112 protein-coding genes, 3 tRNA genes, 1 other RNA gene, 2 pseudogenes and 1 riboswitch (2 of these 119 running past the window's edge) are annotated in these 112815 nt (G+C 69.9%); of the genes and pseudogenes, 21 read left to right on the forward strand and 97 right to left on the reverse strand.

What is annotated here, in order from left to right:
* Positions 1 to 61 (reverse strand) — tRNA-His (locus tag ACOQPP_RS04385); it reaches 13 nt to the left of the window's first position.
* Positions 62 to 777: 716 nt separating this feature from the next.
* Between ACOQPP_RS04385 and ACOQPP_RS04390 the strand changes: the two are divergent.
* From ACOQPP_RS04390 to hutI, 8 genes and pseudogenes are all read left to right on the forward strand, one after another.
* Positions 778 to 1202 (forward strand): annotated as a pseudogene (locus ACOQPP_RS04390) (IS110 family transposase); the annotation flags it as partial.
* Between the two features lie 350 nt (positions 1203 to 1552).
* A complete protein-coding gene (locus ACOQPP_RS04395) occupies positions 1553 to 2041 on the forward strand; it encodes an IS110 family transposase (RefSeq protein WP_419166621.1) in 489 nt (162 codons plus the stop codon).
* A 237-nt stretch (positions 2042 to 2278) separates the two neighbouring features.
* Positions 2279 to 2881: a TM2 domain-containing protein gene (locus tag ACOQPP_RS04400; RefSeq protein ID WP_419166465.1), complete on the forward strand. Its 603-nt coding sequence runs from the start codon at positions 2279 to 2281 to the stop codon at positions 2879 to 2881.
* Between the two features lie 67 nt (positions 2882 to 2948).
* On the forward strand, positions 2949 to 3800 hold the full coding sequence (locus ACOQPP_RS04405; protein ID WP_419166464.1) for a chlorite dismutase family protein: 852 nt from the start codon (positions 2949 to 2951) through the stop codon (positions 3798 to 3800).
* Positions 3797 to 5431: a histidine ammonia-lyase gene (gene hutH / locus ACOQPP_RS04410; protein WP_419166463.1), complete on the forward strand. Its 1635-nt coding sequence runs from the start codon at positions 3797 to 3799 to the stop codon at positions 5429 to 5431. Before ACOQPP_RS04405 ends, hutH begins: the two co-directional genes overlap by 4 nt.
* Entirely contained in the window at positions 5428 to 6354 is a 927-nt protein-coding gene (gene ftcD, locus ACOQPP_RS04415; RefSeq protein WP_420635973.1) for a glutamate formimidoyltransferase, read from the forward strand. The genes hutH and ftcD overlap by 4 nt, the downstream gene beginning before the upstream one ends.
* Positions 6351 to 8009, forward strand: a complete 1659-nt coding sequence (gene hutU, locus ACOQPP_RS04420; protein ID WP_419166462.1) for a urocanate hydratase — start codon at positions 6351 to 6353, stop codon at positions 8007 to 8009. Before ftcD ends, hutU begins: the two co-directional genes overlap by 4 nt.
* A 16-nt stretch (positions 8010 to 8025) precedes the next feature.
* Positions 8026 to 9267: an imidazolonepropionase gene (gene hutI / locus ACOQPP_RS04425; RefSeq protein ID WP_419166461.1), complete on the forward strand. Its 1242-nt coding sequence runs from the start codon at positions 8026 to 8028 to the stop codon at positions 9265 to 9267.
* Positions 9268 to 9309: 42 nt separating this feature from the next.
* Here the strand turns inward: hutI and ACOQPP_RS04430 are convergent, their stop codons facing one another.
* Genes ACOQPP_RS04430 through ACOQPP_RS04455 form a run of 6 tightly spaced genes read right to left on the reverse strand, consistent with a single transcriptional unit; the run spans position 9310 to position 17217 of the window.
* Positions 9310 to 10446: a 6-bladed beta-propeller gene (locus tag ACOQPP_RS04430; RefSeq protein ID WP_420635913.1), complete on the reverse strand. Its 1137-nt coding sequence runs from the start codon at positions 10444 to 10446 to the stop codon at positions 9310 to 9312.
* Positions 10447 to 10501: 55 nt separating this feature from the next.
* The gene (locus tag ACOQPP_RS04435; protein ID WP_420635914.1) at positions 10502 to 11824 is read right to left on the reverse strand and encodes a metallophosphoesterase; all 1323 of its coding nucleotides are present in this window, start codon (positions 11822 to 11824) and stop codon (positions 10502 to 10504) included.
* Positions 11825 to 11847: 23 nt separating this feature from the next.
* Positions 11848 to 12828: a hypothetical protein gene (locus tag ACOQPP_RS04440; RefSeq protein WP_419166459.1), complete on the reverse strand. Its 981-nt coding sequence runs from the start codon at positions 12826 to 12828 to the stop codon at positions 11848 to 11850.
* The gene (locus tag ACOQPP_RS04445; protein ID WP_419166458.1) at positions 12815 to 13621 is read right to left on the reverse strand and encodes a sensor histidine kinase; all 807 of its coding nucleotides are present in this window, start codon (positions 13619 to 13621) and stop codon (positions 12815 to 12817) included. Before ACOQPP_RS04445 ends, ACOQPP_RS04440 begins: the two co-directional genes overlap by 14 nt.
* Positions 13618 to 14109 carry a response regulator gene (locus tag ACOQPP_RS04450; protein WP_419166457.1) on the reverse strand — a complete coding sequence of 164 codons (492 nt, stop codon included), beginning with the start codon at positions 14107 to 14109 and terminating at the stop codon, positions 13618 to 13620. The genes ACOQPP_RS04445 and ACOQPP_RS04450 overlap by 4 nt, the downstream gene beginning before the upstream one ends.
* A gap of 6 nt (positions 14110 to 14115) precedes the next feature.
* Positions 14116 to 17217 (reverse strand): HEAT repeat domain-containing protein, encoded by a 3102-nt coding sequence (locus ACOQPP_RS04455; RefSeq protein WP_420635915.1) that lies wholly within the window; start codon positions 17215 to 17217, stop codon positions 14116 to 14118.
* 86 nt (positions 17218 to 17303) lie between these two features.
* Here ACOQPP_RS04455 and ACOQPP_RS04460 point away from each other — a divergent pair.
* Positions 17304 to 17377: transfer RNA gene (locus ACOQPP_RS04460), tRNA-Pro, on the forward strand.
* On the opposite strand, the gene ACOQPP_RS04465 is transcribed toward ACOQPP_RS04460, so the two are convergent.
* The 21 genes from ACOQPP_RS04465 to ACOQPP_RS04565 form a co-directional block, all read right to left on the reverse strand.
* The gene (locus tag ACOQPP_RS04465) at positions 17359 to 18015 is read right to left on the reverse strand and encodes a non-canonical purine NTP pyrophosphatase (protein ID WP_419166455.1); all 657 of its coding nucleotides are present in this window, start codon (positions 18013 to 18015) and stop codon (positions 17359 to 17361) included. The genes ACOQPP_RS04460 and ACOQPP_RS04465 overlap by 19 nt on opposite strands.
* The gene (locus ACOQPP_RS04470) at positions 18003 to 18959 is read right to left on the reverse strand and encodes a hypothetical protein (RefSeq protein ID WP_419166454.1); all 957 of its coding nucleotides are present in this window, start codon (positions 18957 to 18959) and stop codon (positions 18003 to 18005) included. The genes ACOQPP_RS04465 and ACOQPP_RS04470 overlap by 13 nt, the downstream gene beginning before the upstream one ends.
* Before the next feature lie 13 nt (positions 18960 to 18972).
* Complete coding sequence (locus ACOQPP_RS04475; RefSeq protein ID WP_419166453.1) at positions 18973 to 19227, reverse strand: hypothetical protein; 255 nt, start codon at positions 19225 to 19227, stop codon at positions 18973 to 18975.
* A 26-nt stretch (positions 19228 to 19253) separates the two neighbouring features.
* The gene (cyoE, locus tag ACOQPP_RS04480) at positions 19254 to 20174 is read right to left on the reverse strand and encodes a heme o synthase (RefSeq protein ID WP_419166452.1); all 921 of its coding nucleotides are present in this window, start codon (positions 20172 to 20174) and stop codon (positions 19254 to 19256) included.
* A gap of 19 nt (positions 20175 to 20193) precedes the next feature.
* Positions 20194 to 20499, reverse strand: a complete 306-nt coding sequence (locus ACOQPP_RS04485; RefSeq protein ID WP_419166451.1) for a cytochrome C oxidase subunit IV family protein — start codon at positions 20497 to 20499, stop codon at positions 20194 to 20196.
* A gap of 37 nt (positions 20500 to 20536) precedes the next feature.
* Entirely contained in the window at positions 20537 to 21151 is a 615-nt protein-coding gene (locus tag ACOQPP_RS04490; RefSeq protein WP_420635916.1) for a cytochrome c oxidase subunit 3, read from the reverse strand.
* Positions 21152 to 21193: 42 nt separating this feature from the next.
* Positions 21194 to 22960 (reverse strand): cytochrome c oxidase subunit I, encoded by a 1767-nt coding sequence (locus ACOQPP_RS04495; RefSeq protein WP_419166449.1) that lies wholly within the window; start codon positions 22958 to 22960, stop codon positions 21194 to 21196.
* A gap of 15 nt (positions 22961 to 22975) precedes the next feature.
* Positions 22976 to 23644: a cytochrome c oxidase subunit II gene (gene coxB / locus ACOQPP_RS04500; RefSeq protein ID WP_419166448.1), complete on the reverse strand. Its 669-nt coding sequence runs from the start codon at positions 23642 to 23644 to the stop codon at positions 22976 to 22978.
* A gap of 91 nt (positions 23645 to 23735) precedes the next feature.
* Positions 23736 to 24593, reverse strand: coding sequence for a carboxypeptidase regulatory-like domain-containing protein (locus ACOQPP_RS04505; RefSeq protein WP_420635917.1), 858 nt, complete (start codon positions 24591 to 24593; stop codon positions 23736 to 23738).
* Positions 24594 to 24683: 90 nt separating this feature from the next.
* Positions 24684 to 25148 carry a hypothetical protein gene (locus ACOQPP_RS04510; protein ID WP_420635918.1) on the reverse strand — a complete coding sequence of 155 codons (465 nt, stop codon included), beginning with the start codon at positions 25146 to 25148 and terminating at the stop codon, positions 24684 to 24686.
* Positions 25148 to 26242 carry a c-type cytochrome gene (locus ACOQPP_RS04515; RefSeq protein ID WP_420635919.1) on the reverse strand — a complete coding sequence of 365 codons (1095 nt, stop codon included), beginning with the start codon at positions 26240 to 26242 and terminating at the stop codon, positions 25148 to 25150. Before ACOQPP_RS04515 ends, ACOQPP_RS04510 begins: the two co-directional genes overlap by 1 nt.
* A complete protein-coding gene (locus ACOQPP_RS04520) occupies positions 26239 to 27036 on the reverse strand; it encodes a c-type cytochrome (RefSeq protein ID WP_419166445.1) in 798 nt (265 codons plus the stop codon). Before ACOQPP_RS04520 ends, ACOQPP_RS04515 begins: the two co-directional genes overlap by 4 nt.
* Positions 27033 to 27893, reverse strand: coding sequence for a c-type cytochrome (locus tag ACOQPP_RS04525; protein WP_419166444.1), 861 nt, complete (start codon positions 27891 to 27893; stop codon positions 27033 to 27035). The genes ACOQPP_RS04520 and ACOQPP_RS04525 overlap by 4 nt, the downstream gene beginning before the upstream one ends.
* A complete protein-coding gene (locus ACOQPP_RS04530; protein WP_419166443.1) occupies positions 27894 to 29666 on the reverse strand; it encodes a cytochrome ubiquinol oxidase subunit I in 1773 nt (590 codons plus the stop codon).
* Positions 29663 to 31075 carry a radical SAM protein gene (locus tag ACOQPP_RS04535; RefSeq protein ID WP_420635920.1) on the reverse strand — a complete coding sequence of 471 codons (1413 nt, stop codon included), beginning with the start codon at positions 31073 to 31075 and terminating at the stop codon, positions 29663 to 29665. Before ACOQPP_RS04535 ends, ACOQPP_RS04530 begins: the two co-directional genes overlap by 4 nt.
* Complete coding sequence (locus ACOQPP_RS04540) at positions 31072 to 33297, reverse strand: universal stress protein (protein WP_419166441.1); 2226 nt, start codon at positions 33295 to 33297, stop codon at positions 31072 to 31074. Before ACOQPP_RS04540 ends, ACOQPP_RS04535 begins: the two co-directional genes overlap by 4 nt.
* Positions 33298 to 33523: 226 nt before the next feature.
* Positions 33524 to 34231, reverse strand: a complete 708-nt coding sequence (locus tag ACOQPP_RS04545) for an ABC transporter permease (protein ID WP_419166440.1) — start codon at positions 34229 to 34231, stop codon at positions 33524 to 33526.
* Positions 34228 to 35226 (reverse strand): ATP-binding cassette domain-containing protein, encoded by a 999-nt coding sequence (locus ACOQPP_RS04550; RefSeq protein ID WP_419166439.1) that lies wholly within the window; start codon positions 35224 to 35226, stop codon positions 34228 to 34230. Before ACOQPP_RS04550 ends, ACOQPP_RS04545 begins: the two co-directional genes overlap by 4 nt.
* Positions 35223 to 35495, reverse strand: coding sequence for a ferredoxin (locus ACOQPP_RS04555; RefSeq protein WP_419166438.1), 273 nt, complete (start codon positions 35493 to 35495; stop codon positions 35223 to 35225). Before ACOQPP_RS04555 ends, ACOQPP_RS04550 begins: the two co-directional genes overlap by 4 nt.
* Positions 35496 to 35501: 6 nt before the next feature.
* Positions 35502 to 35945 (reverse strand): PCP reductase family protein, encoded by a 444-nt coding sequence (locus ACOQPP_RS04560; protein ID WP_419166437.1) that lies wholly within the window; start codon positions 35943 to 35945, stop codon positions 35502 to 35504.
* On the reverse strand, positions 35942 to 36838 hold the full coding sequence (locus tag ACOQPP_RS04565) for a P-loop NTPase (RefSeq protein ID WP_419166436.1): 897 nt from the start codon (positions 36836 to 36838) through the stop codon (positions 35942 to 35944). The genes ACOQPP_RS04560 and ACOQPP_RS04565 overlap by 4 nt, the downstream gene beginning before the upstream one ends.
* A 122-nt stretch (positions 36839 to 36960) precedes the next feature.
* Between ACOQPP_RS04565 and ACOQPP_RS04570 the strand changes: the two genes are divergently transcribed.
* Positions 36961 to 37167, forward strand: a complete 207-nt coding sequence (locus ACOQPP_RS04570; RefSeq protein WP_419166435.1) for a hypothetical protein — start codon at positions 36961 to 36963, stop codon at positions 37165 to 37167.
* A gap of 5 nt (positions 37168 to 37172) precedes the next feature.
* The gene (locus tag ACOQPP_RS04575; RefSeq protein ID WP_419166434.1) at positions 37173 to 37808 is read left to right on the forward strand and encodes an HmuY family protein; all 636 of its coding nucleotides are present in this window, start codon (positions 37173 to 37175) and stop codon (positions 37806 to 37808) included.
* Here ACOQPP_RS04575 and hemC read toward each other — a convergent pair.
* The 15 genes from hemC to ACOQPP_RS04650 all read right to left on the reverse strand — a co-directional run bounded on the left by hemC (position 37798) and on the right by ACOQPP_RS04650 (position 48414).
* Complete coding sequence (gene hemC, locus ACOQPP_RS04580) at positions 37798 to 38757, reverse strand: hydroxymethylbilane synthase (RefSeq protein WP_419166433.1); 960 nt, start codon at positions 38755 to 38757, stop codon at positions 37798 to 37800. The genes ACOQPP_RS04575 and hemC overlap by 11 nt on opposite strands.
* Positions 38754 to 39251, reverse strand: coding sequence for a hotdog fold thioesterase (locus ACOQPP_RS04585; RefSeq protein WP_419166432.1), 498 nt, complete (start codon positions 39249 to 39251; stop codon positions 38754 to 38756). Before ACOQPP_RS04585 ends, hemC begins: the two co-directional genes overlap by 4 nt.
* Positions 39241 to 40950: a Na(+)/H(+) antiporter subunit D gene (locus ACOQPP_RS04590; RefSeq protein ID WP_419166431.1), complete on the reverse strand. Its 1710-nt coding sequence runs from the start codon at positions 40948 to 40950 to the stop codon at positions 39241 to 39243. Before ACOQPP_RS04590 ends, ACOQPP_RS04585 begins: the two co-directional genes overlap by 11 nt.
* Positions 40940 to 41242 carry a hypothetical protein gene (locus ACOQPP_RS04595; protein ID WP_420635921.1) on the reverse strand — a complete coding sequence of 101 codons (303 nt, stop codon included), beginning with the start codon at positions 41240 to 41242 and terminating at the stop codon, positions 40940 to 40942. Before ACOQPP_RS04595 ends, ACOQPP_RS04590 begins: the two co-directional genes overlap by 11 nt.
* 2 nt (positions 41243 to 41244) lie before the next feature.
* Entirely contained in the window at positions 41245 to 42711 is a 1467-nt protein-coding gene (locus tag ACOQPP_RS04600) for a monovalent cation/H+ antiporter subunit D family protein (RefSeq protein WP_419166429.1), read from the reverse strand.
* Positions 42708 to 44189, reverse strand: a complete 1482-nt coding sequence (locus tag ACOQPP_RS04605; protein ID WP_419166428.1) for a monovalent cation/H+ antiporter subunit D family protein — start codon at positions 44187 to 44189, stop codon at positions 42708 to 42710. Before ACOQPP_RS04605 ends, ACOQPP_RS04600 begins: the two co-directional genes overlap by 4 nt.
* Positions 44186 to 44557 carry a cation:proton antiporter subunit C gene (locus ACOQPP_RS04610; protein ID WP_419166427.1) on the reverse strand — a complete coding sequence of 124 codons (372 nt, stop codon included), beginning with the start codon at positions 44555 to 44557 and terminating at the stop codon, positions 44186 to 44188. The genes ACOQPP_RS04605 and ACOQPP_RS04610 overlap by 4 nt, the downstream gene beginning before the upstream one ends.
* Positions 44554 to 44976 (reverse strand): Na(+)/H(+) antiporter subunit B, encoded by a 423-nt coding sequence (locus ACOQPP_RS04615; protein WP_419166426.1) that lies wholly within the window; start codon positions 44974 to 44976, stop codon positions 44554 to 44556. Before ACOQPP_RS04615 ends, ACOQPP_RS04610 begins: the two co-directional genes overlap by 4 nt.
* Positions 44973 to 45551 (reverse strand): DUF4040 domain-containing protein, encoded by a 579-nt coding sequence (locus ACOQPP_RS04620; RefSeq protein ID WP_419166618.1) that lies wholly within the window; start codon positions 45549 to 45551, stop codon positions 44973 to 44975. The genes ACOQPP_RS04615 and ACOQPP_RS04620 overlap by 4 nt, the downstream gene beginning before the upstream one ends.
* Positions 45551 to 45862, reverse strand: a complete 312-nt coding sequence (gene mnhG / locus ACOQPP_RS04625; protein WP_419166425.1) for a monovalent cation/H(+) antiporter subunit G — start codon at positions 45860 to 45862, stop codon at positions 45551 to 45553. Before mnhG ends, ACOQPP_RS04620 begins: the two co-directional genes overlap by 1 nt.
* Complete coding sequence (locus ACOQPP_RS04630; RefSeq protein WP_419166424.1) at positions 45859 to 46140, reverse strand: monovalent cation/H+ antiporter complex subunit F; 282 nt, start codon at positions 46138 to 46140, stop codon at positions 45859 to 45861. Before ACOQPP_RS04630 ends, mnhG begins: the two co-directional genes overlap by 4 nt.
* Positions 46137 to 46613: a Na+/H+ antiporter subunit E gene (locus tag ACOQPP_RS04635; protein ID WP_419166423.1), complete on the reverse strand. Its 477-nt coding sequence runs from the start codon at positions 46611 to 46613 to the stop codon at positions 46137 to 46139. Before ACOQPP_RS04635 ends, ACOQPP_RS04630 begins: the two co-directional genes overlap by 4 nt.
* A 187-nt stretch (positions 46614 to 46800) precedes the next feature.
* Positions 46801 to 47211, reverse strand: a complete 411-nt coding sequence (gene lptE, locus ACOQPP_RS04640) for an LPS assembly lipoprotein LptE (protein WP_419166422.1) — start codon at positions 47209 to 47211, stop codon at positions 46801 to 46803.
* Positions 47141 to 47971 carry a hypothetical protein gene (locus ACOQPP_RS04645; RefSeq protein ID WP_419166421.1) on the reverse strand — a complete coding sequence of 277 codons (831 nt, stop codon included), beginning with the start codon at positions 47969 to 47971 and terminating at the stop codon, positions 47141 to 47143. The genes lptE and ACOQPP_RS04645 overlap by 71 nt, the downstream gene beginning before the upstream one ends.
* On the reverse strand, positions 47968 to 48414 hold the full coding sequence (locus ACOQPP_RS04650; RefSeq protein ID WP_419166420.1) for an acyl-CoA thioesterase: 447 nt from the start codon (positions 48412 to 48414) through the stop codon (positions 47968 to 47970). The genes ACOQPP_RS04645 and ACOQPP_RS04650 overlap by 4 nt, the downstream gene beginning before the upstream one ends.
* A 101-nt stretch (positions 48415 to 48515) precedes the next feature.
* Here ACOQPP_RS04650 and ACOQPP_RS04655 point away from each other — a divergent pair, with 101 nt between their 5' ends.
* Positions 48516 to 49277, forward strand: a complete 762-nt coding sequence (locus ACOQPP_RS04655) for a UDP-2,3-diacylglucosamine diphosphatase (RefSeq protein ID WP_419166419.1) — start codon at positions 48516 to 48518, stop codon at positions 49275 to 49277.
* On the opposite strand, the gene ACOQPP_RS04660 is transcribed toward ACOQPP_RS04655, so the two are convergent.
* From ACOQPP_RS04660 to ACOQPP_RS04670, 3 genes are all read right to left on the reverse strand, one after another.
* Positions 49258 to 49722, reverse strand: coding sequence for a hypothetical protein (locus tag ACOQPP_RS04660; RefSeq protein ID WP_420635922.1), 465 nt, complete (start codon positions 49720 to 49722; stop codon positions 49258 to 49260). The genes ACOQPP_RS04655 and ACOQPP_RS04660 overlap by 20 nt on opposite strands.
* Before the next feature lie 41 nt (positions 49723 to 49763).
* Positions 49764 to 49859: transfer RNA gene (locus ACOQPP_RS04665), tRNA-Sec, on the reverse strand.
* Between the two features lie 12 nt (positions 49860 to 49871).
* Positions 49872 to 50261 (reverse strand): RidA family protein, encoded by a 390-nt coding sequence (locus ACOQPP_RS04670; protein WP_419166403.1) that lies wholly within the window; start codon positions 50259 to 50261, stop codon positions 49872 to 49874.
* Between the two features lie 209 nt (positions 50262 to 50470).
* On the opposite strand from ACOQPP_RS04670, the gene ACOQPP_RS04675 reads away from it, so the two are divergent.
* From ACOQPP_RS04675 to ACOQPP_RS04685, 3 genes are all read left to right on the forward strand, one after another.
* Positions 50471 to 51262, forward strand: coding sequence for an MlaE family ABC transporter permease (locus tag ACOQPP_RS04675; RefSeq protein WP_419166402.1), 792 nt, complete (start codon positions 50471 to 50473; stop codon positions 51260 to 51262).
* A complete protein-coding gene (locus tag ACOQPP_RS04680; protein ID WP_419166401.1) occupies positions 51259 to 52113 on the forward strand; it encodes an ABC transporter ATP-binding protein in 855 nt (284 codons plus the stop codon). The genes ACOQPP_RS04675 and ACOQPP_RS04680 overlap by 4 nt, the downstream gene beginning before the upstream one ends.
* Before the next feature lie 75 nt (positions 52114 to 52188).
* Entirely contained in the window at positions 52189 to 53169 is a 981-nt protein-coding gene (locus tag ACOQPP_RS04685; protein ID WP_420635923.1) for an MlaD family protein, read from the forward strand.
* On the opposite strand, the gene ACOQPP_RS04690 is transcribed toward ACOQPP_RS04685, so the two are convergent.
* Positions 53166 to 53654: a GreA/GreB family elongation factor gene (locus tag ACOQPP_RS04690; RefSeq protein ID WP_419166399.1), complete on the reverse strand. Its 489-nt coding sequence runs from the start codon at positions 53652 to 53654 to the stop codon at positions 53166 to 53168. The genes ACOQPP_RS04685 and ACOQPP_RS04690 overlap by 4 nt on opposite strands.
* A gap of 75 nt (positions 53655 to 53729) precedes the next feature.
* Positions 53730 to 54098, reverse strand: a transfer-messenger RNA (tmRNA) gene (gene ssrA / locus ACOQPP_RS04695).
* Between the two features lie 173 nt (positions 54099 to 54271).
* Between ssrA and ACOQPP_RS04700 the strand changes: the two genes are divergently transcribed.
* Entirely contained in the window at positions 54272 to 54724 is a 453-nt protein-coding gene (locus ACOQPP_RS04700) for a PTS sugar transporter subunit IIA (RefSeq protein ID WP_419166398.1), read from the forward strand.
* A 50-nt stretch (positions 54725 to 54774) separates the two neighbouring features.
* Positions 54775 to 55131: a hypothetical protein gene (locus ACOQPP_RS04705; RefSeq protein WP_419166397.1), complete on the forward strand. Its 357-nt coding sequence runs from the start codon at positions 54775 to 54777 to the stop codon at positions 55129 to 55131.
* A gap of 3 nt (positions 55132 to 55134) precedes the next feature.
* Here ACOQPP_RS04705 and selB read toward each other — a convergent pair whose 3' ends face one another.
* From selB to ACOQPP_RS04885, 36 genes and pseudogenes are all read right to left on the reverse strand, one after another.
* The gene (gene selB / locus ACOQPP_RS04710) at positions 55135 to 57030 is read right to left on the reverse strand and encodes a selenocysteine-specific translation elongation factor (RefSeq protein WP_419166396.1); all 1896 of its coding nucleotides are present in this window, start codon (positions 57028 to 57030) and stop codon (positions 55135 to 55137) included.
* Between the two features lie 7 nt (positions 57031 to 57037).
* Entirely contained in the window at positions 57038 to 57769 is a 732-nt protein-coding gene (gene recO / locus ACOQPP_RS04715) for a DNA repair protein RecO (protein WP_420635924.1), read from the reverse strand.
* Between the two features lie 24 nt (positions 57770 to 57793).
* Positions 57794 to 58921, reverse strand: coding sequence for a hypothetical protein (locus ACOQPP_RS04720; protein ID WP_419166394.1), 1128 nt, complete (start codon positions 58919 to 58921; stop codon positions 57794 to 57796).
* Positions 58922 to 59049: 128 nt separating this feature from the next.
* Entirely contained in the window at positions 59050 to 59913 is an 864-nt protein-coding gene (locus tag ACOQPP_RS04725) for an ABC transporter ATP-binding protein (protein WP_420635925.1), read from the reverse strand.
* Positions 59906 to 60895 carry a FecCD family ABC transporter permease gene (locus ACOQPP_RS04730; protein WP_420635926.1) on the reverse strand — a complete coding sequence of 330 codons (990 nt, stop codon included), beginning with the start codon at positions 60893 to 60895 and terminating at the stop codon, positions 59906 to 59908. The genes ACOQPP_RS04725 and ACOQPP_RS04730 overlap by 8 nt, the downstream gene beginning before the upstream one ends.
* Entirely contained in the window at positions 60892 to 61812 is a 921-nt protein-coding gene (locus ACOQPP_RS04735; protein WP_419166391.1) for an ABC transporter substrate-binding protein, read from the reverse strand. The genes ACOQPP_RS04730 and ACOQPP_RS04735 overlap by 4 nt, the downstream gene beginning before the upstream one ends.
* A 99-nt stretch (positions 61813 to 61911) precedes the next feature.
* A riboswitch (cobalamin riboswitch) is annotated at positions 61912 to 61999 on the reverse strand.
* Positions 62000 to 62076: 77 nt separating this feature from the next.
* Positions 62077 to 62637 carry a bifunctional nuclease family protein gene (locus ACOQPP_RS04740; RefSeq protein WP_419166390.1) on the reverse strand — a complete coding sequence of 187 codons (561 nt, stop codon included), beginning with the start codon at positions 62635 to 62637 and terminating at the stop codon, positions 62077 to 62079.
* A 21-nt stretch (positions 62638 to 62658) separates the two neighbouring features.
* Positions 62659 to 63804, reverse strand: coding sequence for a methionine adenosyltransferase (metK, locus tag ACOQPP_RS04745; protein ID WP_419166389.1), 1146 nt, complete (start codon positions 63802 to 63804; stop codon positions 62659 to 62661).
* A 119-nt stretch (positions 63805 to 63923) separates the two neighbouring features.
* Positions 63924 to 65672 carry a phosphoenolpyruvate--protein phosphotransferase gene (gene ptsP, locus ACOQPP_RS04750; protein WP_419166388.1) on the reverse strand — a complete coding sequence of 583 codons (1749 nt, stop codon included), beginning with the start codon at positions 65670 to 65672 and terminating at the stop codon, positions 63924 to 63926.
* Positions 65660 to 65977 (reverse strand): HPr family phosphocarrier protein, encoded by a 318-nt coding sequence (locus tag ACOQPP_RS04755; protein ID WP_419166387.1) that lies wholly within the window; start codon positions 65975 to 65977, stop codon positions 65660 to 65662. Before ACOQPP_RS04755 ends, ptsP begins: the two co-directional genes overlap by 13 nt.
* A gap of 79 nt (positions 65978 to 66056) precedes the next feature.
* The gene (locus ACOQPP_RS04760; protein WP_419166386.1) at positions 66057 to 66785 is read right to left on the reverse strand and encodes a PTS system mannose/fructose/sorbose family transporter subunit IID; all 729 of its coding nucleotides are present in this window, start codon (positions 66783 to 66785) and stop codon (positions 66057 to 66059) included.
* Complete coding sequence (locus ACOQPP_RS04765) at positions 66782 to 67480, reverse strand: hypothetical protein (protein ID WP_419166385.1); 699 nt, start codon at positions 67478 to 67480, stop codon at positions 66782 to 66784. The genes ACOQPP_RS04760 and ACOQPP_RS04765 overlap by 4 nt, the downstream gene beginning before the upstream one ends.
* The gene (locus ACOQPP_RS04770) at positions 67477 to 67956 is read right to left on the reverse strand and encodes a PTS sugar transporter subunit IIB (RefSeq protein WP_419166384.1); all 480 of its coding nucleotides are present in this window, start codon (positions 67954 to 67956) and stop codon (positions 67477 to 67479) included. Before ACOQPP_RS04770 ends, ACOQPP_RS04765 begins: the two co-directional genes overlap by 4 nt.
* A 15-nt stretch (positions 67957 to 67971) precedes the next feature.
* On the reverse strand, positions 67972 to 68367 hold the full coding sequence (locus ACOQPP_RS04775) for a PTS sugar transporter subunit IIA (protein ID WP_419166383.1): 396 nt from the start codon (positions 68365 to 68367) through the stop codon (positions 67972 to 67974).
* Positions 68360 to 69316: an HPr(Ser) kinase/phosphatase gene (gene hprK, locus ACOQPP_RS04780; protein WP_419166382.1), complete on the reverse strand. Its 957-nt coding sequence runs from the start codon at positions 69314 to 69316 to the stop codon at positions 68360 to 68362. The genes ACOQPP_RS04775 and hprK overlap by 8 nt, the downstream gene beginning before the upstream one ends.
* Positions 69313 to 69660 (reverse strand): ribosome hibernation-promoting factor, HPF/YfiA family, encoded by a 348-nt coding sequence (gene hpf, locus ACOQPP_RS04785; protein ID WP_419166381.1) that lies wholly within the window; start codon positions 69658 to 69660, stop codon positions 69313 to 69315. The genes hprK and hpf overlap by 4 nt, the downstream gene beginning before the upstream one ends.
* Positions 69657 to 70814 (reverse strand): glycosyltransferase family 4 protein, encoded by a 1158-nt coding sequence (locus tag ACOQPP_RS04790; RefSeq protein ID WP_420635974.1) that lies wholly within the window; start codon positions 70812 to 70814, stop codon positions 69657 to 69659. The genes hpf and ACOQPP_RS04790 overlap by 4 nt, the downstream gene beginning before the upstream one ends.
* Positions 70811 to 71245: a transcription antitermination factor NusB gene (gene nusB, locus ACOQPP_RS04795; RefSeq protein ID WP_419166380.1), complete on the reverse strand. Its 435-nt coding sequence runs from the start codon at positions 71243 to 71245 to the stop codon at positions 70811 to 70813. Before nusB ends, ACOQPP_RS04790 begins: the two co-directional genes overlap by 4 nt.
* On the reverse strand, positions 71242 to 71724 hold the full coding sequence (gene ribH, locus ACOQPP_RS04800; RefSeq protein ID WP_419166379.1) for a 6,7-dimethyl-8-ribityllumazine synthase: 483 nt from the start codon (positions 71722 to 71724) through the stop codon (positions 71242 to 71244). Before ribH ends, nusB begins: the two co-directional genes overlap by 4 nt.
* Positions 71721 to 72935: a bifunctional 3,4-dihydroxy-2-butanone-4-phosphate synthase/GTP cyclohydrolase II gene (locus ACOQPP_RS04805; protein ID WP_419166378.1), complete on the reverse strand. Its 1215-nt coding sequence runs from the start codon at positions 72933 to 72935 to the stop codon at positions 71721 to 71723. Before ACOQPP_RS04805 ends, ribH begins: the two co-directional genes overlap by 4 nt.
* Before the next feature lie 51 nt (positions 72936 to 72986).
* Complete coding sequence (locus ACOQPP_RS04810) at positions 72987 to 73601, reverse strand: riboflavin synthase (protein WP_419166377.1); 615 nt, start codon at positions 73599 to 73601, stop codon at positions 72987 to 72989.
* A gap of 13 nt (positions 73602 to 73614) precedes the next feature.
* The gene (gene ribD, locus ACOQPP_RS04815) at positions 73615 to 74775 is read right to left on the reverse strand and encodes a bifunctional diaminohydroxyphosphoribosylaminopyrimidine deaminase/5-amino-6-(5-phosphoribosylamino)uracil reductase RibD (RefSeq protein ID WP_419166376.1); all 1161 of its coding nucleotides are present in this window, start codon (positions 74773 to 74775) and stop codon (positions 73615 to 73617) included.
* A complete protein-coding gene (gene purM / locus ACOQPP_RS04820) occupies positions 74772 to 75797 on the reverse strand; it encodes a phosphoribosylformylglycinamidine cyclo-ligase (protein ID WP_419166375.1) in 1026 nt (341 codons plus the stop codon). Before purM ends, ribD begins: the two co-directional genes overlap by 4 nt.
* Positions 75794 to 76765: a PfkB family carbohydrate kinase gene (locus ACOQPP_RS04825; RefSeq protein WP_419166374.1), complete on the reverse strand. Its 972-nt coding sequence runs from the start codon at positions 76763 to 76765 to the stop codon at positions 75794 to 75796. Before ACOQPP_RS04825 ends, purM begins: the two co-directional genes overlap by 4 nt.
* On the reverse strand, positions 76762 to 77106 hold the full coding sequence (locus ACOQPP_RS04830; protein ID WP_420635927.1) for a DALR anticodon-binding domain-containing protein: 345 nt from the start codon (positions 77104 to 77106) through the stop codon (positions 76762 to 76764). Before ACOQPP_RS04830 ends, ACOQPP_RS04825 begins: the two co-directional genes overlap by 4 nt.
* A gap of 47 nt (positions 77107 to 77153) precedes the next feature.
* A pseudogene (gene argS / locus ACOQPP_RS04835) lies at positions 77154 to 78449 on the reverse strand (arginine--tRNA ligase); the annotation flags it as partial.
* A gap of 399 nt (positions 78450 to 78848) precedes the next feature.
* Positions 78849 to 80465 (reverse strand): acyl-CoA mutase large subunit family protein, encoded by a 1617-nt coding sequence (locus ACOQPP_RS04840; protein WP_420635928.1) that lies wholly within the window; start codon positions 80463 to 80465, stop codon positions 78849 to 78851.
* Positions 80462 to 80965 (reverse strand): acetyl-CoA carboxylase biotin carboxyl carrier protein subunit, encoded by a 504-nt coding sequence (locus tag ACOQPP_RS04845; RefSeq protein ID WP_419166370.1) that lies wholly within the window; start codon positions 80963 to 80965, stop codon positions 80462 to 80464. Before ACOQPP_RS04845 ends, ACOQPP_RS04840 begins: the two co-directional genes overlap by 4 nt.
* Before the next feature lie 10 nt (positions 80966 to 80975).
* Positions 80976 to 82466, reverse strand: a complete 1491-nt coding sequence (locus ACOQPP_RS04850; RefSeq protein ID WP_420635929.1) for an acetyl-CoA carboxylase biotin carboxylase subunit — start codon at positions 82464 to 82466, stop codon at positions 80976 to 80978.
* Between the two features lie 16 nt (positions 82467 to 82482).
* Complete coding sequence (locus ACOQPP_RS04855) at positions 82483 to 84024, reverse strand: acyl-CoA carboxylase subunit beta (RefSeq protein ID WP_419166616.1); 1542 nt, start codon at positions 84022 to 84024, stop codon at positions 82483 to 82485.
* Positions 84025 to 84026: 2 nt separating this feature from the next.
* Positions 84027 to 85937 carry an ABC transporter substrate-binding protein gene (locus tag ACOQPP_RS04860; protein ID WP_419166615.1) on the reverse strand — a complete coding sequence of 637 codons (1911 nt, stop codon included), beginning with the start codon at positions 85935 to 85937 and terminating at the stop codon, positions 84027 to 84029.
* Positions 85918 to 87777, reverse strand: coding sequence for a 30S ribosomal protein S1 (locus ACOQPP_RS04865; RefSeq protein WP_419166368.1), 1860 nt, complete (start codon positions 87775 to 87777; stop codon positions 85918 to 85920). The genes ACOQPP_RS04860 and ACOQPP_RS04865 overlap by 20 nt, the downstream gene beginning before the upstream one ends.
* Before the next feature lie 243 nt (positions 87778 to 88020).
* Complete coding sequence (gene aroA / locus ACOQPP_RS04870; protein ID WP_419166367.1) at positions 88021 to 90012, reverse strand: 3-phosphoshikimate 1-carboxyvinyltransferase; 1992 nt, start codon at positions 90010 to 90012, stop codon at positions 88021 to 88023.
* Positions 90009 to 90947 (reverse strand): ribonuclease Z, encoded by a 939-nt coding sequence (rnz, locus tag ACOQPP_RS04875; RefSeq protein ID WP_419166614.1) that lies wholly within the window; start codon positions 90945 to 90947, stop codon positions 90009 to 90011. The genes aroA and rnz overlap by 4 nt, the downstream gene beginning before the upstream one ends.
* Positions 90935 to 91393 (reverse strand): hypothetical protein, encoded by a 459-nt coding sequence (locus ACOQPP_RS04880; protein ID WP_419166366.1) that lies wholly within the window; start codon positions 91391 to 91393, stop codon positions 90935 to 90937. Before ACOQPP_RS04880 ends, rnz begins: the two co-directional genes overlap by 13 nt.
* Positions 91390 to 92529 carry a thiamine pyrophosphate-dependent enzyme gene (locus ACOQPP_RS04885; RefSeq protein ID WP_419166365.1) on the reverse strand — a complete coding sequence of 380 codons (1140 nt, stop codon included), beginning with the start codon at positions 92527 to 92529 and terminating at the stop codon, positions 91390 to 91392. The genes ACOQPP_RS04880 and ACOQPP_RS04885 overlap by 4 nt, the downstream gene beginning before the upstream one ends.
* Positions 92530 to 92755: 226 nt before the next feature.
* Between ACOQPP_RS04885 and ACOQPP_RS04890 the strand changes: the two genes are divergently transcribed.
* The 3 genes from ACOQPP_RS04890 to ACOQPP_RS04900 all read left to right on the forward strand — a co-directional run bounded on the left by ACOQPP_RS04890 (position 92756) and on the right by ACOQPP_RS04900 (position 96879).
* Positions 92756 to 93616: a DUF4159 domain-containing protein gene (locus ACOQPP_RS04890; protein ID WP_419166364.1), complete on the forward strand. Its 861-nt coding sequence runs from the start codon at positions 92756 to 92758 to the stop codon at positions 93614 to 93616.
* A gap of 600 nt (positions 93617 to 94216) precedes the next feature.
* Positions 94217 to 95968, forward strand: a complete 1752-nt coding sequence (locus ACOQPP_RS04895; RefSeq protein ID WP_420635930.1) for a hypothetical protein — start codon at positions 94217 to 94219, stop codon at positions 95966 to 95968.
* A gap of 26 nt (positions 95969 to 95994) precedes the next feature.
* Positions 95995 to 96879 carry a hypothetical protein gene (locus tag ACOQPP_RS04900; protein ID WP_420635931.1) on the forward strand — a complete coding sequence of 295 codons (885 nt, stop codon included), beginning with the start codon at positions 95995 to 95997 and terminating at the stop codon, positions 96877 to 96879.
* A gap of 48 nt (positions 96880 to 96927) precedes the next feature.
* Here ACOQPP_RS04900 and ACOQPP_RS04905 read toward each other — a convergent pair whose 3' ends face one another.
* Complete coding sequence (locus ACOQPP_RS04905; RefSeq protein ID WP_419166360.1) at positions 96928 to 97092, reverse strand: hypothetical protein; 165 nt, start codon at positions 97090 to 97092, stop codon at positions 96928 to 96930.
* A 110-nt stretch (positions 97093 to 97202) separates the two neighbouring features.
* On the opposite strand from ACOQPP_RS04905, the gene ACOQPP_RS04910 reads away from it, so the two are divergent.
* Positions 97203 to 98090: a hypothetical protein gene (locus ACOQPP_RS04910; protein ID WP_419166359.1), complete on the forward strand. Its 888-nt coding sequence runs from the start codon at positions 97203 to 97205 to the stop codon at positions 98088 to 98090.
* 56 nt (positions 98091 to 98146) lie between these two features.
* Here the strand turns inward: ACOQPP_RS04910 and ACOQPP_RS04915 are convergent, their stop codons facing one another.
* The 12 genes from ACOQPP_RS04915 to ACOQPP_RS04970 all read right to left on the reverse strand — a co-directional run.
* Positions 98147 to 98443: a cytochrome C oxidase subunit IV family protein gene (locus tag ACOQPP_RS04915; RefSeq protein WP_419166358.1), complete on the reverse strand. Its 297-nt coding sequence runs from the start codon at positions 98441 to 98443 to the stop codon at positions 98147 to 98149.
* Between the two features lie 7 nt (positions 98444 to 98450).
* The gene (locus tag ACOQPP_RS04920; protein ID WP_419166357.1) at positions 98451 to 99020 is read right to left on the reverse strand and encodes a cytochrome c oxidase subunit 3; all 570 of its coding nucleotides are present in this window, start codon (positions 99018 to 99020) and stop codon (positions 98451 to 98453) included.
* Positions 99020 to 100864 carry a cytochrome c oxidase subunit I gene (gene ctaD / locus ACOQPP_RS04925; protein WP_419166356.1) on the reverse strand — a complete coding sequence of 615 codons (1845 nt, stop codon included), beginning with the start codon at positions 100862 to 100864 and terminating at the stop codon, positions 99020 to 99022. Before ctaD ends, ACOQPP_RS04920 begins: the two co-directional genes overlap by 1 nt.
* 4 nt (positions 100865 to 100868) lie before the next feature.
* On the reverse strand, positions 100869 to 101822 hold the full coding sequence (coxB, locus tag ACOQPP_RS04930) for a cytochrome c oxidase subunit II (protein ID WP_420635932.1): 954 nt from the start codon (positions 101820 to 101822) through the stop codon (positions 100869 to 100871).
* Between the two features lie 229 nt (positions 101823 to 102051).
* Positions 102052 to 103083, reverse strand: a complete 1032-nt coding sequence (gene msrP, locus ACOQPP_RS04935; RefSeq protein ID WP_419166354.1) for a protein-methionine-sulfoxide reductase catalytic subunit MsrP — start codon at positions 103081 to 103083, stop codon at positions 102052 to 102054.
* 170 nt (positions 103084 to 103253) lie between these two features.
* Complete coding sequence (gene purH / locus ACOQPP_RS04940) at positions 103254 to 104849, reverse strand: bifunctional phosphoribosylaminoimidazolecarboxamide formyltransferase/IMP cyclohydrolase (RefSeq protein ID WP_419166353.1); 1596 nt, start codon at positions 104847 to 104849, stop codon at positions 103254 to 103256.
* Positions 104850 to 105518, reverse strand: coding sequence for a phosphoribosylglycinamide formyltransferase (gene purN / locus ACOQPP_RS04945; protein ID WP_419166352.1), 669 nt, complete (start codon positions 105516 to 105518; stop codon positions 104850 to 104852).
* Positions 105511 to 106896: an L-seryl-tRNA(Sec) selenium transferase gene (gene selA, locus ACOQPP_RS04950; protein WP_419166351.1), complete on the reverse strand. Its 1386-nt coding sequence runs from the start codon at positions 106894 to 106896 to the stop codon at positions 105511 to 105513. Before selA ends, purN begins: the two co-directional genes overlap by 8 nt.
* Complete coding sequence (locus tag ACOQPP_RS04955) at positions 106893 to 108383, reverse strand: Ig-like domain-containing protein (RefSeq protein ID WP_419166350.1); 1491 nt, start codon at positions 108381 to 108383, stop codon at positions 106893 to 106895. Before ACOQPP_RS04955 ends, selA begins: the two co-directional genes overlap by 4 nt.
* A 98-nt stretch (positions 108384 to 108481) precedes the next feature.
* Entirely contained in the window at positions 108482 to 111181 is a 2700-nt protein-coding gene (locus ACOQPP_RS04960) for a valine--tRNA ligase (RefSeq protein WP_420635933.1), read from the reverse strand.
* A gap of 130 nt (positions 111182 to 111311) precedes the next feature.
* Entirely contained in the window at positions 111312 to 112187 is an 876-nt protein-coding gene (locus ACOQPP_RS04965; RefSeq protein WP_419166348.1) for a hypothetical protein, read from the reverse strand.
* Positions 112184 to 112815: the end of an asparagine synthetase B gene (locus ACOQPP_RS04970; protein WP_419166347.1), read on the reverse strand. It continues 682 nt past the right edge of the window; only the last 632 of its 1314 coding nucleotides appear in the window; the start codon falls outside the window, past its right edge — the gene reads right to left on this strand; the stop codon is at positions 112184 to 112186. Before ACOQPP_RS04970 ends, ACOQPP_RS04965 begins: the two co-directional genes overlap by 4 nt.

Consider the following 112815-nt stretch of genomic DNA (forward strand, 5'->3'; position numbering starts at 1 on the left):
ACTCGAACCCGCGACCTCCAGGGCCACAACCTGGCGCTCTGACCACCTGAGCTACGCCCACCGCAAGGTCCGCCCCCCGGGATCCCCGGGCGCGGGCGCGACAATCTAGAGGAAACCCGCGCTCGCTGCGAATCGCAGTCTTCCCCAACGACACATGGGGATCTGTCCGCAAGGCCGGGCTCGGAAGGTGCCCGTTCCGGCGCGGAGCCGAACGGTGCCGCAAGTTCCGAGCGGATCCCGCGCCCGACGCCGTTCGATGGCTCGGAGAAGCGGGGGTGTCGGAGATCGTATCGGTCGACCACATTCGCACCGAACTCTGCCCCGGATCGAATGACAGCTGAGGCGACCGAGCATGTTGTTCGGATTCGCCGACGATATTGAGAGATCGCCGTTGCCCCCGGCCCTTTCGCTCCGGGCTACCGCACGGCCTCCGCGCCACGACGATCGACGGGTGCGCAATGTGACCGACTTGGCCGCTGGCCTCTGCCGCTCCCCGGTCACTCGCCGTCGCAGGAGTTCGGGACGAGCGTCACCGGCGAAGCCACTCCTGCGTCGGTTTTCTTGCAAAGTTCACACTCGATTGGAGCAGTTTAGGCACAACACGGGCGGACCGGCCGCGGAGTAACCAAGCGCCCCCCTGCCGCAGAGCACCTGAGGGGGACTCGTACCCGCGTCCGGAGCCGCGATGGATGCCCAGGGGGGAGTTGCGCCATCGAGCGCCAGTACAGGGACCGGCAGGCATCGGGGCGACCGCCGAACCGTCAACCGGGCGGGAGCATGGTAAGAAGACCGGTCCTCTTCGCCGGCGTTGACTGGGCCTCGGAGACGCACCACGTCTGCGTCGTGGGCCCGGACGGGGCGACGAGGCGCGAACGGACGTTCCGCCACGGCGGGGCGGGGCTGGCGGAGATGGCCGAGTGGATCGTGGCCGGGACGGGCGCCGCCGCCGGGGAGGTGCCGGTGGCGATCGAGGTTCCGCACGGCCCGGTGGTGGAGAGCCTCATGGACCGCGGCTATCCGGTGTACGCCGTCAACCGAAGCAGCTGGACCGCTTCTCCCCGGCCGGGGCGAAGGACGACAGCCGCGACGCCCGCGTGCTCGCCGACGCCTTGAGGACCGATCTCCACCGCTTGCGCAGGATCGATCCGGTGGATCCCGTCGTTGTGGAGCTGAGGGAGTGGTCCCGCATCGCCGAGGAACTCACCAGGGACCGCGCGCGGCTGGCCAACCGCGTGCGCGAGCAGCTGTGGCGCTACTATCCGCAACTGCTCGACGTCGGCGACGAACGTCGCGCAGCCGTTCCTCCTCGATCTGTGGGCCCGGGCGCCGGGTCTTGGAAATCCTGCGCGCGACGCCGGTTCCGGTCGCTCCGGGAACGACCGAGGCCGCCGTGGCCCACATCCGCGGCGCCGCGGAACGTCTCCGCCTCGCGCAGCGGCAACTCCGCGACGCCCGGCGCGAAATCGCACGCCTGCTCAAGAGGTTGGCCGATGGCGAGGACGCCGGGGCCGAACCGCCCGGCGGGCAGCGCGACGTCACGATCCTCTCCTCCATGCCCGGAGTCGGCCGGACCGTGCTCGCCACGCTCCTCGCCGAGGCCTCCCAGCCCTTGCGCAGACGCGATTGCCAGGCGCTCCGGTGCCTGTGCGGAGTGGCTCCCGTCACGCGGCGGTCCGGCAAATCGGCCATCGTCGTCCGCCGCCTCGCCGCCCACCCCCGCCTGCGCGACGCACTGTACCACGGGGCCCGAGCCGCCGTCCACCACGACCCGGCGAGCAAGGCCAAGTACGCGGCCCTTCGCGCGCGCGGCCACGGTCACGCCCGCGCGCTTCGCTTCGGTGGCCGACCGGCTCCTGGCCGTGGCCTGCGCCATGCTCAGGACGCTGACCGTCTACGATCCCGGTCCCGCGCAGCAGCCGCAGCACCACCTCCAACTTCCGCCGCGCGCTCCAGCGCTTCGGCAGGCCCTCGGCCTCCGCCGGCTTCTCCGACATCTTCGCACCCCCTCTCTCCGGACCCCGTAACGTTGGACCGTGCTTAACGGGTGTCCAGAAAAACCGGGCGCGCTATAGAAACGGGAAGGCGAACAGGAGATCTTTGAGAATGGGAAAGAAGAAGCTCCGGCGCGCAACGGCCCGTGCGGATACGCGCACATACCGGTAACGTGTTCCTCGGGCCTTTGGGCGACTCTGCCAGGATCCGTCGCTGTCGACGCCCCCCCCCGTCGGCGATCGGGCCGAGGAAACAAATCAGGTCGCTGGTGCGTAGAAAACGAGCCATGAGCGAACAGCCGAACGATCCCGGGCGCGCCGTGCCGGAGGGGGCCGTACCTCCGTTCGCCGTGGTGCCCCTCGTTACCTCGCCCGCCCAACCGTCCGCCGACGCGGACGAGAAGTACAGCACAGGCATCGGCTTCGGGCTCTGGTGCTTTACCCTGATCTTCGTTTGCGGAATCCATCGCTTCTACCTCGGCATGTACGGCACCGGGTTCCTGTGGCTGCTGACGTTCGGGCTATTCGGGGTCGGCCAGTTCGTCGACCTGTTTCGGATGAAACACCTCGTGCAAAAGGCGAACGTGCGCGATGGCTATCTGCTCCATCCCCGGCAGGCGCACCGGCTCGCCACGGGCACCCGACCTCCAACCCCGGAGCGGAAGCTCACCCCGGCCGAGAACATGCAGCAGACGCTGCTCAAGGCCGCGCAGGCAAACGGAGGCGTATTGACCGTGACCCAGGGCGTACTGGCTTCCGGGCTCGGTTTCGAGGAGGTGGAGGAGGCCCTGCGCGAGATGGTGGTCAAGGGGCATGTGGATGTGGACAACGCGGCCGACAGCGGCGTGATCGTGTACCGCTTTCCGGGACTCGCCGGACCCTTCGACTGACAGCCCGGGGGACGTTGCGGTCCGCGCGGGTGCGCCGCAGCTTCGTGCGGCGATGAGTACACCGACCATGCCCGGGAACACCCGCGCGGACCTTTCGGCCGCCGAGATCCCGCCCGCCTCGCTGGAGGGCTGGTACGTCCTCCATCAGTCGCTGAACGTGGACTGGCCGGCGCTCAAGGCCGCGGATCCCGCCGACGCGCGCGGAGCCGTGGCAAGCTTCGTCACACTCGCGGAGAGATGGGCGGCCGATGCCGAACCGGGCTGGTCGGGCGTGTACCGGGTGGCGGGCGGGGGCGTCGATTTCCTCGTGCTTCACTTTCGCGACTCGCTGGACCGGCTGATCGAGGCCGGACACGAACTGCAGCTCTCCCCGTGGGGCGACTTCGTCCTCGTGCGGGAGGAGTACCTTTCCGTCGTGGAGTTGGGTCTCTACGCCCTCACGCGGGACCTCGTCGGCCGCGTCGACCCGACGGACCGCGCCGCCTGGGACGACGCCCTGCGTGAAGCGCTGGCGGAGGAGCGCGAAAAGGGGTTCGTCCGCCGTCGCCTGCAGCCACGGCAACCCGAACACATGCCCTACGTCTGCTACTACCCGATGGACAAACGGCGAAACCCGGGACAGAACTGGTACGCGCTCACGCTGGAGGACCGAGCCGCGCTGATGGCCGCGCACGGAACGGTGGGGCGGTGCTACGCGGGCCGTATCGCCCAGGTCATCAGCGGATCGATGGGACTGGACGACTGGGAGTGGGCGGTGACGCTGTGGGCCGCGGATCCGCTCGAGTTCAAGGCCATCATCAGCGAAATGCGCTACGACGCGGCGAGCGCGGAGTATGCCGAATTCGGTCCCTTCCTCGTCGGCAAGCGGATCTCGGGTGGAGACTTCGACGAACTTCTTCCCGCCCCGACCGCACCGTGAGCGGCGATCGGGGCCGCTCGGCCGCGGGCGGGGCCGCGGCGGCGGGGTCCGTCGCGCTCTCTCCCCATCTCACCATACCGGAGGTCGTCGCCGTGGCGCGCGAGGGCGCCCCGGTGGACGCCTTGCGGGGCACGGCCCGGGAACGGGTGGAGGCGAGCCGCGCCACCGTGTTGGAGGCGCTCGCCCGGCCGGGCGCGAGGATCTACGGCATCACGACCGGCTACGGGGCGCTGGCCGGGACCCGGATCGAGACGCGGGACGCCGCGCAACTCTCGCGCAACGTCGTCCTCAAGTGCGCGGCGGGTCTGGGGCCGCCTCTGCCCGAGGACTGGGTTCGCGGCATGCTCCTCGCGCGGGCGAACTCGCTGGCCCGGGGCGCGTCGGGCGTGCGGCCGGTCATCATCGACACGTTGATCGCCATGCTGAACCGCGGCGTTACGCCCGTCGTGCCCGGGAAGGGATCGCTGGGGGCCAGCGGCGACCTCGCCCCGCTCGCGCACATCGCGGCGGTCGCGACCTCGGGGGTCGACGAAGAGAGGGACACCTTCAGCGGCGAGGCCTGGTTCGAGGAGTGCCGTACGGACGGGGCGACGGCGATGGCGGCGGCCGGGATCGCCCGCCCGGTCATCGAAGCCAAGGAGGGACTGGCCCTGACGAACGGCACCGCGATGATGGTCGCGGGGGCGGCGCTGCAGCTTCACGACGCGAGGCGGCTGCTGCTCCACGCGGAACTCGCGGCGGCGCTCGGCTTCGAGGGACTGCTCGCCTGTTCGGCGGCGCTGGATCCGGCGCTGCACGAGGCGAACAACCAGCCCGGCCAGGTGGCGACGGCGGCCCGGCTGCGGGCGCTGCTGGCGGGGAGCGGGCTCGTCGATTCCGATCCCGACAGGGTGCAGGACGCGTACAGCCTCCGCTGCACCCCGCAGATCGCGGGTCCCGTCCACGACATGCTGGGCTTCCTGTGGGCGCGGGTGGAGGGGGCGCTGAACGCCGTGTCGGACAACCCGCTCGTCTTCCCGGCGGCGAGGTCGGCCCCGGGGGCCGTCGTCTCGGGCGGCAACTTCCACGGAGCCGGGCCTGCGCTGTGGCTCGACACGCTGGGCATCGCGATGGCGGATGTCGCCAGCCTCTCCGACCGGCGCGTGTTTCGCATGCTCACACCGGAACTCTCCGGGGGACTCCCCGCCATGCTCGTGGCCGAGCCGGGGCTTCACGGCGGGCTGATGTCGCTCCAGTACACCGGGGCGGCGCTCGTCTCGGACAACAAGACGCTCGCGCACCCCGACTCCGTCGACTCGATTCCCACGAGCGCGAACCAGGAGGACCACGTGAGCATGGGGGCGAACGCGGCTCGACACGGGCGCGAGATCCTCGACAACACGCGGGCGGTCATCGCGATCGAACTGCTGAGCGCGGCGCAGGCCGTGTACCTTCGGCCGGGCGGAGTCGAGCGCCTGGGGACGGGAACGCGCGCCGTCTACGACGCGCTGCGGGCGTGCGTCTCTCCCGTGGTCGAGGACCGTTCGCTGTCCGCCGACGTGGAACGGGTGGAAGCCACGATCGAGGACGGGAGACTGGAGCGGGCAGCGGCGGCCGCGCTGGGCGATCTCTGGCCTCCGGCACCCCTCTGAGGCCCGAGAGCCGGCACAGCCGGGGGTGGCTCCTCTGCGAGCCGAACGTGAGCGAGGGCCGTGACGAGACGCGCATGGCCCGTTTCGCCGAGGCGGTGGCGGCGACGGCGGGCGTCCAACTCATCCACCGCTCGGCCGACGCGGACCACCACCGGATGGTCCTCGCCTATGTGGGAGACCCGGAGGCCGTCGTCGAGTCCACGGCGGCGCTCGCGGCCGAGGTGTACGAGGCGGTCGACCTGAGACGCCACCGGGGTGTGCACCCTCGGCTCGGCGCGCTGGACGTGGTCCCGTTCGTGCGGGGGCCGGGTTGTCCCGAGGCGGAGGCGCTCGCCGCGGCGCGGAGCTTCGGGGAGCGGGCCGCGGCGCGCGGGATTCCGGTCTTCTTCTACGAACGCTCGGCGACTGCAAGGGAACGGGCCTCCCTGCCCCGCATCCGGGCCGGGCAGTTCGAGGGCCTGGCCGATAAGCTGGCCCGACCGGAATGGAGGCCGGATCTGGGGCCGCCAGCGCCCCATCCCACCGCGGGAGCCGTCGTCGTGGGGGTGCGAGCGCCGCTGGTCCGCTTCAACGTCAACCTGGCGACGCGGGATCCGGGGCCGGCCCGTCGAATCGCGGCGGCCATCCGGGCATCGGGGGGCGGGCTCCCCCATGTCCGGGCGCTCGGAATCTCGCTCGAACGCCGGGGCCTGACCCAGGTCTCCGTCAATCTGACGCGGTATGCGGTCACGCCGATCCCGACGGTGTATGATCGGATCGTCGAGGGCGCGCGGGCCGAGGGCGTGGCGCCGGCCGGGTCGGAGTTCATCGGACCGGTGCCGGCCGAAGCGCTGCGCGGCCTCGATCCGCGGCGTCTGGACGCGGACCTCGCGCGGGCTCAGATATTGGAGTTCTCGTCGACCGAAACCGGAGCATCCGAATGAAGCCAGCCGGACCCATCCACGCGCCGCGCGGGACGGCCCTCTCCTGCAAGGGCTGGCACCAGGAAGCGGCCCTCCGGATGCTGATGAACAACCTCGACCCGGCCGTGGCCGAGCGGCCGGACGACCTCGTCGTGTACGGAGGCGCGGGCAAGGCCGCGCGTGACTGGGCCTGCTACGCGAAGATCGTCGAGACACTGCGGCGTCTGGAGAACGACGAGACGCTCCTCGTCCAGAGCGGGAAACCGGTCGGGGTGTTCCGGACCCACGACGAAGCCCCGCGGGTCCTGATCGCGAACGCCCACCTCGTGCCTCGCTGGGGGAGCGTGGACGAGTTCCGCCGCCTCGACGCGCTGGGCCTCACGATGTACGGGCAGATGACGGCCGGCTCCTGGATCTACATCGGCACGCAGGGGATCCTGCAGGGGACATACGAGACATTCGCGGAGCTGGCGCGGCGGCACTTCGGCGGCTCGCTCGCCGGACGGGTCGTCGTGAGCGCCGGGCTGGGCGGGATGGGCGGCGCGCAGCCGCTCGCCGCGACGATGAACGGGGGCGTCTTCCTCGGCGTGGAAGTTCGGGAGGACCGCATCCGGCGGCGACTCGAGACGGGTTACTGCGACCGCATGGCGACGGACCTCGACGAGGCGCTCGATCTGGTTTGGGGGGCCGCGGGTCGGGGGGAGGCGCTCTCCGTGGCCCTGCTCGGGAACATCGCCGAGGTGCTGCCGGCACTCGTGGATCGCGGGGTGGTGCCGGATGTCCTCACCGACCAGACGTCGGCGCACGACCTCCGGCTCGGATACATCCCGGCGGGCCTCTCCGTGGAGGAGGCCGAGGCGATGAGCGCGGCGGACCCCGACGGGTACGTGGAGCGGGTGCTCGATTCGATGGTGGCGCACGTGTCGGCCATGCTGGCGCTTCGGGCGGCCGGCGCGATCGCGTTCGACTACGGGAACAACCTCCGCGGCCAGGTGGCGGACCTGCGCGGGATGGCGGAGGCGTTCGAGATCCCGGGGTTCGTCCCCGCCTTCATCCGGCCGCTGTTCTGCCGCGGCGCCGGCCCCTTCCGCTGGGCCGCCCTCTCCGGCGACCCGGCCGACATCGCGGCGACGGACGAGACGGTCCTCGGGACATTCCCCGAGAAGGAGGCGCTCGGGCGCTGGATTCGGCAAGCCCGTGAACGGGTGCACTTCCAGGGTCTTCCGTCGCGTATCTGCTGGCTCGAGTACGGCGAGCGGGCGGAGATGGGGGAACGCTTCAACTGGCTGGTGAAGACGGGCCGGGTCCAAGCGCCGATCGTGATCGGGCGGGATCACCTGGACACGGGTTCGGTCGCCTCGCCCAACCGCGAGACGGAGGGGATGCGAGACGGTTCGGACGCGATCGCCGACTGGCCGCTCCTCAACGCGATGCTGAACACCGCGTGCGGCGCGAGTTGGGTCTCGATCCACAACGGGGGCGGCGTGGGCGTCGGCTACTCGACCCATGCGGGCATGGTCTGCGTCGCGGACGGCACGGCGTCGGCCGGTCGCCGGCTGGAGCGCGTCCTCACGGCCGACCCCGGTACCGGCGTGATGCGGCACGCGGACGCGGGCTACCCCGAAGCGATCGCGACGGCGCGGGAGCGCGGGGTCGACCTCCCCATGCTCGAGTAGCCCCGGACGCCCGCCCATGCCCCGGCTCGAGAACATCGGGTGCCTCGCCACCTGCGCGAATCCATCCGGGCAGGACGACATCGGGCTCATCCGGGATGCGGCGCTCGTGTGGAAGGACGGGATCGTGCGCTGGGCGGGATCGGCGGCCGCGCTCCCGCCGGAGTACGCAGAGGAGCCCGCGTGGGACGCCGGGGGGCGCCTCGTGATCCCCGGGCTCGTCGACGCCCATACGCACCTCGCCTTCGGCGGCTGGCGGGCGGACGAGTTCTCCGACCGCATCCGGGGCCGAAGCTACCTTGAGATCGCGGGCGCGGGCGGCGGGATCGCCTCCACCGTGCGCGCCACGCGCGCCCTCGACGAAGAGGCGCTCCTGGTACGCTCGCGACGCTTCCTGTCCGGGATGGTGGCACTCGGCGTCACGACGGTCGAGGCCAAGAGCGGGTACGGGCTGGACCTCGAGACGGAACTGCGCCTCCTGCGCGTTTACCGACGACTCGACGAGATGGGCCCGGCGCGCGTCGTCGCGACCTGTCTGGCCGCGCATGTGGTCCCCCGGGAGTGGGCGGCGGACCGGACCGGCTACGTGCGACTCATCATCGACGAGATTCTTCCCGCCGTGGCGGAGCGCGGGCTGGCCGATTTCGTGGATGTCTTCGTCGAGGAGGCTGCCTTCTCGGCCGACCAAGCGCGACGCATCTGCAAGCGCGGGCGCGCGCTGGGGCTACGGCCGAAGCTGCACGTCGACCAGCTGAGCGGAGGTGGCGGGGCGGAACTCGCGGCCGAAGTGGACGCCGTGTCGGCCGACCACCTGGAATCCGTCTCGGAGGCCGGGATCGCCGCGCTCGCCGAGGCTGGTGCGGTCGCCGTCACGCTGCCCCTCGCGACCCTCTACCTGGACCAGGCGCCACCCCCGGCCCGCGCGCTCATCGACGCCGGCGTGGCGGTGGCCGTCGCCACCGACTTCAACCCCGGCACCGCTCCCTCGTATCACCTCCCCTTCGCCATGACGCTCGCCTGCGTGCGACAGCGCATGACGCCGGCCGAAGTGCTGAAGGGCACGACCCGGTATGCGGCCCGGGCCGTCGGCCTCGAAGGCACAGTGGGGTCGCTGGAACCGGGAGCCGCCGCAGACTTCGCGCTCATCGACGCGCCGAGCGCGGAACACTGGCTCTACCACCTTCGACCCAACGCGTGCGTGGCCACGGTGGTCGGCGGCACGATCCGGCACGGACACCCCGCGGCGGCCTGGCTGCCATAGCTGGCGTCCGTCCCGAGTCCCCGGCGCCGTCCCGCGATGCCGTCACGAGCCGTCGCCTCGTGCGGGACAGCCTGAGGCGGGAGCGGCCAAGTCGTCAGGGACGCGGTATCGCGCAACGTGGGGGATGCCGAGGGCGGTCCGAGCCGCCGCGTACAGGGCCTGGCCTGCCACGGCGTGGACCCACGCTTCCCGCGGCAACGACACCGAGCCCAGATACGCCAGATCACAATCGTGAACATCCCACATCTGCAGACGGGGATCGCCCTGCCGGAACGTGCGCAACCACACGCGGGCTCCGTCCCCGGAGACGATCATTCGGGCGAAGGCCGGCTTGAGGCGGGGGACCGGAATGGGCATTCTCGGGTCCAGGTCGACCCGCTCATCGAGGTCGGCGATGGTCTTGCGGATGCTTTCACGTTCGGCGGCATGCAAAGGAGGCCTCGGGAAGTCGTGCGAGACGTCGCCGGCGGGATGTGCCCTTCCGTCTCTCACCACGAAGCGGTGGATGCGGTACTCGCCGCCGAACCCGCGCAGGATCTCGGGACCGCGGCTGTCCCACACGCCGCTCGGTCCGTACGGCGCCCGAACCTGGGTGAGCCCCGGTCCGCCGAAGCGGGCCGCCAGCGCGCGGTACCTCACTTGAACGACGCTCGAATCCACCCAGGTGGCCACGGTGTCCACGATCTCTCCCGGCGGGCGGACGAGGTTCAGGTAGACCTCGTCATAGCGTCGGGTTTCGAACGGGTCCCTCAGGGCCCGGCGCTCCACAGCCAGCACGTCGTCCCCGACCGACGACAACTCGAAGACCGATGTCCAGAGGGGGTCCGTCCAGGTGTCCCGTAACGCTCCGCTCCGGTCGAACACCGAGATCCGGAGGGCCTGACGATCGAGAACGGCGAGATCCTCGCCGTTCCACGCGAGCCGGTGCGGCGACACGAACTCGCCGGGGCCCTCCCCTTCCCGCCCGATGGCGAGCCTGAACCGGCCCTCCCGATCGAAGATGGCGACGCGACGCGCGCCTCGATCGAGGATGTACATGTTCCCCTCGGCATCAGCCTCGATGTCCCCAACCTCCTCGAATTCATGGGGATCCCCCTCTGCCAGGCCGATTGTGAGGTCCCGGGCGAGCACAGGGGGCGGTGGCCCAGAGCGGGCTCTCCCCCGTCCCCGCCAGCGCACGCACCCACCAGGAGGACCAGGCCGACAACGGCATGCGCCCGCGGCCGAGTGATTCTCACCTGTTCGCCAGCCCCGCCTCCGGCGCGGGCCCGAGGGGTCGCGGGTCGCCCGCGAAGCCGACCGCGAACCGGTTCCAGCCGCCTCCGGGCCGGCGCGCGAGGAGGAGCATCTCCGCGGCCGCGTCGAGGAGGTCGACCGCGATCAGCCTGCCTCCGTAGCTCTGCCGGATCGTGCGAACCGGCGTGTGGCCGACCACATGAACGTCTGCCCCGAAATGGTCGAGGACGGCGTCGAGGTGCGCGCCCAGCGTGTCGGTCAGCACGAGGTCCCGGTACCAGAGCACGCTCTCGGGCGCGAAGAAAAATTCGTAGCGGCGATAGACCTGGGCAGAGTCGAGCGACGTCGCGCGGGGGAACTCCTCCAGGAACGCCGGGGCATGCCACCCCGTGAACAGCGGTTCCGAGATGAAGGTTCCGAGCGTGTCCTGATAACTCTGGACAGAGTATTCCAGATAAGGGGGACTCACGCCCCCGTGCGCGAGCAGCAGGTCGCCGAGCCGGGCGAGGCCGGGTTTCCCGGCGAGCCAGCGGCCGAGGATGGATGTCGCCGGGTCGAAGAGCTTCTGGTAGGACATGTCGTGCCGCTCGGCGATCCCCGCCTCCTTGGGCGACACGTAACGGAGGTCCCCGGACATGACCATCGCCTCGTGGTTGCCGAGCAGCGTGAGGACGCGCCCTCCGGCGGCCTCGGCCTCCCGCTCCAGCCGGTACACGAACCAGAGGAGGCGGGTCACGTCGTTCCCCCGGTCGAACAGGTCTCCGAGCAGCGCGAGCGTGGCGTGCCCGCCCGTCCAGCGCAGTTCGGCGTCGATGAGGCCGGCGCGGGCGAGAAGTTGCAGGACGCGGTCGAACTCGCCGTGCACGTCTCCGAACACGAATACCGAATCCGACCCCGGCAGGTCGACCGCGGGACGTGGCGGAGGACCCAGCCGGATCTCGGTGCGGTGGAGGCGGTCCGCCCCGTCCGCGCCGTACTCGATCGTGACGACCGGGGCATCCACACTCAGCCGTGCCTCATGTGTGTCACTCCGCGCCGTCCTCTGCTCGTCCACGACCCTGCCGTCCACGATCGCGCGCCCGAGCCCGGGAGCCGGTTCCTCCGTGAGCCAGCGGACCTCCAGCCCGGCGGAGTCGAGCCCGATGTAGAGCCCGTACTCGCCCTCGAAGCGCCACGCGGTCTGCCCCGGCCCGGCGGGCGGCGCGATCGGCGGGGACGTGTGCCCGACCGGCGTCCCGGGGCCGCCCAGCCATCCGAGCCCCGCCGCCGCCACGGCGCATCCCGCCAGCCCCGGGCGGCCGGGTCCCGAATCGTCCCGCATCACGGACATTGGAGGCCGCGCGTTCAGGGGATCAGCCCGTAACGGCCGTCGTCGACCCACTCGAGCAGTCGAACGATGCGCCGATGGATGGCCCGGACCTCCGATTCGGTGAGCCCGAGCTGGACCCGCTCCTCGCCGTGGCGGACGCCGCGGCCGGGGTCGAGGTTCTCGGTCGGCTCCACCTCCGTGAAGTTCCCGTCCCGTATCTCGAACTGGACGAGGACCCCGAGACGCGCCTGCAACTGCTCGAGCGAAACGCGGCGCAGCCGGTCGATGGCCGAGGCCGGGTATCGGTCGAGCCGCAGGTCGCGCCACCGCGTGCCGCGGTCGCTCTCCTCGCTCGCAAACGCCACCCCGTTGTCCACGCTGAACACGCGCGGCCAGGCGGGATCCAGCGACTGCACGAAGTTCCCCGGGTTCGAATCGCTGTGGCGGATGATGTAGGTGAACAGGTTGAAGGTCCCCAGCAGGCGCTCGTAGACCTCGTCTTCCTCGATCCGGTCTCGATCCTCCAGTTCGTCCGGGACCTCGACGTTGAACAGCCAGTACTGGAGCGCGACGAGCGTCATCCGCCACTCGTCGAATGTCTGCTCGGGAGGGTTGGCCGCGTCCCCCGCCCGCGCGACCGTGGCCCGGACCTCGTCGAGGGGGAACGCCCGGATCGCGGTCGGGGGGACCACCCATTCCCGCTCGTCCAGGAAGAGATCCTGGAGGGCGTAGGCCGCCAACTCGTACCGCGGCCGGTTGTTGAACTCATCCGCGCCCTCAGCGGCGGGGGCGTACTTGATCTGGAGGACCCGGTCCCCGGACTGCAGCGTCACCCGGTAGGTGCGTTCTCCAGGGAGGCCGCGGGACGGCTGCACGTCGATGACCTCGATCTCACCCTCGCGCAGGATGCGGTCGATCTCCGCGACGGGGAGGAGGAAGTTCGCGTCCTGGGCCGCGACGGCGGCCGGCGCGCCCGCGACCACGACCGCGGTGCGCAGGACATCACGGAGTCGCATCCGAGTCCTCCTTTCGCGTGGTATCTCCGGGCGGCCGAAGCGGCAGGTACACGTCGAACGTCGTCCCCCGCCCCGGCTCGCTCTCGACCGAGATTTGGCCCCCGTGCTGGTGGACGATCTGGAGCACGATCGCGAGTCCGAGCCCCATCCCGATGCGTTCGCCCTTGGTGGTGAAGCCGGGCTCGAAGATCTCCCCGATGACCTCGGGCGCGATGCCGCGGCCCGTGTCCGCCACGCGGACATGCACGCGGTCTCCCTCCGCCCGCGTCCGGACCGTCAGCAAACCGCCGTCGGGCATCGCCTGGGCGGCGTTGTGTACGAGGTTCATGAATATCTGGTTGACCCGATTCGGGTGGCAGACCACCGGCGGGAGATCCCCGAAGTCCCGCACGACCTCGATCTCCTTCAGGGCGTGCCCCAACAGGACCAGCGTGCCTTCCAGCCCCTCGTGCAGATCCACCGGCCGGGCCTCCGATGCCGTGGGCCGCCCGAAGTTCCGCAGGCTCTGCACGAGCCGCACCATGCGGTCGACCGCGATCCGGTTCGTCCGCAGCACGGACTCGGTGGCCCGCACGACCCGGCGTACCTCGTCGAGTTCATCGGGGGTCACGACCTCGTCTTCGAGGATCACCCCCAGCTTGAGCAGGGCGCGCTCGATCACATGGTGGTTGCTGTGGAGCGCCCCCAGCGGCGTATTGAGTTCGTGCGCGATCCCGGCGACGAGGGTGCCGAGCGTGGCGAGCCTCGCCTGCGTGATCTCCCTGGCCTTGGCCTCGGCTGCGGACCCCGTCACAGGAACGCGTGGATCCAGCGTTCGCGGAGTCCCGCCAGCTCTTCGTGCGCGGCCTCCAACTCTGCCATTCGGTCGCTCAGCGCCCGAAACAGAAGACTGCGTTCCACCCCGTTCCGGATGGCGAACCCGAGCGCGTCGTTGTCCCACGGCTTCTCGATGTACTGGAAGAGGCCTGCCTCGTTGATCGCGCGGATCGCGTTTTCCTTGTCCGCGTAGCCGGTGAGGAGGATGCGCGTCGCCTCCGGCCGCACCTTCCGGGCCCGGGTCAGGAACTCGACCCCGTCCAGTTCCGGCATCATCAAGTCGGCGACGATCGTGTGCACGGTCTCCTCGCGGAGCCGCTCGAGCGCCGCCCGCGGCGACGTGAAGGGGAGCACGCGGTGATCCGTCTCCAGCTCCAGGAACCCCCGGATGGCCTCGACGACCATGGCTTCGTCGTCGACGACCATGACCGTGCCGGCGCCGCGGTTCAGTTCATCTCTCTTCATACGGCATCATGCCACGGCCAGGCCGCGGACGCGACTCGCAAGCCCGCGGAGGAGGTCGAGGCCGAGTTCGGGGTGGTCGATGAGGAGGTCGCGGAAGTCCTCCCGGGTGATGCGGAGGACGCGCGTCGGGCGGGTAGCCCGCGCCTCGACGAGGCTCGGGTGTTCGTCGATCAGCGCCCAGGTGCCGAACGCCTGCCCATCCGCGATCGTCACCGAACCCTGCCCGACCCCCTCGAGCGAGACTTCGCCGTGGATGACGAGGTAGAGGGCGTCCGTCGGTTCTCCCTTGCGGATGAACACCGCCCCGTCTCGCGCCTCGACTTCCCGCGCGATGGATCCGAGGAGGGCCAGTTGCCGGCTCTTCACGCCGGAGAGCAGGTCCACGTTCTGCAGGCGGAACACCTTCTCGATCAGTTCCATCTCTTCTCCCTCGACATCCGGCCGGATGTCTGTTTCGATCTGCGCGGATACCCGGAGGGCGCATGTCCCGATCCAGTCGTCCTCGTCATCCCGGAGGTCTCGCAGTGCCTCCTGCGGCGACGTGCGGGCGTCCGCCGGGGCGTCGTCCGCCAGGAAGGGCTCGAGCCGCGAGAAGACCCCGTGACCCACCGTGCTCTCGATCCATTCCAGAGCGTTGGCCCGCCGCCGCGGGTCGTCGCTGTCGAGCGCAAGATAGCTGCGACGCATGGACCGTTCGGGATACACGAGCCCCAGCCAGCGGAACACGCCGGCCCGCCGGTCGCGACGAGCTTCCTCGAGTGCCCGCAGGAGGAGGGTGCGCGGCGTCGAGGCGTCCACTTCGCGCAGCGCCTCACAGGCGCGTGCGTAGCGCGCGGAAGTCCGCAGCTCGCGATCCACCGCCTCGAGCACACGGTCCTCGGGAAACGACAGGTGATCGTGCGTCGTGCGGAGGCGGTGCAGCGCGACGAGGGCCTGGTCATCGAGCGCCTGTTCCGTCTCCGGCAGGAGGTACGACGTGATGAGCGCGTCCACGGTCGCGGGCGTCGCGATCTCGCCCAGCACGCTCGCCACCCCGCGCCGCACCCACGGGTCGGCCGTCGGGTCGGCCAGGGCCCGCAGGAGCGGCGCCACGATCTCCTCGCCTCGCAGCGCGAGCCCGTCTCGCGCGGCGGCGCGGGTCCGGGGGTGGGCCAGAGCGGCGATGGCGACCTGAACGAGGCTCGGCTGCGGGAGCCGGGCGGCGCTGCGGACGGCGGCTGCCGCGACCTCGTCGTCCGCGTGGGTCGCAAACTCCCGCACGACCTCCTCCACTGCCGGGTGGCGCGGCACGAGGCCCGCCGCCGAGGCCAGCTCGAACGCACCCTCGCGGTCGAGCGCGCCCCCGGCCCGCCGTTGGAGGAGCTTCTCGAACTTGGGCGTGGCGATGCGCTCGGCCCGGGCGGAGCTGAAATCGTGCGAGAGACACGCGAGCGCGGCGGTCCGGATCGCACCCGACTCCGCGTCGAGGAGGGGGAGCAGGATGTCCCGGGGCGCGGGCCCCGCCCTGAAGGCGAGCACGCGGACCGCGGCCTCCCGGACGCGTGCGCTCTCGTCCGCGAGGCGCGCGCGGATCGCGGCTTCGTCCTCGATCGAGGGGACTCGCAGCAGCGCCCCGAGCGCTCGGGCCCGCAGGTCGGGGCTCTCGTGTTCGAGGAGCCGGTACAGTTCGGGGGAGAGCGCCGCGACGTCCTCGGGCGTGGAAGCGCTCAGCAGGTCGAAGGCGAAGGCCACCTTGAGCGGCCGCCCATCCCGCAGCGCCTCGCGGGCGAGATCCAGCGCCCCCGCGTCGGCCATGGAGACGAACGTTCCCCGCAGGCTCGCGAACCGGCCCTCGAACGATCGGGCGAGGCTGGTCACGTATTCCCGCCGAACCTTCAGGAACGCGATGAGGAGCGCGACGGCGAAACCCAGTCCGAGGACTCCGATGAGGAGGAGACGGCCGGTGAGCGAGACGGAGGCGAGCGCGAGCGAGGGGATGGCGATGAGGGCGCCGGAGAGGGCCTTCCCCAGCCCCTTCTCGATCGCCACATCGATGTAGGACTTGGCCTTGAGCTTGATGTCCTCCGGGACGGGGACATAGAGGATCTCGCGCCCGGTCCGTTCCGCGGAATACCGGAACACCTTCTCGGTCGTGCGCGCGCCCGTCGCCACGGCGAGGGCCCCGACCGAGAGCCACACGGCCGCCGCGAGCGCGCCGGTCGCGAGCATCACGGCGACCGGGAAGATGATGACCGCCACCGCCGCCCCCCAGCGCCGCAGGATCGGCCGCAAAGCGAGGAGGACGAGGATCGGCATCCACTGCGTGAGGGCGTCGACGAGACCCAGGAAGCCGGCGATGGCGCCTACGTCGGTGAAGACCTCCCGGGTGAGCGTGTTGTACTGGTAGTCGATGAACTGCTTGACCACGATCGTCAGGAGAACGGTCGCCGCGATGAGCCGCACCTGGGGATTCGCGGCCATGCGGCGGAGTTCACCGCTCTCCAACTCGGGGTCGTCCCGCCGCGCCGGCGCCGGCGGTGCCTCCGGCGCTTCGCGAGCCCATACGGCCGCGATTCCGAACGCGAGGATGAGGAGCGCGACGCCGGCGACCAGGAGCAGGTTCTCCGAGCCGCCACCTCCGGGCCACACGACGTGCGTGAAGGCGCCCAGCGTCGCCCCGCCCGAGCCCGCCGCGATGACCACGGGATAGGCGCGCTTGGCGTCGCGCGCGTTGTAGAAGATCTGCGTGGCAATGTAGAACTGCGTGACGAGCGAAGCCGCCAGCAGGTCGTACCAGCCGTAGAAGACGAGCCCGAACCACGCGGTGCCGGGCTGGTAGAGCAACCGGAAGACCACCATGCTCGCGGCGAAGAAGGCCGCGGTGGCCGGGATGAGCCGGCGCCACGACATCCGGTCCGACAGGTAGTTGTAAATCGGGGCGACGACGATGACGGCCGCGCTCACGAAGTAGACCTGGTAGAAATCGCCCACCGCGAGCCCGGAGAGGGCGAAGGCGCTCCGCAGGGGCCGCAGGATCCCGATGACGAACAGGACGAGGGCCGCCAGGCCCATCATCGCCAGCAGCTTCCCCGTCCCCGGCCGCCGCTCGAAGGCCCCTCGGAACCTCATGTCTTCTCCTTCACGGCCGCGGGGTGGCTTCCACCTCCGCGAGTGCTTTTGCCACGGGGTCCCGCATGGTCCATCTTCCCACCCTTCGGGGCGTGGCGCAGTCCGGTAGCGCACCTGCTTTGGGAGCAGGGGGTCGCCGGTTCAAATCCGGCCGCCCCGACTTCGCAGGACATGCGTTTCGATCCACCCCCCGGCCCGCCGCACCGCGGCCGACCGGTGGCTCGTCTCCGCCTTGACCCCCTCCGGCAACTCCGCATAGGTGCGATCGTAACCCGCGGGCACGAAGAGCGGGTCGTAGCCGAAACCGCCCTCACCGCGAGGCTCGCGTACGATGCGCCCGCGCGCGACGCCTTCCACGACTTCGTGCCGCAGCTCGTCCGTCAGGGCGACCGCGCACCGATAGTGCGCCTCCCTGTCCCCATCCGCCACGCCGGCCAGACGTTCCAGCAGCCACCGGTTGTTGGCCTCGGCCCGTCCCCAGCGGTCCGCCCATTCGGCGGGGGCGAAGCGCCGGGTCCGGACACCGGGGCCGCCGTCGAGCGCGTCCACGCACAGACCGGAGTCATCGGCCAGGACCGGAAGCCCCGACCGCGCGTGAAAGTACTTCGCCTTGGAGAGCGCGTTGCGCGCGAAAGTGTCGAAGGGCTCGAGGTCCCCTTCCTCCTCCCGCTCGGGAAGGCCCAACTCCGCCGGCCCGAGCAGCCGGACCGGCACATCGGCGAGAAGATCCCGGATTTCCCGGAGCTTGTGAGCGCTGCGCGTGGCGACCAGAACCGGAGGCGGGTTCAGTCCGCCCAAATGCGCTCCGCCGTGACACGCTTCGCGAGTTCGGGGTGCGCTCTCCACAGATAGGCGACCATGACGAGCGCCGCGAAGACGTTCCCGACGAGGATGGACCACCACGCGAGTGCCTGGAGGATCCAGCCGCCCAACATCGCCACCATCGCGATGAAGAAGACCTCGAACACAACGAACAGGACCAGGATTCCCAGCACGAGCGGCGGAAACCTGGCCGCCTGTTTCGCGAGACCCGAAACGATGACCCCGAACAGTACGAAGAAGGCGAAGTGGGCCAAGCTGTAGCCGAGGACCGGGCCTGCGGCGATCTCCACTCCGGTGGCGGCCGGGGCTCCTCGGAAAAGTACCGTCGCCAGCGCCGCGGGCGTGTAGAAGGGCTCGCGCAGGATCGTGTCGATGATCAGGAACCAGACCGCGACGACGAGGGCGCCCAGCAACCCGGCGTAGATCCCGTGCCGGGTGACTTCGTGCGTCCGGAGGAAGTTCACCACGCCCACCACCCCCGGTTCGGAACTCACCCAGTGCATATGGGTGAACATCACGACCCCGGCGAGCGCGTTCCCGAAGAAGACGGCGGGCCAGCCCGGCGCGGAGAGGACGAGCGACGACGGCGCCCGAAGCAGGCCGGCGTAGAACGCGAGCGAGCAGACGAAGAGGCCGTACAGGGCGCCGATCAGCACGTTCCGCGGCAGGCCGGCCCAGCGAACCAGCGCCGCGGCCAGCATCCCGAGCCCGCCCCACACCGCGAAGTGGATGACCGTGAATCCTGCGATGATTCCCGCGCTGGGCTCGACCTCGGCACGGCTCACGATCGCCCCCCACAGGAACGCGGGGGTGCGCAGCGGCGTCCCCTGGCCGAGGTCGTAGAAGTAGAAGAGGACGGCGAGGACGAAGCCGCCCAGCAGCCCGCCAACGAGCCCGTGCCGGACGCGGCGCGTCAGCATCGCCGCGTCCCGCTCAGCATGTGGAATCCGCGTCGGCGGCCTGGGCCGTCTCCCACTCCCGCTGCTCCTTCAGCGCCATCTCGACCTCTCGCTCGCGCTGGCGCCGCCGGGCGCGGAAGATCCCGCCACCGATGACGACCAGGAGGAGGTACGGCATCGCCGCCATGAGGACGAACATCCACACGTATCCCGCCTGCTGGTCGGGCGTATGCTGCATCTGGAGCGTCGCCTCGACGGCGTAGACATATGTGGCTGTAACGTTCAGCACGGGCTCGACGATGACGGCGATGTGAGTCAGACCTTGTCCATCACGAGGATGGCCATCAGCAGTGGAAGATACAGGATGGAGGCCCGGAACAAACGCCTGGCCCGCGCCGCCGACGCCTCGCGACCGAACCGCAGCGCCGCCCACAGGAAGCCTCCGCCCAGAACGAGCGCGGCCGCGAAGTAGACGGGACCCGTGAGGCCGAGCACGCTCGGCATCACACTCACGGGGATCAGGGTGAGCGTGTACAGGACCGTCTGGCGCCGTGTCTGCCGCCCCCCGGGATCGCCGACCGAGAGCATGCGCAGCCCCGCCGCCCCGTAGTCATCGCGCAGCAGCCACGCGAGGGCGAGGAAGTGCGGCAGTTGCCAGACGAAGAGGATCCCGAACAGGACCCATCCGCCCGGGCCCAGCTCCCCCGTGGCGGCGGTCCAGCCTCCGAGGATCGGGAGCGCTCCCGGGACCGCCCCCACGACGGTCGAAAGCGAGTGTACCCGCTTGAGCGGCGTGTAGACGAAGTCGTAGGAGACGAACGTCGCGGCCGCGAGCACGGCCGTGACCGGATTGACCGCCACCGCCAGCCAGGCGATGCCCGCCGCGGCCAGGCCGCCCGAGAAGATGGCAGCGGGGAGCGTGTCGAGGCGCCCGGCCGGGAGCGGCCGGGAGCGGGTGCGGCCCATGAGGGCGTCCACGTCCCGCTCCAGCACCTGGTTCATCGCGCTCGTGCCGGCCGCCACCAGGGCGACCCCGATCATCGTGTGCGCGAAGAGGGCGAAGTCGAAGCTCACCGTGCCCAGGAGGAAGCCGGCCGCCGCGCTCGCCAGCACGAGCGCCGTGATCCGCGGCTTCGTGAGCTCGAGGTAGTCCTTCAGCGCCCTCCGGCCGACGCCGCGCGCCGCCGCGCCGCCGCGCGGCATTGCGGGAACCGTGGGGATGCTCTTCGCTTCCAACGTCGGCTCCGGAAGCAGGCTATACGTACTCCATCATGATCGCGATGATCATGATGGCCACCGCCGGAAGGGGCGCCAGCGCCACCAGCCGCAATCGGTTGGGTTCGAACTTCAGGTGCATGTAGTAGAGCGCGACCAGCAGCGCCTTCCACACGGCCATGATGAGCAGCGATACGACGATCATCCACTTGGAGATCCCGAGGAACGCGACGAACACCTCGAGGACCGTGAGGATGAACAGGTACAGCCAGATGAGCATGTACCTCGGATGCTCGTGTCCGTGATCTTCCACGGCGTCCGCCGCGTGCGCTCCAGCTTCACTCATTCGTTCGCTCCGTAGCTCCGGGCCGCAGCCGCAAGTGCTAGATCAGGTAGACGATGGTGAACAGGATGATCCACACGAGATCGACGAAGTGCCAGTACAGGCCGAGCACTTCGATCCCGTGCGTATTGTCCGCGCCCCAGTGGCCTCGATGGGCGCGGATCGTGGCCCACGCCAGGCAGATGACACCGAGCAGGACGTGGAAGCCGTGGAACCCGGTCATGGTGAAGAACGTCGCGCCGTAGAGTCCGGCGGCCGGCGTGAACCCGTGGCTGTCCTGCCATGACGCGTGCAGGACGAGTTCGGTGTACTCGTAGACCTGCACGCCCAGGAAGAGGGCCCCCAGCAGGGTCGTCAACAGGAGGTAGAGCTTGATCCCCCTCTGATCCCCCTCCTGCGCGGCCGCGAAAGCCTTCACCATCGTCACCGAACTGCAGATGAGGATGAAGGTATTCACGGCCGTCACGGGGACGTTCAGTACGTCCCCCGGGTTCGCCCACGTGTCGGCGGCCCCGAACCGAAGTACCACATACGAACCGATGAGGCCCGCGAAGAACATCACCTCCGAGCACAGAAACACCCACATTCCGACTTTCTGGGTGTAGACATCGATCCCTCGTTCGGGGACTCTGCCTGCCGTCGCGGCGTGTGCCATCTGGTCTGTTCCCTTCCTATCCGATCTCGATCTGATCGACTCTCAGTGGCTGTCCGGGGCGGGACTTACGACATCGGGCCGTTCATTCTGCGCCAGCCAGTCCTTGTCCTCCACATCCGGGTGGCTGTACTCGTGCGGGCCGTGATAGACGACGGGGATCTCCTCCCAGTTGCCGTGCTTGGGCGGCGAGGGCGTCTGCCACTCCAGCGTCGTCGCGTTCCATGGGTTCGCCCCGGCTTTTTTCCCCTTCTTCAGACTCCAGAAGAAGTTGAACGCGAACAGGAAGCCGGAGGCGAAGAGTACGAACGCCGACCACGTGATGATCGCGTTCGTGTCCTCGATCCCCTGCAGGTGCGCGTAGCCGGTGGAGTCGTAGATGCGCCGCATCATCCCCACCATCCCCACGCCGTGCATGGGGAAGAAGACCAGGTTGAAGAAGACGAAGGTGAGCCAGAAGTGGATCTTGCCCAGCGTCTCGTTCATCACCCGGCCGAACATCTTCGGATACCAGAAGTAGATCGCGCCGAAGAGAGCGAACAGGCTCCCGCCGAAGAGCACATAGTGGATGTGCGCCACGATGAAGTACGTGTCGTGGATATAGATATCGACCGGTGTCGAAGCCATGAAGACGCCCGACAGACCTCCGATCGCGAACATGGCCACGAACCCGATCGCGAACAGCATGGCCGAGTGGAGCTGGAGGTTCCCGCGCCACATCGTGCCCATCCAGTTGAACGTCTTGATCGCCGAGGGCACGGCGATGAAGAGCGTCGAAACCGTGAACGTAAGCCCCAGCATCGGGTTCATCCCGCTCTGGAACATGTGGTGGCCCCACACGATGAAGCCGAGGAAGGCGATCGAGACGAGCGCCAGCACCATCGCGTTGTAGCCGAACACCGGCTTCCGCGACCCCACCGAGAGGATCTCCGACGTAAAACCCATCGCCGGGAGGATCAGGATGTAGACCTCCGGGTGGCCGAAGAACCAGAACAGGTGCTGCCACAGGAGCGGCTGTCCACCGCCCTCCGGGAGGAAGAAGCTCGTACCGATCGTCTGGTCGAAGATGAGCATGATCCCCGCGGCCGACAGCACCGGCATGGCGAGCAGTGCGAGAATCGCCGTGATGAACAGCGACCAGATCGTGAGCGGCATGCGCATCCAGGTCATCCCGGGCGCCCGCAGGTTGATCACCGTGGTGATGTAGTTCACCGACCCGAGAATCGACGACAGCCCGACGAAAACGAGCGCCGCCAGCCACATGGTCTGGCCCAGCGCGACGCCCGACAGGTCGGGACGCGCGCTGAGCGGCGCATAGAGCGTCCAGCCGGCCCCCGCCGCGCCCCCCACCACGAAGAAGCTGGCCAGGGTCAGGATGCCCGCCGGGACCATCGCCCAGAAGGAGAGCATGTTGAGCCGCGGGAACGCCATGTCGTGCGTCCCCAGCTGCAACGGGATGAGATAGTTCGCCCATACGCCCACGAGCATCGGCATGATGGCGAGGAAGACCATCACCGAACCGTGCATCGTGACGAGCGAATTGTAGAACTCCGGCAGGATGTACCCGCTCGCGACCATGCTCTCGGGGAAGATCCCGCCCAGCGGCAGCTGGCCCCGCGCCGGCCACGCGATCTGGTATCGCATGAGCATCGCGAGCAGTCCGCCGATCATGAGGAAGAACAGCGTGTAGAACAGGAACTGGAGCGCGATGACCTTGTGGTCGGTCGAGAACAGGTATTTGCGCAGGAACGACTGCTCGTGCTCTTCGTGCAGGATCGCCTGCCCGGTCGCCTCCGCGATGATCGTCGCCATATCAGCCTTTCTCGATCACTGGGCAGACGCCTGGCCGGCCAGCCAGGCATCGAAGTCCGCCGCGCTGTGCACGGTTACGCTCGCCTGCATGTAGTAGTGGCCGAGGCCACACAACTCGGCGCACGCGATCTCGAAGTCCCCGGTCTGGGTCGCGTCGAACCACACCGGGATCGTCATGCCCGGCACCGCGTCCTGCTTCACGCGGAGTTCGGGGATGAAGAAGGAGTGGATCACATCCTCGGATTCGAGCAGGATCGTGATATCCTCGTTCACCGGGAAGTGGAACTGGTTGCGGACGGTGAAGTTGTCGTCTTCCGTCTCGATGTCCCGGTCGGCCCCCGGGTAGGTGATGTTCCACTCGAACTGCTTGCCGACGACCCGGAACTCGAGCGCGTCCTCCGGCCGGTTGGACGCCCCCTTGATGTCCTGCCAGACCGCGGCGGAATAGGCGCCGAGGATGGCGATGATGATGGCCGGGACGATCGTCCATATGACTTCGAGCCGGTTCGAGCCGTGGGTGTAGTGCGCCCTCGCCCCCTCACGCCCGCGGTACCTGAGGCAGAACCAGAGGATGCCGCCTTCGACGAGAAGGAACGCGATCCCGGTGATGACGAGGATGATCCAGAACAGCTGGTCGATCACGACGCCGAATGTCGAGTAGTTCGGGGGCAGCGCCCAATCCACGAGCTCTCTCCTTCCAGGTGAGCCTTCGGGTATCCGGGGCGGGGAGCGGGACCCGGCGGCGCGGCGGCCGTCCGGTCCCGCCCCGCTGGCGTTACTGCTGCGCGCGCTCGACCCGGATGCGGTTCGTGCCGTGCCCGACGACGAGCGCGTCACCCATGGGGACATCGGCGCCCGACATCTCGGCGTTGTAGTCGAAAGAGGCCTCGGCCATCTCGCCGGCCGTGACGGTCACGCTCGCCGTCATCGTGCCGAACTCCTCGTGCCACGCCGTCAGCGTGTAGTCACCGGCCGGCACGTTCGCGATCGAGTAGCTCCCGTCGGCGCCGGTCACCGCGAAGTAGGGGTGGTCGACGACGCCGATGTACGCCTGCATCCAGCCGTGCACATCGCAGCGGACCGGCACCATCACTTCGGCCACCTGGAAACGCTGCGTGCTCGTGATCCCGGCGCGGGGCTGGCTGATGTTGAAGCCCCGGTTCTCGGTCGGCGTGGCGTTGATGTTGTGGAGCAGGTTGTCGCTGTTCGTGATCTCGATGTCCTGCCCGCTCCGGACGCCAAGCACATGCGGCGCGTAGCGGCAGTTGGACTGGTCGAGCATCGCCGCGCCCGAGGCCGCCGGGGCCGCGGAGACGCCTTCGCTCAGATACACGAACACGTTGGCCAGGCCGCCGTTGGACACGAGGACGTTCTGGGCCATGGGCCCGTCTCCGCCGTACCCCGCCGCGCAGTCCTCCTCGGCCGACATGTCGATCGGCGCCATGGTCGGGACCATGCCGCCGAAGTTCGCCATGCCCGAGATGGTTCCGACCGTGGCCGGGTCCACCGCCGCCGCGGCCGGCGCCGCTTCGTCCGCCTCGTCCTCCGACGAACCGCCGCCCCCGCCGCCGCACGCGGCCATCGCCGCGATGGCCACGAAGGCCGCTGAACGGTTCCAGAAATGCGATCGCATTGACTTACCTCCGTACCAGAAACTCTGCGTTGATTCCCACCGGAATTGACACCGGAATCGCTACCGAAACTACCATCGAAGGCGCCGTCGTCACTCCCTCCCTCGATCCTGCGCCCGGCGCACGAGAACGAGACCGAAGGCCCCCGTCAAGAGCATGGCCAGCAGCGGCGTGACCACCACCGTGCTCGACGCCGGTGGTTCGAGGAGGACGTAGTACCATGTGCTCACCGAACTGCGCTTCCCGACCTCGGCGCTCGACCCATCCCACGCCTGAAACGCGATGGGCGTGGGCAGCCCCTCCGCGAAGTCCAAACCCTCGCTCTCGACCTCGATCGGGCGGCGCAGGTACAGCGTCCAGCGGCCCTCCTCCCAGGTCGCTTCCCCGCTCACGGGATCTTCTTCGAGCGGCTCGACCGATTCGAGTCCCCGGCCGCGGCCGGCGCCGACTCCGCCCTCGGAGTCCCACGTCCAGAGGTAGACCGGGTTCCGCGTGTCCCCCATCAGGAAGTACGGGCGCTCCGTGCCTTCGGGCGGTTCGAACGGGAACTGGAGCATCAGCGCGTCCGGGGGCGCATGGTCGGCGCGCCGGCGCTGTCGAGCGCGATCGGCTTCGCCCCGTCGAGGTCCAGCGCGGCGGTGATCTTGTCCTGCCACTCGTCCCAGGCCGGATCCGGGCTCTCCGACGGGTCGTTCCACTGCACCCGCAACGCGAGGTCGCTTCCATCGTGCAGCCCCTGCACCCAGAGGCCGTCCACCGTCGGCGCGAAGTTGCGCGGCACCTGGATGATCTGGCCCGAGAGCGGGAAGTAGAACGGCTCGACGCCTTCCCACGCCTCCTCGGAGCCATCGGCCGGGAGCCCTCCCTCGGCGCGCCCCACGCGGATCACATCGCGCAGCTGGGGCATCTCGCCCGGGCCCATCGAGGCGATGTAGTGCGCGAGCTGCCAGACCTCGTCCGGGGACACGACGCCCGAGTTCATGGCGTCGATCGCCGATGGCATGGGGGTTCCGTCCAGCCCGGTCAGCATCCTGGTGTGTATGTCCTCGACGCTGCCGCCGCCGTTCAGATACCATGCCTCGGTGAGGTCGGCCGCGCGAATCGGGAGACCTCGCCAGTCCTCCAGCGTCGGCGCCGAGGTCCCGTCGCCGCGTCCCGACAAGCCGTGGCATTCCTCGCACAGCATGGTGAGGTACGCCGCCGCCCCCGCCTCGAGGGCCGCGGGACCGCCGCCGGGGTCCGACCCGAAGTCCAGCGGCTCGGGCGCGGGTCCCTGGCCGAAGAACCTCGAGAAGGTCTTGAGGTAGACGATGAGGTCGTCGATTTCGCCATCGGTGAGGTTCGGCCAGCCGGGCATCGTCGTGCCGGGGAGCCCGTTCTCGATCGCGGCCCGCATGTCCGCGTCCGTCGGGAGTTGCCCGCTCCCGGTCGTCCGGACCTGGTACAGGGCCTGGGTGAAGTCGCGGGGCCGCGGCAGCATGGACTCGGCGGCCGAGCCGTCCCCCTGCCCCGTCGCGCCGTGGCATTCCGCACACCAGCGGTCGTACACGAGCTTGCCCGCGGCGGCCGCGTCTTCCTGTCCCGCCAGCGCCGTCGCGCCTCCCGCGATGCACGTCAGGAGGACGATCCCCGTGAGACGCAGCGTCCTCATTCGTGGCCCCCTTCCCCTTCTTCCTCCCACGTCCGCGGCGTGAATCCCGACTGCTCGTAGAGGTAGAGAATGACGGCCCAGATCTCTTCTTTCTCGAGGATCGGCTCCCACGCCGGCATGGCCGAATCCCACGGCGTCCCCTCGCGCGGCAGACCGGGTCCGCCCTTCGCGATGCGCCAGAACACGAAGCTCTCCGTGAGCTGCGGGAGGGCCCCCGAACTCGTGAAGTCGGCGGGGACCGGGTTGAAGGCGGGCGCGAAGTGCCCCTGCCCGTCGAGCAGGTCGCCGTGGCAGGGCACGCAGTTGCGGACGTAGATCGCCTTGCCGACCTGCAGGTGCTCCTCCATCGAACCCTCGGAGCGGAGCGGGTTCTCGAGGCCCGTCAGCTCCATCGACTCGCCGCGGAAGGTGATCTGGTTCGGCGGCGCCGGGTGAATGGCGCGCAGCGTGGCCGGCGCGGCGTAGCTCGGCTTCACGTTCTGGTAGGCGAGCCAGCCGACCATGACCGGGAGCGCCACCATGAGGATTCCGCGCAGCGTCTTCCGGTCCCGGGCCACCATCGTGGTGCGGATCGGTTCGCGGAAGCTCTTCCAGCGCGCCTCGTCCGCGCTCATGTAGAGGAGGATGCCGACGAGCACGATGAGCATGTACTCGAGGATGACCGAACTCGGCACCGGCGCGCTCGGCACGCCGATCAGCGGTAGCAGGTACCCGATCCCGTAATCGAGCGCCATATAGGACGCGACCACGACGATCACGCCCTGCCAGAACGGATGAGCCGGAAATCGTCTCATCGGCTCCCTCCCGTGCTGTCGGCCGGTGCCGCCGCACTGTCCGCCGCCGCGTCCGGGGTCTCACCCGTACCCTCCGCGGGGGCGGCAGCCCCTCCCGTCGCCAGGAAGTTCACCAGAGCGTCGAGTTCCGCGGGTGCCATCATCTGAGCCAGCGTCGGCGACATGGTACCGGCAAAGTCCCGGTATTCTTCGTTGATGCTCGCGTTCGGGTCGACGATGCTCTCCCGGATGAACGCGGGATCCCGGCCCTGCAGGTCCTCCAACGGCGGCGCGACCATCCCGCCCTGCCCGCCCAGGGCGTGGCAGGCGAGGCAACCCGTCATGGTGATCACCGCCATCACATCCACCTGGCTCGGGTCCGTCACGACCGGCGCCGCGGGCGCCGCCGCGGCCGCGTCGTCGGCGGCCAGCGCGGCGGCGAAGTCGTCCGCGTTCACGGTGATCTCGCCCCCCTGCGCCTCCAGGAAGGCGACGAGCGTCCACAGCTCCGCCTGCGACAGGATCCGGCTCTGGTCGAGCATGATGGGCTCGAAGCCCTCCACGATGTAGGAAAGCGGGCTGACGAGCGACTCCCACAGGTAGTCCTTGCAGCTCTGCCCCGGGACGCGCGTCTCGCACACCGTCCCCGCCACCCCGACGATGTCCGGGGCGCGGGTGCCGAGCCCGTGACACGCCGTGCAGCCGCCGACCCCGGCGTAGATGTCCTCGCCGATGGCCGCCAGTTCTTCGGGCGGCATGTCCGCGCTGAGCACGATCTCCTCGGGCACCGCCGACTGCACCTGCGGGATCACGTTCGCCACGAAGGTGAACACCGCCAGCGTCGCCACGACCGTGAACAGGATCTTCAGGTTCGTCATCTATCCTCGCCTGTCCTGGTAGACCGACCGTTCGGCCAGCCCGCCGAGCCAGAAGATGAACCCGACGAGCGCGAAGAAGATGATCACGCAGATGCTGATCATCGTCGCCGCCGGGCCGAGCGCCGGCGTGAACGCCTGCTCGCTCGTGTCGCGGATGACCTCGTAGACGTGCCAGTGCTGCCGGATCCCGCTGCGGGCGAAGCCCATGAGCCCCATGAGCCAGGTGAACGTCACGGCGAGGATGAGCAGCGCGTACTGCGACCGCTCGGGCATCTGCCCCCAGCGGATCTCGCCGCGGGACTTCGCGCCGCGGAGCATCGCCATGTCGAGGCCGATCACGAACAGGATCGTCGCCAGCACCGCCAGGACCTGGTAGACCGAGAACCCGATGCGGACGATCGCGGTCACGAAGTAGCCGTACACGCCGTAGAAGACGACCACGATCGCGGCGACCGCGAAGGCCGCGCCCTGCAGCATGGTTCCGGCGCGCACCCATGGCACCACCGGATCCTTGTTCGCCCGCCGGTACATCAGAAACGACAGGAACGTCGTCAGGATCATCAGGTTCACGGCGGTGTTCTTGGCGCTCATCACGCCCAGCACCTGCAGGAAGGGGTGCCGGATCCCGCCCATGGCCGCGATCTCGTCGCGGTCGGCGATCATCGTGTTGGGCGTGGCCCACACGATCACGCCGAGGACGAGCACGAGGAGCATCCACTTGATGTAGGGCTGGAAGCGCTCCGCGCCCGGGATCCTCCCCATCCCGACCCACAGGTAGTAGTTGCCGGCGAGGAAGAGGATGCCGATGAGGAAGGCCTGGATGATCCAGAGCCAGCTCATGAAGCCGCCCATCATCGTGATCCCCATCTGCTGGCTGAACTCGTAGATCTCGCGGCCGAGGTAGTATCCGGCGAAGGGGAGGACGATGAGAGCGCCGATCGCGATCAGGTTGCCGGTGTAGCCCATCCAGTCGTAGTGGGCCCGCTCCTCGTCGGTCTTGCTCGTGAGGAACCGGTACGCCGCATAGGCGCCGACGATCGCGCCGCCGAAGACGACGTTGGCCAGGAGCCGGTGGATGTTGATCGGCATCCAGGTCGCGTTGTTGATCGCGCTCCACAGCTGGACGGTCTGCGGCGCCGTGTCCACCGTGAGATCGGCCGGAGGGCTCATCATGTAGGTGAGCCAGCCGTTCGCGATGAACATGACGATCGTGCCCCACACGTTGAGCATGATCCCCAGGCACCAGTGGGCCTTCTTCGCCGCGCCCTTCTTCCACGCGTCCCAGCCGTAGTAGTACAGGTAGAGCGTGAAGGACTCGAGGAAGAACATGCCCGCGTACACCCACATCGACGGGGCGAAGACGGCCGTCAGGTACGCCCAGAAGCGCGGATAGAGGGTCGAGAGGAAGAAGACGAGGACCGCGCCCCAGATCGCCGTCGCGCTGTACGCCACGAGCAGGAGGCGGGTGAACTCCTTGGCGAGTTTGTCGTACTTCTCGTCGCCGCCGAACATCCCGATCGCCTCGATGACGACGGCGAACATCGGCACGCCGAGCACGAAGGCCGCGAACAGCAGGTGGAGCTGGGCCGCGATCCAGACCGCGCCGCGACGGTCGAGGCCCAGAAAGCTGAACTCGCCGTAGTCGGGCCCCGCGGCCTGCGCCAGCAGCGGCATCGCCACCACCAGCGCGAGGGCGGCGAGCACCGCGCCGCGGGTCATCCAGCGGAGCGGCCCGCGATCTCCCGCGAGCCTTCCGGACCGGTCGAGCGTCATCGCTTCTCTCCTCGCCCCACGCCCCGCCGCCTCCGGGCGAAGAAGGGCATTCGCTTGGAGAAGTCCACCGGCATGGCGCGGCGGACCTCCTGCATCACATCGAGCGTCACTTCGGCGTGGCCGTGCTCGCGGGCGAACGTCTCGACCCGCTCCGCCACGACCCCGCGCACGAAACTCGGGATGGCGTTCAGCCGCGCCTCGGCGTCCGGACTCCAGCGGAGACGGACCTCGGCGGCGGAACCATACGTGACCTCGCGAGGCGGCTGGAGGGCTTCGGCGACCCCGGGGGCCGGCTCGTAGGCGCAGGCCGGATCGGGGCCGAGGAAGTCGCCGTCCACCGCGTAGGCGCGCGCCCGGCAGCCGCCGCACAGCGTCCGGTATTCGCAGCGCCCGCACTTGCCGCCCAGTTCCCCCTCGCGCAGGAGGCGAAACACGGTCGCCTCGCGCCAGATTTCCCGGAAGGAGGTTGTCGCGAGATCCCCCGCCACCTCCGGCATGTAGGGGCAGGGCGTCACCTTCCCCTCGGGCGTGATGCGGCAGTACTGCACGCCGCACGGGCAGCGGGTCCGGTAGTTGAGCAGCGGGGACTCCGGGTCGCGCTCGTACACGTGGCGCATGAGCTGCGGCTGGCACTTCGAGCGGATCATGAGCCGACCCCGGTACTCGCGCTGGAGTTCGGCGAGCCGGGCCACGAGTTCGTCGTTCTCCCCGGGCGCGAGGCCGCGCATCCCTTCGCCCCGGCCGGTCTCGACGAGGAAGTAGACGTTGAGGCAGACCGCGCCACGGTCGTCCGCCCACGCCGCCATGGCGTCGAGTTCGTGGCGGTTCCCGCGCGTGACCGTGAACTGGATGAGGAAATCGAGCCCGTGCGCCCCCAGCCGGTCGACGGCGGCGAGCGTGTCCTCGAGCGCGCCCTCCCCGTGCCGGAAGCGGTCGTGATAGCGCGGATCGAGGGAGTCGACGCTCAGCGCCACCCCCTGCACCCCCGCGTCCATGAGGGACCGGATGCGCTCATCGGTGAGCCCGGTCCCGTTCGTCCCCACGGTCACGGTCGCACCGCGCTCCGAGGCATGGGCCGCGATCTCCTCGAGGTCGGAGCGGACGAGCGGCTCTCCTCCGCTGAGGATGAGGAGAGGAGACGGGTTCACCTCGAGGATCTGATCGATGATGGCGCGGCAGGCGGAGGTGTCGAGTTCGTTCTCGGCTTGATGCCAGGCACCGGCCGAGATGTAGCAGTGGGCGCAGGCGAGGTTGCAGCGGCGCGTGAGGTTCCAGGCGATGACGTGCGGCAGCGCGGCATCCGGTCCGTCGTGGGGAGAGGCGGCGGCCGGAGCCCCCGCCCACAGGGCCCCCGGCGCAGCGGAAGGACGTTGCGCCACAGCTTCCGCGCCCCGCAACGCCTCGATCACGCCTCGCGCGACCCCGGTTCCGAATCCTGTGCCGCGAACTTCTCCACGGCGGCCTGTGCCTCCTCGGGGGAGACCAGCTTGAAGTCGACGGGACAGTCCGCCGCCTGTTGCTCGATGTCGCGGATCGGACAGCGCGTGACGCCGGAGGCCTTCGCCTCCTCGATGAAGCGCTTCATCTCCTCGCTCATCCCGTCCACGCCGGCGGCTTCGGCCCGGGCCTGTTTCGCCTTCAGCTCGTTGAACATCACGAGCATCGTGTCGAGATCGAACTCGTCCGCCGCGATCATGGCGTCCTTGTTCTCGTCCATGACCGGCGTCGTGACGCGCCACATCTCCTGATCGCGGGCGAAGCGTTCGACCGTATTGCGCGCGAGGGGTCGCGCGATGAGCGGCACGCGGCCGAGGCGTTCGAACGCCTCGCGGGTCCACACGATCGGGTCCGCCGCAGTGCGATCGCGCGGGATCCGGTTGTCCGTGACGGGGCACTTCGCCATCACCGGCAGCGGCGCATCGAAGACATCGTCGTCGCTCGTTTCGACGACCGTCCGCTTCATCGCCTCGCCGGCCTTGACCTCCGCGAGGGCGAGTTCCTCCGCGTCTCCGATCCCCATCACGAGCTGCATGTGGGTCGGCAGGAGCTTCTTGATCGCCTCGTCCAGCCGCTCGTTCGTGACGACGGGCAGTTGATCCCGGTTCCAGAGTTCGGGCTTCGCCCCGTTCGGATCCCCGCCGTTCGCGGCGTCCACGACATCCGATATCGACGGGGCCGCGCCTCCGGCCAGGGCCTCGCGGGCCACCTTCGCGGTCCCTTTCGCCTCCGTGCGGTATCCCTTCTCATCCTTCGGGTTCGGCACGAACGCCGCGGCGTAGCGGCTCCCGGGCCCGTAGTGCTCGAGGACGAACTCCTCGACGGCCTTGCGCGCGATCCCGAGCGCGAAGGGCGGCACGCGCAGGATCCTGACCTCGGCCTCGGGCGCCCACTCGAGCCCGGCCTCGCCGTCCTCCTCGATCCACGGGATCTCCTCGGGCCGTACGTTCTCCGTCCCGATGAGGAGGATGTTCGCATCCGCGAGGTGGACGAGGTTGTCGGCCTGCGAGCCGATGTCCGTGCCTTCGATCCGGTGCGATCCGTGGCGGGCGATGATGAGCAGCGACGGGTCGATCTCCTCCGCCCACTTCAGCATCACGTCGAAGGGCTTCCCGATGAGGACCTGGGTCTCGACCTCGACATCGGGATGTTCGCTCGCCATCACCTCGGCCCGCTTGATGTTCGCCTTGCAGAGGCGGAGCAGGCCCTTGTCGATGATGTTGTTATGCAGCTCTTCCTGTTCCTCGAACTTGAACACCTTCGAGGCCTGCACCGAGAGCACGTCCTTGATGTTGTGGAACACGACGTGGTGGTACTGGACGTCGAAGGCGCTCCCGATGTAGAGCTTCGCCCCGTATTTCCGCGCCATCTCGAGCGCGATCCGCAGCCCCTTGTAGGCGTAGGCCGAGCCGTCCACGCCGATGAGCCACTTCCCGCCCTCGAGGGGTCGGTCGTTGCGGACGATGAGCGCGTCCTTCCGGAGGCCCCGCAGCGCCCGGGCCACGACGCCGCCGAGCCGACTGCGCTCCTGGCGGCCGAGGCCGTGGGCCCCGATGGCCACGAGGTCGTAGTCGCGGCCGGAGGTCCCCGCGAGCTTGTCCTCCTGCTCCTCGTCCTCCGCCACGAGACGGCCGTTCTCGCCCAGACGGACGTCGGCGCGCTGCTTCTCGCTCCCGTCGTAGTTGTGGGCGATGTTGGGATCGAACCCGATCAGGCTCGGGAGGCGTCCGCCGCCCCGGTTCGCCTCATTGATGATCTCCTCGTAGTTGATCCCCTCGAGGAGCTGCCGGGTGATGGTGACCCCCGCCTCGCTGCAGCGCCGGTGCAGCTGGTCGAGGAAGCTGTCGGAGATGAGCTGGAGCCCCTTCTCGATCAGCTTGTCGTGGATCTTCCGCTGTCGGCGGATCTCGGCCGGTTCCTGGAACTGGGCCGGGAGCCCGATCTCGAGCTGGCGAAAGCGGATGTCGTGCAGGCGCGCAGCGTAGACGTGTGAGCCCGTGATCCGGCCCTCCGAACGGGCGCAGATCTCTATGGCCCGGTCCACGGCCCAGTCGGACTCGCGCGAATTGTCGACCGGGACGAACAGTTCTCGATACATGACGCTCCGCTGGGTGGCGTGCTCCGACCGGCTCACGATCCTCCGGCCATTGTTCGCTGGGCCGTGCGATCCGGGCGTGCGCGGGGCGTCAAGATCGGTCGCGGACAGGGATTCCGGCGACGTGGCTCCACGGTTTTCGGGATCGCCCGGAGGTCCCGGGCCTCCGCTTTTGCGCCAAGAAGTTGCGCGAGCCCTCCGGGAAAGTCAAACGAGCCCCGGGCGCCGCGAAGGCGCGGCGAGGCGCGGGTGCCGGAGGACCCCGTCACGGAGTCCGGGGCCAGCGAAGACGGCGACTCCAGATGGTCGGGAAGGCCGCCGCGCCGAGCGTGACCACGAGCACGACGAGGAGGCTCCGAACCCACGCAGACGGGTCCGCGGGAGCCGCCCCCACGCCGGCGCCGAGGGCCGCCCGCAGGGGCATGTAGGGATTCCAGGCGGCCGCGATCTCGTTCCAGCCCGGAACCGGCGTTCTGAAGAAGCCCGCGAGGTGGAGGAGGAGCAGGGAGAGCGCGGCGGAAGCGAGGGCCGCCTCGGCCAGCGAGCGGACGGCGGCGGCGACGAGGGGGCCGATGAGGTTCGCGAACCAGAGCGCGACGAGGGTGGCGATGAGAACGACGGGCCCGGCCCCGAGCCCGCCGGCGGACCAGAGCAGCACGAGCAGCACCGGCAGGAGTTGCGCCGTGTCGATGGCGGTGCGCGCCAGCGTACGCTCGAGGAGCCAGCGGGGCGCGGGGTAGCCGGCGCGCAGCACTTCGTCGAGCCAGCCGTCGCGCGCATCCCGGACGGCCGGAATCGCCGAGCCGAACGCGCCGAAGAAAACGAGGAAGACGCCGAATACGGCGACCCGGTGCGGAGCGGCGGCCTCGCTGAGGGCGACCGGCGTGAGCAGGACGAGCGGGACCGCGATGTTCCACGCGAGGAGCCGTCGCCGCCGGAGGGCCGAGCGCCACGCGAGACGCCAGACCGTCACGCGCCCTCCTCCTCGAGCCGCCGGCCCGCGAGGATGAGGAACGCGTCGGCGAGGGTCGGTTCGCGGACATCGACCGACGTCACGGAAGCGCCCCCTCGAAGGACCCAGGTGAGGGCCTCGGGGAGCACGGTGCGCGGGTCCTCGACCTCGAGGATCACGGCGCCCTCGCGCCACGCCGCCGAGAGGACGCCGGACGGAGGCGGGGGGCATGTCTCGACGTCCGGGAGGGTGGAACCCGCGAAACGGATCTCCACGCGGGGACGGACGCCGACCCGCTGGAGGAGGCGGGCCGGCGTGTCCACCGCCTCGCACCGACCATCGACGATGAACCCCACCCGGTCGCAGTGCGCCGCCGCGAAGGCGGGGTCGTGCGCGGAAAGCACGGTGGTACGGCCCATCTCGCCCTGACCGGCGAGGGCCTCTGCGAGGAGGGCGCGGCCGGCGGGGTCGAGTCCGGCCAGCGGCTCGTCGAGCAGCAGGAGCCGCGCCTCGGCGGCGAAGGCGACCGCGAGCGCGAGCCGCCGCCGCATCCCGCTGGAGTAGGCGCCGGCCGGCCGTTCCGCGTCCCCCGCCAGTCCGAAGCGCGCAAGCCAGGTCGTGGCCTCGGCGCGGGCCTGCACAGGCGAGGCGCCCCGCAACTCGAGCAGGACGGCCGCGTTTTCGCGCCCGGTGAGCCAGGGGCGGAAGACCGGCTGGTCCGGCACGAACCAGCGGTCGAGGGTGCCGTCGACCTCCCGCGCGAGGCGGAGACCGGGCGCACCGTCCCCGGCCAGGAGCCGGAGGAAGGTCGATTTTCCCGACCCGTTGGGCCCGAGGAGTCCGAGTCGTTCACCGTCGCGTACCTCGAGCGAGAGGCCGCGGAGCGCGGGACTCCCATCCGGATAGGTCCAGGCGAGGGCCTCTGCGGCGACGAGCGGGTGACCCCCGCGCGGGCCGCGAGTTTCCGCGCCCTCAGCGGGGTCGGGCCCGGCGCGGGCGGGCCGGCTGCGGTTCACGGGATGATCTCGACTCCGTCCTCCCAGACGGTGATCGCATCGACCGGGCAGGACGCGCAGGCTTCCACGAAGCGCTTTCTCGACGCGTGCTCGGGCGTCGTGAACACCGCCACACCGTCCTCGTCGAGATCGAACGCCTCCGGGGCCTCCTCTATGCAGTCACCGAACCCCACACACAGATCCCGGTCGATGACGGCGCGCAGGCCGTGCACCTCGCGTTCGACCATCGGGTCCGTCACCGTTTCTCCGCCCTCCGCCGTCATCGCCATGGGCCGCTACATCCCCTCCAGTCCGAGATCCGTGCGCGCCCGATCCATGACGGCCGGCGTCATCTCCTCGATCCCCCGTTCCCGTGCATATTCCGTGTAGATCTTCTTCACCATTCCGCGTACGAACGAAGGCACGTGCCCGAGGCGCTCGACCGCGTCCACGCTCCAGCGGACGGTCGAGGGACGGGTCGGGAGTGGCGACTCGAACGCCTCGTCTCGTCCCGATGCCACGCCGGTTCGGACCCCCTCGAGGTTCGCCTCCGGCACGGTCCGGCCGCCGACCTTCACGCCGAGCGAACTCACGAGCTGCGTCTCCATCGGATTGGCCAGCATCGCGGTCTTCCGGCCGCAGGCAGGACAGCGGAACACGGCGGCCATCGTGCCATCGCCGGGCACGGCCCGCTCCTCGAAGCTCATCTGCCGGTCGCAGTCGACGCAGAGGAACTTCATGTTCCTTCTCCGGCTCCCGCGGGGCGCAGCTTCGCGGCCAACTCCGCGAGCCGATCCGCCTCCGGGCCCGCGTCGGCAAACCACGCATCGAGGGTCCCTTCGTCCGCGGCGGTAGCCAGGCGGCGGTCGAACGGGATGCGGGCGAGGAGCGGGATGCCGAAGCGGCGCGCGAGATCCTCGCCGGCGCTCCCCGCGTGCAGGGGGGCGAGGGCTCCGCATTCGTCGCAGCGTGCGCCGGCCATGTTCTCGACCACGCCGTGGACCCGGATGCCGCGCGTTACCGCCAGGTCCAGCGAGCGGGCCACGGCATCCCGCGAGGCGGCGCTCGGGATCGTCACCGCGAGAGCACCCGCAAGGCCGGGGACGAGCCCGTGCAGTTCCGCGAGGCGCTGGGTGCCGGGCGGCAGGTCGACGAGCAGCGTGTCCAGGGGTCCCCAGGCCACATCCGACAGGAATTCGCGAACGGCCCCCCGCTCCTGGGCGCCCCGCCACACGAAGCCCGCGTCGGCGGCGTCCTTCCACGTGAGCGCACGGTCCGGCTCGAGCAGGAGCGCCATCGACATGAGGCGGATCCCCGCCGGCGACACGGCCGGTTCGAGTCCATCCGGGCCGTCGACGAGAGGCCCCGGTTCGACGCCGAGCAGGCCCGCGGCGCTGGGGCCGTTGAGGTCCGCGTCGATCAAGCCCACCCGCTCGCCGCGACGGGCCAGGGCCGTCGCGAGGAGAGCCGCAAGGAGGCTCTTCCCCACCCCGCCCTTGCCGCTCATCACGGCCACGACCCGTGACACGGACGCGAGCCGGGCGGCCAACCGCTCGTCCTGCGCCGCGATCTGGTCGGGCAGTTCGGAGCGGAGTTCGTCCACTTCGTGGTAGGTGCGGATTCCGGGACTCATCGCGCGGCAAGCTCCCACGGGGTCGGCAGGGGGTCAACCGCCGTGCATCGGCGAAGTTTCGGCCCCGGTCCCGTTATCGTACGATGTCGAGGTCGGTCGGAGCTATCCAAAACGGACATCGCATGTCGATCATCGGCTTTCACCGCTTCCTCATCGCCACGGCCATCGTCTTCTGCGCGGTATTCGCCGCGTGGGAGTTCCGTATCTTCTCCGCCAGCGGCGGCCTCGGGCCCCTCGCCCTCGGCGTCCTGTTCGCCCTCGCGGCGGCGGCGCTGGCCTATTACCTGGCCAACCTGGCCCGCTTCCTGAACAGGGAAACGCTTCAGTAGGCGCCGTGCGCGTGGAAAGTCGGGAGAATGCCGGGGCACGACGGCCGGTCGGGCTGTATCTCGCCGGGGTCATCTTCCTCCTCGTCATCATCGTCGTCGTCGCGGGCTCTTTCGTACGGCCCGACCCGCTGACCTTCGTGCCGACTCCGGTCGTTCCCCGGCCTCCTGCGGAATATTTCGTGGTGGACACCGTGACGGTCGACGCACGCGACGGCTCCGAGTGGGTCTATTTCGACTTCGACAAGGGGAGCGCGGTCGCCGGGCCGCTGGCGGGCTGGGACCTCGCGGTCAACCGGTACCACATCATCGTGAACGGGGGGGCGGGATACGCGGGGGCCGGCGGGGCCATCGCCACGAGCGTGCCGTGGGCGGCCGTGACCGAGGCGCCCGCGGGCGGCTACGCGACCACCGAGGGAACGGTCGACGAGGGGGCCGCCACGCCGGGGCTCGAGCACTGGTACCAGTACGGGTTCTTCTCCCACCTCCTCGAACCGAAGGATGAGACGTACGTCATCCGGACGGCGGAGGGGCGCTACGCCAAGCTCAGGATCCTCAGCTACTACTGCCCGCAGGCGACGCCCGGTTGCATGACCCTCCTGTACGGGTACCAGGGGGACGGGACGCGCCGCCTCACGGGCTGAGCCGGCGGGCGCGCTCGACGAGGGCGGCCGCGCCCGCTTCCAGCATGCGTTCCGCCAGGCACCGACCCACGTGGGCCGCTTCGGACGCCGGCCCCGACGCGGCATCCTCGATCGGCGGGCCACCGCCCACGTCATAGACCGCGGCTTCGAGCCGCAGCCCGTCCCCGGTTCGCCGGGCGCGGGCGGCGATGGGCACGCGGCAGCCCCCTTCGAGGGCAGCAAGGAGGGCCCGTTCGGCCGTCGCCTCGACCCTCGCGCCCGGGTCGTCCAGCGCCCGGACCCGGGCCATCACGCGCTCGTCGCCCGCGCGGCATTGCAGGCCGAGCGCGCCCTGCCCCGGCGCGGGAAGCCATCCCTCGTCGAGCACGGCCGCGCCGCGCGGCCAGAGGCGGAGCCGCCGCAGCCCCGCGGCGGCCAGAACCAGCGCCTCGAAGGCACCCTCCTCGAGTTTCCGCAGGCGCGTGTCGACGTTGCCTCGTACGGGCCTCGGTTCGAAGTCCGGCCGGTACGCCCGGAGTTGGGCGGCGCGCCGCAGGGACGACGTGCCGACGCGCGCGGCGGCGGGCAGGCGTTCGAGTGCGTCCAAACCGCGCTCCGGAGCATCGACCGGCGCGAACGAATCCCGAACCACCACGACATCGCGCGGGTCCTCGCGCTCCGGCACCGCCCCGAGATCGAGTCCCTCGGGCGGATCCACGGGAAGGTCCTTCAGCGAATGCACGGCGACGTCGATGCGCCCCTCCCGAAGCGCCCGCTCGAGGTCTTCCGTGAACAGCCCTTTGCCCCCGATCGCCGGGAGGGGGGTCTTCCGGTCGCGATCCCCGGCCGTGGAGATGAAGTCGTAGTCGACGGACAGGTCGGGCCAGCGTTCGCGCAGCCGCTCCCCGACCCACTTGGCCTGCGCGCGAGAAAGCGGAGACCGCCGGGCTCCGACGACCAGTTGCCTCACTCCGGGCCCGCTCCCGGCCCGCCCAGCACCTCCGGAAGCCGCGCCCGGTCGACCTTACCCACCCCGTTCAGCGGCATCTCCTCCACCAGCACGATCCGCCTGGGGTGGGCATAGGCGGGACCCTTCACCGCATCACCCCACGATGCGTCCGACACCGAGATGGTGCGGCCGTGGCGCCGCAGGCGGGCCGTGGCGAGGAGCCGGGGACCGGTGCAGGGGCGCAGGTAGTCGACCCGCAGCGAGATGGTGGGCACTCCGCCCCCGGCCCGCACCGCGACGACCATGTCCCCGGCGATGTCGATCAGCGACGCGACCGGACCGCCGTGATAGATCGTGCCGTCGCGGGTGAGATCGGGCCGCATGGTCATCCCGACGACCACCGTGTCCCCGCCCACCCCCTCGAAGGTGATTCCGAGTGCGACGATCGCCTCGAAGCCCGCGAGGATGGACTCGATCAGGGTCCGGGAAGCGGCGTCACCTCCCCTACCTCGCATAGTAGAGCAGAAGGAGGACGCCGAGCAGGACGGCGACCCAGATGACGGACGCGCCGGTAGGCCAGGTGCGGGCCAGAACGCCGCTGGGACCCATGTACCGCCGGGCCGACCGCACCGCGCTCCCGGCCGTCGCCACGCCGCGTGCCGCCACACCGCCCCGCAGGGCCCAGGCGAGACGCCCCACGCCGAGCGCCAGGGCCTTGCCCGGCCGGCGATAGAGCCAGTCCGCGTCGAGGTTCGTCGATGGCAGCTCGTGCGGCTCGCGGTCCGACAGCCTCAGCCACACGAACGCCAGGACGGCGAAGAAGACGAGCTGCAGCTGGCTGATCACGTGCGCGGAAGTGAAGGGCACATACGCCACTTCGTACGGCAGGTTCGGATACAGGAACAGCTGCGGGAAGCTCCCGTTGAAGACGCACAGGAAGGCCGCGATCCCCATCGCGATCAACATGCTCCGCGGGGCTTCCTTGACCCGAATCCCGGAGTCCGGCGCGAAGAAGCCGTAGAACGGGATCTTGATCCCCGCGTGGTGGAGCACGCCGGCGGAGGCGAAGAGCAGGAAGAGCCAGACGACGTCGAGGTTCTGCTCCAGGGCCGCCGCCATCACCATCGACTTGCTCACGAAGCCGCTGAACAGCGGGAAGGCGGAGATCGACGCGGCGCCGACGATGCAGAGTCCCGCCGTCTTCGGCATGCTCTTGTAGAGCCCGCCCAGGTCGCTGCACTTCGTGGTGCCGGTCCGGTACAGCACGGCCCCCATCGACATGAACAGGAGCCCCTTGAACAGCACGTCGTTGAAGGCGTGGGCCACGGCCCCGTTCACGGCCAGCTCGGTGCCGATCCCGATCCCGCACACCATGAAGCCGATCTGGTTGATCATGCTGTAGCCCAGCACCCGGCGCAGGTCGTTCTCGATCACCGCGTAGAAGATCGGGAACAGCGTCATGAGGACGCCGACGTAGATCAGGAGTTCGGTCCCCGCGTACCCCCGCGCCAGCGCGTACACGGCCACCTTGGTCGTGAACGCGCTCAGGAAGACGGCGCCGCTGTACGTGGCCTCGGGATAGGCGTCTGTGAGCCAGTTGTGGAGAAGCGGGAAGGCCGCCTTGATGCCGAATCCGAGGAGGATGAGGTTCGTCCCCAGCGTCCCCGTCCCCAGGTGGTCGAAGGCGACCGACCCGGTCGCGCGCGCGTGTGCGATGATCCCCGCCAGGAGGATGACCCCCGACCCGACCTGCACGATGAGGTAGCGCATCCCGGCCCGGTAGGAGCGCTCCGTGCCGCGCGCCCACACGAGGAAGACGGAACTCAGCGCCAGCAGTTCCCAGAACACGAACAGCGTGATCAGGTCGCCCGCTCCGACGGCCCCGATCGCGGCGCCGGCGTAGATCAGCGCCGAAGCGTCCTCGAGCGCGCTTCCCGCCCGGCGGGCGAAGATGAGTCCGATGAGGGCGGCGACGTGGAACAACCACCCGAAGAGCCGGCTCAGCCCGTCCACGCGCACGAGGGTCAGCTCGTACGAGAAGATCGAGATCCGCCCGAACTCCCCTTCCCCGAGCGACACCAGCCAGATGAGGCTGGCGACCGGCAGGAGGAGGACCCAGGCCGTGCGGGCGCGGCCCCGGAAGGCAGGCACGAGCAGCGCCCCGAGGATCATCACCGCGGCGGGCGGGAGGCCGCCCGGGAGACTACCGATCATAGTAGTCCTCGTCCCGCATGACGCCCTTCCTGAGCGCCTTCGCCGTGTAGACGATCGCCGTGTAGGCGAGGAAGCCGTAAAACGCGTAGAAGCCGGGCCACCCCTCCCAGTCGCGCTCCTGGTGGCGCCACTCGTGCCACCCCAGCTCCTTCTGGATGAGGCTCGCGACGTCGAGCGCGACGACGACGGCGCACACGATGAACAGGATCGCGATGAGCCTCTTCCAGCGCTTCGGATCGTCGAAGTAGTGTTTCCGTCCGCCCGTATCCGGTCTTTCCGGGGCCATGGCCATGACTAACCTCCGCCCAGGGGAGCGAGCAGGCGATACACATCGTCCGCGAGGAAGAAGAGGACGATGCAGCCCAGCGCGGTGAAGGAGAGCGCGGCGACGCAGAAGGCCGGCGCCTCCTTGAAGCGCGGCGGCTCCGATCCGTCGGCGGGCTTCGAGAAGAAGGCCCGGATGGGGATCGGGATGAGGTACGCGATGTTGAGCAGCGAACTGATCATGAGCACGGCCACGAATACGATCTGGCCCGCGTCCAGCGCCCCCAGCGCGAGATACCACTTGCTCCAGCTCCCCCCGAGCGGAGGCACGCCGATGACGCTGAGGGCGCCGATGAGGAACGCCGCCATCGTGATCGGCATCGCCCGCCCCAGCCCCCGCATGTCGCTGATCTCGGTCTTGTGCGCGGCGACGTAGATCGCGCCGGCGCAGAAGAAGAGGGTGATCTTGCCGAAGGCGTGCATCACGATGTGCATGCTTCCGCCCACCACGCCCCACGCGTTGGCGAGCGCCGCGCCCAGCACGATGTAGGAGAGCTGGCTCACGGTGGAGTAGGCGAGTCGGCGCTTGAGGTTGTCCTGCGCCATGGCCACGAGGGAGCCGACGATGACCGTGATCCCGGCCGCGTACATCAGCCACACGCTGATCCCGGTCGAAGACAGCAGGTCGAGACCGAAGATGTAGACGACGACCTTCATCACCGTGAACACGCCCGCCTTCACGACGGCGACCGCGTGCAGGAGTGCGCTTACCGGGGTCGGCGCCACCATCGCGGCCGGGAGCCAGCGGTGGAAGGGCATCAACGCCGCCTTGCCCGTCCCGAAGACGTAGAGCACGAGCAGCGTGAGGAGCACCGGTTCGCTTGCCCGTCCCTCGAGGATGCCCCCGGCCCGGAAGTCGAGCGTGCCCGCGATGACCCAGGTCCACACGACCGCGAGGAGCAGGAAACCGACGGAGGTCGTGACCAGGACCCCCAGATACGTGCGGGCGCCCCTCATCGCCTTGGGCGTCCCGTGGTGCGAGACGAGCGGGTAGGTCGAGAGGGTCAGGACCTCGTAAAAGAGGAAGAGCGTGAGCATGTTGCTGGCGAGCGCCACGCCCATGGCCGCGCAGATGGAAACAGCGAAGCACACGTAGAAGCGGGTCTGGTGCCGCTCCCTGTGCCCGCGCATGTAGCCGATCGAGTAGATTGAGGTGACGATCCAGAGGCCGGAGGCCACCAGCGCGAAGAGCAGCCCCAGCGGCTCGAGCCGCAGCACCAGGCCCAGGCCACCCGGAAGCAGCCACACGAGCAGGACGGCAGGGTTCGACCCGCCGGTCACATGTGGGATGAGAGAGACGACGAACCCGAAGAGCGCCAGCCCGGTGACGACCGTGGCGGTGTCCCGCGCGTTCGGCCAGCGGCCGAGCGCGGCAATGACCACCGCCCCGGCGAGGGGGATCAGCAGCGCGAAGTGGAGGGGGACGATCCCGCTCACCGTAGGCCCCCGAGCACCGCTTCCGCCGCCCGGCTCGCGACGCCGGCCGAATACGACGTGTAGATGCCGAAGAAGACCGTCGCCGCGAGGAGCACCCAGGTCGGAATCAGCATCGATAACGGCGCCTCGCGCGCCTCGCGCGCGCGCTCACTCGGCTCGCGGAAGAACGCGATCTCCAGGACCCGCCATACGTAGACGAGCGCGAGGAGCGAACTGAACAGCACGATGACGGCGACGAGCATGCTGTAGTCCTCCAGCGCCGCCTGGATGAGATACCACTTGCTGATGAAGCCGGCCGTGGCCGGCACGCCGATGAGCCCCAGGCCGCCGAGCGCCCAGGCGGCCATCGTCCACGGCATCGCGCGCCCGATCCCGGCCATGTCCTCGAGGTCGACCGAGTGCAGCCGCAGCATGATGCACCCCATCGCCATGAACAGGCCGCCCTTGATGAGCGCGTGGTTGAACAGGTGCACGATGCCGCCCGTGAGCCCGGTCGCGGTGGCGAAGCTGATCCCGAGCACCATGTAGCCGATCTGGGCCACCGAGGAATAGGCGAGCATCCGTTTCACGTTGCGCTGGAAGATCGCCACCGTGGAGGCGATCACGATCCCGGCGAGCGCGAGCGGCATGAGCGCGCGCCCGAGCCCGAGTTCCTCGAACGAGAACTCGATGCCGAACACGCTGAACATGAAGCGCAGCAGGATGTAGACGGAGACCTTCGTCGCCGTCGCCGCGATGAAGGCGCTCACCACGGACGGCGCGTACGCGTAGGCGTTCGGCAGCCAGACGTGCAGCGGGAAGAGCGCCATCTTGAGGGCGATCCCCACCGTAAGGAACCCGAACGCGACGAGCGCCGTGCGACTGCCCCCGGCCGCCGGCAGCCGCGCGGCCATGTCCGCCATGTTCAGCGTCCCCGTCATCTGGTACATGAGACCGATGCCGATGAGGATGAACGTGGCTCCGATCGTCCCCATGACGAGGTACTGGAAGGCGGCCGGAAGCGCCTGCCGGCGCCCCCCCTGGGCGATGAGCGCGTAGGAGGAGAGCGCCGAGATCTCGAGGAAGACGAAGACGTTGAACAGGTCCCCGGTGATCGCGATCCCGAGCAGGCCCGTGAGGCAGAGCAGGTACAGGGTGCAGAACAGGTAGTGCCGCGAGGCGGGGATCTCGTCCGCCAGGCTCCGCGGCGCATATGTGAGGACGAGGGCGCCGAGCCCCGATACGAAGAGGAGCACGAAGGCGCTCAGCGCATCGACGCGGTACTCGATCCCCCACGGCGCGGACCAGCCCCCGAGTTCGTACGTGATGACGCCGCTCGCGAGCACCTCGCCGAGGAGGGCCACGGAGACGGCGAAGGTGATCCAGCAGACGCCGATCGCGAACGGCAGCACGAGCGCGCGGCGGCGCAGGATGATGCACAGGGGGGCCGCGATGAGCGGGATGACGACCTGCAGGACCGGAAGCTGTCCGCCGATCATCGCACCTCGTCCTGCGCCTGGATCTCGTCCTCCTCGATCGTCTCGTACGCCTCGCGGATGCGCACGACGAGAGCGAGCGCCACGGCCGTCGTCGCCACGCCGACCACGATCGCGGTCAGGATGAGGACGCTGGGGAGCGGGTTGCTGTACACCTCGAACCCCTCGGCGAGGATCGGCGCGCTGCCGCCCGACACCTTCCCCACCGTGATGTACATGAGGAAGACCGAACTCTGGAAGATGTTGAGCCCGATCACCTTCTTGATGAGGTTCCCGCGCGAGATGACGATGTAGAACCCCGTCATCATCAGGAAGATGACGACCCAGTAGTTGTAGAGGCCGAGGACGGAATCGAGGGCGGTCTCGGTCATGCGCGACCCCGTCCCGCGAAGGTCGAGTAGATCGCGATCATCACCGCCGCCACCGTCATCCCCACGCCCAGTTCGACGACGAGGATGCCGTAGTGCTGCCCCGACGACGGGTGCGCGGGGGCCAGGACGCCGTACTCGAGGAAGTTCCCGCCCAGGAGCATCGTCGCGACGCCGGTCCCGGCGAACACGAGGACGCCCGTCGCGATGAGGAGTTCGATCATGCGCGCGGGCGCGACGCGGCGCACCTCGGTGAGCCCGAAGATCAGCCCGTACAGCACGAAACCGGCCGCGAAGATCACTCCCGCCTGGAAGCCGCCGCCGGGCCCGTAGTCGCCGTGGAACTGCACGTAGAGGGCGAACAGGAGGACGTACGGGATCAGGAGCTTGCTCACGACGCGGAGGATCGTGTAGTAGGTCATGCCGCGTCCTCCTCTTCGACATCGATCGGCCGGCGTTTGCGGCTGCCCCGGAGGAGGACGAGCACGGCGATCCCGGCCGTGAAGATGACCACGGTCTCCCCCAGCGTGTCGTAGCCCCGATAGCTGGCCAGCACCGCGGTGACCACGTTCGGGATGTGGATGTCCTCCTCGGTGCGCTCGACGTAGGAGGGGTGCGGGTAGTTGCTCGCCGGCGCCTCCGGATCGCCGAAGCGCGGCATGTCGAGCGTGCCGTACACGAGCGCGGCGCCCGTGATGGCGACGACGGCGAGCGGGAGCGCCGGCGGGCGCACGGGCCGCTTCGCCCTGCGGGTCGTGAGCGCGAGCGTGGCGAGCGCGAGGATGGTCGAGATCCCGGCGCCGACCGCCGCCTCCGTGAAGGCGACATCGGGGGCATCGAGCAGGAGCATCCAGCCGGCCCCGAGGAAGCTGAAGATGCCCATCAGCATCACCGCCGCGAACAGGCCCCGCATGCGCACGACGGCGATCGCCGTCAGGCAGAGCAGCGTCAGGAGGAGCGCCGTGACGATCTGGACCTCGAGCGCCACCGCCTCGATCACGCGTCCTCCGTTTCGTCGACCCGCGGCCGGAGCCCCGCCCCGAGCGCCGCGTTGGCGAGCGCGTGCGTGGACGTGGGGCTCGTGATCCAGAGGAAGATGAGGATCGCGACGAGCTTCACGGTCACGAGGCCGTGCGGAGGGAGGAACATCAGCCCGATGAGGATGAGCCCCGCACCGAGCGTGTCCGTGAGCCCCGCGCCGTGGATGCGGGAGAAGAAGTCCGGGAGGCGGAGGAGCCCGATCCCCCCGATGAGCGCGAAGAGGGCACCCGACAGCACGAGGACGGCGCTCACGATCTCGAGGATCATGTGGCCTCCTCGCGGTCCTGGTCGGCGAAGGTGCCGTACTTCGAGAATCTGAGCACGGCGATCACGCCGATGAAGTTGATGAGGGCGTACACGAGCCCGAGGTCGAGGAAGTCCGGGCGGCCGGTGACGAACCCGATCACGGCGATGAGGAGCACCGTCTTCGTCCCGAACATGTTCAGCGCCAGGATGCGGTCGAAGACGGTGGGTCCCCGCGCCGCCCGCAGGAGCGCGAGTCCCATCGTGACGATGATCGCGGCGACGGCGGCGGCGAGGATCATCCGGACCCCTCGACGCCCGCGACGCGCCGGTCCATCTCGCCCGTGAGGACACCGTCGGCGGCCTCGCGCGTGAGGGCGTGGATGGTCAGTTCGTCGCCGTCCGCAGCGATCGTCACGGTGCCGGGCGTGAGCGTGATCGAGTTGGCGTAGATCGCCCGGCCGACATCCGTGCGCTGTCCGGCCCGCACCTTGAACACGCGCGGGCTGATCGGCAGCCCGGGCCTCAGGATGCGCAACGCCACGTCGACATTCGCCTTCGCGATCTCGAGGAAGAGCCACGGCAGGTAGAGGACGAGCCCGAGCGGCAGCTGGACCGGCGCGCCCTCGTCGTCCACGATCCGCATCCGGATGGAGATCGCGAGGACGAGCGCCAGCGAGACGGCACCGAAGCTCAGGAGCAGTGGGTCGTAGTGGCCCGACCAGAGGAGCCACACGGCCGCCATGACGACGACGAGCCCGGCGATGTACTTCACGCGCGGCCCCTGCGCGGCGGCTTGTGAAGTCGGGCGAAGGACCCGTCGGCTCGAGTGGTTGGCGGCATGTGGCGGTCGGAAGCTGAGTGAACGTTCGGACTGCCCGCGTCGGTCGCCGACAGAATGGCGAACCTCTCGCGCGAGCGCGAGGGGTCGTCGCCCGGGGGGGCCGGGATCGCCGGTCAGTCTACCATTGGGATTGGGCGCCGTCGACGATCTGCTGCACGAGGTTCTCCAGCGCCACGAGCAGGGCCTGCTCCTCCGTCTCGTCGCCGGGCTGGTATTCCCCGGTGCCGGTCAGGCTCTGCGTGCTCCAGATGATGAGGTTCTCCGCCACGTCGAGGATCTCCACCGAGACGCTCACCGTCACGCGGCGCTGGAATACGTCCGCGCCCACCCCGTCGACCGCGTTGAAGTTGACCGCCTCATCCGCATACCTGCGGATCTGCGCCGTGATGACCGCGTCCGCTTCCTCCTCGGACGAGAGGCGCAGGCCGAGACGCTGGCGCGCCGCGGTGAGGAGTTCCTCAGTCAGGGACTCGGCGAGCCCGAACTGGGTACTCTCGTTCTCGATCGGCGCCACGTAGACGGTGCGCATGTGACTGGGCAGACCGCCGCCTCCGGAGAAGCTGTAGCAACCCGCCAGCGCCGCGACGACGGCGAGCCCGATCATCATCCCGGATCGGATTCGGCAAGACATAGAACCTCTCTTCGTAAGGCCGCGACTCCGCCGTCGCGCTCACCAACCGCCACCGGACCCCGGTCTCCTCCACCGCGTCCCGGTACTCGGCCTCGCTCGGCCAGCCGGGATCCGCCCCCCAGTCCAACTCGATCCACCGCTCCCGCCGCGGCCCCAGCCGCTCCTCGACCCGGGTCAGGCGGTCGCCGGAGAGATGAAAGTAGCGCCTCCTCCCCTCCCCGGCTTCGAACTCGAGTACCCGGAGATCGTCGCTCTCGAACCCGCTCGCCGGGGGAGCGTCCCCTGGCCGAAAGACGCCCGCCATCGCGTAGAGGAAGACGCTGGGGGGCAACTCGACGCCCTCGAGGTCTCCGGAGGTCGCGAGATCGCCGTCGACGAGGGTCGCCTGCAGGCTTCCCTCCCCCGTCGAGAAGAGGTCGAGCCGGAAGCGGTCCGGGGGGTTCACGCGCGCGACCCCATCGCCCTTGAAGCTGCCCCGCTCGTCCGCGTACTCCCACTCGAACTCGACCCGGGTCGGCTGTTCGGCACCGGACGCCGCCCGGGCCCGGCTCGCGACCTCCTCCGCGTCGGCGATCGGGGCGCCGAGTTCGAAGCCCCCGGTGCAGGCCGCGCTTCCGAGCAGCACGGGCCACAGCGCCCGTCCCGGGACGCGCCTCACGCGGCCGACTCCTCCCCGGCGGCGACCGCCGCGATTTCCCCCAGCCGCCGCTTCACTTCCTCGGGAAAACGCCGGGGGCGGCCCCGGCCATCCGCGCATACGAGCCAGGTCCGGGCGCGGGCCAGCGTCGCGTCGTCCTGCGCGCGCGCGATCCGGTACGCGAAGACGATCTCCCGGCTCCGCAGCCGCTCGAGCCGCGTGTGGATCCGCACGCGCTCATCGTAGCCGACGGGCACGCGGTACTCGACCTCGACCCGCGAGACGGGCAGCAGGAGCCCGTCCCGCTGCAGCTCCGCGTAGGAGATGCCGTGCGCCCGCATGAGCGTGGTCCGCCCCAGTTCGCACCACACGAGGTAGTGGCGGTGGTGAGCCCGGCCCATCTGGTCGGTTTCCGCGTAGCGGACCCGGACCTCCACCGTCCCGGCGTCGTCTATCGGTCGCATCGGTCCAACATATGCGTGCCCCGCAACGGGCGCCGAAACGTCGACCTCCGCCCGCTTCCCCCGGTTTGACGCGTCGTGCCCCGCCCGACGAGCTTCGGCGCATGTCCGAGCGCACCGTGGTCGTGTCCGACATCCACCTCGGCGCCGTGGCGGCGGAGAACGAGCGGGCCTTTCTCGCGTTCCTCGCCGAGGCGCAGCGCTGGGGCGACGAGTTGCTCATCAACGGGGACCTGTTCGACTTCTGGTTCGAGTATCGACAGGTGGTGCCGCGCGGACAGCTCGACGCCCTCGCGCGGCTCCGCGCGCTGGTCGAACGCGGGATGCGGATCCGCTTCATCGGGGGAAACCACGACGCATGGGGCGGGAGCTTCCTGCGGGAGGAAGTCGGGATCGAGGTCCTCGACGGGCCGGTGCGGCTCACCGTCGGCGGGCGGCGCGCGTACGTCGCGCACGGGGACGGCCTCGGCGGCGCGGACCGGGGCTACCGCGCGCTCAAGTGGGCGGCTCGCAGTCGCTGGGGGTCGGGCCTGTTTCGCTGGGTCCACCCGGATCTCGGGGTGCCGCTCGCACGGCTTGCCAGCGGCACGAAACGGGCCCAGGCCCGCGAGAACGGGGGAGACTCGCCCCGCGCGGACCGGCTCGCCGCCTGCGCGCGCCAGGTGCTGGCCGCGAACGCCGACGTCGACCTCGTCGTGTTCGGCCACGCGCACAGACCCGAGCTGTCGGAGGTGGCGCCGGGCCGATTCTATCTCAATGCCGGCGACTGGCTGCACCACAACAGCTTCGCCGTCGTCACCCCGGCAGAGATCCGACTCGAGTCCTACGCGCCCCAGCGCCCTCCGGTCACGGGAATGCCACCTTGAAGCCGACCGTGATCCCCAGCGACCCATCGGGCGGCGGAGCGACGATCGGCTCGAAGTCCCAGAAGTGGGTGGACACCCAGGCGTCGAGGCCGCTCAGGAAGGCGATGAAGCCGGCGAGGACGATCCAGTTCTCGCGCTGTCCGGTGCGGTTCGAGATCCGCTCCTCGTTCTGGGGGACCTCCTCCTTCGCCGCCGAGAGTCGCGCGTCGGACTTGAAGACCATGAACAGAAAAACCGCCTCCGCCGTGAAGTAGAAGGCGCCGCGCGACGGCTGCCCGACCTCGAACTGCCCCCAGCCGGGGAGGATCAGGGAGCGGCCGAAGGCGCCGAGGGGAGAGATCGGCGGGCGCTGCTCGGCGGTCAGGGCGTCCGCGACCGCGACCGTGTCGGCCGTCGCCACCGTGTCGGCCACCGCCCCGGGGGGTGGAGGATCCTGCGCCGACAACGGCCCCGGTTCCGCGGCGCCGCAGCAGAGCACGACGAAGATGGCGGGAACGTGTGGGAATCGAACCCACCCGGGACGCGCGAACGCCCCGTAACGGTTTTGAAGACCGCAGGCGACACCAGTCACCATCCGCTCCCGTTCATCCGTCGTCAGGCGGGGCGCGGGCGCGCGATCACCTCGATCTCGACCCGGGCCCCGAGCGGGAGCGCGCCCACGGCCACGGTGGAGCGCGCCGGGTACGGCGGATCGAAGCACTTCGCATAGATCTCGTTCACTGCGCCGAAATCCCCCATGTCCGACAGAAAGATCGTCGTCTTCACGACATCGGCGAAGGTGAGGCCCGCTTCGTCGAGCACCTCCCGCAGGTTCGCCATGACGCGCTCGGCCTGGGAGGTGATATCGCCTCCTGCCATCGAGCCGGTGGCGGGATCCAGCCCGACCTGTCCGGCCGAGTAGAACACCTCGCCGGCCCAGTATCCCTGCGAATACGGGCCCACGGCCGCAGGGGCGTGATCCGTGTGAACGGGTCCGGTCTGCATTTGCATGGTCTCCTTTCGGGACGGGCGAGCGGCTTACGGCTTCTTGCATCGCAGTGGTGGGAACGGGTAACGTCGCCCGTACGCCCCTTCGCTGAAGGTCGATCTTGCGTTCGAGCGCGTCGTGGCGGTCGGGCGAAGATACGTCTATCCCCGGAAGAGCGCCAAGCAACGTGCCGGAGGCCTCCGCCAGACGATTTGCGGCAAGACTCGTGCGCGACGCCGTCGTCGGCATCGCGCTCTCCGTACAGGCCTACTTCGCTCTTGCCCTGCGGCTGCTCAAAGCCTGCGTGAGCCAACCGTTCTACAGGGCCGACCTGGTTCAGCAGATGGACACGATCGGGGTCGGCTCCCTCTTCATCGTCATACTCACCGGCCTCTTCACGGGCATGGTCCTGGCCCTTCAGGCTTCGTTCGAGATGGCGCGTTTCGGGGCGGAGATCTACATCGGGCGTCTCGTCGGCGCGAGCACGATCCGCGAACTGGGCCCGGTCCTCACGGCGCTCATCGTGACCGGACGGGCCGGGGCCGGCATGGCGGCGGCCATCGGGGCCATGCGGGTGACCGAACAGGTCGATGCGCTGCGCACCATGGGCGTGGATCCCGTCCGCAAGCTGGTCGCGCCCCGCTTCCTCGCCGCCCTCGTGATGCTCCCGGTGCTCACGATCATCGGAGACCTCGTCGCGATCATCGGAGGCCTCCTGATCGCCGTCCTCAAGCTGGACCTGACGGCGCAACTCTATCTGACGTCACTGTATGACAACCTCGCCCAAACCGGCTTCGTGTTCGGAGTGATCCCCTCCGATCTGGTCCAGGGGCTGGCAAAGCCCTTCGCCTTCGGCGGCCTGATGGCGCTCACGAGTTGCTTCCACGGGCTGAGGACGCAGGGCGGCACGGAGGGGGTCGGCCGCGCGACGACGAACGCCGTGGTCACCACGTCGATCCTCGTCCTCGCCGCGGACTACTTCATCACCCAGATCCTCATCGTCATCTTTCCCCAATGAGCGAGCAGCGGAGCGAGCGGCGGAGCCCCGGCGGAGCGGAGCCGGGGACGGAGGCCTTCGAGGCCGAACTTCGCGAAGAGATCCGCCGCGAACTGGGGACGCAGCGGCGCGCCCCGGAGCGGCCGGAAGAGGTCGAACTGCGGGATGTGTGGCTCTCGTTCGGAAGGCACGAGGTCCTTCGCGGGGTCTCGCTGGGCGTGGCCCGGGGGGGTACGCTCTGCATTCTCGGGGGCTCCGGGGTCGGAAAGTCCACGGTGCTGCGCCTGATGCTCCGCCTGCTCCTCCCCGACCGCGGCGAGGTCCTCATCGAGGGCCGCGACATCAGCGCGGTCTCGCGAATCGAAGCGCTCGCGCTCCGTGAACGGATGGGCATGGTCTTCCAGGGCTCGGCGCTGTTCGATTCGCTGAACGTGTTCGACAACGTCGCCTTCCCGATGTACGAGCACACCGCACTCGGAGAGGAGGAGATCCGCGAGCGGGTGGGGGAGGTCCTGTCCTTCGTCGATCTGGAGCCGGCCGAGGTCCTCGGGCTGCTTCCCTCCGAACTCTCCGGAGGCATGCGAAAGCGGGTGGCCATCGCGCGCGCCATCGTGCATAAACCCCCGATTCTCCTCTTCGATGAGCCGACGAGCGGCCTCGACCCCATCACGACCCGTACGATCGACGAGTTGATCATGAAACTCCGCCGCGAGTTGCATGTTTGTGCGGTGGTCGTCACGCACGATGTGCGCTCCGCGTCGCGGATCGCGACCGAGACCGCGCTCCTGAAGGACGGAGAGATTATCTTCCAGGGGACGCCGGAGGAGATGCACGTGTCGCATGACCGCTATGTTCGCGAGTTTCGGAGCTAGCGGCGCGGAGGGACCCCGCGCCGGACGGGGCGAGACGACCCGCGAGACCTGTCGTCAGGACGACGGAGCCGGACGATGAGACGATCCAAACCGATTACGTGGGATCAGATCCGGGTGGGGATCGTCCTGATCTTCGGACTCGTGGTGCTCGCCGTGGGCGTCTTCTTCATCGGCGAGGTCGGGGATGTGTTCTCGGAACGGTACCGGCTCGTCACGCTGATGGAGTCGGCCTCGGGGCTCCAGCCCGGGGCGGTCGTGCAGGTGGCCGGGCGCAACGTGGGCCAGGTGGAGCGCGTGGAGTTCATCCCTCCGGCCACCCGCGGAGAATCGGACATGGCGATCGCGATCTGGATGGGGGTGAACGTGTCGGTGCGAGAGCAGATTCGGCACGACTCGCGCGCCCGCGTGCGGACGCTGGGGCTGCTCGGAGACCGGATCATCGATATCGAACCGGGCTCCGCCGACTTCGCCGCGCTCGCGCCCGGAGATACCGTCGAGTCCGCGCCGGCGCTGAGCTTCGACGAACTCCTCGGCGAGGCAGCCGACGCCGTGCGGAGCCTCACGGACCTCTCGAACGGCCTCGGGGCCACGCTGACGCGCGTCTCGGACGGCGAGGGCTCGCTGGGCCGCCTCCTCGTGGACGAGACGCTCTACGAGGGTCTCGTGGAGCTGAACGCGCAGCTCGGGACCGTGTTGGGTCCGGTCGCGAAAGGCGAGGGCCTGCTGGGCCGCCTGCTCGGCGACGAGGCCATCTACGACCGGCTCCTCGCCGCGACGGCGCGCCTCGACACCGTGACCGGGGCCATGGCGTCGGGCGAGGGAACGCTGGGGCGACTGTTTGCCTCCGACTCCCTCTACCGGGCTCTCGCCTCCTCCGCCACCCGGGCCGACTCGCTCCTCGGTCTCATCGAGGGCGGCGAGGGAGCCATCGGCCGCCTGGTCGGCGAGGACGTGCTGTACGAGGAGTTGCTCAAGGTCGTGGTCGACCTGAACGCGTTCCTCGCGGAGGTGCGGGCGAACCCGGGCAGGTTCATCCCCCCCGTGAGGGTCTTCTAGCCAGCAGTCCGTGGCTGCTGGAGGTCGTGCAGGGTCTCGAAGCCGATGACCTCGAACTCGCGCGCGCCGGCCGGCAGAATCACGCTTACGGACTCACCCTTCTTCTTGCCCAGCAGTGCGCGGCCGATGGGCGACTCCATCGAGATGTCGTTGTTGTCGAAGTCGATGTTGTCACCGATCGTGAGGTTGAAGCACTCGATCTCGTCGTCCGCGACGTCCCTCACCCGGACCTTCGATCCGAAGCCGACGCGGTCGGTCGGGACATGTTCGATGTCGATCTCGCCGAGTTGCGACATCCGCCGCGCCAGGTAGTCGAGCCGCGCGCGCACGAAGCCCTGCCGCTCGAGCGCCGCCGTGTATTCGGAGTTCTCCCGCAGGTCGCCCTGTGCGACCGCCTTCTCGATCTCTCCGGGGAGGATCACGTTCAGTTCGTGGAGCAGCGTCTCCGCCTCTTCCCCGATCTTCTGCTGAAGCTCCTCGATCATCCGAACCTCCTTCGACTCTCGCGGGCCGGCCGAAAAAAAGCCGAGGCGCTCCCCTGAGGGGAGACGCCCCGGGCCGAGTGGAGGCGGCGGGAATCGAACCCGCGTCCGCGAGCCCATCCGCCACGGCATCTACGTGCGTAGTTCGCGATCAGGTCTCGTCCCGTACGGGTTCACGAACGACCCCTCCCGGGACCAGCCGCGTATACGGCTTGCGCCGCGTCTCGCCACCCAGGCTCACGGCCCGCCCGGATGGCCAGCCCGATTTGTCGACGTCCGCCGGGAGGTCCTCGGGCCCGGACCTCCTGGAGACGGGCTACGCAGTATTACGCAGCCAGAGCCAATCCTTCGTCGGCACTTGAAGTTTTCCCGGTGTTTTACGAGGCCCCGGGCACCTCGGCACGCTTCCGCGGCTTCCAGTTCACGCGTCGAAGCCGTGTCGCCCCCGTTGGTACATTGTACGGTCGTTTCTCTTCGCGTCGCGCGCAAGTTGCGCCGATTCTTTGACAGCCGGAAAGCGCCACGGGTATACTCGAAGCTCGCGCTCGCCGGGTCCGGTCGAGTTTTCCGATCAGCACCGATTGTCCCCGCGGGTTCGCGGGGAGGAGACATAGATCCAAGTGCATCTTCGAGAATTGTTCGTACCGTCCGCCATCAAGCTCGACCTGGCGGCCGAAACGAAGGACGAGGCCCTGAAGGAGTTGGTGTCGTGTCTGGGTATCGACGAGAAGTCCGAGGGGATCCTGTTCAAGATGTTGAAGCGACGGGAGAACCTCGGGTCCACCGGGATCGGGCGCGGCATCGCGATTCCGCACTGCCGATCCCTCGTGGTGACACGGTTGCGCGTCGCCTTCGGGCGGAAGTTGTCGGGGCTTGACTTCAAGGCGATCGACGAGAAACCGGTGCGGTACGTCTTCCTGATCGTCGCCCCGCCGCTCGAGGTCTCCCACCAGTACTTGCCGGTCCTGGGAAAGATCGCGCAGTTCGGGAAGGAGCCCGATGTGCCGGACGCGCTCGCTGAGCTCTCGACGCCCGAAGAGTTCATCGAGCTGCTGGATTCGAAGGATGTCTGAGTCCCTCCCGACATCGCCCGATCGCCCGCAGCAGGAGATCTGAAATCACCATGCACCCGCAACTCGAGCTGCTCCTCGAGATCCAGGACCTTCGGATGCAGCGCCGCGGTCTCGCCGATGGCACCCTCACGGATCTGGAGGCGGACGTCTTCGACATCAAGATCGAGGACGCCATTCGATCGCTCGACGAAAAGGTCGAAGAGTTGGAGGGGCGTCTGGACCGCGGTGTCCGTGCACGCTACCACCGGATCGCCGACAGCGCCCCGCGCGTCGTGGCGCCCGTCCTGAACGGGATCTGCTACGGGTGTTTCGTGGCCCTCTCGACGGCGCGGGCTTCCGAAGCGGACCGAAATCTGCGCGTGGATTCCTGCGAATACTGCGGCTGCTTCCTGTACCACCTGGAGTGATGCTCAGCTGCGGGCCGCGAGCACCCTCCCCTCGGCCGTCCGCCGCGTCACCCCTTCCCGGTCCAGGAATTCCAGCAGCGGGATCAGGTACTTGCGCGACAGTGTGAACGCCTCCTTGAAGCGGGTCGGCCCCGCCGGTGCGCCGTCGGCGAGGAGTTCCCGCACGCGCGCCTCGAGGGCTTCGAGAGCCGCCACGGAGACGTGGAGTTCGGGGGTGACGGCCCTCGTCGTTCCGGCCTCCCGAAGGAGACGCAGCAGGTCATCGAGGAGCGGGCGGGCGAGTCGGAGCGTCTTGCCCAACTCGGTAACGAGCGGCGGCTGCAGACCGGCCTCCACGATCATCGCGGCGAGTCGGTCGCGCGCCGCCTCTTCCGCCTCGGTGAGCCGCGGGAGGTAGTCGGGAAGCGCGAGGCGCGGGCCGCTCTCGACCAGGCGGCCCTCCGCCAGCAGCCGTCGCACGGCCCGCTCGACCAGCTCGCCATCGCAGACATCCGTGAGAGCCGACCGCACGGCTTCCTTCGACACGGCGGCGGCGCGGCGGTCGGCCGCGTGCAGGCGCGAAACCGCCCGCTCCACGGCCCGCATGGCTTCGTCCGCCGCTTCGGCCGAGAACCAGCGGGCGCCGATGCGCACGCAACCCGCCTCGTCGGCCGCGGCCTCCAGCTCGGCGGGGGGGCGGCCGAGCCTTACCGGCGCGGGCACCACGAGGAGGCCGAGCAGCCCTTCGAGCCCTACGCTCGCGGTCAGAGCCTCCCCGGCGGTGCCATCGAGCACGCGACGCCACGCGGTCGTCCGCTCCGGCCAGTCGGGCGGCGGATCGAGTTCCGCGATGCGCACCCCGCCGATCGTCGACACCGGCGAGTAGAAGCGGAGGATCGCCCGGTCGCGCCCGCGGGCGAGCAGCGGCGCCTCCAGCGCGAGTACGGCCCAGGCGGCTTCGCCCGGCGGGATCGGTGCCCGGTCCGCCGTATGCAACCGGGCCATGACTTCGCGCGTTCCGAGGTAGACGCGCAGACGCTGGCCATGCGTGAGCGGCCGGTCGCGAGCGGCCAGCGCCCGCACGCGCACGCCGAGCCGGTCGCTCGGCCTCCACTCCGCGCGCTCGACGAGCACGCTGCCTCGCTCCACGGCGCCCGCCGAGACGCCGACGAGCGCGACGGCGCACCGTCGACCCGCCGCCACCCGTGGCCGGGGATCCTCATGCACCTGGAGGCCGCGTACCCGTGCGGACGCGTCCCCGGGGAAGAGACGCAGTGTATCGCCCACGCGCACGCAGCCGCTCCACACCGTGCCCGTGACGACCGTCCCCGTACCCCGAATGGAGAACGACCGGTCGACCGGGAGACGGAAGAGATCGTCCTCGCTCCGCCGGTGGACCCCGGCCACCAGGGACTGCAGGGAGCTTCGAAGCGTCTCGATCCCCTGCCCCGTGACGGAGGATACGGGGACGATCTGCCAGGAAGCGCGAGCCGAGTCCTCATCCAGGAGTTCCCGCGTCGTCTCGGTCGCGAGTTCGAGCCACTCGGCGTCCACCCGGTCGCTCTTGGTGAGGGCTACGACCCCCCTCTTCACGTCCAGGAGCCGCACGATCGCCAGGTGTTCCCGCGTCTGCGGCATCGGCCCCTCGTCCGCCGCCACGACGAGGAGCAGCACGTCGATCCCCGTCGCCCCGGCGAGCATGTTCTTGAGGAAATCCTCGTGGCCCGGGACGTCGACGATGCCCGTCTCGAGGTCGGGATCGAGGTCGAGCCGCGCGAAACCGAGGTCGATCGTGAGTCCCCGGCGGCGCTCCTCGAGCCAGCGGTCCGTCTCGATCCCCGTCAGCGCCCGGACGAGGGCCGTCTTGCCATGGTCCACATGGCCGGCCGTCCCGATGACGATCCCGCGACGGTCGCTCACGACGCCTTCACGTGAGGCGGCTCAGGAAGGGGAGCGATTTCAGCGTGGAGCCTTCCGCGAGATGGTGACGGATGAACTCGGCCAGCCAGAGACCCTGTTTCCCGACGGATCCGGCGTCCGCGGCGGGGAGCCCCTCCACCAGCCTTCGAAGGGTGTCGAGTTCGCCCGGGGCGAGTTGCGGACCGCCGGGTCCGCACGACGCGCACCGGAGTCCGCCGACCGCGAAATCGAAGCGGACGGACCCGCCGCCGATCGGCCGCCGGCAGCCGACGCACCGATCGAGTTCGGGTCGGAAGCCGAGCACGTCGACGAGCCCCCATACATGCTCCAGACCGCCCGCCGGATCGCCTTCCCGCACGTTCCGGTGCAGCCCGTCCAGGCCCCGCGTCAACATCCGGTACAGTTCGATGTCGCGATGCTCCGGGGCGAGCCGCATCACGAGTTCGCACAGGACGGAGGCGACCGTGAACAGTGCGATGGACCGGTCGAGTCCACGACGGGCTCGCACCAGTTCGAAATCCGAGAGCGTGTGCAGGTCGCGCCCGTCCTTCGTGAAGAACGTCGCTTCCCCCTCCACGAACGGTTCGAGCAGACCTCCGAAGCGGCTCTTCGGGCGCAGAGCTCCCCGAGCCAGCGCCGAGCACGGCCCGAGTTCCCACGTCATCAGCCGCAGGATCTTGCTGGTTTCGCTATACCGGTACGTCTGGAGGACGACCGCGCGGGTGGTGACGAGGCTCACCCGTCTCGCTGCTCCGGTCCTGCCTCAGCGCATCAGGATGTCGGTCGTTCCCGCCCCGACCGCGACGTCGGCGATGAACTCGCCCGTCGCTTCGAGGAGGACGAGGCGTCCCTGAGACGCCGTTTCGTAGGTGGCACAGAGCACCTGGCTGTCGACGAACGAGGTGGCGACCCGGCAACTGAGGTTCGACCCATCCCGGTCGAGCGGCTGAAGGGGGTTGTCCGGCCCGCGGTCGAAGTTCCGGGTGGAGAAGTTGAACGACAGGATGTCGGTCTCCGCCGTCCCCGGCCCCTTGGTCCGTACGACGTAAATGAGGCCGTTCCGACCCGGCTCCATCGAGACGCCGTTCCCGCCGAGTACGTGCACGTCCTGCACGTCGCGGCTGGCCATGTCGATTTCCACCAGGTGGCCATCGCCCGCGGGGGCGGCCATCACGGAATCCAGACCTCCCCCGGCCAGGAAGAGGAGGTTTTCCTGGAGCGCGAGGGCCTCTGTCGCTCCCACGATCCCCTCCGGAAGCCTCACCTCATCGAAATAGCTGCCGCTCACGAATTCGTGAAGCACCACGCGGGATGGGCCGATGGGCCGACCATCTCCTTCGTCATCGAGGTTGCCGTCCATCGAGACGATGTAGAGACCCGCCGGCACGGCCCGTTCCGGGAAGGTGCCGACGCCCTCGATGAGCAGCTGCGCGGTCGGGCTGCCCGGAAACGCGATATAGATCCCGTCCCGCCCGCGGGAGGGCACGAGGGCCCCGAGCGTCCCGCTCGCGTCCGCGATCACCGTCGGCTTGGCCGGGTCCACGGCGGCGTTGTCCGGGAACATCGCGATCGCCTGCTCGCCGGTCGAGAAGGATCCGAAGATGACCTGGCTGCCCCCCGGCGACTCCGAGGTCGTCACCCACAGATCCTGGAGGAAGTCCGCGGTTTGACCGTTGAACCCGGCACCCAGCTGGATATCCCGGCCGAACGGAACGAGGCGCCCGTCGATCCGATTGAACTGCTGCAGCGTACCCGAAATCGAATTGAGGACCGCCACCTCGGATCTGTCCGGCGTGATCGGGCCCCCGTTCCCGTCCGGCCCGGTCGATTCGTTGCAGCCGGCCGCGACGGCGGCCAGCAAGCATACCCGCACCCATTCGCGCTTCCGCATTCTCTTCTCCTCTTGTGGCCCGATGTCGCAGGTACGCGTTCATCCGCCGCGCACGGGACGGGGCGCGCCGCATGCGGCAACCTCCGGCCCCGAAGTGTGGCCGCCCGAGACGTTCCTCGCGACCCCCGTCAAGTGTAACGTCCGACGACCCCCAAGTCGCGACGCGGCTCCCGCGAGGCGGCCTCCCGGGACCGCGCCCGGACAGGCAGCACCGAATGGCCCAGCTCCCCCAGCGGCTGAACGCTGACATCGCAACCATAGGCCTCGCCCAGCGCGGGTGAGAGCAGGACCTCACCGGGGCGGCCTGCCCCGACGACCCGCCCCCGGGAAAGGAGGATCAGCCGGTCGGCGTACCGGCTCGCGAGCTGCATGTCGTGCGTGATGCAGATGACGGTGAGCGCTTCGTCGCGCACCCGGGCCCGGAGCGCATCGAACACCCAGAGCGCGTGCCGGAAGTCGAGGTGCGCGGAGGGTTCGTCAAGGACGAGGACGCCGGGCTCCTGCGCGAGCGCGCGGGCAAGCTTGGCGCGCTGGCGTTCTCCCCCGGAGAGTTGAGCGAGCGGACGCGACGCGAGGCGATCGAGGTCCGCCCACGCGAGTACGCGGTCCGTGACCTCCCGGTCTCGGGCTCCAAGTGCCGCCCAGGGACTCACGTACGGGTTGCGACCGAGTTCCACGTAGGCCCGCAGGCTGATGCGGAGGGCCTCGGGCGGCGCGTCCTGGGACACCACCGCGACGCGGCGGGCCAGCGCCCGGCGACTCCACTCCGGGAGGGACCGGTCGTCGAGCCGCACGGAACCCGCCGTGGGCGCGAGGATGCCCCCCAACAGGCGCACCAGGGTGCTCTTCCCGGCCCCGTTCGGACCGATGATGGCGGTAAACGCCGCCTCGCGGAGTTCCAGCGTGACATCCCGAACGGCCGCGGCCGCGGCGCCCGGATACCGGAACGTCACGCCATCGAGACCGTACGCCGTCCGGACGCCTTCAGCCATGGGTCCGCTTGAGGAGCACGAGGAAGAGCGGTACGCCGATGAGGGCGGTCACGACGCCGACCGGGAGTTCCAGCGGCCGGAGCGCGGTTCGGGCGACCATGTCCGCCAGAACGAGGGCGGCGGCGCCTCCGAGCGCACCGAGCGGGAGAAGCGTGCGGTGGTCACCGCCCCACAGCATGCGGGCGCCGTGCGGCACGACGAGGCCGACGAAACCGATCACCCCCGCCGTGCTCACCGCCACCGCGGCCAGCAGCGATGCGATCAGGTAGGCCGCACGGTTGATCAGTTCCACGCGGGCGCCCAGGTACGCGGCCGCTTCCTCTCCGAGCGCGAGCGCGTTGAGATGCCGCGACATCCCGAAGGCGAGCGCCCCGCCGCCGAGCACCGTCGCGGCGAGGATGGTCGTCGACTCCCATCCCACCCGCTCGAGGCTCCCCATCGTCCACAGGATGGCGGACCGGGTCGCATCCGCCTCGGCCACGGAGAGCAGGAGCATCACGCCCGCCCCGAAGAAGGCGGCAACGACGACCCCCGCGAGGATGAGCACATGCGTATCCAGACGACCGACCCCGAGGGCGACGCGAAACACGATCGCGATTGCGACCAGCGCACCCGCCAGCGCGAAACCCGCCGTGCCCGCGGGGCCGAGCGCCCCGCCCAGCACGGTCAGCGCGAGGACCGCACCCAGCGCCGCGCCCGACGAGACGCCGAGCAGGTATGGCTCCGCGAGCGGGTTGCGAAGGAGGGCCTGGAACAGGGTACCGGATACCGCCAGCGCGATCCCGGTGAGCGCGGCGGCCACCACCCGGGGGAGACGCAGCGAGAGGACGATCGTCCGGGACGAGGGATCGACATCGAGACCCGCGAACGCCCGCCACACCTCCGCCGGAGACACGGTCGCCGCACCGAACAGGAGCCCGAGGAGCATCGCCCCCGCGAGGAGGAGGAAGAGGAGGAGCGCCCCGCGGCCGGGCCGCCTCACGATCGGCAGGGAGGGTCGGAGGGCGCCGGAACGTACGGGAGGACCCCGTGCAGCGCCCCGGCGATGGCCCACGCCGCCTCGGCCACGCGCGGACCGAGGCGGGTCACGACGTCCCGGTCCAGCGTAGTGATGCGCCCGGCCGAAACCGCGGGGATGCGCTCCCAGCCGTTCCGGGCGGCGAAGTCGGGTTGCCTGTCCAGCGCCTCCCCCGGCACCGCGGCGAGGATGCGTTCCGGATCCCGCTCGATGATCGCCTCGAGGCTGACCCGAGGCGAGGCCGCGTCGAGATCGCCGAAGACGTTCGCCGCGCCCGCGATCGCGAGGAGCGAATCGATGAAGCTGCCGCGCCCGATCGTCATCGGCGGCTCCGCCCAGGCGTCGTAGTAGACGCGGATGGGCAGCCGGCCCTTCGTCGCCGCCGACACCGCCGCGAGCCCGCGCTCGATCCGGTCGACCAGCACGCGCCCGCCCGCCGGACACCCGACGACCTCACCCAGGCGCAGGATGTTGCGCCGCAGGTCCTCCAGGGTGTCATGACGCAAGGCGAGGGTGGGCACCCCCAGCCGCCCGAGCCGCTCCCGGCTCGTTCGGTTCGCCTCCCCATCGTAGAGGATGACGAGATCCGGATTCCGCGCGACAACGGCCTCCATGGCGGGATGGATTCCGTCGCCCACATCCGGGATGCGCCGCGCCGCGGGCGGATACACCCCCCAGCGCGTGCGGCCCACGATCCGGTCTCCGGCTCCGAGACCGAAGAGGATCTCCGTCGCCGCGGGCACGAGGGAAACGATGCGACGGGGGTCGGCGGCCGGCTGTGCTCCCTCGGGCTGCCCGCGCCCGCCCGGTTGCGGAGCGGCGCAGGCGGCTGCGGCAACGGCCAGCACAAGGTGCGAAGCGAATCCGGCGTGTCGTCTCATCCCCGCTCCCGAATCGAGCGGGGCGCCGCGATGGCCCACACGGCGGCAGGCCGGCCCCGCTCTTCCCGCGAAGAGCTTGCGTAGGGGGCATGGAGGAGCACGTCTCCTGGCTCGAGGCTCTTTCCGCGCTGCGACGCGGGCCTCTCACAGTGGCGGGGCCGCGCCGGATTCTCACCGGCTTCCGTTTGCCCGTCCATGTCTCCGAGCGTGGCCGGAAGATGCGCGCGCCGCGGCGGGACCCGCAAGCGCGCGCCGCCGGGCCGCTCAGGGCTCGAAGCGTCCGAAGTCCTCCGGATCCAGGCTCTTGAGGTAGTCGCTGAGCGCCTCCTCCGAACGCTCCGCCTCCCCGGTCCCGGAGACACCTCGCGGGTCGTCGGCGGGGTCCTCCGCGGCGTCCTCCAGCCCCCCCTCCGCGATTCCGAAGGGAGAGGTCTCCAGCAGACCCTCCTCCGCATAGATCGGGGCCTCGGCCCGGAGGGCGAGCGCAATGCTGTCGCTGGGGCGCGAATCGATGGAGATGAACTCGCCGTTCCGGCGGAAGACGAGGGATGCGTAGTACGTGTTGTCGATGACCTTCGTGATGAGGACGCGCACGAACGCGCTTCCGAGCCCGCGAACGACGGCGTTGAACAGATCGTGCGTGAGGGGGCGGGCGAACCGGACGCCGGCCAGTTCCATCGCGATCGCGGACGCCTCCCCCGGCCCGATCCAGATCGGGAGGATGCGCTCCCCCTCCTTCTCCTTCAGGATGACGACCGGCGCCCCCGAGGTCCGGTCGACCCCGAGGCTGGCCACCGTGACCTCGCACATGGTGCTCTCACTCACGCGGACGCCCTCCGACCGCCGTCATCCCGCGAGCGCCTCGACCTGATCCGTGCGTTCCCACGTGAACTCTCCGTCCTTCGCGCGGCGACCGAAATGACCGTAGGTGGCCGTCCGGCGGTAGATCGGGCGGCGCAGCCCCAACCGCTCGATGATCGCACCCGGTCTCAGGTCGAAGACTCTCGATACGCGGCGGGCCAGTTCGTCGTCGCTCACGTTTCCGGTACCGAAGCTGTCGACCATGACGCTCACGGGTTCCGCAACTCCGATCGCATACGCGAGTTGGACCTCGACCCGCTGGACGAGACCCGCCGCCACCAGGTTCTTGGCGATCCAGCGCGCCGCGTAGGCCGCGGACCGGTCCACCTTCGAGGGGTCCTTGCCGGAGAAGGCGCCGCCCCCGTGCCGCCCCATGCCCCCGTACGTGTCCACAATGATCTTCCGGCCCGTGAGCCCGGCGTCCCCCTGCGGTCCCCCGATCTCGAACCGGCCCGTCGGGTTGATGTGATATCGGACTTCGTTCCGGTCGTACAGCTCCGGGGGGAGCACCGGGGTGATGACGCCGTCGATGATCGCCTCCGCGATCGCGTCCTGCCCGACACCCTCGTCGTGCTGGGCCGAGACCACGACGGTGTCGACCCGGACGGGCTCCCCGTCGCGGTACACGACGGACACCTGGGCCTTGCCGTCCGGCCGGAGCCACGGGATTTTGCCGGACTTCCGAACTTCGGCGAGACGCCGCACCAGCCCGTGTGCCAGCATGATGGGCCGCGGCATCAATTCGGGCGTCTCATCCGTCGCATACCCGAACATCATGCCCTGGTCGCCGGCACCGCCGACGTCCACGCCCCGCGCGATGTTCTGTGACTGCTCGTCGATCGCGGTGAGGACGCTGCACTGGTCGCACTGGATGCCGTGCTCGGCCCGCGTGTATCCGATATCCCGCAACACCGAACGGGCGATCTCGGAGATGTTGATCTTCGCGCGGGTCGTGATCTCTCCCGTAATCAGGACGAGTCCGGTCGTCACGAGTGTCTCGCAGGCGACCCGGCCCTCGGGGTCTTCCGACAGGATCCCATCGAGGACCGCGTCGGAGATCTGGTCGGCGATCTTGTCGGGATGGCCCTCGGTGACCGATTCCGAGGAGAACGGTTGTGTCCCCTTGACCAAACTGGCTCTCCGCATCAGAGGTTTGCGCCGTGACGCTGCTTTGCGCGGGGCGGCCAAGATAGTGGCCGCCGGGCACCCCCCAGGCAACGTGGCCACGGACGGCCACCCGCCGCGGGCGGTCAGGGCATCGAGAGCGACGGTGGACTCGAGGGGACCACCTCCGCGAGATAGCCGCGCAGTTGTCGGCGCAGTTCCGCCCCTCCATCCGCGAGGCCGCCGCGGGCCCAGACCCGCTCCAGCTTCGCCGTGGAAAGCAGGCCCACGAGTTCGCGCACCTCCGGGATCGACGCGGGGGCGAGGCTGAAGTCCCGGTAGCCGAGAGCGAGCAGCAGGGCGAGGCCGATGGGGTCGGCCGCCAGATCGCCGCACACCCCGATCTCGAGCTCCAGGTCGCCCGCGGCGTCGAACACGCGGCGATAGCTGCGCACCATCGCCGGGTGAAGCGGGTCCGACAGGTGCTGCAGTCTGGCGTTCCCGCGGTCCACGGCGAGCGAATACTGGGTTAGATCGTTCGTACCGAGGCTGATGAAGTCGAGGTGGCGTCCGACCAGATCGAGCGTCTCCGCCAGGGCCGGCGTCTCCACCATGACGCCGAACGGAACCCGCCCCGGATGACCGAGTTCCTCCCGCACGCCGTGCACGATCTCCTTCGTGCGCAGGATCTCCAGCTCGGAAATGACGAAGGGGACGAGGATCCGCATGCGGCTCCCCTCCCCGCCCGCCCGGATCGCGGCGCGCAGCTGGTTCCGGAACAGCACCGGCTGGTCCAGGCACACCCGGATGGCGCGCCACCCCAGATACGGGTTTTCCTCGGGTGGAATGTCGAGGAAGAGGGGGAACTTGTCGCCGCCTATGTCGAACGTGCGCAGCGTCACCGGATGTCCCGGGAAGCCCTCGACGACCTCGCGGTAGGCCTCGTACTGCTCCTCCTCGCTCGGGATCACGCGCCGGCCGATGACGAGGAACTCGGACCGGAACAGGCCGACCCCCTCCGCGCCCACGCGACGCGCGGCGGGGACGTCGTGGGGCTGGTCGATGTTCGCCCGCAGGTGCACGCGCACCCCATCGGCCGTGAACAACGGGCCCGGGCCGCACTCGAACCCGACGTCCGGCACTTCCGAAAAGCGCCGGACCCTCTGGAGGTGCGCCGCCACTTCGGCGGCCTCCGGCCTCAGGACGACCCGGCCGGTGCCGCCATCGAGGAGCACCGCATCCCCGTCCGCGACGCTCGCGAGATCGCTCCCGAGTCCGACGACCGCCGGGATGCCGAGCGACCGCGCGAGGAGCGTGCTGTGCGACGTCCGGGACCCGGACCCGCTCGCGACGCCCAGCACGAGATCCGGATCGAGCCGGACCGCGACCTGCGGCGTGAGGTCTTCCGTCACGATCACCGCCTCCTCCTTCGGGAGCGCGAGCGGGTCTCCCTCGTGACCGGCGAGACGGGCGAGCACGCGGGAGCGGATGTCCCGCAGGTCGGCGAGGCGGTCCACGACCATGAGGTGTCCCACGTCCAGGATCGCGGTGCGGAGTTCCGTCAGGCGCCAATCGAAGGCGCGCTCCGCGGAGAGGAAGTTCTCGCGGATGTAGCGGATGGTGCCCGACACGAGCTCCGGATCCGAGAGGATGAGGATCTGGGGGTCGAAGATATTCGCCTCGACCTCTCCCAGCGAACGGGAGGCGCGCTCGCGCGTGTCACGGATGCGGTCGGCGGCCCACCGGAGCGCTTCCTCCAACCGTTCGACCTCGCGTTCCACCGCGTCCGCGGCGATGGTCCGGTGCTCGGGACGCCACGGGTGTGCCTCGAGCCGCCGGACCGTCCCCAGGGCCCGGCCCGGAGAAGCGCCGATGCCGTGGATTATCTCTCGCACGGGGGCTCCGTACCGGCTCCGTCCGTGACGAGTTCCTCGGAAAAGCCCGACGTCACGAGCGCCATGAGGGCGTCCACCGCCGACGCCGCATCGGACCCCTCCGCCCGGATGCGAATCGAGGACCCGGCCTCCGCGGCGAGCATCATCACGCCCATGATGCTCTTCCCGTTCACTTTCACCTCCTCCTTCTCCACCCACACTTCGGCATCGAACCGGCTGGCCAGTTTCACGAACTCGGCCGCCGGGCGGGCGTGCAATCCCAGCCGGTTCCGAATATGAACCGCTCCTTCGTGTCGTGTCTTCACAGATACCCTTCGCTCCGGTCGAGCGAACGATTGGTTTCGGGCCGTACTTCGCCGGGGGTGCCGGCGGCCATCCACATGCTCACAGGAACCACGCCACACAGGCGACGATCAGGCTCGCCAGCGCGACCCGCGAGATGTGACGGGGCACAACATAACCACTCAGCCCCGCGCCGACCGCCACCCCCACGATCCACGGCGACGGCGCGCCCCCCGGGACGCGTGCGACGAGGAGGGCGGCGAGGGCGCCGATGAGCACCTGGCTGGCGAGGACGAGGACGCGCGCAAGCCTCCGGAAAGGAACTCTCCTCAGCGCGGCGCCCACGCCGCGGCCCGCCTCCCATCCGCACCGCAACCCCCAGAGCCGGAGCGCGAAGTGCCCGAGGTTGTACACGACGAGGAAGCCGGCGGCCGCCGTGACGGCGTCGGATCCGAGGAGGAAGGCGATGGCCGCGGCGGTGGCGCAGAAGGGGCGCCAGCCCGCCCACACCGTTTCGTCTCCCAGCGCCCCGAGGGGCGCCCGCAACGCAGAGCGGAAGCGCAGCAGAGTGTCGGGATCTTCACCCTCGTGCTCGAGGCGCGCCAGGGCTCCGATTGCGACGGGAGCCAGGTAGGGGTGGGCGTTGAACGGGCTGGCGTGACGTTCGAGCGCCGCGTCGAGGGCAGCCGGGTCATCCGCGTGGATCCGCGTCAGGAGCGGCGAGAGGGCGAAGGCCATCCCGGGTCCGGTCATCGTGCGGTGGTTCCACGACCCCTGGATCGAAAAGCTGCGCAACAGAGCCCGGGCAAAGTCCCGGCGTCGCGGCCTCACGCGAGGACTCCCGCGAGCAGGGCGCCGAGCAGCCCGCCCGCTGCCAGGCCCGGCCAGTCGCGTCGCCGGGTGCCGAGCGCGCGCGCGGCAACCCCGCCCATGCCGGCCAGGCCGATCGCGGCGAGGGCCGGCGACCACGCGAGGCCGAAGCTGCCGGGCGGCTGCGTCGAGAGGAGGCGCACGAAGAGCACGGATGGCACGAGCAACGAGGCGACGAGGAGCCCCCCCCGGGCCGCGTCCATCAGCATGGCCAGCCTGTGGCGCCGTGCGAGCGCGGCCGCGCCCGCGCGGGCGCGGCTCGACGAGGCCGCGAGGCGAGCCGTCGCGACCCGGAGCACGGTCACCGAGTACGCTCCGGCCCAGCCGATCGCCCAGCCGCAGACGACGGCGGCCGGCACCCCGATGACCGCACCGGTCTGGGCAATCCCGTACGCGGCGCCGGCCGTGAAGGCCGCCGGCCCGGTCTCGGCGTGCCGCGCGCCTCCGAACGGCGGGTGGCGGGACAGGACGAGTTCGAGCCAGGTGCCGACGAGGAACCCGCCGGCGGGGGCACCGAAGAGGAGCCCGCCCAGCGTGGCCGCCACGATCGGCCGTGACCACATCACCTGGGGCCAGGACACCGCATCCAGACCGACGATGCTCCCCAGGGCGCAGGCGAGCAGCCAGTCCCCGAGCGAGAGTTCGATGCCCATCATCGGGGCTCGAGATCCCTGAGCGGCACCTCGCGTGCCGTGGGCACGTCCCGGGCGGACACGACGCCGTGGCGGCCGATGGCCTTCAGATCCTCGAATTCGTCGCGGGATAGATGGAGGTAGTCGAGGACCTTCCGCCGTCCCGGTCCGTCGTGCAGGCCGCCGACGTTGACCGCCCGGCCGTCGAGGCAGCCGCACTCCGCCAGCGCCCGCATGGTGGCCGTATCCCGCGTCAGCAGAGCGCCCCGCCCCGGGCGCGCCTCGAGTTCCGCGAAGCGCCGCGCGGTCTCCAGCGCCGGAAGGAACTCCGCGGTCGCCTCCCCGCCCAGCGCGCTGGCCCAGATCTCCTGCTCCCAGTCGCTCGCGGCGAGGACCTCGTCCACGATAACGTAGAATTGGAGCCCGAGGCGGTTGCCCCAGCCGACGATCACCTGGCCATGGATCAGCCGTTCGTCGATTCGGAAGAGTTTGAAGGGCATGCGCTTCTCCCGGACTCAGCCCGTCCGGGAGAAGCCCGGGTGGGCCTGCTGCCCGCCCTGCCCCTTTCGGAGCAACCGGGCGACAAGGACGTCGAGCGGCAACTCCCGGTGGCAGACGAAGTCCAGCAGCATGGGGAGGTTGACGCCGGTGATGCAGGCGGCATCCCGGTTCTCCCTCACATGCCTGAAGCCTGCCACGGCGCAGCTTCCTCCGGCGAGGTCGACGAAGAGGAGTGTCCCGTCGCTCCCGGCCGCCTCCCGGATGACCTCGCACAGCGCATCCGGCCCCAGCCCTTCGTTACTCACGGGTCGCAGCGCGCCGGTCACCCCGCTGATCGTCTCCACCGCGGCCACCAGGGCGGGAGCCAGCTCCGCGTGCGCCACGACCACGCCCCGGACGCCCTCACTCATCGTCGGATTCGAGGTAGTCCCGCACCGGCCGCATGCGCTCGATGAGATCCCGTTCGAAGGCCGTCGCCGGGTCTTCCCCCGAGTACCGGAGGAGGTGGTTCATCGCCACCACCTCGGCGATGACCGTGATGTTCTTGCCCGGATTCAGAGGGATCCGGATTCTCGGCAGCTTCACACCCAGGATCTCGCACTCCTCCGTCTCGAGACCGGTCCGGTCGTAGTCGTCGCGCGACCCCCAGACCTCGAGTTCAACCACGACTTCGATCCGCTTCTGCTGCCGCACCGCCCGGATCCCGAACATCGCCCTCACATCGATGATCCCGACCCCGCGGATCTCCATGTGATGGCGCTGGTGCTCGTGGGCCCGCCCGAGGAGAATGTCGCTCTGCCGTCGATGGACGAGGATGAGGTCGTCGGCGACGAGCCGGTGCCCGCGCTCGACGAGGTCGAGAACGCACTCGCTCTTCCCGATGCCGGATGGGCCCGTGAAGAGAAGGCCGATCCCGTACACGTCGGCGAGTGACCCGTGGATGGAGGTCCGGGGCGCGAACTCTTCCTCGAGGTAGGGCTGCAGCCGCCGATAGAAGTCACCGGTCTTGAGCGGCGTCTCCAGGAGCGTGACACCCGCGGAATCGGCTGCCGCCAGCAACTGTCGCGGCGGTTCCTGGCTCTTGGTGACGAAGGCGCACGGCACGCCGGAGCGGAAGACGAACTCGAGCGCGGAGGCGCGCTTGGACGCGGTCAAACTGTTGAGATAGGCGACCTCGGTCTGGCCGAAGATCTGGACGCGTTTCGCGACGAAGCGCTCGGTGTATCCGGCCAGCGCCAGCCCCGGCGAAGAGACTTCCGGCACGCGGATCTCCCGTTCCAGCCCGGACTCCCCCGCGAGGACCGCGAGGGAAAAGGCCTCCTTCTTGCGCCGCAGGAGCGACGCCACGGTGAGCGTCACCCGGTCGCGCCGTCGCGGTCGAACGGACCGCCGAAGAGCTCGTCCATGGGGGGGGCCGCGTGTTCATGGTAGCGGTCGTGATTGCGGCGCAGCTGGTTGCCCAGCTTCTCCGTGAGCCGGTCCAGCGCCGTGCGCGGATCCGGCCCCTCGGCCTCGCCGTGCACGGGCCGTCCCCGGTCGACGCTGACCACGGCTGCGGCCCGCACCGACATCTTCTCGCGCGTGAACACGATTTCGGCTCTCGAGGCGCGCGGCTCGAAACGCTCCAGGCGCTGGAAGCGCGCCTCGATGACGTCGCGAAGGTCCGACACATCCGTGTTGCGCGCGGTGATGATGGTTTTCATCGATCCTCATCAGGGTTGTCGATTGTGTGGTAAAGGTGCGCTTCGGTCTCGTCCGCTGCACGGGACCACGAGAAACGGGCGGCGTGCGCGATACCACCCTTCCCCAGCCGGTCGCGCGTGGCCGGGTCCCCCAGAACCCGCAGGAGCGCCTGCGTCCACGACTCGACGTCTCCGTGCCGCGCGAGGAGTCCCGATCTTCCCTCGTCGACGGACTCGCGCAACCCCTGTGAATCGCTCGCGACCACCGGCGTCCCGCAGGCGGCGGCTTCCACATTGGTCATCCCCCACCCTTCCTTCGGCGAAGGATAGACCACGGCCCACGCCCGGCGCAGCCAGCCCACCTTCTCCTCCTCCGAGACGTACCCCAGAAGGCGCACGTCCTTCCCCGACTTCCCCGGCGAACAACGGGCCGCGAGTCGCCGGAGCCGGGCCTCGTCGCTGCCGCGCCCGGCGATCACGAGCCTGACCCCGGGGATCCGCTGCCGCAGCCGGGGGAGGACATCGAACAGGATATCGAGGCCCTTGTATCGCTTCAGCCGTCCCACATAGAGCAGCGTCGGCTCTTCCGCACGATCCCGCGGGGTCCCGGGACGATACGTGCCGTGGTCCATGCCGGGGGGGATGACGGTGATGTCGCGCGCGAGCAGGCCGCGCTTCGTGAGATCGAGCGCGGTGCTCTCCGAGATGGCCTGGAAGGGACAACGCCGGTAGACGCGCGGGATCGCGCGTTCCGCCGCCCACACCGCGGCCGCAACGGGAAAACGCGCCTCCGCGAAGGCGGTCGCGCCGAAGAGATGCGGGACGAGCGCGACCACGGGCACGCCGGCCCACAGCGGCGAATAGAGCGGAATCTTGTTGATATCCTCGACCACGAGGTCCGGCGCGAAGCTCCGCACGGTGCGGACGGCCGCCCTCCGGGCCCGCGCCGCATAGCTGTACCGGCCCCCGACGCGCTCGACTTCGATTCCGTCCAGCCTCGCGAAGCGCGGCGCCCCGGGCCACCCTCCGACGACGGCGCGCACCTCGTGCCGCCGGTCCGCGAGGCGGCCGTAGACCTCGTGCAGGTGGAGTTCGGCTCCTCCAGCCTCCGGGTTCTCCCGATCCTGCCAGTTGAGGAGGAGGATCCGGAGCGGTCGAGCCCCGGGGTCGCTCAGGGCTCGACCTCTCCCGCCTTCAGGACCGCGTCGAGGACCCCGTTCAGGAAACGGGGGCTCCCGGGGCTCCCGTACCGGTGCGCCAGCTTCAGGGCCTCGTGGATCGTCACCCTGGGCGGCACATCGTCGAACCAGCGCAGTTCGGCGATCCCGATGCGAAGGATGTTTCGATCGATGGCGTGCAGGCGATCGAGTCGCCAGTTGGAGGCGTGCTGCACGATCGCGGCGTCGATCTCGGCGAGGTTTCGGCCCACCGCATCGAGCAGGCGCTCGACATGGGGCCGGTAGCGCTCGGACATCGTGCGGTGCGCCAGCGTCCGCTGCGCGTACGCCAGCGGCGTCCCGTCGCCGCCGATTTCCCAGGCGTAGAGCAGGTTCAGCGTCCAGCTGCGCGACCGCGAGCGGACGTGTGTACGAGCGGGGCGCGTCACGCGTTCAGCCGGCGGCGGAGAGCGGCCATCTCCAGCGCCGCCCGGGCCGCATCCACGCCCGCGTTCCCGAGTTCGCCGCCGGCTCGGGCCAGCGCCTGCTCGAGGTTGTCGGGCGTGAGGACGCCGAAGCCCACCGGGACGCCCGTGTCCAGCTGCACCCGCGCGAGGCCGTCGGCGGCCCCTCGGCTCACGTGGTCGAAATGCGCCGTCTCGCCGCGGATCACGCAGCCCAGGGCCACGATCGCATCATAGCCGCGCACGGCCGCTTCGCGAGCGGCGAAGGGCAGTTCCCACGCCCCCGGCACGAACACGGTGTCGAGGTGTTCCGCCGCCACGCCCCGCTCGACGAGGGTCCGCGCGGCGCCTTCCAGCAATCGTTCGGTCACCGCGGAGTTGAAGCGGCTCACGATGACGCAGACCCGCCGTCCGACACCGTCGACCGCCGGGTCGCCGGGGGGAGCGTCCGACTTCGTCCTCACGCGGACCCGGAGAGGTGTCCCAGCTTCTTGCGCTTGGCCTCGAGATAGGGGATCACGCGATCGTCGACGGGGCCGAGGTCCAGAGGGATGCGGTCGCTGATCACGAGACCGAAGCCCTCCAATCCGGCCAGCTTCTTTGGGTTGTTCGTCATGATCCGAATCGAATGAAGGCCGAGATCGGCGAGGATCTGCGCGCCGATGCCGTAGTTCCGGAGATCGGGCGGGAAGCCGAGAGCCTCGTTCGCCTCGACCGTGTCGTGCCCCTCGTCCTGCAACTCGTAGGCCCGGAGCTTGTTCAGGAGCCCGATCCCCCGTCCTTCCTGGTCCAGGTAGACGATGACCCCCGCCCCGCGTTCGACCACCAGGCGCATCGCGGCTTCGAGCTGACCTCCGCAGTCGCAGCGGCGGGAGTGGAAGACGTCCCCCGTGAGACACCGGGAGTGGACGCGGACGGGTACGTCCGCCTTTCCCGCCACGTCGCCGCGGATGAGCGCGACGTGCTCCCGTTCATCGACATCGTTCGCGTACCCCACGATGCGGAAGTCCCCCCACGGCGTGGGGAGTTCGGCTTCCGCGACGCGCCGTACGAGGCTCTCCGTGCGCAGCCGGTGCGAGACGAGGCCAGCGACCGTGATGAACGGGATGTCATGCCCGGCCGAGAACGCCTCGAGCTCCGGGCGGCGCGCCATCGTTCCGTCGGCGTTCAGGATCTCGCAGATGACGCCCGCGGGCGTGAGCCCGGCGAGCCGCGCCAGATCGACCGAGGCCTCGGTCTGGCCGACCCGCTGCAGCACGCCCCCGGGCTTGGCCCGCAGGGGGAAGATGTGACCGGGCCGGAGGAGATCGGAGGGGCGGGTCTTCGGATCCACCGCGACGCGGATCGTCCGGGCCCGATCCTGGGCCGAGATCCCCGTCGAAACCCCGAAATCCTGCCGCGCATCGATCGATACGGTGAACGCGGTCTTGTTCGGGTCGGTGAGCTTGGCGTTCGTCATGAGCGGGAGGTCGAGCCGGTCGGCGATCTCCTCCGGCAGGGTGAGGCAGATCAGGCCCCGCCCGTGCGTGCACATGAAGTTGATCGTCTCGGGCGTGACCGATTCCGCCGCGCAGACGAGGTCGCCTTCATTCTCGCGATCCTCGTCATCGGCGATGATGACCATTCCCCCGCTGCGAATGCGCGCGATCGCAGCTTCCACGGTGTCTGTGGGCATATCCGTCAGCCGAAGTCAGTGTTTCGCGTTCATGCGAAGTGGCGCCCGGCCTCAACCTTCCGCCGGCGTCGAGTACGGGCGGACGGCGCGAGCGACGTACTTGCCGATCAGGTCCGCCTCCACGTTGACCCGCGCTCCGGGGGTGAGGCGCCCCAGAGTGGTGTGGGTCCATGTATAAGGGATGATCGCGAATCGCGCGATAGCGCCCGCGAGGCGGTTCACCGTCAGACTTACCCCGTCGATCGCGAACGAGCCCTGCGGTACCGTCACGGTTTCGATCCCGCCGGGGAGGGTGATCTCCAGGCTCCCGGATGAACCCTCCCACGAGGCCGCGGCGACCGTTCCGACGCCGTCGACATGCCCCTGCACGAAATGGCCGCCCAGCGGGTCTCCGGCCCGCAGCGCGGGCTCCAGGTTCACGGCGTCGCCGACCCGCCAGTCGCCGATCGTCGTCCGCGCCAGCGTGGCCTCCACCACATCGACGCCGAACGCTCCATCGCGGGCGTGAATGTCGACCACCGTCGTGCAGACGCCCGCCAGGGAAACGGAGTCGCCCGGCTCCAGTCCGTCGAGGAACGGGACGCGGGCGATCGTGAGCCGCAGGCCGTCCGCCCGCTGCTCCCGGCCTGCCACCTCGCCGACCGCCCGCACGATGCCGGTGAACACGTCTCTCGACCGCTCAGAGCCTGCGCAGTACTTCGTCGAGTCGCCGGTGCTCGAACACGATCCGGGTGTCCTGTCCCAGCGATTCGCGCTGGACCGGACGCCAATCCCCCGGCGGCGAGGGGTCGAGGCCCGGAAACGCCGGTACCCCTCCCTCCCCGAAGAAGACGGGGGCCAGGAAGGCGTGGATTCTCTGGACGTGGCCCTTGCTCAGCGTCGCCGCGGCGACCTGCCCCCCACCCTCGATGAGGACGGAGAGGACGCCGCGCATGGCGAGTTCGTTCCAGACCGCGCTCACGCTCAGGGAGTGCTCGTCGCGTCGCGGCACTCCAATCACCTCGGCGCCCGTGTCCCGGAGCGGCGCCGCCCGCTCCTCGAAGCCCTCCGCCGCGGCATCCGCGAACACCCACACGGGCGCCTGCTCGACGGTGCGTACGAGCTGGCTTCCCGTGTCCAGTTTGAGGGTCGTATCGAGCACCGCCCGCACGGGGGGGACTCGCGGCTGTTCCTCTCCCCGGGCCGTGAGGAGAGGATCGTCGACCGCCACCGTCTTGCGCCCGATGAGGATCGCGTCGTGGCAGGCCCGCAGGCGATGGACTTCGTCGAGCGCCCGTATCCCGGTCACGGGGGTTCGGACGCGCTCCGCCCCGAGCTTCGCGTCGAGGGAGAGCGCGAGTTTCAGCGATGCGAAGGGAACCCACTCCTGGTGGAACCAGAGGAATGGCGCGTTCAGCCGCTTGGCGGCGGTGCCCTCGATTCCGATCTCGACATCGAGACCCGCCTGCCGCAGCACCTCCGCCCCGTGGCGGGCCTCCGGATTGGGATCGCGGCAGGCGATCACCACGCGCCGGATGCCGGATCGGATGATCGTGGCGGTGCACGGTGGCGTCTGCCCGGTGTGGCGGCACGGTTCGAGGCTCACGTACAGCGTCGCGCCCGCGGCGCGGGCGCCCGCCTCCCGCAACGCGACGACCTCCGCGTGATCGCCGCCGTATTCGCTGTGCCAACCGGTCCCGAGGACCTGCTTCCCGCGCGCCACGACCGCCCCGACGAGGGGGTTGGGCGACACCCGGCCCAGCCCCCTGCGGGCCAGCGCCAACGCCTCGCGCATATGCCGGACATCCTCGGTGCGGCTGGGCGGGGCACCCGCGATCGGGTCGAATCCGCGCACGTTCACACCCCCTCCAGCCGGACTCTTCCCGTGCCCTCGACGAGTTCGCCGCATACGAACGCGTCGCAGCCCGAGGCGCGCGCCTGGTCCAGCACGGGGCCCACATCTCCGGCCTCAACCACGGCGATCATGCCGACGCCCATGTTGAAGATTCGGAAGAGTTCCGCCTCGTCCGCGAAGCTCTCGCGCGCGATGGCCTCGAACTCGTGGGGTCGCCGCCACGCGTCCGTACGCACGACCGCGTCCAGCTCCCCGCCGATCACCCGGTCCAGGTTGCCGGGAATCCCGCCGCCCGTGATGTGGGCCAGGGCCCGAATCCGGCCCGCGTCGAGGCTCGGTGCGAGGATCGGGAGATAGCTCCGATGGGGGCGAAGCAGGACCTCGGACACCGACGCCTCGCTCCCGGGGAAGGGGTCGTGCACTCCGAGCCCGAGCCGTCCGAAGAAGAGCGCACGTACGAAGCTGTAACCGTTGGTGTGAACCCCGCTCGAAGCGAGTCCGATGAGACGATCGCCGGCCGAAAGCTCCCGTCGGGCGAGTTCCGGCCAGGCGAGTTCGCCGACGATGAATCCGGCGAGGTCGTACTCGCCCTCGGCGTAGAAGTCCGGCATCTCCGCCGTCTCGCCGCCGAGCAGCGCGCACCCGTTTTCGCGGCAGGCCTCCGCGAGGCCGGCCACGACGCTCGTGACGGTGTCCGGATCCAGGACGCCGCAGGCGACGTAGTCGAGGAAGACCAGGGGCCGGGCTCCTTCGACGAGGATGTCGTTGACGCAATGGTTCACGAGATCCGCGCCCACCGTATCGTGGCGGTCCGCCATGAACGCGATCTTGAGTTTCGTCCCCACGCCATCGGCGCTCGCGACCAGCTCCCGGCCCGGCGTCGCGCGGAAGCGCCCTCCGAACGAACCGAAATCCGAACTCACCGCGTCGGTCCGGGTGCGGCGCACGAGTTCGGAGAGGCGCGCCTTCGTCGCGCGCGCCGCTTCGAGGTCCACCCCCGCGTCGCGGTACGTCAAGCCGTCTTTCATATCTCCACCCGTCGAGCCGGGACGTCGAATCTCGTCATCTCCCCGATGCTGCGCACCCGATCCTCCACCTCGGCCGCGGTAAGCGGCGCCATCCGGCCCGCCCCGAAGGCTTCGCACGCGAAAGAACCGAGGGCACACCCGTACACGATCGCACGGCGCAATTCCGAACCCGTAACCGATCCGCGACGGGCCAGATACCCGAGCAGCCCGCCCGCGAATGCGTCACCTGCCCCCGTGGGGTCGACCACGTCCTCGAGCGGGAACCCCGGGGTGAGAAAGATGTCGTCCCCCGAGAAGAGCACGGCGCCGTGCTCGCCCTTCTTGATCACGACGTGACGCGGCCCCCGCCGCTGGATCCAGCGTGCCGCGCGGGTGAGGTTCGGCTCCGCGGAGAGTTGCCGCACCTCTTCGTCGTTCAGGGTGAGGAGATCGATCTTCGAGATGACCTCCCCCAGCCGCTCCGGCGTCCGCTCGATCCAGTAGTTCATCGTGTCGCACGCGACGAGCCGCGGGGCAGCGAGCTGATCGAGCACGCTCAGTTGGAGCGCGGGGTCGATCGCGCCGAGAAACGCCCAGCCGGCACCCCTGAACGATGCCGGGAGGGTGGGCTGGAACTCCGAGAACACACCCAGTTCGGTATATGCGGTATCCCGCGTCTTCATGTCCCGGTGGTAGACGCCGCCCCAGCGGAAGCTCCGGCCCGGCCGGCGCTCCAGGCCTGCCAGGTCGGTCCCCCGTCTCCGGAGGAACTCGAGTTCGGCGGTCGGATAGTCGTCTCCGATGACCCCGACCAGCTGGACCGGGGCGAAGAGCGACGCCGCGGCGCTGAAGTTCACGGCGGTGCCCCCGACCACTTCTCCGCGGTGCCCGGTCGGCGTCGTGATCTCGTCGAGCGCCACGCTTCCGACCACGAGGATCGGTGCCGGCCCGCCGCGGACGCCGTTCCCCGCACTCTCCACGGCCGTCACGCCGGCGCCCGCGAGAGCGTCTCGGGGGCCGACAGGCCCAGCGCACGGAGACCGTTCCGAAGCGTGATTTGCACCGCGCGCGCGAGCCGGATCCGGGCGGACCGATCCGGCACGTCGGCCAGGATCCTGAGCTGCGGGTCCAGGTTGCCCTGGTGATACCACGCGTTGACCAGCCCGGCGGTCGCCTCCAGATAGGCGCACACCGTGTGAGGCGCCCGACTCTCGGCGGCCGCCGAGATGACGTCCGGAAGCCGGAGGACCGCCAGGGCCACGTCACGCTCCGCGCCGGTCCCCGGGGCCGTCGGCGCTTCGAAGCCGGCTCCCACATCCTCGGGGCGCATCCCGCCTTCGTGAACACGCTGCACATGCGGGCGTGCGCGTACTGGACCTTGTACACGGGATTCGCTTCGGACGTGTCGAGGGCCAGATCGAGGTCGAAGTTGAGGTGTACCTCGGGGCGTCGCATGAGGAAGAAGTACCGCGCGACGTCGGGCCCGGTCTCGTCGACCAGCTCGCCGAGCGTGACGAAACGGCCGGCCCGCTTGCTCATCCGGACCTCCTTCCCGCCGCGCGTGATCGTGACGAGCTGGATGATGAGCACCTCGAGCAGGTCCGCGTACTCCAGCCCCCCGAGCGCGGCCAGCATCCGCTTCTCGTGCCCCTGGTGGTCGGCGCCCCACACGTCGATGGCGAGATCGAAGCCGCGGTTCGCCTTGTCCAGATGGTACGCCAGGTCCGGCAGGAAGTAGGTGAAGGAGCCATCGTTCTTGATCAGGACGCGGTCCTTCTCGTCGCCGAAATCCGAGGTCCGGAGCCAGGTCGCTCCCTCCTCCCGGTACGTCAGACCCCGCGCCGCCAGGCGTTCGAGGAGACGGCCGATCGCGCCGGAGTCGTACAGCGACTGCTCGGAGAAGAAGAGGTCCATCTCGACCCCGAACGCGGACAGGTGCCGCGCCTGCTGCTCACGGAGGAGCCGCACCGCGTCCTGCCGGAAGCGGGCCCGGCGGCCTTCCGGCTCGAGCGAGGCGAGGACGCCGACGCCCGCTGTGTCGCGGATCTGCGCGGCGACCTCGCTCACGTACTCGCCGTGATACCCGCCCTCGGGGACGGACGCCGAACGGCCGGCCGACTCCTCGTAGCGGGCTTCGACGGACTCCGCCAGCAGTTCGATCTGCCGCCCGGCGTCGTTGACGTAGAACTCCCGCGTCACCTCGTGACCGGTCCATTCGAGGAGAGAAGCCACCGCGTCGCCGAGGGCGGCGCCGCGGCCGTGCGCCACATGCAGCGGACCCGTCGGGTTGGCCGAGACGAACTCGACGTTCACGCGCCGGGGCGGGACGGCCCGACTTCGGCCCCAACTCGTATCGGCCTCCAGAATGGCCGCCAGCCGGGGCCAGATCGATTGGTCCGAGAGCCGGAAGTTGAGGAAACCGGGGCCGGCGACCTCGGCCGTCTCGATCCCGGCCGCATCCCGGTCGATCACCTCGCACACGCGCTCCGCCAGGCTGCGCGGGGGCTGACCGAGCCGCCGCCCGAGGACGAGGGCGGCGTTGGACGCCCAGTCCCCGCGGGACGCATCCCGCGGCCGCTCGAGGGTCGGCGAGAAGCCCTCCGGGGCTCCGGCCGCGGCGAGCGCGGACTCCAGCGCCGCGGAGAGGCGGGCGAACGCGGCGTCGTGTGTCACGAGGCGGCGTCCCGGTCGCGCCGTGGATTCGTGGCGGCGCGTCCGCCCTCGGCCTTGCCACGGCCGTCGCCCCCGGCGGTCTCCCCGGCCGCGCCGGACTTGGACGCTCCATCGCCAGCGTCGGCCGGGGCCTCCGATCCGGATCCCGTCTCGCCTCCACTCTCCGGCCGGCGGTAGTCCGTGGCGTAGAATCCGGGCCCCTTGAAGAGGATCCCGCCCCCGGCGGAGATGAGACGCTCGGCCCGCCGCTCACCGCAGGACGGACACACGCGGATGGGCTCGTCCGACATGCGCTGGGAATCTCTCGAACGCATGGCGGCAACCCCGGCATCGATATTCGTACGTCGGCATTCAGCGTCCCCGGATCGGAGTTTCGAAGCCTGGCGGCGCGTCCGCCCGTCAGCCCGGCCGGTACTCTCCCCACACGTCGCGGAGAGCGTGGCTGATCTCGCCCAGAGTGACCCGGCGCCGGACGGCGTCGATCAGGACGGGGAGCAGGTTAGCATCCCCGGCGGCGGTTCGCCGGATCCGGGCCAGCGACGCCTCGACGTCCGGAGCGTTGCGGCCGGCCTTGAGCCCGGCCAGCCTTCGACGCTGTTCCTCCGCGAGGCGGGCGTAGTCGGGCGGCGCCGGGGTCTCGACGGGCGCGGGATCGTCGTGGACGTTCACGCCCACGACCTCGAGGTCCCCGCGCTCGATCGCCCGCTGATGCCGGTAGGCCGCCCGGTGGATCTCGTCCTGCATGTAGTCGATCGCCCGGACGGCACCGCCCAGTTCGTCGATCCGCGCGATGTACTCGCGGGCCCGCGCCTCGAGCGCGTCGGTGAGCGACTCGACGAAATAGGAGCCTCCCAACGGGTCGACGGTATCGCCGACGCCGGTCTCCGCGGCCAGGACCTGCTGCGTGCGGAGCGCGAGACGCGCCGCCTCCGCGCCCGGCAGCGATAGCGCCTCGTCGTAGCTGTTGGCGTGCAGCGACTGCGCGCCACCGAGCACGGCGGAGAGCGCCTGGAGCGCAACCCGGACCACGTTGTTGAGGGGCTGCTGCGCGGTCAGGGAAGACCCCGCGGTCTGCGCGTGGAAGCGCAGCCGACAGCTCTCGTGCGCCGCACCGAAGCGGTCCCGCATCAACCGTGCCCACATGCGCCGCGCGGCCCGGAACTTCGCGGCCTCCTCGAAGAAGAGCCGGTCCGCCGAGAAGAAGAAGCTGAGCCCGGGGGCAAAATCGTCCACGTCGAGGCCGCTCTCGACCGCGCGCCTCACATACTCGACCCCGTTCGCGAGCGTGAACGCGAGTTCCTGGGCCGCGGTGGCTCCGGCCTCCCGGATGTGATATCCGCTGATCGACACGGAGCGCCAGCGAGGCATCTCCGCCGCGCAGAAGTCGAACACGTCCGTCACGAACCGGAGGCTCGGCTCCACCGGATAGATGTAGGTTCCGCGGGCGATGAACTCCTTCAGGACGTCATTCTGGACGGTTCCCCGCAGGTCGCCGCGTGCGATGCCGCGTTCCTCCGCCACGCCGGCATACATCGCGAGGAGAAGCGGCGCCGTGGCGTTGATCGTCATCGAGGTCGACACCGTGGCGAGCGGGATTTCCTCGAACAGCCGGTGCATGTCCTCGATCGAATCGATCGCCACGCCGACGCGCCCGACTTCGCCCCGCACCTCAGGGTCGTCGGAGTCGTATCCCATTTGCGTCGGCAGGTCGAAGGCGACCGAGAGCCCGGTCTGGCCGGAGTCGAGCAGATAGCGGAAGCGGCGGTTCGTCTCGCCGGCCGTTCCGAACCCGGCGTATTGGCGCATGGTCCAAAGCCGACCCCGGTACATCGTCGGGTAGACGCCGCGCGTGTACGGAAACTCGCCGGGGCAGGACCGCTCGGACGTCGCCCCTTCCCCGTCGTAGACGGGCTCGACCTCGATGCCGCTCGAGGTCGTGAACGACGATCGCCGCTCCGGGCGCTTCGACACGTACGGCCCGAGGATCTCGCGCTGCCAGCGATCTCGGTCGCTCATGCGCTCTCCGTCGCGAGCGTAACGAGGCGCTGATCCCGGTCCACGATGTCTCCGGGGCGCACGGCGATCTCGCCCACGGTGCCCGGACCCTCCGCGCGCAGTTCGTTCTCCATCTTCATGGCCTCGATCACGACCAACGGGTCCCCCGGCTCGACGTGCTCTCCGGGCTCGACGAGCACACGGACGACCAGCCCCGCCATCGGCGCGCGCATCTCGCGCGGTCCGCCCTCGCCGCCGGACCGGCCGGTCAGCTTGTGGATCGCCCGGGTGCGCTCGTCCTCGACCGCGACATCGAACGTCCGGCCGCGTATGGTCAGCCGCCACCCCTCTCCCGTCCGGCGTGCGAACACCCGGTGGTTCGCGCCGTCCAGCACCAGCTGCAGCTCGCCCGCGCCGAGGCGGGTCAGCTCGGCTTCCGGCTCCCACGCGCCCATCCGCACGCCGGAAGCCAGGCGCTCGACCTCGAAGTTCTCGCCGCCCACCTCGACGTGGTACTTCACGGCGACCGACTCACCACCCGCGCCCCGCCCGCACCCAGCCGGAAAGGCCGCGTCTTCCGTCCCGCGATTCGCCACGCGTCTCCGGGACGACCTCCTTCCGCGCGTCGTCGGCCAGGAGCACGGCGGCGGCGATCGCCGCGTCGCGCAACTCCGAACCGGCGGCTGCCTCCAGGTCCGGGTGCTCCTCCACGTACCGGATCGAGATGTCGTTCGCCCGATAGTCCGGCTCGTCCATGACCGCGAGGTGCCAGGGGACCGTGGTCTCGACCCCGCCGATGGCGAGGCCCTCGAGCGCCGCCCGCAAGCGCCCGAGCGCAGCCGCCCGGTCCGTCGCGTGCACGACCAGCTTGCCCAGCAGCGAGTCGTAGTGGAGCCCGATCTCCGAGCCGCGCCGGATCCCGCCGTCCCAGCGGACGCCGGGGCCCGCGGGGATCTCGAGACGGTCGACCCGTCCCGTTGAAGGGAGGAAGCCCCCCGCCGGGTCCTCGGCGTTGATCCGGCACTCGATCGCGTGGCCGCGGGCCACGGGAGGCTCGCCACCCCCGAGCAGTGGAAGACCGGCCGCGATCCGCAACTGCTCGCGGACCAGGTCGACGCCCGTCACGAACTCGGTGACCGGATGCTCCACCTGAATCCGCGTGTTCATCTCCAGGAAGAAGAACTCCTCCCCTTCGACGAGGAACTCGATCGTCCCGGCGCCGCGATAGCCGACCGCCTCCGCGGCGCGGACGGCCACTTCGCCCATCCGGCGGCGCAGCGCGTCACCGATCACCGTACACGGCGCCTCCTCGATCAGCTTCTGGTGTCGGCGCTGGATCGAGCATTCGCGTTCGCCGAGGTGCACCGTCCGCTGGCCGTCCGCGAGGATCTGGATTTCGACGTGGCGCGGGCGGGACAGGAAGCGCTCGACGAACACCCGGCCGTCGCCGAAGGCGTTCCGGGCTTCCCGCGCCGCGCGCTCGAACAGCGCCTCCAACTCCTCGGCGGCCTCCACCACGTGCATCCCCTTCCCACCCCCGCCCGCCGCCGCCTTGAGCATCACGGGGAAGCCGATCTCCCGCGCGCGGGCCACGGCTTCTCGCGCCGAACCGAGCGGGTCGGTGCCCGGAATGACCGGCACGCCGGCCCCGAGCATGCGCGCCCGGGCCCGGGTCTTGTCGCCCATGATCTCGATCGCCCCGGCCGGCGGGCCGATGTAAACGAGCCCGGCCGCCTCCACGGCGCGCGCGAAACCCGCGTTCTCGGCCAGGAATCCATACCCCGGGTGGACGGCCCCGGCGCCTGTCCGGGTGGCGGCGGCGATGAGCTTCTCGGCCGCCAGGTAGCTCTCCGCGGAGGCGGCCGGTCCGATCCGGACCGCCTCGTCCGCCAGCAGCACGTGGGGGGCCCGTCGATCCACGTCCGAATAGACCGCGACCGACCCGAGCCCCGCTTCGCGGCAGGCGCGGATGATGCGAACGGCGATCTCGCCGCGATTCGCGATCAGGACACGGTCGAACATGCGGCCTCGGGGACGATCACAACGGGATGTTGGCGTGCTTCTTCGGCGGGTTGCCGTCCCGCTTCTCGGCCATCGTCTCGAGCCCCGACACGAGACGGCGGCGCGTCTGGCGGGGATCGATCACGTCGTCGATGAAGCCGCGCATCGCGGCGAGGTAGGGATTGGCGAACTTGGCCCGGAACCCGGCCTCGAGTTCGTCCGTCCGCGCGGCCGGATCCCCGGCGGCCTCGATCTCTCGCCGGAAGAGGACCTCCACCGCCCCCTTCGCTCCCATCACCGCGATCTCCGCGCTCGGCCAGGCGAGGTTGAGGTCGCCCCGGATGTGTTTCGACGACATGACGTCGTACGCGCCGCCGTACGCCTTCCGGGTGATCACCGTCAACTTCGGCACCGTGGCCTCGCAGTAGGCGAAGAGCAGTTTCGCGCCGTTGCGGATGATGCCGCGATGCTCTTCTCTCACGCCCGGAAGGAAGCCGGGCACGTCCTCGAACGTCACGAGCGGGACGTTGAACGCATCGCAGAAACGGACGAAACGCGCGGCCTTGATGCTCGCATCGCTGTCCAGAACCCCGGCGAGCACGGCCGGCTGGTTCGCGATCACCCCCACGGCGTGCCCCCCGAGCCGGGCGAACCCGGTGAGGATATTGCGGGCGAAATCGGCGTGGACCTGGAGAAACGTCCCTTCATCGACGATCCGGCCGATGATGTCGAGCATGTCGTACGGGAGCTTCGGGTCATCCGGGATGATGTCGAGCAGGGCCTCGTCGGCCCGGTCCACCGGGTCGGAGGTCTCGCGCCAGGGCGGATTCTCCTGGTTGTGCGAGGGCAGATATCCGAGGAGCCGCCGGATCATCCCCAGCGCCTCGATCTCCGTCGCGGAGCGGAAGTGCGCGACGCCGGAGCGTCCCGCGTGCACCGACGCGCCGCCAAGTTCGTCGAAGGTCACGTCCTCGTGCGTCACGGTCTTCACGACGCCCGGACCCGTCACGAACATGTGGCTCACGCCATCGACGACGAAGACGAAGTCCGTGATGGCGGGGGAGTAGACGGCTCCGCCCGAGCACGGGCCGAGGATCGCGCTCAGTTGGGGGATGACCCCCGACGCGAGCGTGTTGCGCAGGAAGATGTCCGCGTAGCCTCCAAGAGAGGCGACCCCCTCCTGAATACGAGCGCCCCCCGAATCGTTGATCCCGATGATCGGGGCTCCGTTCCTGGTCGCGAGGTCCAGGACCTTGACGATCTTCCCGGCGTGCGCCTCGGAGAGCGACCCGCCGAACACCGTGAAATCCTGGCTGAACACATACACGGTGCGGCCGTCGATGCGGCCGTATCCCGTGATGACGCCGTCCCCCGGGATCCGCCGGTCCGCGAGTCCGAAATCGGTACAGCGATGTTCCACGAAACGGTCGAGTTCGACGAAACTCCCCTCGTCGAGGAGGACGTCGAGGCGTTCACGGGCGCTCAGCTTCCCGCGCGCATGTTGCCGGGCGAGGCGTTCCGGGTCTCCGCGCAGCGCCTGGGCGGATCTGGCCTCGAGCTCGGAGAGCTTGTCGCGCATGCTCACGGGGACGGCATCCTGAACGTCGTGTCCGTCGCGACCGTATCTCGCGGGGCGAAGGGCGACGGGGCTCCCCGCACCCCGGCCAGCCAGCTGAGGAGCGCGCCCCGATCCGCTTCGGCGGGGACGCCGTCGACGAGCATGCGCACCTCCGTGGCGCGCCGCACCGAGGAGCGCCCGGCGTCGGGCCGCAGGCGCCCCGTCACGCCCTCGACCTCCGGTTCCGTCTCGAGGTATGCGGCGAGCGCGGCCGGAATCGGAAGTCGTCCTCCCTCGAGGGCCGCCAGCGCGAGCGTTGCAGCATCGTGGGCCAAAGCCGGCATCATATTATCACGCAATGATTTGCGGTATTTCATCTCATAATCTGCTACAAATTGCTGCCACGCGGTTCCGGCGCTCACTCGATCCGTCGTGAGCCCCACGACCCGGTGGTCCGTCGCGAACTCCTCGAGGCGGCGCAGGGCGGCGGGTTCGGCCCAGGCGGCGCTTCCCACGATGATCGCGTTGTAGAGTCCGTAGTAGAAGAGCTGAGGCGCGACGGACAGTACGCCGGACGCCGACGCCGATGGTGCGAAGACCACATCGGGCTCCAAAGCCGCGAGGGCCTCGATGGGCTCCTGGAAGGTCGTGAGCGAGGGATCGTATCGCTGGTGCGCCAGCAGTTCCCCGCCTCCCTCCAGAATCGCGCGGGTGAACGTCCCCACGGCCCCGGCGAGCCCCACGCCGACCGGTTCCAGGACCGCGACGCGTCGGAGCCCCAACTCCTCGAGGATCCAGCGGGCGAGTTCCCCCGCCACGTCCGCCTCGAGCGTAGCGGCATCGGAAAGGGTGTAGGCGCCCGGACTCGGCCGCAGCACCTCGGTCGCGGTGGGGCTGATGATGGGGAGCCGCGGGTTGCGCCGGGCCCGGGAAGCGGTCGCGAACGACTCCGAGCGGAGGGGGCCGATGATCGCGATCACGTCCCGGCTCTCCAGCGAACGGACGAGTCCGGCCGCATTGTCCGGGTCCGAAGCGTCGTCGAGCAATATCAGCTCCACTTCGAATCCCGTCGGACGCTCGCGTCGGTAGCGGTCGACGGCGACCTCGATCCCTTCGCGCAGCAGCTCCCCCACGTCGGCGAGATCACCGGTGAGGGGCAGGATCGCTCCGATCCGGGCCGGAGCGCTGCCCAGATCCGTCTCGGCCGCCGCGATCAGCTCCGCCGCGGACCGTTCGGCCTCGGCGGGACTCCCCTGGAGGACGCCGGCGGCAAGGCGTCGAGCCTCCTCCCCCTCCCCCGCGACGATGAGCAGCCGCGCGAGCTGGACGTGGACGACGGCGGCCGCTGCGGTCGCCGTCGGGTTCCCGCTCGCGAAGGCGCGGAGTTGCGTGACGTCGAGGGCCGAAGCCAACTGGCGGAACGCATCCGGGCCGACCGCCTGAAGCGTCCCGGGGTGGGCGAGCACGGCAGCGACGGCCTCCCCCTCCCTGCCCGTCTCGGACAGAGTACGGACCAGCCGTTCCACCGTCTCCTCAAGGAGGGGACCCTCGGGGACCCGGTCGAGGAGCCGCCCGTAGCGGTCCGCCGCGGCGCCGGGGAGTCGTTGCGCCTCCAGCGCCCGACCGGCCAGGACGAGGGCGCGGTCGGCCAGCGCGCGCAACGTCTCGCGGCTCTCCCAGGCGGCGTTCAGCGAGTCGGCGCGGGCCCCGGCCGATGCGAAGTCCCCTCGCTCATAGTCCGCTTCGGACCGCAGCAGCGCGGCCGCCGCCACCTCGAGGTCGATCGCGCTCGCTCCCACGGCGTCGATGATGGGATCGTCGCTGCGGAACAGACAGCCCGCCGCGACGAACAGCGTGGCCAGGCAGCCGAGGGTGGGGGGCCTCCTCGCTGCGAACCGCCTCGCGTCGAAGCGCCTACGCCCCCGCCTCATCATCGGCACCGGACGCCTTCCCGGCCGCGGCCCGATTCGACGAGCCGGCCTGCGCCCCCGCCATGCTCTCGTACTCCACCTCTGCGGCATCGTAGGGAACATCCGGTGCGTCCACGACGGCGAGGACGATCCGACGGTTGATGGGATCCGTCTCGAGAACCCGCAGGTCGAGCTTCTGCCCTTCGTCGAAGTGTTCGGCCGGTTCGGCCAACTGCTCTTCGACGCCGAGCTGCGAAATCGGCACAAACCCCTCGAGATCACTTCCGAGGTCGACCACGACGCCCTTCTCGAGCAGCCGGCTGATCGAGCCAGGGACCTCTCGCCCCGGCTGGTAGGACTGGGCGAGCTGATACCAGGGATCCTCCTGCACCTGCTTGAGTCCGAGGGAGATCCGTTTCTGGTCGGGATCGATCGAGAGGACCACGACCTCGACCTCGTCGCCCTTGCGGAACACCTCGGCCGGGTGTTGTACGCGGCGTGTCCAGCTCATGTCCGAGATGTGCACGAGGCCGTCGATCCCGGCTTCCACCTCGACGAAGGCGCCGAACGACGTGAGGTTCCGGACCAGACCCCGAATCTTCGTCCCCGGGGGATACCGCGCCGGCAGCGCGAGCCACGGGTCCTCCTCGACCTGCTTCATGCCGAGCGAGATCTTCTGCGCGTCCTCGTCGACCCGCAGCACCACGCATTCGACCTTGTCGTTGATGCCCACGAGTTGCGAGGGATGGCGGACGTTGCGCGTCCAGGACATCTCCGAGATGTGCACGAGCCCCTCGATCCCGCGCTCGAGTTCGATGAAGGCCCCGTAGTTGGTGATCGACACCACCCGCCCGAGCACGCGCGTCCCGACCGGGTATTTCTCGGCCACGTTCTTCCAGGGGTATTCCTGAAGCTGCTTGAGACCGAGCGAGATTCGTTCGCGGTCCCAGTCGATGTCGAGGATCTTGATCTCGAGCGTCTGTCCGATGTCGCAGACTTCCGACGGATGTCCGATCCGGCCCCACGACATGTCGGTGATATGGAGGAGGCCGTCCATCCCCCCGAGATCGATGAAGGCGCCGAAGTCCGTGATGTTCTTGACCACCCCGGCCCGCACGTCGCCGACCGAGAGTTCCTCCTTCAACTGCTCCCGCTTTCCGGCCCGCTCCTCCTCGAGGAGCACTCGCCGGCTGACTACGATGTTCCGGCGACGCTTGTTCAGCTTGAGGATCTTGAACTCGTATTCGTCGCCGACGAGGTCGTCGACGTTCGGGACCCGACGGAGCGCGATCTGGGATCCGGGCAGGAACGCGTCCACGCCCATGAGGTCGACGGTCACGCCACCCTTGATCTTGCGCTTGATGCGCCCATTGACCGGACGATCGTTGTCGAAGGCGTCCTTGATCTTCTCCCAGACGCGAAGGAAATCCGCCTTCTTCTTGGACAGCACGACGACGCCCTCGTCGTCTTCGAGGCTCTCCAGGAAGACATCCACCGAATCGCCCGGCTGCACCGCGTCCGGGTCCTGGAACTCGTCCAGCGGCACGGCCCCCTCGGACTTGAACCCGACATCGAGGATGATGTCGGTCTCCGTCCGGCCGATGACCTGGGCGGAGACGATCTCTCCCTCCGCGATCTGGCTGAGGGTGTCTTCGTAGAGCGCGAGGAGTTCCCGGTACTCCGCCTCATCGTGCTGGGAATCGTCGCGCGGGTCGGCATCGAGATCGAGATCGATGGGGCTGGGCTCGAAAGCTTCCGGCACGGGGACGAGTGCCGGTTCATCCTCCCGGGAGGGATCGCCGTTCTCGTCGGCGTCGACCGTGCTCTCGGTGACGTCGTCCTGCGGGGTCTTGTCGTCGGGCATCGAAAGTCATCGTCCCGGGCGGGCCGGATTCCGGTCCCACCGGGCCTCGGTGGCAAAAAAAGATCGACCCTGACCGAGCATCGCACCCCTCCGCCCAGCCGCCGGCCGATCCCTTTATCTCGGGTTTCAACAGGATCGTCGCGGGACGCCACGTTCCCCCGCCACAATCCGTGGACAGTACGCGAAGCTAGAGCGGACGAAGGGTTCCGTCAACATAAAAAAGCCGTTCCGGCGACGTCCCGGTCAGAGTCGGGTGAGGCGGCGTTCGACGGCGAGTCGTACGATGGAATCCACGACCTCGCCCGGATCCCTCCCCGTGGTGTCGATCACGACCGCCTCCTCCGCGCGTTTCAGCGGCGACAGCGAGCGGGAGCTGTCCAGCCGGTCGCGCGCCTCGAGGGCGGCGGCCTCTCGCTCGATGTTCTCCTCGGTGAGATTCGCACCCCGCTCCCGCAGGCGTCGGCGGGCCCTCTCGCGGGGCTCCGCCACGAGAAAGACCTTGAGGCCGGCGTCCGGAAACACGGTCGTTCCGATGTCTCTGCCATCGCATACGATCTCGTGCCTTCGGCCGGCCCGGCGCAGGCGGTCCAACACGACCGCGCGCACCGCGGGAAGCGCGGAGAGGGCGGACACCCGCGCGGTCACCTCGGGCGAGTGGAGCGCCCGGTCGGGGATGGCCTCCCCGACGCCGACGGCGAGCCCTTCGGGCCCGGGGACGAGCTCGAGGGCCAGCGCGGGGACGGCGTCCTCGACCGCCCGCGCCTCGTCGTCGATTCCCTCCCGGAGAGCCCACCAGGTGATCGCCCGGTAGAGCAACCCGGAGTTCACATGCACGAACTCGAGCCGGTCTGCGACGCGGCGGGCCGTGGTGCTCTTGCCGGAGGCCGCCGGGCCGTCCACCGCGATCACCCGCCCGTCCGGCCGCGCGGCGGGGCGGGAGGCCGCGCCCTCCGTGAAGGGCGCCAGGGCTTCCCGGAAGCCGGGGAACGACACGCCCGCGCAGGCGCGATCGTCGATCGCCAGGTCGGCGTCCCCGGCCGCCTCGAGCACCCCGAACGCCATCGCGATCCGGTGATCTCCCCGGCTCTCGACGGCACCCCGGAGCCGTCCCCCGCGGCCCTCGATCGTCAGACCATCGGCGCGTTCTTCGACCCGCACGCCGAGTGACTCGAGGGCCCGCGCCAGCCCGGTCAGCCGATCGCTCTCCTTCACGCGCAACTCCGCCGCGTCGCGGATCTCGGACCGGCCGCGCGCCCGGGCGGCGAGGACGGCCAGCAGCGGGACCTCGTCGATGAGTCCCGGGACCGCCGCACCTCCGATCGAAAACGCGCGCAGCCCATCGGGAGGCCGGACGGTCCACGTCTCCCGGGGTTCACCGGCCTGATCGGGCAAGGGGTCGCGGCGCACGGCCGCCCCCATCGCTTCGAGGACCGCGAGGAAGCCGGTGCGCCCACGGTTGGCCGCCACGTCCTCGACCCGGACGGCCCGGCCGCTGAGCAGCCCCGCGCCGATGAGGAAGGCGGCGGAGGAGGGATCGCCGGGGACCGTCATGTGCAGGCCGTCCAGCCCCCCGTCCCACCCGGCCGGGTCGAAGGCCGCCTCGCCCGCCCCGGCCCGGGCGGGGTCGAACACGACCGGCGCCCCCATCGCGGCGAGCATGCGTTCGGTATGGTCGCGGGAAAGCGCGGGCTCGCTCACGGAGACACGAACCCGGGCCAGGACGCCCGCGAGCAGCACGGCGGACTTGACCTGCGCGCTCGCGACCCTGGCCCGGTGGCGAAGCGGTCTCAGCTGGCCCGTGGCCCGCGCCCGAACCCGGATCGGGAGTCGCTCCGGCTCGCCTTCGTACTCGATCCGGGTGCCCATGGCCTGGAGAGGATACACGATCCGCCGCATGGGCCGGCTCCGCAGCGACGGGTCCCCGTCAAGGACGGCGGCGACGCCGGCGCCGGACAGGATTCCCGTGAGCAACCGCGCCGTCGTTCCACTGTTCCCGCAGTCGAGCCGCGGCGGAGCCCCCCCGGCGAGGCCGCCGCCGGGGCAGCGGATCGTGAGACCGCCCTCGTCCTCCTCGCACTCGATGGCGGCTCCGAGCCGCTGCATGGCGCGCACGCTCGAGCGCACGTCGGCTCCGGTGGAAAGTCCCCGGACCACCGAGTCCGAGGCGGCGAGCGGGGCGAGGAGCGCGGCCCGGTGCGAAATCGACTTGTCGCCCGGCACGCGTACGCGGATCAAGGTGTCGCACCTCCCGAATCCGCGTCATCGAAGAGCACCTCCACGGACCAGCCGTCCCGCGCCAGCTCGGTGCGCGGGAAGATGGCCCGCGCCTCTTCGAGAAGTCGGGTCGGGCGCTCCGAGTACCGCGCACTGATATGGGTGAGGACGAGCCGCTTGACCCCCGCCTCCGCCGCGATGCGGGCCGCCCCCCCCGCCGTGGAATGGCCCGTCTCCCGGGCGCGGCGGGCTTCTTCCGCCGAGAACGTGGCCTCGTGGACCAGGAGGTCCGCTCCCCCGGCGATCTCGACCGTCCGCGGCGAGGGCCGCGTGTCCCCGGTATAGACCAGTTTCCGTCCCGGCCTCGGAGGTCCGATGAGATCCGTCGGGTCCACCCGTCGGCCGTCCTCGAGCTCCACGCTCTCGCCGCCATGGAGCCGGCCGAAGAGCGGGCCCTCCGGCACGCCCAACGCGCGCGCGGCCCCGACATCGAACCTTCCCGGACGCGGGTCTTCAAGGAGCGCGTAGCCGAGGGAAGCGAGCGTATGGTCGGTTGCGAAGGCTTCCAGACGGTATCCATCCCCCTCGATCGCCTCGCCCGCGCGGAGTTCGCGGACCGGGGCTTCGAACGCCAGCCGGGCGCCCCCGAGGTCCCGCAGCGTCCGCAGCGCACCCCCGGCACCCCGCGGCGCCCAGATCCGGAGCGGCTCCTCGCGCCCCTGAAGGCTCATGGTCCGGAGCAGACCCGCCAGTCCCAGATAGTGATCCGAGTGCAGGTGCGTAATGAGGATGTCGCCCACGGAGAAACCGACCCCGTAGCGCATCATCTGGCGCTGCGTCCCCTCGCCGCAATCGAGAAGGAACCTGCGTCCCTCCCGCTTCAGCGCGAGCGCGGGGACGTTCCTCGACACCGTCGGCCGGGAGGAAGCCGTTCCGAGAAACGTCAGTCGGAGGATGGCGCGACTCCTTCGGACCCGCCGACGCGAGCGGCCAGCGCGGCATCCGGCGTATCCGCGAGGGCCACGCCGTTCCACTCCACGACCGGGTGCTCCGCGGAGACGCATCGCAGCCGGATGCCGATGGCTCCCGCCGCGGTCCCGCCCTCGGCCCACACGGGCCCCGTGACCTGCGCCAGCCACACCGAGCCCCCGTCGTCGACCACCCGCCGCTCGGTGGCCGTGAGACCGCGGCCCGCTTCCCACAGCCGGCGGAAGGCCTCGTCGTCCAGCCGCCCGACCTCGATCTCCGCTGCGAGCGCCGCTCGCCGGTCTCCCGCGCCCAGATCGTCGCGGACGAAGTAGCCCAGGCCGAGGCCCGAAGCCGTCCGTCCGGCGTCGAAGAGCGTCCACGGGGTACCGTCGATGAGACCTTCCTGGCGCGGCCGGCGCCCGCCGCCGCTCATGCCGGCGCCTGCCCGTACACGCCGAACCCCGCGCCGCCCCCGGGCGAGGGCCCTGCGTCGCGGCTCGCCAGCGCCGCCTTCGCGGCCTCCTCGATCTCCATTTCGACCTCCCGCTCCACCGTTTCGAGGCGGGCGAGGTTCCGGGTCCGGAGGTCCCCGTCGCCCGGCGCTCCCAGGTGCACGCCCGCCAGGTACTCCTCGTACATCCCGATCGGGTCCCGTCGTCCCCAGTACTCGAACAGCCGGGGCGCGAAGGTGGCCCGGGCCTCGCGCACGTCGTGCGTCGCGTGGCCTCCCATGCGGAAGGTGCGCGCTTCGATCAACTGCGGCCCGCCGCCCGCCCGGCAGCTTTCGGCCGCGAGCCGCGTCGCCGCGTAGACGTCGAGGACATGATTGCCGTCCACGGTCCGGGAAGGGATTCCGTACGCCGCCCCCCAATCCGAGAAATCCGGTTGCACGTGGTGCTGGTCCATCCGCGTCCCCAGCGCCACCTGGTTGTTCTGGATGATGAACACGATCGGCAGCGCGAGCGAGGCCGCGAAGGCGAACGCCTCGTGCGCCTCGCCGTGCTTCGTCGCCCCGTCGCCCACCCATGTGAGCGCCACCCGGCGTTCCCCGCGGATCCGGAAGGCGAGGGCGAAACCGTTCATCACCGTCGACAGCGTCGCGACCATGCTGATCGGCGGGCAGACTCCGTGCCGGAGATCCCCCAGGTGAAGGTCCCGTCCGCCGGTGGGGGAATCCGGTGTCGCGAGGTAGGTCCGGAACAGTTCCACGAGGGGTACGCCCATCTCGTGGTTGGCCCCCTGGTTGCGGATCATGGGGCCGACGATGTCCCCCTCCGCCGCGCGCCGGTCGAGCGCGTGCACGGCCCCCACCGTCACGGCTTCCTCTCCCGTGGCGAGCCACGCCTTCGAGATCACCCCCTGCTTCACCCAGCGCGCCAGCGCGATGTCGCCGAGGCGGAAGCGGAGCAGACCCCGGTACAGCGCCAGGTGGGCCTCGGGGGTCAGCCCGGCGATCTCGCGCTGGCGGTCGGGATGCGCCTCCACGCGGGCGCGGTACTGCTCGAGGAGCCCGCGGTCCGGCCGCCAGGATACGTATTCGGGGGGATCGTAGGCCGCGTATCGACGCATCGCTCAGGTTCTCATCGTGCGGGAAGAAGCGGAAGAGGACCCGCACAGGTCTCGCTATGCTCCCTCGTCGCGCCCTGTCATGCAAGCGCCGGCCCCGCTCACACCGCGACTCGGGGTGTGGCCACGAACGGCCCGGCCTTCGCCTCGGGGCGCGCGAACCGATAACGTTGGGGACGTTGGGAGGGATCGTTGGGAGGGGACGTTGGGAAGGGACGGGAGGGACCGCTTGAAGCCGTGCCGCCGCTGCAGACGCCGTGTGCCGGACGCCACCAGGGCGTGCCCGCACTGCCGCGCCTCCCAGCCTCGTGGGGAACGGCTCCCGCAGACCGTCCTCGGCCTCGCGGCGGTGGCGGCCGCCACCCTGGCGGCGATCGGATCGTGCCCCGGTCTCAAGGCCCAGCAGCCCGTGGCAAGAGCCCCGCTGCATTCGAGCGGCGATCCATCACGCGTGAACGCTTCGCTCATCGTTGCGACGCGCCAGGAGCCTCCGACGATCGCGCGCCTGCGCTATGACGGAGGGGGCGACTGGTACGCGAACCCCTCCAGCCTCGACAACCTGCTCGAACAAATCGAACTGCGGACCGGGATCGACGTGGCCGACCGACCCGCAGAAGTGGGGGCCGCCGATCCCGATCTCGCGGACCACCCGTATCTTTATGCGACCGGGCACGGGAACATGTCGTTTACCTCCCTCGAGATCGAACGGCTGCGTGCCTACCTCTACGGGGGCGGGTTCCTGCACGTGGACGACAACTACGGGCTCGACGAGTCCTTCCGCCGGGAGGTCGCCCGCCTCTTCCCCGACATGCCCCTCGCCGAAGTTCCGCTGGAGCATGCGATCTACCGGGTCTTCTACGATTTTGCCGAGGGTCTGCCGAAGATCCACGAACACGACGGCGACCCCGCCCAGGGGTTCGGAATCTTCATCGATGGTCGACTCGCCGTCTATTACAGCTTCGAGTCGGATCTGGGAGACGGATGGGAGGACGAGGGCGTCCACGGCGACGCGCCGGAGATCCGCGAGCAGGCCCTCCGGATGGGCGTGAACCTGTTTCTGTACGCCCTCTCCGCGATGCCGACGCGCTGAGCCGGCAGGCGGCTGCGCCTGGCAGCCCGTGACAACAAGCCCCGCCGCATCGAGCCGCGCCGTCCAGGCTGTCCTGATTCGGAAAAGGCGCGGCAGGTTCATCGGCCTGACCACCTCTTGTTGGCGCCGATGACCTGCATCGGCCTCCGACCCCGAGTTCAGCGTCCGGGGTGGGCTCGGTCCTCGGTGTAGTAGCAAAGATACGCCTCCAAGTCGCCGACCGACGCCTCTTGCGACTCGACCTCCATGTGACGATACCCCTGATTCTGGGGGCGCGTAAGGCAACGTATAGAACCTAAACTAAGTATAAGTTCCGGACATAAGTTCCGGACATAAGTCCCGGGCATAAGTTCCGGACATAAGTCCCGGGCATAAGTCCCGTTCTGCCCGGGAGGATGGATGTTCAGGTTGCCGCGCGCTGGATCCGCCTCTCCGTTGCGCCGTCGATTTTCCCGTTTCGCGGCCCCTCCGGACGCTTTCCAGCGGATTGCTGCCGCCGGTTCCGGCTCAGGCCGCCCGAACAACCCCACCCCGGGCAGGCCGGTCGCAACATCAAGATCACCCAGCGCGTGGCATCTACGCGGGCCGCGGCCTTGGCCGGTGGTCCTTCTAACGGGTACGATGGCGGGGCTGGCGGCGTGCTCCGAGTCGCCGTGGGCGCCGGCGGATTCAGAGCCGGTGCCGGGCGGCGAGCGGCCGATGGCGGCGGTGGTTTCGGAGACGAAGGGCTTCCATGCGGACGTGCCGACGCTCCCGGATTGGAAGACCGTCATATCGAGCCTGACATCGCCGGGGTGTGTGCTCCACTTCCGGCGTGCGACGGGAGTGTACGCGTCGAAGGAATACAAGCTCGTCTACAGCGACGCGGCGAAGGAGGCATCCAAGGACTGGTGGTGGCCGCTGCTGTACAGCGTTACGGCGGAGGTGACGCGGCCGGCGGCCGACGGCGGGACGGAGACGCTTCCGGAGCGTGTGGGGATCCGCGCGCTGTGCCTGCTGCCGAAGTCGGACCAGGGGACGGAGGAGGGGGTCGGGGCAGTGAAGGCGATCCTCGAGGCGCTGGGCATCTTCGAGCTTGACCAGGGCTCGGCCGACGCAAACGCCCTGGCTCCCGAGGGGGAGGCGCCGTCGTGGGTACTGGCGCCGCTGGGCTGGGCACGAAGCCGCCTATCACCGCGCCCCCTGAGCGCCGCGCAGGGGACCGAGCACCGCTGCAAGTGGAAGGGGGGGGAGAACTGCGCGGTGGAAGAAATCGGGGTGAAGATAACGTCGACTCCAATCTCGATAAGCTGCCCGGCCGGGTTCGACTTTGACTGGGTGGCCGTTGGGTGCACGCACACTGGTTTTAGCCCCACCCCCATTGCCCCGGGAGACCCCTTCCGCCCTAGTGGTGGCAGTGCTCCGGGCAATAAGGGCGACGGTGAAGACGGTGAAACGGGACGCCAGCCCGTGGAGTTCACGCTTTCCTGCCCCACGGTCCCGCGAGGCGCGGGCGGCTCGTGCTCGGTGTCAGCGTCCGGCCAGGAGTTGCGGACGTTGGAGTTCGCGTGGTCTTCGGCGTCCGGAGGCGTGACGGTGGGCACGGTGAGCAAGACGTTGGGAAAAATGTCGTGGAGCGGCGCTGCGGTGTCGGACGTGACCGTCACGGTGACGATCTCCGACCCAAGCGGAGCCATCGCGGGGGCGACGGAGACGGCGACCGCCGCGGTGACGCGCCGGATCTGGGCGCTCGCCAGGAACTCTCACGCGACGCCCGCTCACGCCGCGCTTGGCGCCGGCGGATGGGGCCGGTTCGACGCCCTCATCCCCGACTTCGCGGCGAGCCAGGGAACGGGCCCGTGGGAGGGCCTGCGCTACGTAGCCGGCGCCGCCGGCTTCGGCACGAGGCTCCTTCTGCACCCGGATCTGGATCCGGCGAAGGCGACATCGTACGGGACCCGGGACGATGCGACGGGCGTGGAGTGGGCGACGCTGCAGCACGACTGCCCGAACTCGGCGGACCTGGGGGACCGGGAGACCGTCCCCGCGCTCAACGGCACCTGCGGCCGAACGTCGGAGTATGAGGCGTGGGTCGAAGAGGTGGAGGCGCACGAACGGGAGCACGAGGGCAACTACAACGTCTGCGCCGACTCCCGGCAGCTCGCGGACGATCTCGCGGCGATCGAGGGGCTCTTGGGGGATCGGGTGGACGAACTGGACCAGCTTGAGCTGAACTTCCTGCTCACCCTCGACCGCGGGATTGACGCGGGGGTGGGCGGAACAAACGCGACCTCGTGGGACCACCGGCGGGTCAACAAATGGTACCTCGGATCGTTTATCTCTGGGCACTCGGGGGCACCGTGTCCCGCGTGAACCGAACAACCGAAGGGAGGACCAGCGTGGCGAGGATGCTTTGGCTGCTGGCGGTTGCGGCCGTGCTCCCGGCGCCGGCGGGGGCGCAGGAGGAGGGCGGGCGCCGGCCCATGCGCGACCAGAACGGCGAGATCGTCACCCGGGGCGGGGTGACGCTGGACGAGAACGGGGACTTCTACGGCACGATCCCCAGCGCGATGCGGCGTAACGGGCTGCTTCTCGACGCGGGAGGGCGGTGGGTGGCGCCGACCCCGGAGGCCGCGCTCCGCGAACTCCGGCGCCTGCCCGTGCCGGGAGAGTTCTATCCCTCCGACCCGGCCCGCGCCGTGCTGACGCAGCGGTTCGACGCCCTTTCGCGGGGGGAGTTGGACGCCTTCGCCGACGAGATGGTGCGGATCGTTCTGTCGGAGTGGACGCCCGGCGTGCGCTTCATCCGCAAATCGAAGACCGCACAAGGCGCGATGTCCGTGCTGCGGTTGTCCGTGAAGCCAAGCCACGGAGTGCCCTACGAGGGCGCGTTCGATGCCATGCGCCGCATCTGGGAAGTGTCCTCCGCGGACGCGCCGCCCGGGCAGAGGTGGGATCCCATGGGCGCCCTCCACAGCCTATACGGCATGGAGCCCGAGGGCCGCGGCCGGGATCTGCTGTACGCCGAGATCGCCGCGGCGCAGCCGCCGCCAAGGACCGGCGGGGATCCCGGCGACCCGAAGCGAACGCCGTGGTGCCGCCTCGTCAACCACGTGTTCATGCGTCACGTAATCTACGGGACGCCGCCCGCCACGCAGCGGCTGGGGAGGCAGGCGGTCATCGAGCGGGGGCTGCGCGGCCTGGACGAAGATCTGCGCAACCTGCCGGGCGACGCGGCGCTGTTCGAGTCCCGCTGCGGCGCACTGGAAATCCGGACCCCCTAAACCCCCGCCGTCGGGTGCTCTTGGCGGCTAAGGCTAAGGTCCGGCGGCCTACCGGTTGCGGCGGAGGTCATTGGCATCGCCGCAGCCTCTTCCCTCCGCCGGTGAGCCGCTACCCCCACCGCACCGGCCCTGGGCCTCGTCCATCCTGACGGCGAGCGTCGTGAGCGTGGCGGCGCGCCGCTCCACCCGCTCTGGGGCCTCGTTCTCACGCACGCTGCCCGATCGCCTTGCGCACCCCGGCGGGTCAACAAATGGTACCTCGGATCGTTTAACTCCGGGATCCCGTGTCCCGCGTGAACCGAACAACCGAAGGGAGGACGAGCGTGGCGAGGATGCTTTGGCTGCTGGCGGTTGCGGCCGCGCTCCCGGGGCCCTCGGGGGCGCAAGAGGAGGGGCCGCCTCCGCAGTTCATGCGCGACCAGAACGGCGAGATCGTCACCCGGGGCGGGGTGGCGCTGGACGAGAACGGGGACTTCCACGGCACGATCCCCAGCGCGATGCGGCTCACCGGGCTGCTTCTCGACGCGGGCGGGAGGTGGGTGCCGCCGACGCCGGAGGCGGCGCTCCGCGAACTCCGCCGTCCGCCCGTGCCGGGGGAGTTCCGTCCCTCAAACCCTGCCCGCGCGGTGCTGACGCAGCGGTTCGACGCCCTTTCGCGGGCGGGGCTGGACGCCTTCGCCGATGAGCTGGTGCAGATCGCGCTGTCAGAGTGGACGCCCGGCGTGCGCTTCATCCGCAAATCGAAGACCGCGCTAGCCGCGATGTTCGCGCTGTCGGGCTCTGTCAAGGCGGAGCACGGAGTGCCCTACGAGGGCGCGTTCGATGCCATGCGCCGGATCTGGGAAGTATCCTCCGCAGACACGCCGCCCGGGCAGAGGTGGGATCCCATGGGCGCCCTCCTCAGCCTATACGGCATGGAGCCCGAGGGCCGCGGACGGGATCTGCTGTACACCGAGATCGCCGCGGCGCAGCCGCCGCCAAGGACCGGCGGGGATCCCGGGGACCCGAAGCGAACGCCGTGGTGCCGCCTCGTCAACCACGTGTTCATGCGTCACGTAATCTACGGGACGCCGCCCGCCACGCAGCGGCTGGGGAGGCAGGCGGTCATCGAGCGGGGGCTGCGCGGCCTGGACGAAGATCTGCGCAAACTGCCGGGCGACGCGGCGCTGTTCGAGTCCCGCTGCGGCGCACTGGAAATCCGGACCCCCTGAGCTCCCCCCGCCCAGGGGGATGCACATGTGTCGCCCTATCTCCGAATCAGGACAGTCTACGCCCCAAACTTCCCGAAGATGGCCAGCAGGCCGACCACGATGGCCGTGGCGATGAACAGCCCCCACACGAACACGCCGGTGAGAAGCGGCCCGTCCGATCGCAGGTGCATGAAGAACATCGCGACGAGCACGAACTTGGCCACCATCATCGCGAGCAGGACCGGCAGGAGCACGGGCGCGAGCGCCTCGATGTAGAACACCATGACCTCGAGCGCGGTCAGCGCACCGAGGATCACCGCGACGGAGATGTAGAGTCGCGTGCCCGGATGGGATGCGCCGGAGTGTTCGCTCATGTGCGCCTCACAGCAGCAGGTAGATGAGCGTGAAGAGGACGATCCACACCGCGTCCACGAAGTGCCAGTACAGACCCGCGATCTCCACCGTCCCGGCGTTCCGCGCGTCCAGCTTCCCGGCCGCCGCACGCAGGCAGAGCGTGCCCAGCCAGATCACGCCCCCGGCCACGTGCGCGCCGTGCGTCCCGGTGAGCACGAAGAAGGTCGAAGAGAAGAGGTTCCGCGACAACGGCAGCCCCTCGTGCACGAAGTGGTTGAACTCGTAGTACTGGCCACCGAGGAAGATGAGGCCGAACAGCACGGTGAGCCCGAGCCACAGCTTCGTCCCGTGCAGGTCGTTCCGCTGCACGGCCGCCAGCGCGAGCACCATCATGAGACTGCTCATGAGGAGGACGAACGTCGTGACCGTGATGAACGGGATGTTGAGCAGGTCCTCCGGATAGGGCGGAACGACGTTGCGGCCCCGGTAGATCATGTAGGTCGCGATCAGCGTCCCGAAGAGCATGCACTCGGACGCGATGAACGCCCACATGGCCAGCTTGCGATTCGGGATCCCCGTCGCGGTCGGCCCCTCCATCAGCCCGCCTCCTCGCCGAACGGGGGCTCGAAGGCCCAGCCGAACAGCCCGCCCAGCGCCACCAGCAGCCCGAGCAGGGTGAGGCCGAGCGATCCGAGCCCGCCGATCGTCATCAGGAGCAGCCCCGCAGCGAGCACGAGCGGCCAGTACGATGGCTCCGGCATGTGCACCGGCTCGGGCGGCACCTCCGGCTGCCGGCGCGGCACGACGCCGCCGGCCTCGCCCTCTTCTCCTCGTCGCAGATCCCGTTCCACGTACGGATGCCACAGCGGGTCGCGCCGGTCCACGTTCGGGAGCACCGCGAAGTTGTAGTGCGGGGGCGGCGAAGGGGTCGTCCACTCCAGCGTCGACGCATCCCACGGGTTGTGTCCCGCCGCCTCGCCGCGCCGCCACGCGCGCCACAGGTTCCACGCCAGGGGCACGAAGGAAAGCGTGAAGATGAACGCGCCAATCGTCGAAATCAGGTTGAACGTGTCCAGCCCCAGCCCTTCCGCGTAGGTGAAGGTGCGCCTCGGCATGCCCAGGAGCCCGGCGAAGTGCATCGGAAAGAAGGTCACGTTGAGAGCGAGGAAGGAGAGCCAGAAATGGGCCTTCCCCAGCCCATCGTGCAGCATCCGCCCCGTCGCCTTCGGGAACCAGTGGTAGAAGCCGGAGAAGAACCCGAACACCGTCCCGCCGATCAGCACGTAGTGGAAGTGCGCGACCACGAAGTAGGTGTCCGTCTGCTGCAGGTCCGTGGGCGGCGAACTGTGCATGACGCCGCTCAATCCGCCGATGATGAACGTCCCCACCAGACCCACCGCGAACAGCATCGCCGTCCGGAAGCGTAACTGGCCGCCCCACATCGTCGCGATCCAGTTGAAGATCTTGATCCCGGTCGGTATCGCAATGAGCATCGTCGTCCCGCCGAACACCGCGTTCACGACGGGCCCCAGCCCGACGGAGAACATGTGGTGGACCCAGACCCCGAAACCGAGGAAGGCGATGAGGATCCCGGAGAAGACGACCATCGGATACCCGAACAGGCTCTTCCTCGAGAACGTCGGGATCACGTCCGATACCACGCCGAAGGCGGGCAGGACGAGGATGTAGACCTCGGGGTGCCCGAAGACCCAGAACAGGTGCTGCCAGAGGACGGGGTCCGCGCCGGCCGCGGCGTCGAAGAAGTGCGTCCCGAAGCGACGGTCGAAGAGCATGAAGATCAGTCCGACCGTGAACGGCGGGAAGGCGAGCAGGATGAGCCCGGCCACGATGAGCGCCATCCATGAGAAGAGAGGCAGGCGCATGAACGTCATGCCCGGCGCCCTCATGTTGAGGATGGTGACGAGGAAGTTCACCCCGCCCGCGATCGAGCCCACCCCCGAGATGAGGAGCGCGAGGAGATAGAAGTCCATCCCGAGACTCGGAGAGTACTCGGCGTTCGTCAGCGGCATGTAGGCGAACCAGCCGCCGTCCGGCATCGTCCGCAGCGGCACGCTGGCGTACAGGAAGAGACCGCCGAAGAGAAAGACCCAGAAGGAGAAGGCGTTCAGCCGGGGGAACGCGACGTCGCGCGCCCCGATCTGCAGCGGCACGACGAAGTTCAGGAACGCCGCCACGAGCCCCATGCCGGCGAAGAACACCATCGTCGTGCCGTGCATGGTGAACAGCTGGTTGTACAGATCCGGATCCAGAAAATCGCGCCCGGGCGCCGCGAGCTGAAGCCGCAGCATCTGCCCCTCGAAGCCGGCGACGAGGAGGAAGAGGAAGGCCGTCACGAAATACATGACGGCGATCCGCTTGTGGTCGACCGTGCTCAGCCAGCCGAGGATCCGCGCGCCCGCGCCCGCGTTCGTCGTCGTCATGCCGTCAGCGGAGTGCGCCGAGGTAGGCGACGAGCTGCCGGATCTGCGCGGGGTTCAGCACCACCTCGGGCATGAGGTTTCCGGGCTTGACGTGGTCGGGCGAGTCGAGCCACCGCGTCAGGTTGGCCGGGGTGTTCTCCAGCACGCCCGAGGCGATCGTGAGCCGGCTCCCGAAGTGCGTGAGATCGGGACCGAACCGATCCGCGGCGGACGTTCCCCGTACGGTGTGACAACCCACGCAGGCGTTCGACATGAACACCCCCTGCCCCGCTCGCGCCTCCGCGTCGGCCGGCGTCACCGCGTCGGCGGCGTTCTCCCGCGTCCAGCGCTCGAAGTCCGCGGGCTCCTCCACGATCACGCGCATCCCCATGAGGGCGTGGGCGGTGCCGCAGAACTCGGCGCACTGTCCGTGGAACACGCCCACGGAATCCGGGCGGAACCAGAGCTGGTTCTCCCTCCCCGGCATGAGGTCGCGCTTCCCGGCGAGCCGCGGCACCCAGAACGAGTGCATCACGTCGGCCGTCCTCAGGCGCAGATCGACCGTGCGCCCCACCGGAACGTGCGCTTCGTTGGCCGTCACGATGCCGAGTTCCGGGTAGCGGAATTCCCACCACCACTGGCGCCCGATCGCCTCCACGACGAGCGCGTCGGGGTCTTCGGTGGACCGGTCGACGAGGAAGATCGTCCGCATGGTGGGGATCGCGATGGCCACGAGGATGAGCGCCGGCGCGAGCGTCCACGCCACCTCCAGCAGGACGCTCCCGTGGATCTCCTTCGGCCGCGGGCCGCCGGGCCGCTGCCGGAAGCGCACCAGCGTGTAGACGAGGATGCCCTCCACGACGACGAAGACGCCTGCCGCCCACCAGAAGATCTGGTCGAACAGGCGATCGAGGAGCGTGGCGGCGTCCGAGTTGGGATGCAGGGCGGACTGCGGATATTCCCCCCCACAGCCCTGCACGGCCAGCATCCCGAAAACAAGCACGACCGCTGCAAACGCGGGTCGTCTCAAAGATCTATCTATGTACGTTCGGGCAATGTATTGATCGGGATCGGGCGCTGCGATCCTGCAACGCACGCGGGACGGTAGCCGGGAGGGGGGGGCGGGTCAACCATGACGCGGCGATGCCCCTGCCGCGGGGCGGCGGGACCGCCCCGCGGCAGGGAACGGGCGCTGAAACGCCCCCCGGTCAGCGCGCGTGCGGGACATCTCCCACCGGCGTCACCCGACCGCCGTAGAGGTCGGCGACCCACTCGCCGTACCCGTTGAAGGGCAGCGTCGGGATCCGCGTCCCGGTACCGACGATCTCCTCCTGCGCCTGCGACCAGCGCGGGTGCGGCACGCCGGGATCCACGTTCGAATAGAAGCCGTACTCGGCAGGTGTGGAGGTATTCCAGAACGTGGGCGGCTGCTCGGCCGTGAAATCGATCCGGACGATGCTCTTCGGACTCTTGTACCCGTACTTCCATGGCAGGTGAATCCGCACCGGCGCCCCGTTCTGCTTCTGGAGCGGGTGGCCGTACATCCCCGTCACCACGAAAGCGAGTTCGTTCATCGCCTCGTCCATGCGGAGAGCCTCATGGTACGGCCAGGGCCACCAGGTCATGGACTTCCGGCCGATCGCCTGCTCGGGTCGGTCGAAGGTGACGAACGCGACGTACCGTGCGCTGCCCCTCGGCTGCACCCGTTCGACGAGCCGCGCCAGGGGGAAACCGATCCACGGGACGACGACGGACCACCGTTCCACGCAGCGGTGGCGATAGATGCGCTCCTCAAGCGGGAAGGCGCGTTCCAGTTCGACCAGATCGTAGACCCCGGGATTGTCGACCAGGCCCGCAACCTCGATCTCCCACGGGCGGGCCTCGAAGGGGGCGACGTTGCGCCACACCCCGTCCTTGTCCGTGCCGAACTCGTAGAAATTGTTGTACGTGGCCACGATCTCTTCGGGCGACACTTCCCCGTGGCGCTCGCCGGGGGTGAATCGCGGATCGTTCATCGCCTCCGGATAGAGGTCGGCCGTCGGCGTGTCCGGGATGTTGTCGAGCGGGCCGCGCTCCCGGGCTTCAGCCGCCCGGCCGGTCCCGCACGCCATGGAGGCGGCGGCGAGGACCGCCCCGCCGCCCATGCGGGCGACGAACTGCCTGCGGTCGAGGTAGATCGACTCGGGGGTCACGTCGCGCTCCCTGAGCCGCCAGCCGGGGGGGATGTGGATGTTCGCCATGGAGCTTCTCCGTTTCCGTTCCGTGCCCGGATGGTCCCGGCCCGGGCGGCGGGCCTTCGAACCATCCATCATTCCACTATAACCGATTCTGCGTCCGCGTGGTTCCCCTTCCCCCATCCGGCCTCCCGCCGGCCCCCGGCCGGAGGGCGTCTCGTCCGTGAGACCGGCGGTCAATGGCGGAAGAGTCGTCGCCCGGTTAACACCATCGCCATGTCGTGCTCGTCGGCCGCCGCGATGACTTCCTCGTCGCGTCTCGACCCTCCGGGCTGGACGATCGCCGCCACTCCCGCCGCCGCGGCGGCATCGACGCCGTCGCGGAAGGGGAAGAACGCGTCCGAGGACAGTACCGCACCCGCCACGTCCAGCCCCTGCCCCCGGGCTTTCCGGATCGAGAGTTCCACCGAGTCGACCCGGCTCATCTGCCCCGCGCCGATTCCGACCGACGCCCCGTCGCGGGCGAGGAGGATCGCGTTCGACTTCACGCTCTGTATGGCGGACCAGGCGAACGCGAGGTCGTCCCACTCCGCGTCCGTCGGCGCCCGCTCCGTGGGCACCCGCGCCTCGCGGACCACATCACGCGCCGGCCGGGGGGCCGTCTGGACCAGCACGCCCCCCCGCACACCGCGGATCTCGACCCCGTCCCGGAGGTGGCCGGCCGCGTCGAGGGCCCCGTCCCCCTCCGGTTCGAGGATCCTGAGGTTCTGCTTCTCCCGCAGGACGCCAAGCGCGCCATCCGAGTAACCGGGCGCGACGACGCATTCCACGAAGTTCCGGGACAGGGCTTCGGCAAGCGTCCGCGTGACCGGCTCCGTGAACGCGAGGACCGAGCCGAAGGCCGAGACGGGGTCGCACGCGAGCGCCTTCTCGTAGGCTTCGAGAGAGGTCGTCCCGATGGCCAGCCCGCACGGCGTCGAGTGCTTGAGGATCGCGCACGCGGGGCGCTCGCGGGCGACGAAGGGCGCGATCGCGGTGAGGGCGCCGTCGATGTCGAGTATGTTGTTGAACGAAAGCGCCTTCCCGTGGAGCTGGCGGAGCGCCGGGATCCCGCGCGGCGGGCCTGATCCGTTCCGGAAGAACGCCGCACCCTGATCCGGGTTCTCCCCGTAGCGCAGCGTCTGCACGCGGACGAGCGACGCGACGGCTTCATCCGGGAATGCGACCGCCGGACCGTCGGCGGACTCCGCACGCGACAGGTAGTCCGTGATCGCCGCGTCGTAGCTCGCGGTGTGGCGGAACACCGCCGCGGCGAGTTCGCGCCGCAAGTCCGGCTCCCGGACGGAATCCCTCGCATCGAGCGCGGCGAGCACCCGCTCGTAATCGGCCGGATCGCACACCGGCCAGACCGAGGGGTGGTTCTTCGCCGCGGCCCGGAGCAGCGTAGGGCCCCCGATGTCGATCTGCTCCAGCGCCTCGCCGAATTGCACGCCTTCTCGCGCGATCGTCTCCCGGAAGGGGTACAGGTTCACGACCACGAGATCGATCGGCGCGATCCCGTGGGCCGTGAGCTGGGCCGCGTCCGCGGCCACGGGCCGGCGCGCGAGGATGCCGGCGTGCACCGTCGGGTGCAGCGTCTTCACGCGCCCCGCGAGCATTTCCGGGTGGCCGGTGAGTTCACTCACGCCGCGGACCTCGAGCCCCGCTTCGCGCAGCGTCTTCATCGTCCCGCCCGTCGACACGATGCCCCAGCCGCGCGCGATCAGCCCGGCACAGAACTCGGCGATACCCGTCTTGTCCGAAACGCTCGCGAGCGCGATCGGCTTCCCCACTCAGCCCTCCCGGTTGAAGAACCTCTCCGACTCGAACCATGCCCGAGACCAGCGCACCCGGCCATCCGCGGCCAGGCGGACCGTCCCCGACGCCAGCGCCTCGACCGCCGCGGGAAGCAGCCGGTGCTCCACCTTCAGTACCCGGGCCGCGACGGACGCCGGAGTATCACCCTCCAGCACCGGCACGGGCCACTGGCAGAGGATCGGACCCCGGTCGTATGCCTCATCGACGAAGTGGACCGTCGCTCCGGTGACGCGGGCGCCGGCGTCCACGACGGCCCGGTGGACGTGGGCGCCGTACATGCCCTTGCCCCCGAAGGACGGCAGCAGCGCCGGATGGATGTTGAGGATCCGTCCCCAGTGGGCCCGCACGACCCCCTCCGGGATGAGCTTCATGTAGCCGGCAAGGACGACGATGTCACTCCGCCAGCCGGCCAGCGTCCGGAGCAGGAACGTCGCGTCCGCTTCGTCGCTCCGCGCCGCCGGCAGCACGGCCGACGCCACCCCCGCGCGGCGCGCCCGCTCGAGCACTCCCGCGCCCGCCCGACTCGCGATGACGCCGACCACCTCGCGGTCGGTCGCCTCCGCCCGCTGGAAGCGGCCGACGAGCGCCTGGAAGTTGCTCCCGCCCCCGGACGCGAGGACCGCGATGCGGACGACGTCAGGCACCCTCTCCTCCCGCCGTGCGCACAAGCGCCCGCCGGAGGACATCGGCGGCCCGAGCCGCGTCTCCGTCCGGAAGGGTGCGCACGTCGACCATGAAGGCCGCGCGCTCGATGCGGCCGATGAGCGGAGGGTCGCCCGCCCGGCACGCCGCGGCGAGCCGGTCGACGTCCACTCCGGTGACGATCCAGCCCGCCGACGGGATCGCGAAGCCCGGGAAGGCGCCGCCGCCCACCATGGCCTCGGTCCGGGTGACGCTGACCTGGGCGCCGCTGCCGGCCGGCGCCTCGAACCGGACCGCCGCGGCCCGCGCCTCCACTGCCTCGACCGGTTCGCGAAGCATCCGGAGCGCCGGGATGCGCCGGGCCGCGAGATCCGGATCGCGGTACAGCATGAGCGTCGCCTCGAGCGCGGCCAGCGTCGTCTTGTCCACGCGAAAGGCCCGCAGGAGCGGGTTGCGCCGCAGCCGTGCGATCAGCGCGGGGTCTCCGGCGATGATCCCGGCCTGAGGCCCGCCGAGCAGTTTGTCCCCGCTCCACGTCGCGAGATCGACACCGGCCGCGAGAGATCCCCGCACGGTGGGGCCGGATGGGAAACCGGGAAGCAGGTCGCCGTCGAGCAGCCCCGACCCGAGGTCGTGCGCGAGCGGGATCCCGCGATCCCTCGCGAGGGCGGCGAGCGTCTCGAGAGGAGGCCGGGCGGCAAACCCCTCCACCCGGTAGTTCGAGGGGTGGACCCGGAGGATGAGGCCGGTGCCTTCGCCGATCGCCGCCTCGTAATCGGCCACGCGCGTTCGGTTCGTCGTGCCGACTTCCCGCAGCCGCCCGCCGCTTCGGGCCACGACATCGGGAATCCGGAAGGTACCCCCGATCTCGACGAGTTCGCCCCGCGACACCAGCACGTCGCGATCCCGCGCGATCTCGTTCACGACGAGCGAGACGGCCGCCGCGTTGTTGTTCGTGACGATCGCCGCGCCGGCTCCCGTCAGTTCGCACAGCAGGTCGGCGCAGTGGTCGTAGCGCGAGCCGCGCCGCCCCGTCTCGAGCGCGAATTCGACGTTGCCGTAGCCCGCGGCCTCTGCCTGAGCGTTGCGGGCCTCCTCGGCGAGCGGGGCGCGGCCGAGGTTCGTGTGAAGGACAACCCCCGTCCCGTTCAGCGCCGATTGCAGTGAGGGTCGCGCCCGCGCCGCCAGATCACCCTCCGCCGCACTGAGGATCTCGGCCAGCCGGTCCCGCCCCTCCCCGGACCGCGCGCGTGCACCGTCCAGCCCCCGTCCCAGGGCGTCCTTTACGGTCTCGCGGCCATAGCGGTCGATCCAAGCCCCGACGTCGGGTCGCTTGAGGAGGGAGTCCATGGACGGGAGCCGGCGGCGCGGATCGCTCATGCGCGGCGTCTCCCGACCCTCCGGTCACACGCCGTCTCCGGCACGTTCCCGTCCGGCGGGTTCCCCCTGGCGGTGTCCGGCGGAGCCCCCAGCGTGTCCCGTGGCAGCCCCAGCGTGTCCGGCGGAGCCCCCAGCGTGTCCGGAGGCACACCCAGCGTGTCCGGAGGCACACCCAGCGTGTCCGGCGCCGCGGCGGCGGGATCGACCGCCGCCCCGAGCGTATCTCCCGCGGCCGGTTCCGCCGACACCTCCGTCGAGTCGGCGCCCGTCGGCGTCGAGTCGGCGGGCGGCGGGAGCGGCTCGGCCACGAAAGACGTGTCCCCGCCCCCCACGAGCCGGCGAACATTCACCACGCCCGACACCGATACCAGGTGCGTGGCGGAATCGAGCGCCGCCGCCAGCCGCACGGTGATGAACCGCGACGGGAGTATCGGCTCCTCCTCCGTCGAGTCGGCCACGGCCGCCGCGGAGTCCCCCGCAGGCGGTTCGACCGCGGCGGAGTCCGCCACCGCCGCGGAGTCCGCCACCGCCGCGGAATCCGCCACCGCCGCGGAATCCTCGCCCGCGACCGAGTCCAGAGCCGCGCTGTCCAACGGGAAGGCGACCGCATCAGCCGAGCCTACCACGGCCTCCACGACTTCGAGATCCACGCCCGCAGCCGAGTCGCGGATCGCGATCACGGGCTCCCCCGGCTGGGGGTTGAGGAGGTAATCGTCGAACTCGAGCTGAACGATCTCACTGCCCGCGACCACGGCGCGCGCGAGGAGAGGCGGCGTGGTGTCCGGCGGCAGGACGACGAAGTGGAGTTCCCGCAACGAATCCGGGCTCGCCGTCACCAGAGCGCTGTCGTGATTCTCGATCTCTCGATCCGGGACGAGATTCCGGTTCCGGTCGATGAACCCGAACGCCTCGTATTCTCCCGGCGGCAACCCCCTCGCGACGAACTCTCCCACGCTGTCGGTGACGGCCCCGTACGGGATCGAGTCCGGCTCCGCCCAGAATATCACGCGCCCCTCCTGTTGAGGCTGCCCCGTCAGCCCATCGATGATCGAACCGCGGACGCGCGCCTCCGGGATCGCGGATCCGGTGGAGAAGCAGAACTCGGCCACGCCCTCCATCCGGTTGCGCAGCAGATCCGCGATCCCATCGGCCGGGATCGAATAGCAGTAGCTGACGCTGTCCCTCCAGCCGTCCTCGGGCCTGAGGCGAAGGTCCGAGAAACCGGTCTCCGCCTCGTAGACCTCCATCGGCGAGACGAACATCTGCCGCGCGATGTCGTTCGGGATGCGGACGGGCTCATCGAAACGGAACTCCAGTTGCCCATCGAAATCGACCACGACCGAGTCGGGCGCCGGTACAATTCGCAAGATGGAGGGCGGCACTTCGTCCGGCCGCGTACCGGGCGGGGGCATCTCCCGCGCGCAACCAAGCAGGATCAGCCCCGCCAGGATCCCGGCCGGAGCCCGGCCGTCGACCGCGAGGGTCACGCAGCCGCGCACCACCCGACCCCGGACCCCGCGAGGCGCCCTCCCCGCCGCCGGGCCCGAACCTGGCCCCTCCACGGATCGCCTTCGCCGGATGAGGGTCACACCGGCGACCCCAGCGACCGAAGCTTCTCTTCGAGTCGTGCCCGTTGTTCATTCAGCGAGACGAGTTTCTCCCGCTCCCGCTCGATCACCTCCGGCGGCGCGTTGTCGAGGAAACCCCGGTTCTCGAGTTTTCTTCGACTTCCCGCGAGGAGTTTGACCGCCCTCTCCATCTCCTTCCCGATACGCTCGCGTTCCGCCTCGACATCGATCACGCCCTCGAGAGGGATGAAGAGTTCCCCCCCCGCCGGGAGCACCGCATGCGCCCCCGCCCCCGTTGCGACCCCTCCCTCTCCGGTCGCGCCGCGGCCCCGCTGAATGGAGGACAGACCCGCGAGGCGCGAGGCGCTCCCCTCCTCCTCGGCCAGCGCCCGTTCGAGCCCGGGCGACGGCTCCGTCAGCCGGACGGGCACCCGCGCGCCCTGCGCGATGCCGTACTCCGCACGCAGCATCCGGATCGCGCCGATGAATTCCTGCAGCGCCTCGATCGCCGCGTCCGCCTCCGGGTCGCACCAGTCGTCGGGATAGCCCGGCCAAGGTCCGGTCACGAGCGAACCAGCGGCCCCGGCGTCCGGGAGGCGGTCGGCGATCGCCTCCGTCACGAAGGGCACGATGGGGTGCAGGAGCGACAGCCAGCCACGCATGACGAGCGTCAGCGTGCGCCCCGCCTCCCGGGCCGCCTCTCCTCCCTCGACCAGTCGGCGCTTGGAGAGTTCCAGATACCAGTCGCAGAAGTCGCCCCATACGAACGCGTGGCCGGTCTCCGCGGCCTCGTGGAGCCGGAAATTCTCGTACGAGGCGTCCATGTCCCGTGCGAGTCCGGCCAGCCGACTCAGGATCCAGCGGTCCGCCAGCGCGCTCGCGGGCGGGGCTTCCGGTGAGACATCGGCCCGGGCGTGCGGCAACGCGAAGCGGGCCGCGTTCCACATCTTGTTCGCGAAGTTGCGTCCGGGGCGGAACGCCGCCTCGAGATTCTCGTAGTCCAGCTGGATGTCGGTACCGAGCGGCGAACCTCGAACCAGGGTGAAGCGCATGGCATCCGCGCCATACGCATCAACCACTTCGAGTGGATCGATGCCGTTACCCAACGACTTCGACATCCGGCGTCCGAGGTGGTCCCGCACCGTCCCGTTGAGGAGGACATCGGAGAAGGGCAGCCCGTCCATGAACTCGAACCCCGCCATGATCATGCGGGCGACCCAGAAGAAGAGGATCTCGGGCGCCGTGACGAGCGTCGCCGTCGGATAGAACGCCTCGAGATCGTCCGTTCGCTCCGGCCAGCCAAGCGTCGAGAAGGGCCACAGCCAAGAGCTGAACCAGGTGTCGAGCACGTCCTCGTCCTGCCGGAGTTCGCCCTCGCAGGCGGGGCAGGCGTCCGGGTCCTCCGTCGTGACGACCATCTCGCCGCAGCCGGGAGCCTCGCAGTACCACACGGGGATCCGGTGCCCCCACCACAGCTGCCGGCTGATGCACCAGTCGCGGATGTTCTCCATCCAGTTCTGGTACACCCGGCCGTAGCGCTCGGGGTGGAAGCGGAGTTCGCCGCTCCCGTACGCCGCGAGCCCCGGTTCCGCGAGGGGCTTCATGCGGACGAACCACTGCAGACTCAGGCGCGGTTCCACCACGGTGTCGCACCGGTAGCAGCGGCCGACGGAATGCGCGTGGTCCTCCACTCCGACGAGCCAGCCCCCCGCCTCGAGGTCCGCCACGACACGGTCGCGCGCCTCGAAGCGGTCGAGCCCCCTGTACGCCTCCGGCACGGCGTCGTTCATCGCGCCCCCATCGGTCATCACGTCGAGAGCTTCGAAGCCGTGACGTCGTCCGATCTCGAAATCGTTCGGGTCGTGCGCGGGTGTCACCTTCACTACGCCGGAGCCGAAGGCGGGGTCCACGTGGGAGTCGGCCACGATCCGCAGGCGGCGCCCGACGAGCGGCAGTTCCGCCTCCTCTCCGACGAGATCGCGATACCGCTCGTCGTCCGGCGACACGGCGAGCCCCGTGTCGCCCAGCATCGTCTCCGGCCGCGTCGTCGCGACCTCCAGGTGCCCGCCGGCGGCCAGGGGCAGGGGGTACCTGATGCGGAAGAGCCTGCCGTCCAGGTCGCGGTGCTCCGCTTCCTCGTTGGAGAGCGCCGTGCGGCAGCGCGGGCACCAGTTGATGATGTAGCGGCCCCGGTAGATGAGATCCTTCTCGTACAGCCGCACGAAGACCTCGCGCACCGCGTTGGAGAGCCCCTCGTCGAGCGTGAACCGGGTCCGCTCCCAGTCGCAGGTGCAGCCGATGACGCGGAGTTGATCGATGATCCGCCCTCCGTACTCCTCCACCCACTGCCACACGCGATCGACGAAGGCCTCGCGTCCGAGATCGAAGCGGGTGAGCCCCCGCTCGCCCAGTTGCCGCTCGACCACGTTCTGGGTGGCGATCCCCGCGTGGTCCGTCCCGGGTACCCAGAGGACGTCGAACCCCTGCATCCGCCGCCGCCGGATGATCACGTCCTGCAGCGTGTTGTTGAGTCCGTGTCCCATGTGGAGCGCCGCCGTGACGTTGGGCGGCGGGATAACGATCACATAGGGCCGCTCGGCCTCCTCGGCCGGGACGTGGAAGAGGCCGTCCTCGACCCAGCGGTCGTACATCGGCCCCTCGAGCCCGGCAGGATCGTAGCGGGAAGAGAGTGCGGTCCGTATGGGAGAGTCACCCAAGAGGCGGCTCCTGACTGGGGGTTGCGGATCGTCGAGAGAACGTCGGAACGGCGGGGGCTCAGTCTAACGGGGGTTGGACGGGTGCGGAACCGGGCCCATGCCCGCCGCCGTTCCCCACCCCGGGCCGCGTTCACGGAGGTCCGCGGACCCGGAGCGTGTCCCCGCGGCGGCGACGCAGTTCGTCCTCCGTCCGTTCCCGCATGCGGGCCCGCGCCTCCTCCGCCGCAGCCTCCACGTCGGCCCGCAGGTCCTGGAGCTGGATCGCGGTCAGATCCCGGATCGCCTGTTCGAATGCTCGCCGCTGTGGGCCGGTGGGGGCAAAGCCGATCGGAATCGGGATCGTGACGCCGCCGAGGTGGATCCCCTGCGGAGAGATCCCCCAGCGCTCGCCGTCGCGCTCGAACGTCCAATCCATCGCCCGCCGCTGCAGGTCCGCCTCGAGTTCCAGACTGTCGAGCCAGTCGCGCAGGATCGCGCGAACCGCGCTGTCGGCCCGCGCGAACCGCACGAGCCGCTCTCCGATCAGGCGCGGCGACTTCGGATCGAACCAGAGACGCCGGTCGCTGAAGCGGAGGGTCAGGCGCGAGGCGTTCGTCGTCCGCTCGCCTTCCGGCCCCACCACCGGGCGGGCGGGCAGGAAGAGGGTGGGAACGCCCGGCAGCGGATCCCGCTCCTCCGCCTCCTCGGCCTCCTCCTCGGGCTCTTCCGGTGCGGGCTCGGGCTCCGGCGGCGGCGTTTCCCGGGGCGGGACCGGCTCCGGCCTGGGATCCTCCGGCGAGAGCGCGAGTTCGGTCGACGCGATCTCGACGACGACGAGCGCGTCCGGGGCCGGGACGGTTTCCACCGGAGGGAGGGTGAGCCGGAGCGAATCCACCCGCACGCCGCCCGCCAGGAGGACGAACAACAGGTGGAGGAGGATCGACGCGCCGAACCCGGCCGCGAACGTGCGGCGCTGCAGCCGGTCGCGCTCGCGGCGGCGGCGCGTCACGCCGGAGGCGCCGTTCATGTGATCAGCTTCTTCTTCTTCGCCGCCGGGAAGAGGACGTTGTTCAGGATCAGCCGATAGCCGGCGGAGTGCCGGTGGAGGTCGAGATCCGTCGGGGCGTCCCCGATCAGGTGTCGCGGATCCTCCGGATCGTGTCCTCCCAGATACGTGAACGTGCCTTCCCCGAGGTTTCCGTGCAGGTACTTGACCCGTCCCCTCGCCTCGTCCTCGGCGAGCACGGTGACACCCGGCTGGAGACGCTCCTCGCGGAAGGTGGTCGTGAGACCGTAGAAATCGGGCAGTACGCGCCGGTGGTTCTGCGTGAGCATGGCGGGCACGGGATCGAACTTGGCGCTGAACTCGAACAGCGAGAAGCTCCCGAGATCGACGCGCCACGGCGTGTTCACCTGATGCCCATCGATGTCGCTGAAGGCGCTCAGCGTGGGGTCCGTGATGAGCACGGCGTCGCGGAAGGCCAGCGCGCCGTCCCAGTGAAGCTTGTCGCTCGCCGCCGCGTCCGGAGGCGACCCGTCGGCGAACGAAGCCGCAATGTCGGTTCCCGCGGCCGCGAGCGCGAGTTCGAGCGTCTCCGTCGCCGTGCACATGGCGAAGAGGAAGCCGCCCCCCTCGACGTATTCCCGGAGGCGGA

The sequence above is a fragment of the Candidatus Palauibacter sp. genome (assembly GCF_965222475.1).
Classification (GTDB): domain Bacteria; phylum Gemmatimonadota; class Gemmatimonadetes; order Palauibacterales; family Palauibacteraceae; genus Palauibacter.

Bases quoted from the DNA above. Each gene is read 5' to 3' on its own strand.
- ACOQPP_RS04570 (WP_419166435.1), top strand. From the start codon at position 36,961: ATGTCGATCATCGGCTTTCACCGCTTCCTCATCGCCACGGCCATCGTC.
- ACOQPP_RS04680 (WP_419166401.1), top strand. From the start codon at position 51,259: ATGAGCGAGCAGCGGAGCGAGCGGCGGAGCCCCGGCGGAGCGGAGCCG.
- ACOQPP_RS04560 (WP_419166437.1), bottom strand. From the start codon at position 35,945: ATGAAGTTCCTCTGCGTCGACTGCGACCGGCAGATGAGCTTCGAGGAG.
- ACOQPP_RS04470 (WP_419166454.1), bottom strand. From the start codon at position 18,959: ATGCTGACGCGCCGCGTCCGGCACGGGCTCGTTGGCGGGCTGCTGGGC.
- ACOQPP_RS04650 (WP_419166420.1), bottom strand. From the start codon at position 48,414: ATGCGACCGATAGACGACGCCGGGACGGTGGAGGTCCGGGTCCGCTAC.
- ACOQPP_RS04630 (WP_419166424.1), bottom strand. From the start codon at position 46,140: ATGATCCTCGCCGCCGCCGTCGCCGCGATCATCGTCACGATGGGACTC.
- ACOQPP_RS04855 (WP_419166616.1), bottom strand. From the start codon at position 84,024: ATGCGCGACAAGCTCTCCGAGCTCGAGGCCAGATCCGCCCAGGCGCTG.
- ACOQPP_RS04915 (WP_419166358.1), bottom strand. From the start codon at position 98,443: ATGAGCGAACACTCCGGCGCATCCCATCCGGGCACGCGACTCTACATC.
- ACOQPP_RS04615 (WP_419166426.1), bottom strand. From the start codon at position 44,976: ATGACCTACTACACGATCCTCCGCGTCGTGAGCAAGCTCCTGATCCCG.
- ACOQPP_RS04455 (WP_420635915.1), bottom strand. From the start codon at position 17,217: ATGAGGTTCCGAGGGGCCTTCGAGCGGCGGCCGGGGACGGGGAAGCTG.
- ACOQPP_RS04805 (WP_419166378.1), bottom strand. From the start codon at position 72,935: ATGCCCACAGACACCGTGGAAGCTGCGATCGCGCGCATTCGCAGCGGG.
- ACOQPP_RS04965 (WP_419166348.1), bottom strand. From the start codon at position 112,187: ATGAACGGCGCCTCCGGCGTGACGCGCCGCCGCCGCGAGCGCGACCGG.
- ACOQPP_RS04395 (WP_419166621.1), top strand. From the start codon at position 1,553: ATGCCCGGAGTCGGCCGGACCGTGCTCGCCACGCTCCTCGCCGAGGCC.
- ACOQPP_RS04920 (WP_419166357.1), bottom strand. From the start codon at position 99,020: ATGGAGGGGCCGACCGCGACGGGGATCCCGAATCGCAAGCTGGCCATG.
- ACOQPP_RS04530 (WP_419166443.1), bottom strand. From the start codon at position 29,666: ATGACGCTCGACCGGTCCGGAAGGCTCGCGGGAGATCGCGGGCCGCTC.
- ACOQPP_RS04655 (WP_419166419.1), top strand. From the start codon at position 48,516: ATGTCCGAGCGCACCGTGGTCGTGTCCGACATCCACCTCGGCGCCGTG.
- ACOQPP_RS04555 (WP_419166438.1), bottom strand. From the start codon at position 35,495: ATGGCGATGACGGCGGAGGGCGGAGAAACGGTGACGGACCCGATGGTC.
- ACOQPP_RS04705 (WP_419166397.1), top strand. From the start codon at position 54,775: ATGCACCCGCAACTCGAGCTGCTCCTCGAGATCCAGGACCTTCGGATG.
- ctaD (WP_419166356.1), bottom strand. From the start codon at position 100,864: ATGACGACGACGAACGCGGGCGCGGGCGCGCGGATCCTCGGCTGGCTG.
- ACOQPP_RS04690 (WP_419166399.1), bottom strand. From the start codon at position 53,654: ATGATCGAGGAGCTTCAGCAGAAGATCGGGGAAGAGGCGGAGACGCTG.
- ACOQPP_RS04770 (WP_419166384.1), bottom strand. From the start codon at position 67,956: ATGCCCTTCAAACTCTTCCGAATCGACGAACGGCTGATCCATGGCCAG.
- ACOQPP_RS04830 (WP_420635927.1), bottom strand. From the start codon at position 77,106: ATGCGCCCCGAGGATGTGGGAGCCGGCTTCGAAGCGCCGACGGCCCCG.
- ACOQPP_RS04525 (WP_419166444.1), bottom strand. From the start codon at position 27,893: ATGACGAACCTGAAGATCCTGTTCACGGTCGTGGCGACGCTGGCGGTG.
- ACOQPP_RS04440 (WP_419166459.1), bottom strand. From the start codon at position 12,828: ATGCGACTCCGTGATGTCCTGCGCACCGCGGTCGTGGTCGCGGGCGCG.
- ACOQPP_RS04775 (WP_419166383.1), bottom strand. From the start codon at position 68,367: ATGAGTGAGGGCGTCCGGGGCGTGGTCGTGGCGCACGCGGAGCTGGCT.
- ACOQPP_RS04605 (WP_419166428.1), bottom strand. From the start codon at position 44,189: ATGATCGGCGGACAGCTTCCGGTCCTGCAGGTCGTCATCCCGCTCATC.
- ACOQPP_RS04720 (WP_419166394.1), bottom strand. From the start codon at position 58,921: ATGCGGAAGCGCGAATGGGTGCGGGTATGCTTGCTGGCCGCCGTCGCG.
- hutU (WP_419166462.1), top strand. From the start codon at position 6,351: ATGAAGCCAGCCGGACCCATCCACGCGCCGCGCGGGACGGCCCTCTCC.
- ACOQPP_RS04450 (WP_419166457.1), bottom strand. From the start codon at position 14,109: ATGAAGAGAGATGAACTGAACCGCGGCGCCGGCACGGTCATGGTCGTC.
- ACOQPP_RS04765 (WP_419166385.1), bottom strand. From the start codon at position 67,480: ATGATGGGCATCGAACTCTCGCTCGGGGACTGGCTGCTCGCCTGCGCC.
- purM (WP_419166375.1), bottom strand. From the start codon at position 75,797: ATGAAAGACGGCTTGACGTACCGCGACGCGGGGGTGGACCTCGAAGCG.
- ACOQPP_RS04490 (WP_420635916.1), bottom strand. From the start codon at position 21,151: ATGGCACACGCCGCGACGGCAGGCAGAGTCCCCGAACGAGGGATCGAT.
- ACOQPP_RS04865 (WP_419166368.1), bottom strand. From the start codon at position 87,777: ATGCCCGACGACAAGACCCCGCAGGACGACGTCACCGAGAGCACGGTC.
- ACOQPP_RS04610 (WP_419166427.1), bottom strand. From the start codon at position 44,557: ATGACCGAGACCGCCCTCGATTCCGTCCTCGGCCTCTACAACTACTGG.
- ACOQPP_RS04585 (WP_419166432.1), bottom strand. From the start codon at position 39,251: ATGCGAGGTAGGGGAGGTGACGCCGCTTCCCGGACCCTGATCGAGTCC.
- ACOQPP_RS04735 (WP_419166391.1), bottom strand. From the start codon at position 61,812: ATGAGACGACACGCCGGATTCGCTTCGCACCTTGTGCTGGCCGTTGCC.
- hutI (WP_419166461.1), top strand. From the start codon at position 8,026: ATGCCCCGGCTCGAGAACATCGGGTGCCTCGCCACCTGCGCGAATCCA.
- lptE (WP_419166422.1), bottom strand. From the start codon at position 47,211: ATGCGCACCGTCTACGTGGCGCCGATCGAGAACGAGAGTACCCAGTTC.
- ACOQPP_RS04485 (WP_419166451.1), bottom strand. From the start codon at position 20,499: ATGAGTGAAGCTGGAGCGCACGCGGCGGACGCCGTGGAAGATCACGGA.
- ACOQPP_RS04860 (WP_419166615.1), bottom strand. From the start codon at position 85,937: ATGATGAGGCGGGGGCGTAGGCGCTTCGACGCGAGGCGGTTCGCAGCG.
- ACOQPP_RS04435 (WP_420635914.1), bottom strand. From the start codon at position 11,824: ATGCGGGACGATTCGGGACCCGGCCGCCCGGGGCTGGCGGGATGCGCC.
- ACOQPP_RS04505 (WP_420635917.1), bottom strand. From the start codon at position 24,593: ATGCGATCGCATTTCTGGAACCGTTCAGCGGCCTTCGTGGCCATCGCG.
- ACOQPP_RS04840 (WP_420635928.1), bottom strand. From the start codon at position 80,465: ATGAGCGACCGAGATCGCTGGCAGCGCGAGATCCTCGGGCCGTACGTG.
- ACOQPP_RS04590 (WP_419166431.1), bottom strand. From the start codon at position 40,950: ATGATCGGTAGTCTCCCGGGCGGCCTCCCGCCCGCCGCGGTGATGATC.
- ACOQPP_RS04565 (WP_419166436.1), bottom strand. From the start codon at position 36,838: ATGAGTCCCGGAATCCGCACCTACCACGAAGTGGACGAACTCCGCTCC.
- ACOQPP_RS04670 (WP_419166403.1), bottom strand. From the start codon at position 50,261: ATGCAGACCGGACCCGTTCACACGGATCACGCCCCTGCGGCCGTGGGC.
- hpf (WP_419166381.1), bottom strand. From the start codon at position 69,660: ATGAAAACCATCATCACCGCGCGCAACACGGATGTGTCGGACCTTCGC.
- ACOQPP_RS04400 (WP_419166465.1), top strand. From the start codon at position 2,279: ATGAGCGAACAGCCGAACGATCCCGGGCGCGCCGTGCCGGAGGGGGCC.
- ACOQPP_RS04850 (WP_420635929.1), bottom strand. From the start codon at position 82,466: ATGTTCGACCGTGTCCTGATCGCGAATCGCGGCGAGATCGCCGTTCGC.
- ACOQPP_RS04885 (WP_419166365.1), bottom strand. From the start codon at position 92,529: ATGCGTCGATACGCGGCCTACGATCCCCCCGAATACGTATCCTGGCGG.
- ACOQPP_RS04510 (WP_420635918.1), bottom strand. From the start codon at position 25,148: ATGCTCCAGTTCCCGTTCGAACCGCCCGAAGGCACGGAGCGCCCGTAC.
- ACOQPP_RS04495 (WP_419166449.1), bottom strand. From the start codon at position 22,960: ATGGCGACGATCATCGCGGAGGCGACCGGGCAGGCGATCCTGCACGAA.
- ACOQPP_RS04880 (WP_419166366.1), bottom strand. From the start codon at position 91,393: ATGAGCGGCGGCGGGCGCCGGCCGCGCCAGGAAGGTCTCATCGACGGT.
- ACOQPP_RS04725 (WP_420635925.1), bottom strand. From the start codon at position 59,913: ATGGCTGAAGGCGTCCGGACGGCGTACGGTCTCGATGGCGTGACGTTC.
- ACOQPP_RS04515 (WP_420635919.1), bottom strand. From the start codon at position 26,242: ATGAGGACGCTGCGTCTCACGGGGATCGTCCTCCTGACGTGCATCGCG.
- mnhG (WP_419166425.1), bottom strand. From the start codon at position 45,862: ATGATCCTCGAGATCGTGAGCGCCGTCCTCGTGCTGTCGGGTGCCCTC.
- ACOQPP_RS04685 (WP_420635923.1), top strand. From the start codon at position 52,189: ATGAGACGATCCAAACCGATTACGTGGGATCAGATCCGGGTGGGGATC.
- ACOQPP_RS04595 (WP_420635921.1), bottom strand. From the start codon at position 41,242: ATGGCCATGGCCCCGGAAAGACCGGATACGGGCGGACGGAAACACTAC.
- selA (WP_419166351.1), bottom strand. From the start codon at position 106,896: ATGAGCGATCCGCGCCGCCGGCTCCCGTCCATGGACTCCCTCCTCAAG.
- ACOQPP_RS04405 (WP_419166464.1), top strand. From the start codon at position 2,949: ATGCCCGGGAACACCCGCGCGGACCTTTCGGCCGCCGAGATCCCGCCC.
- ACOQPP_RS04520 (WP_419166445.1), bottom strand. From the start codon at position 27,036: ATGAGACGATTTCCGGCTCATCCGTTCTGGCAGGGCGTGATCGTCGTG.
- msrP (WP_419166354.1), bottom strand. From the start codon at position 103,083: ATGGCGAACATCCACATCCCCCCCGGCTGGCGGCTCAGGGAGCGCGAC.